We start from the raw sequence: 113,697 nt of genomic DNA, 5'->3' as shown, positions 1-113,697 counted from the left end.
GTCGCTGAAGCTCCTCGCAATGACGGTTGGCTGCGGGCTACATCCCCCGCACCCGCGGCTTGCCCTTCGGCGCCAGCATCAGATGCGTCAGCGCCCAGACCAGCGCATCGAGACGGTCGGGCGAGCGGCCGCTTTCAAGTCCGGACGGGCCGAAGGCGCACATCTCGTCCTCCAGCTCCGGGAAAGCGCCGGCATGGCGGACACGGCCCTGCGCATAGAGCGCGGCGACAGGCTCGGCCCTGAGATATTTTCCCCGCGTCGCCCTGACCGAGATGACGGGGACGCCGGCGTCGACCTCGCGGATGACGCTCTCAACCATCTCGCCGCCCTGGTTGATCTCGACGACCAGCGCATCGGCCTCGTGCCGCCGATAGAGCGCGACCGCCTTCTGCGCCCATTCATGCGGACGGGCGCCGGCCATCGTCGCGTCCTCCAGCACATGGCCCAGCCCGTCGCGGTCGACGCCGGCAACGACCAGCCCGCAGCGATCGGCCCTCTGCGAGGACGAGGCCGGCGGATCGATCGCCACCGCGATCCGTGCCAGCGTGGGCGCTTCACGCTCGCGAGCGAGCTCGATCATGGCTCGAGTCCAGAGCGCGTCGGCGCTCTCCTCGACGATTTCGCCGTCGAGTTCCTGCCGGCCGAGCCGGGTTCCGCCATAGGTCTGCGTGACTGTACGGACGAACTCCGCCGCCAGATTAAAGCGATTGTCGGCCGTCTTGGCCCTGCTGACGGCCACGTTCGGCTCGACCAGCAGGCGCTTGATCAGCGGCACCGGGCGCGGCGTGGTGGTGATGATCTGGCGAGGATGGTCGCCGAGGCGCAACCCGAATTGAAGCATGTCCCAGCACTCCTGAAGGTTCGGCCATTTCGCGAGTTCGTCCGACCAGGCCGCACCGAATTGCGGGCCGCGCAGGCCTTCCGGGTCCTCGGCGGAGAAGACCTGCGCGATCGCCCCGTTCGGCCATTGCAGGCGGCGCAGCGAAGGCGACCAGGTCGGTCGTTCCCAGCGCGTGTGGATCGACAGCAAACCGGAGACGCCCTCGATCATGACGTCGCGGACCTGCCCTTGCGTCTCGCCAATCAAGGCGATGCGGCCAGTCTTCACATCGGCGAAAGGCGGATGGCCCAGCGCCATGCCCTTGACCCATTCGGCGCCGGTACGGGTCTTGCCGGCCCCGCGACCGCCCAGAACCAGCCAGGTCGGCTTCGGCGGCTCGGCCGGCTTTTGATCTTGCCTGGACCAGAAGTGCCAGGCGTCCTGCAGCGCCTCCATTTGTTCGGTAGGGAGATCAGGCAGGATCTCCGGAACCAGCCTCGCCCATTTCGCGATCGGCAAGAGCCTGAAGACGTCGAGCAAGATCCTGACGGAGCTGTGCGACATGTCGCAGGCCGTCGGCGGCAGAGAGTTCATCCGTCTGCTTGTCCTTTCGGCCGGCCGCCGGTTCGTCGATCGCCACAAGCTCACGGACGGTGCGAGCCAGCGTCGCCAGCGCCTTGGCGTCGGCCTCGCTGGCGGCGGCGCCCTTCGGCATGTCGCTGAGATGTTCTTCATGCGCGTCGAGCTGGCGCTTGGCGGCGCGCCAGAGCTGGCTCACCACCCGCTTCTGGTTGACCGGCACCGCCTTCGGCTTGGGCGCCGCCGGCGCCTCGCCGGCCTCGCTATCGTCCTCGGTCATGGGCAATGTCCCTGATGATGAGCACGAAAAAGCCGCCGGCGGTGGGGCGCGGCGGCTTCGTTCGGGCACATTTCGTGAGCGTTCCTGATGTCTACCGGATCATCGTCACGATGTCAAGACAATATTCCTACAATCTAGGGATGCATTCTCGGGGATAAGTCAGACCTCTTCCTTCTCGACCCATTTATAGGTCGCGGCCGGCACGTACTCCGCCATGCGGTCAAGCAGTGTCGCCGGGTCGGTATTGGTCATCGCCATGGCGCGGTGGTTGGCCTTGAGGAAACCCGCTTCCACCGTGCGGTCGAGGAAGGTCGCCAGCGGATCATAGAAACTGGCGACGTTGAGCAGGCCAAGCGGCTTGCCGTGAATGCCGAGCTGCCCCCAGGTCCAGATCTCGAACAATTCCTCAAAGGTACCGATGCCGCCGGGCATGGCGATAAAACCGTCCGACAATTCGGCCATCCGAGCCTTGCGGGTGTGCATGGTGTCGACGATCTCGAGCCGGGTCAGGTCGTTATGGCCGACTTCCTTGTCACGCAGCGCCTTGGGGATGACGCCGTGGACCTCGCCGCCGGCCTCCAGCGCCGCGTTGGCGACGATGCCCATCAGCCCGACCGCCCCGCCGCCATAGACCAGCGTCAGCCCGCGTCGCGCGATCTCGGCGCCCATGGCGCGGGCGCCGGCCGCATAGACCGGATCGTTGCCGGGATTGGAGCCGCAGAAGACACAGACGGATTTCATGAACCGAGAGCCTGCAAAATGCGGGCCCAGGAACGCTGACCCTTATGAAATGAAGATAGGTCGTATTTCTCGTTCGGCGAGTGCACGCGGTCATCGTCGAGACCGAAACCGACGAACAGCGTATCAATACCCAGCGTGCGCTTGAAGTCGCCGCCGACCGGAATAGACCCGCCGCTGCCAAGCGAGACGACCCGTCCGCCCCACTCCTCGGCCAGCGCCTTGCGCGCCTTCTGGAGCACGGGCGAATCCTGCGGCACGGCGAGCGCCGGCGAGCCGGAATGGCTGATGAATTCGGCGGTGACATCCTCCGGCAGGCGATCGCGGACGAACTGGTGGAAGGCTTCGGCAATCTTCGCGGGATCCTGATCGCCGACGAGGCGGAACGAGACCTTGGCGGAGGCTTTGCCGGGAATAACGGTCTTGCTGCCCTCTCCGGTATAGCCACCCCAGATGCCGTTGACGTCGCAGGTCGGGCGCGACTGCACCTGCTCGACCAGCATCCGGCCCCTCTCGCCGATGGAGTGCTTCAGGCCGACCTGGCCGAGAAATTCCTTCTCAGTGAGGTTCAAATCCGCCCATTCGGCCTTCTGGGCGTTGGTCGGCTCTTGCACGCCATCGTAGAAGCCAGGCACCGTCACGCGACCGGTTTCGTCATGCAGCTCTCCGACGATCCGCGCGAGAATGTGGATCGGGTTTGCGGCCGCGCCGCCGAACAGGCCGGAATGGAGGTCGCGGTCGGCCGCTGTCAGCGTCACCTCCTGATAGACCATGCCGCGCAGGGTCGAGGTGATCAGCGGGGTTTCGCGGTCCCACATGCCGGTGTCGCAGACCATAGCGAAATCGGCCTTCAACTCGGCCGCGTTGGCCTTGATGTAGCCCGGCAGGTTGACCGAGCCCGATTCCTCCTCGCCCTCGACCAGGATCGTGAGACCGATCGGCAGGTCGCCGGTCTCGGCCAGCGTCGCGCGCACGGCCTCGATGAAGGTCATGACCTGGCCCTTGTCGTCACAGGCGCCCCGCGCCGAAATCGCCTTGCGGCCGGGCTCCAGCTCGCGAACGACGGGCTTGAACGGCTCAGTGTCCCACAAATTCAACGGGTCGACCGGCTGCACGTCGTAATGGCCGTAGAACAGCGCATGCGGCGCGCCGGGCTTGGGTCGATGCGCCAGCACGACCGGATGACCGCCGGTTTCCCGCAGCTCGGCCTTGAAGCCAAGGGCCTTCAGATCGGCCCGCAACCATTCCGCCGCCTCGCGTGTCTGCGTGTCGAAGGCCGGATCGGTGCCGATGGACGGGATTTCCAGCCAGGAGGAAAGCCGGTCCAGCGAAGCGTCCAGCTCAGAGTCGAGGCGGGCAAGGATGGCAGGCAGCTTGGACGATTCGGACATGGCAGCACCGGATGCGATTCAGATGACGCCATCATGGCAAGCGGCGGAAGCCACGTCAGCCTTCAATCGCGCATTTCCCATCTCTGTCCCGCAAAGCGGCTCGGCACCGCTTATTGAAAACCATTTGCAATAAGATTGACTCGAGGCGCATCGGACCTTATCGCTTATTGCAACCAATTCGCAGCAAGGCCTCGCCATGACCCCCAGCCCCCCTGAAACGACCTCGATCTGGCTGAGGTCGCGCGGCGAGCCCTCGCTCACGGATGTGTTCCGCAGCGTCGCGGTGACGCCGGGCATGTCGTCCTGGCGCAAATTCCTGACCTTTCTCGGGCCTGGCTATCTGGTGGCGGTCGGCTACATGGACCCGGGCAACTGGGCGACTTCGCTCGCGGGCGGGGCTCAATTCGGTTACACGCTGCTCGTCGTCGCGCTTGTCTCCAACATCATGGCGGTGATCCTGCAATCGCTCTGCGCGCGGCTCGCGGTCGCGACGGGGCGTGATCTCGCGCAGGCCTGCCGCGACGCCTATCCGGCCTATATGGCCTTTCCGCTCTGGCTGCTGGCGGAACTGGCGATCTGCGCGACCGACCTTGCCGAGGTCATCGGCACCGCCATCGGCCTCAACCTACTCTTCGGCATCCCGCTCGAAATCGGCGTGCTGATAACCGGCCTCGACGTCTTCATCATCCTCTGGCTCCAGACCAAGGGGTTCCGCTGGATCGAGGCCTTCATCATCACGCTGCTCGGCGTGATCGCGGTCTGCTTTGCCGTGCAGATCGCGATGGCGAACCCGGATTGGAGCGAGGTTATCAAGGGCTTCGCCCCGACGACGCAGATCGTGACCGATCCGAACATGCTCTACATCGCGCTCGGCATTATCGGCGCCACCGTGATGCCGCATAATCTCTACTTGCATTCCGGCATCGTGCAGACGCGGGCCTATGGCGAAAGCGTTCCCGAAAAGCGGCAAGCACTGACATACGCGACCATCGACTCGACCGTGGCGCTGACCTTCGCGCTGGCGATCAATGCCGCGATTCTGATCCTGGCGGCAGCGACGTTCCACAAGGCCGGCCATACCGAGGTCGCCGAACTCGGCAAGGCGCAGGAGCTGCTTCAGCCGCTGCTCGGCGCTTCGATCGCCCCCTCGCTCTTCGCCATCGCACTGCTCTGCTGCGGCCTGAACTCGACCGTGACGGCGACGATGGCCGGGCAGATCGTGATGGAGGGCTTCCTGCGCATCCGGCTCGCCGCCTGGCTGCGGCGGCTGGTGACCCGCCTCGTCGCGATCGTGCCGGCCATCGTGGTGACGCTGATCTATGGCGAGGGGCAGACGGGCAAGCTGCTCATCCTCAGCCAGGTGGTCCTCAGCCTGCAATTGCCCTTCGCGATCGTGCCGCTGGTGATGCTTACGGCGTCCAAGACGAAGATGGGCGAGCTGGTGGCGCCACGCTGGCTGACGGTGTTGGCCGCCCTCGTCGCGGCGATCATCATCGTGCTGAACGTCAAGCTGATCTACGATTTCGCGACGGGGGCTTGAGAATCAGGCGTCATGCTCGGGCTTGACCCGAGCATCTCCCGCCGAAGAAGGCTCCAGCGTTTCTTCCGGCATGAGATTCTCGGGTCGAAGCCTCGCTTCGCCCGAGAATGACGGAATTGTCACCGCCGCCCCGACATCGAGCCCAAAATCCCGCGCAGGATCGCCGTCCCGACCTGGCGGCCGATCGAGGTCGCGGCCGAGCGGGCGGCCGACGTGATGATCTTTTCTGTCATGCTCTGCGGCAGCGGGCCGCCGCGCGAGCCCTGCCCCGACTTAGGCCGCTGCTGCTGCGCCCCACCGCCGAGCCATCCGCCGATCGTATCAAGAATACCGCCGCCACCGGTTGCCGAGGCCTCGACGGCGGAGCCGTCAGGCTTCAGCCCCTTGCGCTGCATCAGCACCTCATAGGCCGATTCACGGTCGATCATGGTCTCGTACCGGCCCTTGAAGGGGGAGGCGTCTATCGCCTGCTGCCGCTGCTGCGGTGTGCAGGGGCCGACCTGCGCCATCGGCGGGGCGATCAGCGCGCACGAGACCATTTCCGGCGAGCCCTTGCCTTCCAGCATCGAGACCAACGCTTCGCCGACCGCGAGCTGGGTGATCGCGGCTGCCGTGTCGATCTTCGGGTTCTGGCGGAAGGTTTCGGCCGCCGCGCGCACCGCCTTCTGGTCGCGCGGGGTGAAGGCGCGCAAGGCATGCTGCACGCGGTTGCCGAGCTGGGCCAGCACCGTATCGGGCACATCCAGCGGATTTTGCGTGACGAAATAGACCCCGACGCCCTTGGAGCGGATCAGCCGCACCATTTGTTCGACAGCGGTCAGCAGCGCCTTGGGCGCATCGTTGAAGATCAGATGCGCCTCGTCGAAGAAGAAGACCAGCTTCGGCTTGTCGAGGTCGCCGACCTCGGGAAGCTGCTCGAACAGCTCGGAGAGCAGCCAGAGCAGGAAGGTCGCGTAAAGCCGCGGATTGCCCATCAGCTTGTCGGCGGCGAGGATGTTGACGACGCCGCGCCCCTCGCGATCCGTCTTCATCAAATCGGCGATATCCAGCGCCGGCTCGCCGAAGAACATCTCGCCCTTCTGGTTTTCGAGCACCAGCAAAGCACGCTGGATGGTCCCGACCGTCGCGGCGCTGACATTGCCGTATTTCGTGGTCAGGTCCGAGGCGTTCTCCGCCACGAATGTGAGGATCGCGCGCAGATCCTTGAGGTCGAGCAGCAGCAATTTCTGCTCGTCGGCGATACGGAAGGCGATGTTGAGCACGCCCTCTGCGGTGTCGTTGAGATCGAGCAGGCGGGCCAGCAGCAACGGCCCCATCTCGGAGATCGTGGCGCGAACCGGATGTCCCTGCTCACCGAACACGTCCCAGAACACCGTGGTGAACTGGTCGGGCTGGTAGTCGAGCCCGAGTTCCTTGGCGCGATTGACGAAAGCCGGCTTGCCGTCGCCCGGCGCGGCGATGCCCGAGAGATCGCCCTTGATGTCGGCGGCGAAGACCGGCACGCCGTTGCGGGCGAAGCCCTCCGCCATCACCTGCAGCGTCACCGTCTTGCCCGTGCCGGTCGCGCCGGTGACGAGACCGTGCCGATTGGCGAGCTTCAGGAGCAGGTTCTCCGGCTTTTCGCTTTTGCCGATCAGAATCGCGCCGTCATCCGCCATTGCCGCCGTCCCGCCTTGCCCAGATGTCATCCAGCGGGTGTAGCGAAACAGCGCGACACCGGGAAGCCTGGCGTTGGCTTCGAGATCGTAAACATGTAAACTATTTCAGACGCGCTCAGGACAGCGCCGCTGACAAGGGAAGCAGGACAGATGGATGAGCTGATTTCGCGGATCGTCGCCACGACCGGTCTGAATGAAGAGCTGGCGCGCAAGGCCGTCGGCATCATCCTCGCCTTTCTGCAGAAGGAAGGGCCCGCAACCGAGATCGGCCAGTTGATGACGGCGATGCCCGGCGCGCAGGATCTTGCCAGCGCCGAATCCGGCGCGAAGGGCGGCATGCTCGGCGCCATCGGCGGGATGATGGGCGGCGGTGGCGGTGTGATGGCGCTCGGCGGCCAGCTGATGGGCGCGGGTCTTTCGATGCCGCAAATCCAGAGCGTCTCCAAGCAGATGTTCGCTTTCGGCCGTGAAAAGGCCGGTGAGGACACGATGGGCGCGATTGTCGGAGCGATTCCCGGCCTGGGCCAGTTTGTCTGAACTTCGACGACAGACACATCATTGACGCCGCCTCAGGGCGGCGTTTTTCATTGTCGCGCGCAAATGCGCACCAAGGCTGCGACGAACTAAGAATGGCGGTGCGCCGGCGCGCATGGCAATGAGCGTGGAGTGACGGCAGAATGACGCGCGCAGGATCGGCGCGAGAGGAGCACCGGCGCTTATGAATCGGCTGAGTCCATCCGATCTCCCTTATCTCGACGCCTTCCCGACGCCGTCGCATGAGGCGTGGCGCGCGGCAGTCGGCAAGGTCTTGAAGGGCGCCGATTTCGAGAAGAAGCTGGTCGGGCGCAGTGCCGACGGTATTCGCATCAAGCCGCTTTACCCCGCCGGCTCTGGTCCACGCGCTTTGAAGCGGAACCCCGGCCGCTGGCATATCGCGGCAAGGCTCGACCATCCCGACCCCGACGCAGCCAATGCGGTCGCGCTGGCCGAGCTTGAAGGCGGGGCGGACATGCTGACGCTGGCCTTTGCCGGCGCGCCGGCCGCGCGCGGCTACGGCCTCGTCGCCGACGACATTGCGGCTTTAGACCGCGCTCTCGACGGGGTGGAGCTCGATCTGATCCATCTGCGGCTCGATCCGGCCCCGCAAGGCCGGGTCAACGCGCTGATGCTGGCGGGTTTGATCGAGAGGCGCGGCCATGCGGCGGACGCGCTTTCGGTCGATTTCGGCATGGACCCGATCGGCGTCCTGGCCAGCAGCGGCTCTTTCTCCGCGCCGTGGGCCGAGGTCGGCCAGCGTCTGGCCGCGACGATCAAGGTGCTCAAGCAGCGCGGCTTTACCGGCCCCTTCGTCACGGTCGATACGCGGCCCTATCACGAGGCCGGCGCGACCGAGTCGCAGGAACTCGGCATCATGCTGGCGACGGCGGTAGCTTATCTGCGCGCGCTCGAAGCCCAGGGCTTGTCGCTTGCGGAGGCCCGCGACGCCATCGCCTTCACGTTCGTCGCCGACACCGACGAGTTCCTGACCGTCGCAAAGCTGCGCGCCGCGCGCCTGTTGTGGCAGCGCGTCCAGCAGGCTTGCGGGCTGGCGCCGGAGCCCGCGCGTCTCCACGCCGAGACCGCATGGCGCGCGCTGACGAGGCGCGATCCGTGGGTGAACCTGTTGCGCGGCACGATCGCCGCCTTTTCCGCCAGCGTGGGCGGGGCGGATTCGCTGACCGTCCTGCCCTTCACCGCCGCACTCGGCCTGCCCGACGGCTTCGCCCGCCGCATCGCGCGCAATACGCAGCTGGTTTTGCTGGAAGAAGCCAATCTCTGGCGCGTGGCCGACCCTGCCGCCGGTGCCGGGGGGTTCGAAGCCCTGACGCAGGAGCTGGCCAAACGGGGCTGGGATTACTTCCAGCGGATCGAAGCCCTGACTGGGAGCCAGTCCGAAGGCATTCTCGCCGCGCTCGCCGATGGGCAGGTGCAGCACGACATCGCGCAGGCGCGAGCCGCTGCCGAGAAAGCGGTCGCAACGCGGCGTGCGCCGATCACCGGAACGAGCGAGTATCCCAACCTGCGCGAAGGCAGGGTCGAAGTGCTCGACGTGCCTCCGGTCGTCACAAGATCGCTCCCCCCTGCCGGTTCCACGGGGCGCGATCCCGCTGACATCCTCGATGCCTTCATCGGCGGGGCTGGTCGGGCTGCGAGAGTGCTGCCCTCCGGAGGCGGCCTGTATATCGCCGCCCTGCCCTCGCTGCGGCTGGCGGAGCCTTTCGAGGCGCTCCGCGAGCGCGCGCAATCCCTGCCCGCGACGCCCACGGTTTTCCTGGCAACGCTCGGCTCCGCCGCCGACTTTACGGCCCGCGCCGGCTTCGCGCGCAATCTGTTCGAAGCCGGGGGGCTTCAGGCGATCGGCGGCGACAGCTTCGCGGAAGATGGCGCCACCGATCTGGACAGGCTGGCAGCCGCATTTCGCTCATCGGGCGCGAAGCTCGCATGCCTTTGCGGTTCCGATACGGCCTATGCCGAGGAAGGCGCCGCCGCCGCTGAGGCGCTCGTGCAAGCGGGAGCGACCGTCTGGCTCGCCGGGCGCCCGACCGAGAGCGATGCCGCATTGAACCAGGCCGGCGTCGCCTCGTTCATCTCTGCGGGATGCGACGCGGTCGAGGTTCTGACGCGCGCGCTGTCCGCAGCGACCGTCTGAACGGAGAAACGCCGTGACCGCCATTGCGCTGACCATCGCAGGTTCCGATTCCAGCGGCGGGGCCGGCATCCAGGCCGACCTCAAGACTTTCGCCGCCCATCAGGTCTATGGCGCCAGCGTCATCGTGGCTTTGACGGCACAGAACACGACCGGCGTGAGGGCGATCCATGCCGTGCCGCGCGATTTCGTCTTGCAGCAGATCGATGCGGTCTTCGAGGATCTCGATGTCGCCGCAGTCAAGATCGGCATGCTCGCGAATGCCGAGCTGATCGAGGCGGTGGCGCAAGGCTTGAAGCGGCATCGGGCGAAAAACATCGTGTTGGACCCGGTGATGATCGCGGCCTCCGGCGCGCGCCTGCTGGAAGAGCAGGCGATCGACGCGATCCGCAAGCATCTCTTCCCGCTCGCTTTGCTGGTCACTCCCAACCTGCCGGAGGCGGCCGCGCTACTTGCAAGCGGCGTCGCGCAAACCGACGACACCGTCGAGCAGCAAGCCGGCGCGCTTGCCGCGCTGGGGGCAGCGAATGTCTTGATCAAGGGCGGGCATGGCGGCGGCGAGATCAGCAGTGACCTCCTTCGGCTGGCTGGCGGCCAATGCCTGCGCTTCAACGCGCCCCGACTCGAGACCCATAATACGCATGGCACCGGCTGCACCTTATCCTCGGCCATCGCCGCCAATCTCGCCAAGGGAGCGCTGCTCGCTGAGGCCGTGGGGCATGCCAAAACCTATATCTCGGCTGCTATTGCTGCCGCCGATCAGGTCGCGGTCGGTCACGGGCACGGGCCGGTGCATCACTTCCATCATTGGTGGGACCGGACAAGCGGGAGCACAGCATGACGGCCATCCCGGACTTCACGAGGCTCGCCTATCAGGATGAGAGCCCTGTCGACGAGCCGAAGATCATTGCCGAGGGGCTTGACGACCCGGCGGGAGAGGCATGGCTGACGCCGGAAGATATTCCGGTGAAGGCGGTTTATGGCGCGGAGGACCGCGAAGGCCTGCCCTTCGTCGAGACGCTGCCCGGCATCGCGCCCTATCTGCGCGGGCCCTATCCGACGATGTACGTCAACCAGCCCTGGACGATCCGGCAATATGCCGGTTTCTCCACGGCGGAGGATTCCAACGCTTTCTACCGGCGCAACCTCGCAGCCGGCCAAAAGGGGCTTTCGGTCGCCTTCGACCTCGCGACGCATCGCGGCTACGATTCCGATCACCCACGCGTCGGCGGCGATGTCGGCATGGCCGGCGTCGCGATCGATTCGATCTACGACATGCGCACGCTGTTCTCAGGGATTCCGCTCGACCAGATGAGCGTGTCGATGACCATGAACGGCGCCGTGCTGCCGGTTCTGGCGCTTTATATTGTCGCGGCGGAAGAACAGGGCGTGCCGCAGGCCAAGCTCTCGGGGACGATCCAGAACGACATCCTCAAGGAATTCATGGTCCGCAACACCTATATCTACCCGCCCGCACCCTCGATGCGGATCATCGGCGACATCTTCGCTTACACCTCGGCGAACATGCCGAAGTTCAATTCGATCTCGATCTCCGGCTACCACATGCAGGAGGCCGGGGCGACGCAGGACCTCGAGCTCGCCTACACGCTCGCGGACGGGGTCGAATATATTCGTGCCGGACAGCGGGCCGGCCTGGGTGTCGATGTCTTCGCGCCGCGCCTGTCGTTCTTCTGGGCGATCGGCATGAATTTCTTCATGGAGGTCGCCAAGCTTCGGGCCGCTCGGCTGATCTGGGCGAAGCTGGTCAAGGATTTCGGAGCGCAGAACGAGAAATCGCTACCCTTGCGCACGCATTGCCAGACGTCCGGCTGGTCGCTCACCGCGCAGGACGTGTTCAATAACGTGCCGCGTACGATGATTGAGGCGATGGCGGCGACGCAAGGTCACACCCAGTCCTTGCACACCAATGCGCTGGACGAGGCGCTGGCGCTGCCGACCGATTTCTCCGCGCGCATCGCCCGGAATACGCAAATCCTGCTGCAGCAGGAGAGCGGCACGAGCCGGATCATCGATCCTTGGGGCGGCTCCTATTATGTCGAGCGGCTGACGGCGGAGCTCGCCGCCAAGGCCTGGGGCCATATCACCGAGGTCGAGGCGCTGGGCGGCATGGCCAAGGCTATCGAGGCCGGCATTCCCAAGCTGCGAATCGAAGAGGCCGCCGCCAAGACGCAGGCGCGGATCGATGGCGGCCTCCAGAAGATCATCGGCGTGAACTGCTTCAAGCCGGAGAACGAAGCCTCGATCGACGTGCTGAAGGTCGACAACGCCTCTGTCCGGGTGCAGCAGCTCGACAAATTGAGGCGCCTGAAGGCGGAGCGCAGCGAGAACGAGGTTCAGGCGGCGCTGACGGCGTTGACCGAAGGCGCACGAGGCAACGCCAACCTGCTCGACCTCGCGGTGAAGGCGGCCCGCGTCAAGGCGACGGTCGGCGAGATCTCACTGGCGCTGGAGCAGGTTTTCGGGCGCCATCGCGCCGAGATCAAGTCGATCTCGGGCGTCTACAAGCGGGAGGTCGGCGAGATGAACCCGGCTGTGACCCGCGTCCAGATGATGACGCAGGCCTTCGAGGAGGCAGATGGGCGCCGCCCGCGCATTCTCGTCGCCAAAATGGGGCAGGACGGGCATGATCGGGGCCAAAAGGTCATCGCCTCGGCCTTCGCCGATCTCGGCTTCGAGGTCGATATCGGGCCGCTTTTCGCCACGCCCGACGAGGCGGCGCGCCAGGCGGTCGAGAACGACGTCCATATCGTTGGGGTTTCGTCGCTAGCCGCCGGTCATCTCACGCTGGTGCCGGAACTCAAAGGCGCGCTCGCGAAAGCCGGCCGGCCCGACATCATGATCGTGCTCGGCGGAGTCGTGCCCCCGCAGGATTTCGAGGCACTGATCACCGCCGGCGCCTCGGCGATCTTCCCCCCCGGCACGGTGATCGCGGATGCAGCCGAAAAGCTGCTCGAAGATCTCAACCGCCAGCTAGGCTACGCTCAGAAAGATGCGGCGGAGTAAAAGAAGGCGGACGCCGACCAGCGGCGCCCGCCCCATGATGCTGCCCGGTGTGGCGACACTTAACGCCGGGCATCACCATAGCTCGACATCGGCACCGCACGCGTGCCGAAATCCTGCGAATAACGCTGCCAGCGGCGCTGGCCCCAAAAGCCGTGAACGGCCGGCGGCGCCGGTCGCCAATCATAGCCATGCGGCGGCGGCTCGCGGCCTGCTTCGCCCCTGCCATGGAGGTCTTGCGCCCAGGCACAGGGCCCGGCCGCCATCACGAGACCGGCAGCGAGGACGCAGGCTTTCCAGCTGATTTGGGCACGGAGGCCGAGCATGATTCCGCGGTTCCTGGGGCAGCGGCGCTGCCTGATGTGGCGCAGAATGGCCGGCTCTCCCTGAACGCGCTTTGAGGGCGCCGTTCAGCCGCCGTTTAGTTTCGGGAGAGTTGCTCGCGCTTCAGCAGGAGCGAGGCTGCGATAACCACCACCGTCACGGCCGCGATCATGATCGTGCAGGCGGCATTGATCTCCGGCGAAACACCGAGCTTCACCGCCGAATAGAGCCGCATCGGCAGCGTGGTCGCGCCCGGCCCGGTGGTGAAGCTCGCCACCACGAGATCGTCGAGCGACAGGGTGAAGGCGAGCATCCATGCGGCCGCGACCGCCGGCCAGATCAACGGCAGTGTCACGGTCCAGAACGTGACGAAGGGCGTCGCGCCAAGATCCTGCGCCGCTTCCTCGAGCGAGCGGTCGAAGCCGGCCAGACGCGATTGCACCACGATGCAGGCGAAGCCCAGACCAAAGGTGGCGTGCGCCACTGTCACCGTCCAGAAGCCGCGTTCGACATCGGCGGCGACGAACAGCAGGAGCAGCGACAGCCCCGTCACCGCCTCCGGCATGACGAGCGGGGCCAGCACCATGCCGGAGAACAGCGTGCGGCCCAGAAAGGCCCCGTGCCGCGCCAAGGCAAGGGCCGCCATGGTGCCCAGCACGGTCGCGATGCTGGCCGAGGCGAGCGCCAATCTGACCGAAAGCCATGCGGCATCGAGCAGGGGCTGGTTGGCAAGAAGCGCGGCATACCAGCGGGTCGAGAACCCCGCCCAGACCGTGACAAGGCGCGAGGCATTGAACGAATAGACGATCAGCGTAACGATCGGCAGATAGAGGAAGGCGAAACCGAGGATCAGCGTCAGGATCAAGCCGGGGCCAAGGCGCTTCATGCCGCAACCTCCCGCCGCAGCCTCGCCCGCTGGAGGAGCGCGAGCGGCAGCACGAGGACGACAAGCAGGACGACGGCAACGGCCGAGGCGAGCGGCCAGTCGCGGTTGGAGAAGAACTCGTTCCAGAGCACCTTGCCGATCATGTTGGTATCCGGGCCGCCGAGCAGGTCGGGGATGACGAATTCGCCGACAGCCGGAATGAACACCAGGGCGGAGCCCGCCAGAATGCCTGGCAGCGAGAGCGGCAGGGTCACGGTGAGGAAAGCCCGCAAAGGCGTGGCGCCAAGATCGGCGGCGGCCTCCAGCAGGGTGCGATCGAGCTTTTCCAGCGTCGTGAACAGCGGCAGCACCATGAAAGGCAGGTAGGAATAGACCATGCCGAGCAGCACGGCCGTTTCCGTGTTCAGGAGGCGCAAAGGCCCGCTCTCGATACCGAGGAAGGCGAGCGCTGCATCGAGCAGCCCCTCCGGCCGCAATATTCCGATCCAGGCGTAGACCCGGATCAGGAACGAGGTCCAGAACGGCAGGATGACGAAGACCAGCAGCACGCCGCGCCAACGCGCCGGGGCGCTCGCCATCGCATAGGCCAGCGGATACCCGATCGCAAAAGCCAGCAGCGTCGTCTCGGCCGCGATGCGAAGCGAATAAAGGTAGCTTTGCCAATAGAGCGGATCGTCGCCGAGCAGGCTGAAATTGTCGATGCCGAGTTGCGAGAGGAAATCGCCGAGTTGCGCGAGCCCTTCCCAATGAGGGGCATAGGGCGGCAGGGCCGTCGCAGCTTGCGAGAAGGCCATGCGCAGCACGATGGCGAAGGGCGCGAGGAAGAACAGGACCAGCCACAGATAGGGCATCGCGACGACAAACCGGCGCGGAGATCGGCCCATCACCGTGCCAACTTCCCATCCGCACAGCCCTCATCCCGAGGAGCCGCGGCAACAGCGTCTCGAAGGATGCTCCAGGAAGATCGGGAACCCTCCGGAGCATCCTTCGAGACGCGCCTTCGGCGCTCCTCAGGATGAGGGCTCGATAGGAGCAAACGGGATGGCTTCGCGAGCCGTTTCATGACGGCAGCGCCACGCCGGCCTCGACATCCCAGGAGAGCCAGACCTCGTCATCCCAGGCGAAGGGCCGCGTCATCCGGCGCGTGCGGTTGGCAAGCGCGACCTTGACGAGCCGACCGACCTCCTCTCGATCGTTTTCCCGGCCTACCATCACTTGGATCATGGTGATGTCGCCGAGATAGCCGATATCCCAGATCGCACCGGCGACTTTGTTGGCCGCCTGCGCAGGCTCATCGTGGCTGATCTCGATCTTCTCCGGCCGAATGCCGAGAGTGATCGCATCGCCGACAGCCTCCCTGGGCGCGCCCTCGTCGAACTCGACGCGGCCGATCAGCGGCACATCGACCCGCGTCCGTTCACCGGCGACGCTTGTGACGTGCCCCTCGAAAATGTTGATATCGCCGACGAACTCCGCGACCTGGCGGTTCGCGGGCGTCTCATAGATAACGGCGGGCGGGCCGACCTGGATGAGCCTGCCTTTGTCCATCACGGCCATGCGGCCGGCCATGGTCATCGCCTCGTCCTGATCGTGCGTCACGACCATGAAGGTGAGGCCGAGTGCGCTCTGCAGTTCCATCAGCTCGAACTGGGTCCGCTCGCGCAGCCTTCTGTCGAGCGCCGCCATCGGCTCGTCCAATAGCAGCAGCTTGGGTCGCTTGACCAAGCAGCGGGCGAGCGCGACGCGCTGGCGCTGGCCGCCGGACAGTTGATGGGGCTTACGCCTGTCGAAGCCGGAAAGCTTTACCAGTTCCAGCATCTCCGCGACGCGACGGTCGATCTCCGGCGCCGCCAGGCCTTCCCGCTTCAGCCCATAGGCAACGTTGCCGGCGACCGTCATATGCGGGAACAGCGCATAGGACTGGAACATCATGTTGACCGGCCGCAGATGCGGCGGCACCGTTGTGATATCCTGCCCGTCAAGCCAGATCGTGCCTTTCTCGGGCGTCTCGAAGCCGGCCAGCATCCGCATCAGTGTGGTCTTGCCGCAACCGGACGGGCCGAGCAGCGCGAAAAACTCCTGCGGATAGAGCATCAGCGAAAGGTCGTTCACGGCCGCGACGTCGCCAAAGCGCTTGGTGACACCACGAAACTCGACGAGAGCCCGGGCGGCCGGGTCGTTCCAGGGCTGGACGGCCCGGTGGACGCTGCCGGGCGAGGTTTTCCTCATGAGCGCGATCGCGGCGGAAACTTCACTTGCCGGTCTTCACGCGCGTCCAGATCCGGTTCACCAGCCGCTGGGTTTTCTGGTCATAGGGCGTGATCGTGTAAAGCCGGGCCATCACCGCATCGGACGGATAAATGCCGGGGTTGTCGCGCACTGCGGCCGAGAGCAGCGGCTTCGAGGCGAGGTTGCCGTTGGCGTATTGAATGAAGTCGGAATTTTTGGCCGCCATTTCGGGCCTGTTGACGAAATCGATGAACTTCAGCGCGGCATCGACATTGCCGGCATCCTTCGGGATCACGAAGGTATCGAATGCGAGCAACGCGCCCTCCTTCGGGATGGCGTAAGCGATCTGAACGCCGTTCTTCGCCTCCTCCGCCCGCTTCTTCGCTTGCAGGATGTCGCCGGAATAGCCGACGGCGAGGCAGATATCGCCGTTGGCGAGCGCGTTGATGTATTCCGACGAGTGGAATTTCTGGATGTAGGGCCGGATCTTGCGCAAGAGTTCGCCAGCCTTGTTCAGGTCGGCCTCGCTTTTGGAATCCGGGTCGAGCCCGAGATAACGCAGTGCTGCGGGAAACATCTCCTCGACCGCGTCCAGAACGTGCACGCCGCAACTGGAGAGCTTTTTCAACTGCTCGGGCTCGAAGACGATTTTCCAGCTGTCGACCACGGCGTCGGCGCCGAGCCGCTCCCTGATCTTCGCCGTATTGTAACCGATCCCGGTCGTGCCCCACATATAGTCGACGGCATATTTGTTATCGGGGTCGTATTTGCCGAGCCGCGTCTGGATTTCCGGCCAGAGATTCTTGAGGTTCGGCACCTTGGGCTTGTCGATCGGCTGATAAAGTCCCAGCGGAATATGGCGGGGAAGGAAGGACGCCGTGACGACGATCAGGTCATAGCCGGTCTTGCCGGCCAGAAGCTTGGTCTCCACCGTCTCCATCTGGTCGAAGGTGTCGTAGACGACTGTGATGCCGGTTTCCTTCTTGAAGGCGTCGAGCACGGCGGGATCGACATAGTCGGACCAATTGTAGATGCGCAGTTGCCTGTCCTGCGCATCCGCCGGGCCGGCCAGCAGCGAAAGCCCGAGCGCCAACGCGCCGACAAGCCCTTTGAGCCTCTTCGCGACGACCAATCTTTCACTCCCCGAGCTGAATCAGCCGCCGCACGCTAACAGCTTGCGTGGGCGCCTCAACCACCTTTTCGTGATGATGGCCATGGCCTTAGCAAACGCCCTGCGCTTGCGATGCAACAAGCTGGCCACATATCCAGCACCATGCTCCTCGCCCGCCGCTTCATGCTGTTTTTCCTGATCGTCTTCCTGCTGCCCGTCGCAAGCCATGCCGCTTGGTGGTACTGGCAGCCCAATGCCGCCGATTGGCGTCGCGCCGACTGGACGAGCGCCAAGCTCCTGCCCGCCGCCGCCATCGAGCCCGAGGCCACCATTCATGTCTTCGCCGCGCGCGTCGGGCATTGGCGCGGCATCTTCGCGCATCATTCCTGGATCGTGGTGAAGGAACGCGGCGCCAGCGCCTATACGCGCTTCGACGTCGTCGGCTGGGGCACGCCGGTCAGGGTCAATCATCGGGAGGCGGATGGCCGCTGGTTCGGCAACGTGCCGGAGCCGGTTGCGGAGGTGCGCGGCGAGGCGGCCGAACGTCTGATCCCGCGCATCCGGGCCGCCGTGCAGTCCTATGCCTATGCGACGCCTGGTACGTATCTCGCCTGGCCGGGGCCGAATTCGAACAGCTTCGTCCAGCATGTGCTGACCGAGGTGCCGGAGCTGAACCAGGCGCTGCCGCCCACCGCGATCGGCAAGGATTGGCGCGAGAGCGGCCTTTTCGCGGGGTTCACGCCGAGTCGGACTGGTTTCCAGGCCTCGCTTTACGGGCTGGTAGGCATCACCTGCGGCTGGGTCGAAGGGGTCGAGATCAATATTCTAGGGCTGGTCGCCGGCTTCGATCTGCGCAGTCCGGCGCTCAAGCTGCCGGGTTGGGGGCGGATCGGGGTCTGATCATCCTGCGTTGCGCCATCACGCGCAAAGCGTTACATGTAACGCCGCGATGGAGAGCGGTGATGCAGTCCTCAACGGCAAAGCGTGTTCAGAAGCGGCGGGATGCCCTGCGCGCCGCCGGTCTGCGTCCTCTGCAAATCTGGGTGCCGGATACGCGCCGACCTGGCTTCCAAGACGAATGCCGCCGGCAAGCGATCATCGTCGCGACGGCCGATCAAGCCGACGGCGGCCTGGACGCCTTCCTGGATGAGGCCTTGGCCGGAATCGACGACGCGTCCGAATGAGGCGCGGCGACATCGTCACGGTTGCAGTCAATGGCGATTTCGGCAAGCCGCGCCCGGCGCTCGTCATCCAGAGCGATCTTTTCGACTCCGCCGGGACGGTCACCGTGCTTCTCATGACGAGCGACCTCGTCGAGGCACCATTGATCCGGCTGACGCTCGAGCCTTCTGCCGCGAACGGTTTGCGTCAGCCCTCGCAGATCATGATCGACAAGGCGATATCGGTGCGCCGCGAGCGGATCGGCACGGTCATTGGCCGCGCCGATACCGAGACGATGATGGCGGTCAGCCGCTCGCTGGCGCTCTTTCTTGGTTTAGCTTGACGATCCTCAGACCGCCTCGAAGGCCTGTGCCAGATCCGAGATCAGATCCTCGATATTCTCGATCCCGACGGAGATGCGGATCAGGGCGTCGGTGAGGCCGATTTCCTCGCGCAATTCCTTGGCCACACCGGAATGGGTCATCGCGGCGGGGTGCGAGACGAGAGTCTCGGTGCCACCGAGGCTGACGGCGAGCTTCATGATCTGGAGATTGTCGAGGAGTGCGAAGGCTTCCTTCTCGCCACCCTTCACGTCGAAGGCGAAGGTCGAGCCGGCGGCCGTGCACTGGCGATCGAACACCGCCTTGCGCGGATCGTCAGCTTGGAGATTACCGAGATAGTGAACCTTGGCGACCTTCGGGTGACTTTCGAGATATTCCGCCACGAGCTTGGCGTTCTCGTTGGCCCGGCTCATGCGGATGTCGAGCGTCTCCAGCGAGCGCATCAGCATCCAGCAGGAGTTCGGATCGGCCTGCGTGCCGAGCGAACCGCGCCAGCCCTTGACCTGCCGCACCAGCGCTTCCGAACCGCTGATCGAGCCGCCGACGAGGTCGGAGTGGCCGCCGACATATTTCGTCAGGGACAGCAGCGAGAGATCGGCACCTTGCTGGAGCGGCTTCTGGTATTTCGGGCCGAGCATCGTGTTGTCGACGACGACCGGCGGGCGATGGCCCTGCGACTGTTCCAGCTCGTCGGCGATCGTCTTGCAGGCCGCAAGATCGACCAGCCCGTTGGTCGGGTTGGCGGGGGTCTCGACCAGGATCATCCCGACGCGACCCTTGGCGGCGGCCGCTTTTGCGACCGTCCGCATCTGGTCGAGATCGAGCCCGTCCGTAAAGCCGAAAGCGCCGATGCCGAAAGCGCCCATCTGGTTCTTCAGCAGGGTTTCCGTGCCGCCATAGAGCGGGCGCGAATGCAGGATGGTGTCGCCCGGCCGCAGGAAGGCAAAGCACGTCGTCGCGATCGCGGCCATGCCGGAGGCGAAGACCGCGCATTTCTCGGCTTCGTCCCAGATCGCCAGGCGATCCTCGAGAATTTCCATGTTCGGGTGGTTGAAGCGGGAATAGACCAGTCCCGATTTCTCGCCCGGCTTCAGCTGCCGGCGCCCCGAGGTCAGGTCGAAGAAGTCCTTGCCCTGCTGGGCGTTCTCGAAAACGAAGGTCGAGGTCAGGAAGATCGGCGGCTTCAGCGATCCTTCCGACATGGCCGGCGAGTAGCCGAAGCCCATCATCAGCGTCTCCGGGTGAAGCCGGCGATTGGCGATGCGGTCCTTGTGATAGCTGTCGTTGCTCATGGCGGCCTCGCTCCTATTCAAGGCCCGCAGGATAACCCTATCCGAAGACCATTGCTTGGCGGATTGAGGCTGCGTTATCGGTGACGCTGCAGTTTCCTGCTCAATCTCGAGCCAACCGGAGCATAAGATGCTCGACCCGATCGACCGGCGCATTCTGGCCGTCCTGCGTGAGGACGGACGCATCACCAATCAGGAACTCTCAGCGAAGGTCGGCCTCTCGCCGACGCCGTGCCTGCGCCGCCTCAAGCGGCTGGAAGAGACCGGAGTCATTCAGGGCTATGCCGCGATCGTCGACCCGAAAGCCTATGGCTTGCCGTTCAGCGTCTTCGTCTCGGTCCGGCTGATCCAGCAAAGCCAGGAGCCCATCGCCGAGTTCGAGAAAGCCGTCGAGAGCTGGAGCGAGGTCGCCGAATGCTACCTGATGACCGGCACGCAGGATTATCTCCTGCGCGTCGTCACCGACGGCATCGAGGGCTATGAGCGCTTCCTGAAGCAGAAGGTCACGCGGCTGAAATGCATCCAGTCGGTCGAGTCGAACTTCGCGCTGGCGACATTGAAGAAGCGTTCCGGTCTGCCGCCGATCTGATCGCAAAAGCCGTTCAGCTTTCGCCCCGGTCCATGGCCCGGCGCACGACTTGCGTGACCTCGCTGTCGGAGAGGAAGAGATCGTGGCGCAGCATGCTCCAGCCGCGGCCTGAGGTATCGGCCACGCGCACGCCCAGCGCGTCGAGCCGGCCGCGATCGGCGGCGCCGGCCCGCGCGACACCACCGGCGATGCGGGCGGAAATCGCCAACGCCCGGTCGCCCGGATCGATGATCACGGTCATGCGCTTTGCCAGAGGGCCGAGCCGTTTCACGGTCTGCTCGAAGGCGTCGATGTCGACGTCGGGGGAAGCCAGCACGATCGAGCCGATGCGGGCATAGACCTCCGGCGCGTCGCGTAGCTCCCGCAGGCCTTCCAGCGTCAGGAAGGTGCCCATCGAATGCGCGACGATGTGGATCCGTCCAACAGTCGGATTGCTGACGAGCGCGCGCAAAGTGTCGACGAAACCATCGCGAGACCACAGCGCGCTCTCACGATCATAGGCATAGTCGAAGAGCTTGCCGCCCGAGGGCCAGGTGAACAGCACCGTGCGACCCCGAAACTCGAGCGAGTGGGAGAGCTGGCCGACGCTGCGCGTCACCGACTCGAAGGTCTCGTTGAAGCCGTGGACGTAGAGCAGCACGTCTCGCCCGTTCACCGCATCCGACAAGGCGCGTGCGGGATCGGCGGAATTCTCACGGTCGATGCCGAGGACCTGCCAGTCGCCGCTGACGGCGGATGAGACCCGGCCGCCGATACCCCGACCCGGCGCCGAGAGCCGCACTTCGGCAAAGGTCAGCTTGCCACGGTCCGTTCCGAAGAAGGGCGGCGTGTTGCCGGTCGCGTTCCGGGTGGTCATGACGAGCAAGTGCGGATCGCGCCCGAGCGCCGAGGAATCTGCCCTCTCCGGCTCGGAGAATGGCGAGATGCTGGCCTCGCTCTGGGCGCAGGCGGCCAGGCCCAGCGGCAATAGCGCGGCGAGCAACGCGCGGCTGGAAAAATCGCGCCTCGTGACAGGCATCGGTTCGGTATCCACGACAAAAGAAGGAAGGGCGATCTGCCCGGCCCGGCGTTAAGGCCAGCCCAACGCGGCCAGAATGGGGCGAAGCTCGGATTTGACGGCGAAAGCGCGCCGGCGTGCTCCGGACGTCACATCAGCGGCGGGCGCCGACGATCGCTGCCGGGGCGGTCACGACAAGGCCCACCGTCGAGCCCACCGTACCGGCCACGCCGCCGGCGACATCGCCGAGCTTGTCGCCAAGCGTCGGCCCGGCCGTGGCAATGCCATTATCCTGTCGCAGCCGCTCGCCGATCATCTGGACGACCTTGGGAGACGCGGCGAACTTCGCGTGGTTGAGCGGATCGCCCGATGTCATCTCGGAGAGGTCGATGACCCGGGCGCCAAGCCGTTCCAGTTCGGCCATCGTCTCCGCGTCCTTGGTCGAAACCGCGCCGAGGCGTTGCTTGTCCCCGGCGAAGCGGCGGGAAAAGTCGAGCGCCCTGTCATCGGCCGAGACGAAGACAGTGACCGGCCGGTTGATCTGGCGCATCTGCGTCTTGAAGACGTCTAGATCGACGTCGGGCGCGGCCAGCATCACGTCGCGCAGCTTCCCGCCGAAGCTGCCATCGCCGCGGATCGCGGCCTGGCGCAGCGTTTCCAAAGTGAGCAGAGTGCCCATCGAATGGGCCAGGATATCCATGCGCGGAGGGCCGAGATCGCGCGTGATGGCGCGCAGGTTGGCCTCGAGAAAATCCCGGGAGTAATAGGCGCTCTCGCGGTCGTAAGGATAGGCCAGCAATTCGCCGCGCGACGGCCAGGAGAACAGCACGGGGACACCCTTGAAGCCGGAATCGTAGACGATCTGGGCGAAGCGATAGACGGCATCGGCGAAATTGGTGTTGTAGCCGTGGACGAAGACGAGAACGTCGCGCTGGCCAGGCGGGCGGCGCTGCAGATCGCGGCGGACATCCGCGACGATCGGCGCGAGGTCGAGCCGCTGCAGATCGGTCGCTACGAAATGTTTGGAGGGGTCGCCCGGGCCGGAATCCGGCAGCTCCAGTTCGCCGGCCTGATGGCTGCGTGGCACGGTGATGTCGAGCCGCGCGAAGGAGAGCCGCGAGGCTCGCTCGCCGCTGAACCAGACCGGCTGGGCCGAAGGTTGACGCGTCGTGGCGACGTAGATCTGCACGGTGCCGGCAACATCCTGCGCAGCGCCGTGCGAGAGCTCCAGCACGCGCGGCGTGCCGCAACCTGCCAGCAGCAACGGCGCCAGCAAGGCCAGAAACAGGATGCGAAACCGCAGTGTCACGCCGATCATGATGTTCTCGTCTCACCGAAGCGGGGTTTCTGCAAGATGCGCGCATGACACAGGCACGACCTGGCGGGACCAGCCTAGCCCGCTCCGTTATCGGCGGGGATTGCTAACCGGCGCCATGGCCGGCACCCTCTGCTGAGCGGTCTGGCCCCCGTCCCGACAGTCCCGATCCGACACAGAATTCGTGGCATGCGGTTTGATGGCGGACGGTAACGGAGGAGCCGCCATGTCCCTGTCACGTCGCGGCTTCGTCACAGCCGGCCTTTTAAGCGCCGTTTCGATGCGCCTTCCGGCACAGGCTCAGGCACGCCAGCCGCCGACGGGCGCGCTCGGCCATCTCGGACTTGACGCGACCCAGTTCGGGCTGCGGCCGGGCGCGACGGAGGACCAATCCGACCGGCTGCGCCGCGCCCTCATGGAGGCATCGCGTCGCTCGGCGCCGTTGCTGCTGCCGCCGGGGCGCTATCGCGTCGGGGACATTGCCCTGCCGGACGGCGCAAGTCTGATCGGCGTCGCCGGCCAGACACGCCTCGTCACGGCGACCGGCCGCCCCGTCCTGACCGCGCGCCAGGTGGAGCGGGTCGCCCTGTCGGGCCTCGTCTTCGACGGGCTCGACATTCCATCGCCGCAGCGCAGCGGGCTCGTTGCGCTCGAGGGCGTCGCCGAAATCTCGCTCTCGGAGCTGTCCTTCGTGCAGGCCGGATCGGTCGGTCTGACCCTCACCCGCTGCGGTGGTCGCGTGACGGCGAATCGGTTCAGCCGAATGCGGGATGCGGCGCTGTTCTCGCTCGATTCCCTCGGGCTCTCGATCACGCAGAACAATGTCGAGGATTGCGGCAATAACGGCATTCAGATCTGGCGCAGTCAGGCCGGCGACGACCGCTCCATATTGCGCGGCAACACGATCAGCCGCATTCGCGCCGATGCCGGTGGCGATGGGCCCAACGGCAACGGCATCAGCACCTTCCGCGCCGGCGGCGTCATCATCGAAGGCAATCAACTGCGCGACTGCGCGATGACGTTCATCCGCAACAATTCCGGCTCCGGCGTGCAGATGCTGGGCAATCAGGGGCGTCGCTGCGGCGAGGTCGGGCTCTATTCAGAATTCGCCTTCGAAGGCGCGATCATGACGGGCAACCTGATCGAGGACTGCGCCGCCGGCGCGACCATGACCAATCTCGACCATGGCGGCAGGCTTTCCGTCTTCGCCAACAACATCATCCGCAACGCGAAGCGTGGGCTTGCACCCAACGGCAAGGAGCCGATCGGCGGCTTCGGCGTGCATGTCGAGGCGGAGGCCGCAGTGACCGGCAACGTCATCGAGGATGTCAGTGACGCCGCGATTTCACTGGGGTGGTCCTGGGGCATGCGCAATCTCGCCGCGACAGGCAACGTCATCCGCAAGGCCGGGATCGGCATCTCGGTCTCGCTCGTGCCGAAGGAGCGCAACGCCCTGATCGCCAACAACCTGATCGCCGAGGCCAGAGGAGGCGCCGTGGTCGGCACCGAATACGGCAAGCCGGTCACCGGCGATCTGACCAAGGCTTCCGATCAGCGCGCCAGCGGCGTCAGGGTCGAGGGCAACGCGGTGAGTTAGCGCTCAGGCGGCCGTTGGCGCCCTCACCCGCCCGACCTCGATGCCGTTCCAGTTCGTCAGCACGACTTCGCGCAGCGGAGCGAAGGCGGTCGCCGTGGCATCGTCCATCGGCAGGAAGCGGGCGACCAGCGCACCGAGCGCGACTTCCGCCGCGCGGCCGGCGCCATCGTCGCATTTCAGGGCGATGCCGTAGCCGAGTTCCGGAAGCGCGGCGCAATAGACACCCTCGGCGCCGGTTTTGCTGAAGACCCGTGCTCCGAGCAGGCTCATCAAGCGCGTGTCGAAGCGGTCGGTACCGGCCACCATGAAGGGGTGGGCCGCCGCGGCGGCCCGGACGCGCGCGGCCGCCTTGGCCCGCTCGGGCCCGAAGCTCTGGCCGGTGCCGAGCCGGGCGAAGCCCAGCGCCAGCGCCTTCAGCGGGATGGCGTAGGAGGGAATCGAGCAGCCATCGGTGCCCATATGGTCAGTGCTATGGACCGCGCCGGTCACTTCTTCCAACGCGCCGTGCACCGCCTTCTGCACGGCATGTCCGGGCTTCACATAGCCGGCGGGGTCCTCGTCCATCGAGCAGGACAGGCAGACGAAGCCGGCGTGCTTGCCGGAGCAGTTGTTGTTCAGCGCGGTCGGCTCTCCGCCCGCTTTCGCGAGCGCTCGGGCAACCTTGTCGTTCATCGGCCAATGCGCCCCGCATTCGAGGCAGCCCGTGTCGCGGCCGGCCTTGCGGAGCATCCCGAGCGCCGTCTCGGCATGAAGCGGCTCGCCGGAATGGGAAGAGACCGCCAGCGCGAGCTCGGCCTCGGTCAGCCCGTAGCGGTCGGCTGCGCCGCTCTCGATCAAGGGCAGGCCCTGGATCGCCTTGACGGCCGAGCGCGGGAAAACCGGTCGCGCGATATCGCCGGCCTGAAACACCACGCCGCCATCGGCATCGATCACGATGGCCGAGCCGCGATGGCGCGATTCGACGGTGTTGCCGCGGGTGACTTCGGCGAGAACGGGGTTTTCCATGGTGACCTCTGGAGCAGCGGACCGGGCGCCCCGCTTTTGGCGCCGGGTGCGCCGCCTGTCAAAAGCTGTGGCGCCGACGCGCGAGGACTGCCACGCTGACGGCCATGGACCCGCAAGCACCCTCGCCAGATTACGAGACCGAATACAACAACCGCGCCCGCGTGCCGGAGCATCCCGGCATCATCGCCGGCTGGCAGGCCGATGCGGCTGCCTATCGCGAGACGGCGTTCTGCGAACTCGGCGTGGCTTATGGCGAGGGCGAGCGCCAGCGCTACGACCTCTTCAAGCCGCAGGAGAGCCGTGGCGACGCGCTGGTGATGTTCATCCATGGCGGATACTGGCAGGCGCTGGACCGCGGTTCGTTCTCCCATATGGCGCGAGGCCTGAACCAGCGCGGACTGCCGGTCGCGGTCGTCGGCTACGACCTCTGCCCCCAGGTCGAGCTTGGCCATATCGTGTGGGAAATCCAGCAAGCGGCGGCGGCGCTTTGGCGACGCTACGGCCTGCCGGTCGTGGCAAGCGGCCATTCGGCCGGCGGGCATCTCGCGGCCTGCGCGCTGGCGACGAATTGGACCGATGTCGATGCCGGCCTGCCCGCCCGGCTGGTGCCGGCCGCCTATGGCATCTCGGGCCTCTACAACCTCAAGCCTTTGACCGAGACGAGCATCAACGACGCCCTGAAGCTCGACATGGAGGCGGCCGAACGCGAGAGCCCATTCTTCTGGCCCGCCCCCTCGCGGCTGACGATGGATGCCGTCGTCGGCGGTGACGAGAGCGCGGAGTATCACAAGCAGAGCCGCCGTCTCGTCGATGTCTGGGGGCTGGAAGGCGTGCAGACGCGCTATCAGGAAATTCCCGGCACCAACCATTTCACCGTGATCGCCGGGCTCGCCGACCCCCACGACGCGATGACGCGACGCATCGCCGAACTCGCGGGCGCTTGATCTTCGGGGGTCAAGGATTCTATTCCATCAGCGCTGTCCAGGAGCCCGCCATGCAGACCTTCTTCGTCGAGATCAAATGCAAGCTCGGCAAGACCTATGAGGTCGCCAGCGAGCTCGCCGACCGCGAGATCGCCTCGGAAATCTATTCGACCGCCGGCAATTACGACATTCTCGCCAAGTTCCACGTCGCGGCAGATGTCGATATCGGCCATTTCGTCGCGCAGAAGGTGCAGTCGATCCCCGAAATCGCCGACACGCATACGATCATCACGTTCAAGGCGTTCTGAATTTCAGGCGTCGGCTGCGTCGAACGCCTGTCAAGCCGAAAGGCTGACTTCTCACGATGGGAAAATGCCCCCTCGAAAACGCGCTGTCATCCCGGGCGACCGTAGGGAGACCCGGGATCCATTCCGGAAGCTCGCCGTGAAGCGCTCCGGAATGGATCCCGGATCTGCGCCGCTTCGCGGCTTGTCCGGGATGACCAGCGCCCTTTCTTGATATTCTGGGACCCTCGACGCAACGATGTTCGACGGAACCATCCCTCATCGAATTCTTGAATCTCACGAGTCGCTTGGCCTCATCGCCTGAGAACGCGATTCAAGCGCCTCACAAATCGATTCACTTTCAATCGTTTCAGATCGCCGGCCGCCTCCTCGCGGCGAGACGTCAGCGGATCCGAACCATTCCAAGGCTTGACGGGAACCCCGTTTCCGCGCGACCTCCCCTGCTCCGGATGCTGGGGTCGCCACCGATGAAAAGCACGCTCTCCAACGATCTGCGCTCGGGTGCGCTGGTCTATCACCGCCTGCCCCGGCCCGGTAAGATCGAGATTCAGGCGACCAAGCCGCTCGGCAACCAGCGCGACCTCGCGCTCGCCTATTCTCCCGGCGTCGCCGCCGCCTGCGAAGCCATCGTCGACGATCCGGCCGAAGCCGCCGAGCTGACGTCGCGCCAGAACCTCGTCGCCGTCGTCACCAACGGCACGGCCGTGCTGGGCCTCGGCGATATCGGCCCGCTCGCCTCCAAGCCGGTGATGGAGGGCAAGGCGGTCCTGTTCAAGAAGTTCGCCGGGATCGACTGCTTCGATATCGAGGTCGAGCAGAAGAACATCGAGAAATTCGTCGAGGTCGTCGCGGCGCTGGAACCGACCTTCGGCGGCATCAACCTCGAGGACATCAAGGGTCCGGAGTGCTTCGAGATCGAGGAGCAGCTCAAGGCGCGGATGAAGATCCCCGTCTTCCACGACGACCAGCACGGCACCGCGATCATCGTCTCGGCCGCCGTCCTGAACGGGCTCGACCTCGCGGGTAAGAAGATCGCCGACGTCAAGCTCGTGGTCTCCGGCGCGGGCGCGGCGGCGCTGGCCTGCACCAACCTGCTGGTCGAACTGGGCGTGCAGCGCAAGAACGTCTGGATCACCGATCTCGAAGGCGTGGTCTATGAAGGCCGCAACACGCTGATGGACCGCTGGAAGGAGGTCTATGCGCAGAAGACCGATGCCCGCACCCTGAACGACGTCATCGAAGGGGCTGACATCTTCCTCGGCCTGTCCGCCGCCGGCGTGCTGAAGCCGGAGATGGCCAAGCGCATGGGGCCGAAGCCTCTCATTTTGGCGCTCGCCAATCCCAACCCCGAGATCACGCCGGAGGACGCGCTCGCCGCGCGCCCTGACGCGATGATCTGCACCGGCCGCTCGGATTATCCGAACCAGGTCAACAACGTGCTGTGCTTCCCCTACATCTTCCGCGGCGCGCTCGACGTGCAGGCGACGACGATCAACGAGGCGATGAAGCTCGCCGCCGTGCGCGCCATCGCGGCGCTCGCCCGCGAGGCGACCTCCGATGTCGCGGCGCGCGCCTATGGCGGCGAGGCGGCGACCTTCGGCGCCAACTCGCTGATCCCCAATCCGTTCGACCCGCGCCTGATCATGCGCATCGCGCCTGCCGTGGCCGAAGCCGCGATGGCGACGGGCGTGGCGCGCAAGCCGCTGGTGGATATCGAGGCCTATCGCGACCAGCTCTCGCGCTTCGTCTTCCGCTCCGGCTTCATCATGAAGCCGCTATTCCAGGCGGCCAAGGCCGACCCCAAGCGCGTGATCTACGCCGAGGGCGAGGATGAGCGCGTGCTGCGCGCCGCCCAGGTGGCGCTGGAAGAAGGGCTCGCCATCCCGATCCTGATCGGCCGCCCGAGCGTCATCGAGACCCGCATCCAGCGCTTCGGCCTGTCGCTAAAGCCCGGCATCGACTTCGAGATCGTCAACCCGGAGGACGATCCGCGTTATCGCGACTACGTCCAGACCTATCTCGACATCGCCGGCCGGCGCGGCGTCACGCCCGAGGCCGCGCGCGCGCTGGTGCGCACCAACAACACGGTGATCGCGGCGCTGGCCGTGGCGCGCGGCGAAGCCGATGCGATGATCACCGGGCTGGAAGGCCGGTTCATGTCGCGGCTGCGGCACGTCAAGGACATCATCGGCCTGGCGCCGGGCGTCTGCGACATCGCGGCGATGACGCTGATCGTGACCAACAAGGGCGCGTTCTTCCTCGCCGACACGCATGTGAAGCCCGACCCGACCGCCGAGGAAATCGCCGACATGACGGTTCTGGCGGCGAGCCACGTGACGCGCTTCGGCATCGAGCCGAAGATCGCCCTGCTGTCGCATTCGGATTTCGGCGCTGCCGACACCCGCTCGGCGATCAAGATGCGCAGAGCGCTGGCACTGATCCGCGAGCGCGCACCGCACCTCGAATGCGACGGCGAGATGGAGGCCGACACGGCGCTGATGCCACTGATCCGCGAGCGCGTCCTGCCGTCTTCGACGCTGACGGACGTGGCCAACGTCCTGATCTTCCCCAATCTCGACGCCGCCAACATCTCCTACCAATTCGCCAAGATCATGGGCGATGCGCTGCCCGTGGGTCCGATCCTGATCGGCACGGCCAAGCCCGCGCATATCCTGACCGGCTCGGTGACCGCGCGCGGCGTCGTCAACATGACCGCGGTGGCCGTGGTGGAGGCGCAGGAGCGCGCGGCGGCGCTCGCTGCCGCGGGCTGAAGGCCTCGATCTGCGTGAGGCTGCCTTGCGCCTGACGCCGGTCCGGCGTCCCAGCACCGCGCTCGCAACGAGCAGAAAGCTTCGCTAGGAAGGATCGGTTTCCTCACCTAGCGAGCCCGCATCGATGAGCCGTACCGTCTACGTCAATGGCGCCTATCTTCCCGAGGAGGAGGCGACCATTTCGATCTTCGATCGCGGCTTCATCTTCGGCGACGGCATCTACGAGGTCTCGGCCGTGATCGGTGGGAAGCTCGTCGATTGCGAGGCACATCTGGCGCGGCTGGAACGCTCCTGCGGCGAGATCAGGCTGGAGTTGCCTTGGTCCAAGGCCGAACTCGTCGCGATCCATGACGAGCTGATCGCCCGCAACGCTCTCGACGAAGGCAGCGTCTACCTGCAGGTCTCGCGAGGCGCCTCCGATCGCGACTTCCCCTTCCCCAAGGATGTGAAGCCGACGCTGGTGATGTTCACCCAGGCGCGAAACTTCGTGAACGCGCCCGCCGTCAAAACCGGGATCAAGGTCGTTTCGACCCCGGATCTGCGCTGGGCCAGACGCGACATCAAGAGCGTCAACCTGCTCGCTCCGGTCCTCGCCAAGCAGATCGCGGCGGAAGCCGGCGCGCAGGAAGCCTGGATGATCGAGGATGGCGTGGTGACGGAGGGTGCCTCCTCCACCGCCTGGATCGTCAAGGGCAGGACGCTGATCTCGCGGCCGCTTTCCAACAAGGTGCTGCCGGGGATTACCCGCACCGCCGTGCTCGCCTTCCTGGCCGAGTCGGGGTTCGCGTTCGAGGAGCGGGAATTCACGCTGGAAGAGGCTTTGGATGCCGAGGAGGCCTTCATCACCTCGGCGACGAGCCTGGTCATGCCGGTGACCTCGATCGACGGGCACTCGATCCACAATGGCGGACCGGGGCCTGCGACGCTGCGCCTGCGCGAGATCTATATCGACCATGCCCGCAAGGGCGGCGTTCTGGGTTGAACGGCCGGCCGCTCACTCGACGTCATGCTCGCCCTTGTGGCGAGCATCCATGTCTTGAACACAACGCTCGACCAGCGAAGACGCGGATGGTCGGGACAAGCCCGACCATGACGGTAAGGGCTAAGCGGCCGCTTCCGAGGAAGCTGCCCGGTCGCCCATCACATAGGTCGCCACCACATTGCGATCATCGCCAAGCGTGACGAGGACGAAAAGCTCCTCCGCCAGATCGCGCGCCGTCTCCAGGCGGTGCGCCATCGCCCGGGTCGCAGCCGTGTCCAGAACAACGACATCGGCCTCCCGGCCGGGTTCGAAGCTGCCAATCAAATGGTCGAGGCCGAGCACCTGCGCATTGCCGAGCGTGATCGCATGCAACGCCGCGAAGGCCGACAACGACTGCCCCTGCAGTTGCAGCACCTTGTAGGCCTCAGCCATCGTCCGCAGCATGGAGTAGGAGGTGCCGCCGCCGATATCGGTGGCCACCGCGACCTTGACGCCGCGCTGCCTCGCATGAGCCCAATCGAACAGTCCTGAGCCGAGGAAGAGGTTCGAGGTCGGGCAGAACACCGCAACCGCGCCGGTCTCAGCGAAGGCCTGCCACTCGTTATGGGTCATATGGATGCAGTGGCCCATCAGGCTTTTGGGACTCAGCAATCCATAGCGCCGGTAGATATCCGCGTAGTCGGCAGCCTTAGGGTAAAGCTCCCGAGCGAAGGCGATCTCGGCCCGGTTCTCGTCGATATGGGTCTGGACGTGGCAATCGGGATGCTCGGCCGCGAGCCGGCCGGCCGCCGCCAGTTGCTCGGGCGAGGAGGTGATCGCGAAGCGCGGCGTCACCGCATAGAGCTGCCGGCCTTTGCCATGCCAGCGCGCAATCAACGCCTTCGAATCGCGGTAGCCGCTTTCGGCGGTGTCGGTCAGGGCCTCGGGCGCGTTGCGGTCCATCATCACCTTGCCGGCGATCATGCGGGTATTGCGCCGCTGCGATTCGGCGAAGAAGGCCTCCGCCGATTGCGGATGGACCGAACAATAGACCGCCGCCGTGGTCGTGCCGTTGGCCAGAAGCTCATCGAGAAAGAAGCGCGAGAGCTTTTCGGCGTGGCCCTGCTGCCTAAGCTTCTGCTCCTCGACGAATGTGTATCGATTCAGCCAGTCCATCAGCTGCGCGCCATAGGACGCGAGAACCTGGGTCTGCGGCATATGGATATGGGCGTCGATGAAGCCTGGCATGATCAGATGCGGGCGATGGTCGATGATCTCCGCGTCAGCCGGCAGTGCCCGCAGCAGGTCCTTTGCCTCGCCCGCCGCCTTGACCAGCCCGTTTTCGATGAGGAGCAGTCCATCCTCGACATAGCGATGGGCGGCGTCGCCCGCCGTCCAGGGGTCGCCCGCGAACCAGAGCAGGCGCCCGCGCAGGGCGCGAATGGCGGCAGATGCAGTCACGATCAAGCGGCTCCGGCACAAATCCACACCACATCTGCACCAAATCAAAGCTTCCGGCCAAGCGCAGATCGTGCCTAATCTCGGGGCATGACGCGCCAAGGCATTCTCGCGGACGCAGGACAAACCGGAGGCATCCGCACCACGCTGGGCTTCCTGCTCGGCGATGACCTGATCGAGATCGACCGCTGCGATCCGACGCTGACGGTTCTCGACTGGCTGCGCCTCGACAAGCGCATGACCGGCACCAAGGAGGGCTGCGCCGAGGGCGATTGCGGCGCCTGTACCGTTGTGGTCGGGCGGCTCGATCGCGGGCAGCTGCGCTATGAGGCCATCAACGCCTGCATCCGCTTCCTGCCGACGCTGGACGGCTGCCAGTTGCTCACCGTCGAGCATCTGAAGGCGGCGGACGGCACGCTTCACCCGGTGCAGCAGGCGATGGTGGAATGCCATGGCTCGCAATGCGGCTTCTGCACGCCGGGCATCGTGATGTCGCTGTTGGCACTGCGGCTGAACGAAGCCCAGTCGAGCGTCGCTCGCATCGAGGATGCGCTTGCGGGCAATCTCTGTCGCTGCACCGGCTATGAACCTATTATCGCCGCGGCCCATCGCATGGACGAGATCGCGCCGCGCGAGGCCGATCGATTTCTGAACCAGCGGGAAGTGGTCGCGGAACGTCTTGGCGCCCTGCGGGACGCCAGCACCCTTACCCTCGAGGGCCGCAGGCGCCGCTTCTCCGCCCCCGCGACGGTTGAGGCACTGGCCGATCTTGTCGCTGCGCATCCAGAGGCGACGCTGCTGGCGGGCGCCACCGATGTCGGGCTCTGGGTCACCAAGGGCATGAAGCGGCTCGACCCGGTGATTTCTCTCGGGCGAATCGAGGCTCTGCGCGAGATCACCGACGAGGGCGACCATCTGCGCTTCGGTGCGATGGCGGGCCATGCCGATGTCCGCGTCGCGCTCGCCGGCCTCTCGCCCCAGCTCGACGAACTGATGCGCCGTTTCGGTGGCGAGCAGGTTCGCAGTGCCGGCACGATCGGCGGCAACATCGCCAACGGCTCGCCGATCGGCGATCTGCCGCCGGCCCTGATCGCGCTCGGGGCGACGCTGGTGCTGGCAAAAGCCTCTGCCACCTCCAGCCCTCATCCTGAGGAGCCGCGCAGCGGCGTCTCGAAGGATGGTCCAGAGCGTGCTGGAACATCCTTCGAGACGCAAGGCTCGCGCCTTGCTCCTCAGGATGAGGGCTTAGGGGAACTCATCCGCCGCAATCTTCTCCTTGAAGATTTTTTCCTCGACTACCGCAAGCAGGACCGGCGTCCGGGCGAGTTCGTCGAGGCCGTGCTGGTGCCGAAGCCCGGCGTGGAGACCCTGTTCCACGTCTCGAAGGTGTCGAAGCGCTTCGACGAGGACATCTCGGCCGTCTGTGGCGCCTTTCTCATTCGGCTCAGCAAAGCTGGGGACGTCATCGAAGCCCGCCTCGCCTATGGCGGGATGGCGGGCATTCCGAAGCGCGCGCAAAAGGCCGAAGCGGCGCTGATCGGCCGAGGTTTCGATGAGGCGGCGGTCGAAGCCGCCACCGCCGCCCTGTCCTCGGACTTCACCCCGCTCGACGATATGCGCGCCTCCGCCGCCTACCGACTCAAGATCGCGGGCAATCTTCTGCGGCGTTTCCTGATCGAGACGCGCGAGCCCCAGACCCGCACCCGCGTTGCCGGGCTTCTCGCGGAGACTGTCCATGGCTGATGCGCGCCGCAGGCTCGATCTGGCAGAGCAAGGAAAGCCTGTGGCCGAACCCGCCATCCTCGGCAGCGCCCGCATCCACGATTCGGCCCAGAAACATGTCACGGGCGAAGCGGTCTATATCGACGACATCGCGGCGCCCGAAGGGCTGCTCCACGCCTATCTCGGCACCGCCGCCATCGCGCATGGCCGGCTGCTATCGCTCGACCTGTCGTCGGTCGAGAGTGCCGCCGGTGTCGTCGCGGTGCTGGCGGCGGCCGACATCCCCGGCGCAAATGACATCTCCTCGACGCATCGGAATGACGAGCCGGTGTTCGCGACCGACCGCATTCTGTTTCACGGCCAGCCGCTTTTCGCCGTTGTCGCCCAGACGCGCGAGCAGGCGCGGCATGCCGCGACGCTTGCAAAGGCCGAATACGCCGATGAGTCGGCCGTGATCGATATCGCGGCCGCGCGCGCCGATGGCGCTCGATTGGTGACCGATCCTCTGACGCTCCAGCGCGGCGATCTTGCAACCGCCATGGCGGGCAGCCCGCGACGGCTGAAGGGCTCGATGGCGATCGGCGGCCAGGAGCATTTCTATCTGGAAGGGCAGATCGCGCTCGCCATCCCCGGCGAGGACGAGGACATGCAGGTTCTCGTCTCGACGCAGCACCCCACGGAAGTGCAACACATGGTCGCCGCCTTACTCGGCGTCGGCTCGCATGCGGTCACGGTCGAGGTCAGGCGCATGGGCGGCGGTTTCGGCGGCAAGGAAACGCAGGCCAATCTCTTCGCCTGCGTCGCGGCGCTCTGCGCCCGCAAGCTCAAACGCCCGGTGAAGCTCCGACCCGACCGCGACGACGACATGGCGATCACCGGCAAGCGCCATGATTTCGTGGTCGATTACGAGATCGGCTTCGACGAGGAGGGCCGCATCCATGCGGTCGATGCCGTCTATGCGGCGCGTTGCGGCTGGAACGCCGACCTATCGGGTCCGGTGACAGACCGCGCGCTGTTCCACATGGACAATTGCTACTTCTACCCGGCGGTGCGCGCCCGCTCGGAGCCGCTCTTCACCCATACCTGCTCGAATACCGCCTTTCGCGGCTTTGGCGGCCCGCAAGGCATGGTCGGGGCCGAGCGCTTCATCGAGGAGGTCGCCTTCGCCACCGGGCTCGACCCGCTGGAGGTGCGCAGGCGCAATCTCTACGGCCAGAAAGCCTCCAGTGAAGGGCTTGGCCGCGACGTGACGCCCTATCACCAGACGGTGGAGGACAATATCGCGGCCGAGGTCATCGCCGATCTGGAGGGGCGCTGCGATTATCAGGCCCGCAAGGCGGCGATCCGCGAGGCCAATAGAACGAGCCCCATCGTCAAGCGCGGCATCGCGCTGACGCCGGTGAAGTTTGGCATCTCCTTCACCGCGACCTGGTTCAACCAGGCCGGCGCGCTGGTGCATGTCTACACCGATGGCACGGTTTCGCTGAACCATGGCGGTACCGAGATGGGGCAAGGGCTCTACATCAAGGTGGCGCAGGTGGTGGCGCAAGCCTTCGGCGTCGGCCTTGACCAAGTGAAGATCACCGCCACCACGACGGGCAAGGTGCCGAACACCTCCGCCACCGCCGCTTCATCCGGCACCGATCTCAATGGCATGGCCGCTCTCGACGCCTGCGAGACGATCAAGACGCGGCTGACGGAGTTCGCCGCGCGGCACTGGCAGGTACAAGCGGACGAGATCGCATTTCTGCCCGGCCAAGTGCGGATCGGCGCGCGCGAGATCGGGTTCAAGGAGCTTGTCTCCGCAGCCTATATGGCCCGCGTTCAGCTTTCGGCGACGGGCTTCTATGCGACGCCAAAGATCCATTGGGACCGTAAGGCCGGGCGCGGCCATCCCTTCTACTATTTCGCTTATGGCGCGGCGGCGACCGAGGTCGCGATCGACACGCTGACCGGCGAATACAAGGTCGAGCGCGTCGATATCCTGCATGATTGCGGGCAATCTCTGAACCCAGCGATCGACAAGGGCCAGATCGAGGGCGGCTTCGTGCAGGGCATGGGCTGGCTGACCACCGAGGAGCTGGTCTGGGACGAAAAGGGCCGGCTGCGGACGCACGCCCCTTCGACCTACAAGATCCCCGTCGCCTCCGACCGGCCACGCATCTTCAACGTGCATCTGCTGGAGAACGCGCCGAACCGTGAGCCGACGATCCATCGCTCCAAGGCGGTGGGCGAGCCGCCGCTGATGCTGGCGATCTCGGTGCTGCATGCTTTGTCGGACGCGGTGGCGAGCGTCGGGGACTACCGTATCTGTCCGCGACTCGATGCGCCAGCGACGCCGGAGCGGGTGCTGGACGCGGTCGAGCGGGTGCGGGCGGAGGCGGGGCGATGATCCTCGCTGCTTTCCTTGCCACGCACCATAACGGCCTCATCCTTATCCGCATCGAGACTGCGGAGGGCTCGACACCGCGTGAAACCGGCGCCTGGATGGCCGTGGCCACGAACGCCGCCATCGGCACGATCGGCGGCGGGCAGCTCGAATTTCATTGCATCGACCTCGCCCGCACGATGCTGAGCGAAGGCGCCGAGGCCCAGCGTCTCGACATTCCGCTCGGCCCGCAGATGGGGCAGTGCTGCGGCGGGCGCGTCAAGGTGTCGCTGAAGAGGCTCTCAGCGATCGATGCAGCGTTGCTCGCGGCTCGGGAGAAGACGGAGGCGGCCGAAAGACCGCCCGTGCTGGTCTTCGGCGCCGGACATACCGGCCGGGCTCTGGCGACGGCGCTGGCGCCCCTGCCCTTTTCGGTCTTCGTGATCGACGACCGCGACGATGCAACCAGCGGTCTGCCGCCCGTTGTGACCTGCATTCGCATGGCCGACCCGGCGGAGGCCGTCGCCAGCGCGGCGCCCGCTTCAGCCTTCGTCATACTCTCGCACAGCCACGCTTTGGATTATCGGCTGGCCGAGGCTGCGCTGGCGCGGGGTGACGCGGCTTATGTCGGCATGATCGGCTCGGCGACCAAGCGCGCCCGCTTCGAGTCCAGCTTCCTGCGCGCCGGCGGCAGGCACGATGCGCTGGCCAAACTGACCTGCCCAATCGGCGGTTGCGATGTGGACGACAAGCGCCCGGAGGTGATCGCGGCCTTGACGGCAGCCGAGCTGGTGCGCTGCTTGCTTGGTGAGCGTAAGGCGATCCCTGCGCGACAGATTGAAGAGTCCCGATGAGCACGGCGGCACCCCCACCCACAGCCCTCATCCTGAGGAGCCGCGCGAGCGGCGTCTCGAAGGATGCTCCCGCGGGCTCAGGAGACATCTGGAGCATCCTTCGAGACGGCCCTGCGGGCCTCCTCAGGATGAGGGCTGTGGAGTGGACCGGCGTCTCGCAAGCAAGGGCCGTCCGGTGACCTCACCGCGGCTGGCGCTCGCGCATATCTCGAAGAGTTTTCCTGGCGTCAAAGCCAACGAGGACATCAGCCTGAGCGTCGCGCCCGGCGAAATCCATGCGCTGCTCGGAGAAAACGGCGCCGGCAAATCAACGCTGGTCAAGATCATCTATGGCGTTCAGCGGCCCGACGAAGGCACGATCCACTGGAATGGCGCCCCCGTCTCGATCCCCTCGCCCAAGGCCGCGCGCCGGCTCGGCATCGGCATGGTGTTCCAGCATTTCTCGCTGTTCGACGCGATGACGGTGATCGAGAACATCGCGCTCGGCCTGGACGAGGCGGTGGATCGCGGGACGCTGAAGCGCCAGGTGGCGGAGGTGCTGCAATCCTATTCCCTGCCGCTCGACCCCGAGCGCGAGGTGCACACGCTCTCGGTCGGCGAACGCCAGCGCATCGAGATCGTGCGCTGCCTGTTGCAGAAGCCGAAGCTGCTGATCATGGACGAGCCGACCTCGGTGCTGACGCCGCAGGAGGTGGAGCGCCTGTTCGCGACGCTGCGGCAGATCGCAATGGGCGGCTGCTCGATCCTCTACATTTCGCACAAGCTGCACGAGATCAAGGCGCTCTGCGACGGCGCGACGATCCTGCGCGGCGGCCGCATGGTCGCCACCTGCGACCCCAAGGTCGAGACGACCCAACGCATGGCCGAGCTGATGATCGGCGCCGAGATGCGCAAGATCGAGCATGGCGCGGCGGCGCAGGCGGGAGCGTCGAGGCTGATCGTCAACGGATTGTCGCTAGCGGGCGATCCGCCCTTCGGCACGGATCTGCGCGGGATTTCGTTCGAGGCGCGGGCCGGCGAAATTCTCGGCATCGCCGGCGTCGCGGGCAACGGCCAGGCCGAGTTGCTGACGGCACTCTCGGGCGAGCGGCTGGCCGATCGGGCCGAGGCCGTGAGGCTCGACGGCAAGCCGGTCGGGCGGTGGGATGCCGGCGCGCGCCGCACACTCGGCCTCGCTTGCGTGCCCGAAGAACGCAATGGCCATGCCGCGGTCCCCGATTTCTCGTTGGCGGAGAACAGCATCCTGACCGCGCGGCACCGGTTGCCTCTGGCGCCGCACGGCCTCATCAGCCGCGGCACTGTGCGCCGCTTTGCCGATGGCGTGATCAAGCTCTTCGACGTCCGCACTACCGGTTGCGAAGCGCCGGCTCGCTCGCTGTCGGGCGGCAATCTCCAGAAATTCATCATGGGGCGGGAGATCGGGCAGCAGCCAGCCGTGCTCGTCGTCGCTCAGCCGACCTGGGGGGTCGATGCGGGCGCTGCCGCCGCGATCCGTCAGCAACTTGTCGATCTCGCCGCGAAGGGTTCGGCTGTCGTGGTGATCTCTCAGGACCTCGACGAGTTGCTCGAGCTGGCCGATCGGCTCTGCATTATCAATGAAGGGCGTTTGTCGGCGCCGCGTCCAGTCGCGAGCCTCGGCATCGACGAGATCGGGCTGATGATGGGCGGCGTGCATGGTGCGGAGGCAGCCCATGCTTGAGTGGCGCCGCCGTCGCGAGCCAAGCGCGTGGATGCGGGGTTTGAGTCCGCTGATCGCGATTGCGCTCACCATGCTCATCGGCATGATCGTCTTCACCGCGATGGGCTATGACGGCTTCCACGCGGTCGGGAGCATCTTCGTCACGCCCTTGGCCGAGCCGCAGCGCTGGCCCGATATCGGCGTGAAGGCCGCGCCTCTCGTCATGATCGCGATCGGTCTTGCGATCGGGTTTCGGGCGAATGTCTGGAATATCGGCGCCGAGGGGCAATACGTCATGGGCGCCATCGCCGGCACAGGCGTCGCGCTCGCGACCTATGACATGACCGGATGGTGGATCCTGCCCGCGATGGCGCTGGCAGGCATTGCCGGCGGCATGGCGTGGGCCGCGATCCCGGCGCTGCTGCGGGTGAAGCTGCTGGTCAGCGAGATCCTGACCAGCCTGATGCTGACCTATGTCGCGGTGCAGCTGCTGTACTTCCTGGTGCGCGGTCCGTGGAAGGATCCGGACGGCTTCAATTTCCCGCAGACGCGGATGTTCACCGCCGGCCAGACGCTGCCGACCGTGATCGAGGGTACGCTGGTCCATCTCGGCATCCCCTTGGCGCTCGTCCTCGCGGTTATTGCCTGGCTCATGATGGAGAAGACCACCGCCGGCTATGCGGTGAAGGTCGTCGGCCTCGCGCCGGCCGCCGCCCGTCATGGCGGTTTCAGCGCGGCACGTACGACTTGGGCGACGATGCTGCTCAGCGGGGCGCTTGCCGGCCTCGCCGGGCTGTTCGAGGCGGCCGGCCCGTTCGGCCAGCTCACGCCGCAATTCCCGGTCGGCTACGGCTTCACCGCGATCATCGTCGCATTTCTGGGCCGGCTTGACCCGCTCGGCATCGTCTTCGGCGGCATCGTGCTGGCGGCGACCTATGTCGGCGGCGAGATCGCCCAATCCACGATCCGCCTGCCGCAGGCCGCGACGGGCATGTTCCAAGCGCTGTTGCTGTTCATGCTGCTGGCGACGGATGTGCTGGTGAGATGGCGGGTGGTCTGGAAGCGGAGGGCGACGTGACGAGCTCGGCGCGCATCCACCCTTGTCATTCCGGGGCTTCGCAAAGCGAAGAACCCGGAACCCACGACCGGGCGAGCCTTCTCAATTACATGAACGCAAGCGCTGACCCCGTCGTGGGTTCCGGGTTCGTGCCTGCGGCGCGCCCCGGAATGACAGGGGGTGCGCCATGACCTCCGCTATCCTCGTCTCGATCGTCATGACGCTGGTCGCGGCCTCGACGCCGCTGCTGCTGGCGGCGCTGGGAGAGCTCGTCGCCGAGAAGGCCGGCGTGCTCAATCTCGGCGTCGAGGGCATGATGCTGTGCGGCGCGGTGGCCGGCTTCGCCGTCGCCTTCTCGACCGGGAGCACCGGGTTGGGGTTGCTGGCCGCCATGCTGGCCGGGGTAGCGGCCTCGATGATCTTCGCGGTGCTGGCGCTGTCGCTCGCCGCCAATCAGGTAGCGACGGGGCTGGCCCTCACTATTTTTGGCATCGGCGCGTCCTCGCTGATCGGCGCCGGTTTTGTTGGCCGCACCATCCCGAGGCTCGGGCCCATCTTCCCGGCCGCGCTCTCGGAACACCCCCTGTTGCGCGTGATCTTCGGCCACGACATCCTGGTTTATCTCTCGCTCGCGCTGGTCGCGGGCGTGGGTTTTTTCCTGCGGCGGACCCGGCCCGGACTGATTCTGCGCGCGGTCGGCGAGAACGACGCCTCCGCCCATGCGATCGGCTATCCCGTCATCGCGATCCGCTACATGGCGGTGGCGTTCGGCGGCGCGCTGGCCGGCCTGGGCGGGGCTTATTTCTCGCTGGCGCTGACGCCGATGTGGGCGGAGCGGCTGACTGCCGGGCGCGGCTGGATCGCTCTCGCACTCGTGGTCTTCTCGGCCTGGAAGCCGGGGCGGCTTCTGCTGGGCGCCTATCTTTTCGGGGCGGTGATGACGCTGGAGCTGCAGGCCAAGGCTGCAGGGATCGCCTGGCTCGCACCCGAGGTGCTGGCAATGGCGCCCTATCTTGCCACCATTGCCGTTCTGACCATGATGTCACTCGGACGACGGAGCGGGCGCCTCGATGCGCCGGCCTGCCTCGGCAAACCTTTTTCGGCCTCCTGAGGCCGACAACGACATGAACGGGAGAATTTCATGACCAGCATCATCACCCGACGCAAGCTGACCTTCGGGGCAGCCGCCGCCTCGACCCTGCCGCTGCTCGGGCGCGGCGCCTCGGCGCAGTCGCCGCTCGGCGTCGGCTTCGTCTATGTCGGGCCGATCGGCGACCATGGCTACACCTGGACCCACGATCAGGGCCGGCTCGCGATCGAGAAGGAGTACGGCTCCAAGATCAAGACCAGCTTCCTGGAGAACGTCGCCGAGGGGCCGGACGCCGCGCGCGCCATCCGCCAGCTCGCCCAGGCCGGCAACCAGCTGATCTTCACGACCTCCTTCGGCTTCATGAACCCGACGATCCAGGTCGCCAAGCAGTTCCCGAAGATCCATTTCGAACACGCCACCGGCTATCTCCGCGCCGAGAACGTCGCGACCTACAATGCCCGCTTCTATGAGGGCCGCGCGGTCATCGGCACCATCGCCGGGCATATGTCGAAGTCGGGTCAGGCCGGCTATGTCGCCTCGTTCCCGATTCCGGAGGTGGTGATGGGCATCAATGCCTTCCACCTCGCGGCAAAGAAGGTGAACCCGAACTTCAAAACCAAGGTCGTCTGGTGCTCGACCTGGTACGATCCCGCCAAGGAAGCCGACGCCGCCAAGGCGCTGATCGACCAAGGCGCGGACATGATCACCCAGCACACCGATTCCGCCGCGCCCTTGCAGGCAGCCGAGCAGCGCGGCGTCTACGCCTTCGGGCAGGCGTCCGACATGCGCTCCTTCGCGCCGAAGGCGCATCTCTCGGCCATCGTCGACGATTGGTCGGGCTACTACATCAAGCGCGTCAAGGAGACGATGGACGGCGCCTGGAAGACCGGCGACGTCTGGGGCGGCATCAAGGACGGTTTCGTCAAGCTCGCGCCCTATAACGACGCGGTGACGCCGGAGGCCCGCAAGGCCGCCGACGAGGTCACCAAGGGGATCGCGGCCGGCACGCTCCACCCCTTCACGGGCGAGCTGAAGGACCAGAAGGGTGCGGTGAGGGTCAAGGCCGGCGAGCACGCCTCCGACGAGATCCTCTCCAAGATGGACTGGTATGTCGACGGCGTGCAGGCCTGAGGACGACGATGCCGCGGGCCGCGGTGGCCTGCGGCAGATCCCGTCAGGCGCCGCCGCCTGACGGCCGGTCCCCGCCACAATTCAGCCTTCCTGGCGTCGGAGACGGCTTTTCGCGCGGGCCACGGCGGAACGAAGCCGTTTCCTGTGCGTATCTAGCGCCACGGGCATCGTCTTTAGCCTGCAACCGTGGCAACTGCGTCAGTTGCGCCGCGAACCCATCAGGATCGCGCCCGCTCGTGACGGCGATGGCATCAAAGACCGTCGCCGGGCTCGCGATTTCTGCAACCTTCTCAAGGAGGATCTCATGACCAAGAATGAACTGATCGCCGCGATCGCCGACGAGACCGGCAAGTCCAAGGCCGACGTTTCGGCCATCCTCGCCTCGCTCGGCACGACCGTCGCCAAGACGCTGAAGAGCGGCGACGAAATCACGCTGGGCGGCGTCGGCAAGTTCTCGGCAGCCAAGCGCGAGGCGCGTGAAGCCCGCAATCCTTCGACCGGCGCGACCATCAAGGTCCCTGCCAAGACCGTCGTGAAGTTCAAGGTCACCAAGGACCTCGCCGACCACGTCGCGTAAGTCCCGACCGGTTTCAGGCAGCGTTTGCGCGCGTTCGCCGAACGCTGCTTGAACCGGACCGGCCCTGCCCTCACAGTGGCGGGATGTTCCTGCGCCTCTTTACCGATCTGCGAGCCGCCAAGGTCCCGGTGACCCTGCGCGAATATCTGACGCTGCTCGAAGGCGTCGATGCCGACCTCGCCGAGTATAAGGTCGACGAGTTCTATTACCTCGCCCGCGCCACGCTGGTGAAGGACGAGCGCCATCTCGACAAGTTCGACCGCGTCTTTGCCCAGGTCTTCAAGGGCATGGAGACGTTGCAGCAGGCGATCGAAGCTGCCGGCATTCCCGAGGAATGGCTTCGCAAGCTCGCCGAGAAATTCCTGAGCGAGGACGAACGCAGCCAGATCGAGGCGCTCGGCTGGGACAAGCTCTGGGAAACGCTGAAACAGCGGCTCGAGGAGCAGAAGGGCCGCCATCAGGGCGGCAGCAAGTGGATCGGCACCGCCGGCACCTCGCCTTTCGGCGCCTATGGGTCCAACCCTGAAGGCATCCGCATCGGCCAAGACACGAACCGCAACTTCCGCGCGGTGAAGGTCTGGGACAAGCGCGAGTTCAAGGATTTCGACGACACCCGCGAGCTCGGCGTCCGCAATATGCGCGTCGCGCTGCGCAGGCTCCGGCGTTTCGCCCGCACGGGGGCGGCCGAAGAACTCGACCTCGACACCACCATCTCCGAAACCGCCCGCAACGGCTATCTTGACGTGAAGCTCCGGCCGGAGCGGCGCAACGCCGTGAAGGTTCTGCTCTTCCTGGATGTCGGCGGCTCGATGGATTGGCATGTCGAGCTGGCCGAAGAGCTGTTCTCGGCGGCACGGGCCGAGTTCAAGCATTTCGAGCATTTCTACTTCCACAACTGTCCTTATGAGCGAGTGTGGAAGGAAAACCGACGCCGCCACGACCAGATCATTCCGACTTCGGAGGTGCTGCGCACCTATCCCTCGGATTATCGCGCCGTCTTCGTCGGCGACGCCTCGATGAGCCCGTATGAGATCGCGATGCCGGGCGGCTCCGTCGAGCACTGGAACGAGGAGGCGGGCTCGGTCTGGATGGAGCGGCTGGTGGCTAAGTTCCCGAAATCCGTGTGGCTGAACCCCGTCCAGCCGCATCTGTGGAGTTATACCCAGTCGATCCGCCAGATCGGCGGGCTGATGGGTGGCCGGATGTTCCCCCTGACGCTGGACGGGCTGGACGGCGCCATGCGCGTTCTGGTGCGGTGAGGCCGGCGCCTTTCGCTCACGCACCGCATCACTTAAGGCTGGTTTCGCCAGCCCGACCCGTCATTGCGAGCGGAGCGAAGCAATCCAGAGGACCGGGCCGAACGTCACCGCCCTTCTGGATGGCTCCGTCGCTTCGCTTCTCGCAATGACGGCTCTTCGATCCAAACCCCTCTCGACCAGACATCATGACCGATCAAACCGAAGACCTTCCGCCGCCGAGCTGGCGCCAGCGACCGAAGCCTGTCGGCTTCGAGATCGCCTACAAGCTCGACGGCGGCGTGCTGGAAGTCGACCGGACACGGGCGGTCGACCGGATCAGGCTGAGTGCAGTCGAGGAAGTCCGGTATCTTTTCGCGCCGGGCAACATTTCGTCGAAAGGCTACAAGACGCGGCTGCGGCTGAGCGACGGCAGGACCGTCACTTTCGGTAATTTGTCGTGGCGCTCGCTCACCGATCTCGATCGCGACGATGCCCGCTATCACCGCTTCGTCGCGGCACTCGCCGCCGCGATATCGCGCGCCAATCCTAAAACGCGCTTCGTCGCCGGCCGGCCGCGGGCCTTGTGGATCGCAACGGCGGCGGTGGGCGGCCTCTCGCTTGCGATGCTCGCCTTCTTCACGTTCACCGCCTTTCAGCGCGGCATGAACGGCGCGGGCCTGCTTGGGTTTCTGCTCTTGGCCGCGTCCTATTGGCAGGTCTGGCCTCTGATGAGCCTCAACCGGCCTCGCGAACTCGCGACCGGCGCAGTGCCGGACGATCTGGTTCCCGGCCGGACACGCTGATCAGCGCCTGACGACGAGAACCGAGCATTTGGCGCGCCGCACGATCGCCGAGGCGTTCGAGCCGAGGACGTAGGCGAGCACGCCGGGCTCGTGCGAGGCGACGACGATGAGGTCCGTGCCGGTGGCTTCCGCCTCGGCCAGCACCTCGCCCTGCACCGAGCCCATCATAACCTTGGCGGAGACCTGCTCCGGAGGAAGTTCGACGGAGGCTGCGATCTGCGCGAGCTTTCTCTCGGCGTCCTGCTGCTGATCGGCGTCGAATTCGGCCGGTACGAACTCCATGTAGGTCATCGGCACCAGCGAGCGCACATAGATCAGACGGATGACGCCGTTCGAGGCCGTGGCGAAATTCACCGCCGCCTCGATCGCCGGCTGGGCCAGTTCCGGCTCGGCCAAGTCGACGGGAACCATGATGGATCGATACATGGCAGACTCCTCCATACTGGTTGCTGCAACCAGTCTGGAGATTGCCAGCCCACGACGCATTGATCCAACGCAAATCGTGGCAGCCGATGTCGCGGCTCAGCCGGCCTTGGGTCCAACGAGACCTCATCCTGAGGAGCCGCGGCACGCGGCGTCCCAGAGGATGCTTCCGGAAGCTCTGGAGGAAACTTGACCATCCTTCGAGACGCAAGCTGGCTTGCTCCTCAGGATGAGGCTGCGAGAGACTTACTGCCCTCTCAGCCCTGCCGCGAGGGCGTCCTGACCACCAGCCCATCAAGTTCGGGCTTGATGCGAATCTGGCAGGACAGACGCGATGTCGGCCGGACGTCGAAGGCGAAGTCCAGCATGTCCTCTTCCATCGGCTCGGGGGTGCCTGTCTTCGCCGTCCACGCGTCGTCGACATAGACGTGGCAGGTGGCACAGGCGCAGGCGCCGCCACATTCGGCTTCGATACCCGGGACCTCGTTTCGGATCGCGGTTTCCATCACGGTCGCGCCGACCTCGGCGTCGACGGTGCGGCTCTCGCCATGGGCATCGATATAGGTGATTTTCGGCATGATGAACTCCGGCAGTGCCGCTGCCGTCCCCTTGAAGCAAGCGCGGCTATAGCTCGCCCAGCCTAGAGCATTTCGAAGCAAGGCGGAACGGCTGCCGGCGCAGCGCCGACTATGCGGCGCAGTCGAAACGGGAAATCGCGGCACGTGCCTCCGCCGCCGCGAGCGCCAGCGCGTCCATCGCGGTTTCGATGCGACGCGCATCGGTCGCCGTGAGGCTGGACTCGATGATGTCCGCCGCCTCCGCGACCTGCCAGGCGCCGATGGCGCGCGCGGCACCCTTCAAGGTGTGAGCGGCGTCGATGCGGGTCTTGGTGTCGGCGCCGGCGTGAATGGTGCGCAGATGGGCGACGCATTGCTGGGCGAAGAGATGCAGCAGCTCCCGCTCCAGTTCGTGATCCCCGCCGGTCTGAAGAGCGAGATGGTCGGTATCGATAGGCTTGCGGGTCATGGCGGAGAACTCGGGAACGCGGGTTGAAAGCGCCGCAACGGCGGCCTTTCCCTATTCTAGAAGCGCCTTGATGGTGAATGAGGCGTTAACGACGTTTGTGAATCGGCCACTCAAATGGGTTTCCAAGGGTGGGGGGCTCCACTACCCTACCAATTGGTAAACGATGGGCGCAGTGTCGCCGTTCTTCCGGTCAGAGGCGGCCAGGCGGTTCGGTCAAGCGGTCATCGAAGTGGCGTGGCGAGGCGGCAATCATGAATCGACCCAAGAAGCTCCAGGATCCCACTGAAGCTGCGATGTCGGCCATCGAGGAGGCTCTCCGCCTCGAACAGCCGCAGGGCGCGACGGAAACCCCTGTCGAAACCGAGCTGCGCATGCCCGCCACCAGCGCCGACGATCTCCGGCTCGAAATGCCGAAGGTCGAGCCCGCCGCCGCTCCCCTTCCCGCCCCGGCGGCCGCGCAACCGCCGCGCGCCACCATCGCCCCCGACACCAGCCGCGTCGCCAATGACGACCGCCGCGATTCGAGCTCGCTGGTGCAGGCCTTCTCGGTGCGTCCCTCGCGCAAGCCCTACTGGTTCGCCGGCCTCGCCTCCGCCGCCTGGCTCGGCGGCGCCGCCTTCGTTCTGCTGCAGCGTTTCGGTTCCTTCAGCGACGGCCTGCCCGCCCCCGTCGCCGCCTTTGGAATCGGCGAATGGACGCTGCTTTCGCTTGCCATCGGCGCGCCCGTGGTGTTCTTCTTCGTGCTCGCTGCGTTGTATCGCCGGACGCAGGAAATGCGCGTGATCTCGCGCGCGATGACGGAAGTCGCGCTGCGACTGGCCGAGCCCGAGGTCGCCGGCGCCGATTCTGTGATTTCGCTCAGCCAGACCATCCGTCGCGAGGTCGCGGCGATGGGAGATGGCATCGAGCGCGCCGTGGCGCGTGCCGGAGAGCTCGAGACCATCGTGCGTGGCGAGATCTCGACGCTTGAGCGCGCCTATGCCGACAATGAAATCCGCCTGCGCTCGCTCATCGACGAGTTGGTGACGCAGCGCGAGGCCGTGGTCGGCAATGCCGAGCGAGTGAAGCTTGCCATCAGCGGTGCGCATGAGGGCCTCGCCAAGGACCTCGAAGGCGTCAGCCGCGCCATCGCGGATGCCGTCGCGCAGGCCGGGGACCGGGTCACCGGTTCGCTCGGTGCCAAGGGCGACCAGATCACCCAGGCGCTCGGGCGCGCCGGCGAGCGCATGATCGAGGAAATCAGCGGCCGCAGCCATGATCTCGTCGAGCGGCTCCAGGTCACGTCGGGCGAGGTTTCGGAGCGGCTTTCGGGCGCGAGCGACAATCTGTCCACCATGCTGGACGGCCGCGCGCAGGAGATCGCGGCCTCGCTGGAGCGAACCGGCGCGGTGCTGACCGGCGGCCTGACCGCCGAGGCTCAAAACGTCACCCGCGCGATCAGCGACACCGGCCTGCAGATGGCCGAGACGCTCGCGGCGCGCGTCGAGACCGTCAACGAGACCTTGAAAGCCACCGGCGAGACGCTGGCGAAGGATATTTCCGAGCGCGGGACGGAAGCTGCGGATCGCTTCGAGGCCAGCAGCCGCGGCATGGTCGCGTTGATCGAGAGCCAGAGCGAGACCCTGCAGAAGCGCCTGTCGGAAGCCGGCGAGACCCTGCGCAGCGTGCTGTCCGACGAAGGCGACAGCGTCACCACCCGCCTCGCCGAGGTCGGCCGGGGCGTCAACAGCCTGCTCACCCGCCAGAACGATGCGATCACGACCCGGCTCAACGAGGTCGGCGAGACGATCGGCAACAGCATCGGCCACCATGGCGAGACGCTCGTCGGCCGCCTGAACGAGACGGCACGGACCGTCGACGACGTGCTGCGCGAGCGCAGCGAGGCGATCATCCTGCGCGTCAACGATGCCGGCGAAACGTTGGGGGCGACCGTCGACCGGCATGGCGACGCGCTTACCGGACGCTTCAGCGAGGTCGTCGACCACGTCAACGTCCTGTTCAACGAGCATGGCGTCAAGCTCGTCAGCCGCCTGAACGAAACCGGCGAGACCGTGCACGGGGTGCTGGACAGGCAGGCCGACGCTCTGGTCGGCCGGGTGTCGAACGCCGGCAACGAACTCGCCCGCATCGTCGGCGAGCAGAGCGACAACGTGGTCACCCGCGTGTCCGGCGCCGGTGCCGACGTGGCGAAGCTCCTTGAAGAGCGCAGCGAGGCTATGGTCTCGAACGTCTCGGGAGCTGGTGCGGACGTCGCCAGGCTGCTCGAAGAGCGGAGCGAGGCTTTGGTTTCCAACGTCTCGGGTGCCGGGGCGGAAGTCGCCAAGCTGCTCGAAGAGCGGAGCGAGGCGCTCGTCTCCAGCGTCTCCGGAGCTGTCAACGCGGTCGAGACGCGTCTGCGCGACGAAAGCGACGTGCTGGTCGGCCGGCTCAGCCAGGCGGGCCAGGATGTCAGCCGCGTCGTCAGCCATGAAAGCGAGCGCATGATCGCCGGGCTGACCGAAACCGGCGAGCGTGTCAGCGCCTTGCTGGAGGAGCAATCCGGCGCGATGACCGTCAAGGTTTCTCAGGCGGGGCTCGAGATCAAGGACCTGCTCGGCAGCGAGAGCCAGGCCGTCGCCGCGCGCATCGCCGATGTCGGCCGCTCCGTGCACGGCATCTTGAGCGAGCGCAGCGGCGCGTTGATCAGCCGCCTCGCCGAAACCGGCGAGAGCATCGACCAGAAGCTCGACGAGCGTGGTCTGGCGCTGTCCACCCGCATCGCCGGCACGGTCGAGAACGCGCGCGCCGCCATGGAAGAGCAGCAGGCCGCCTTCCTGGTCAGCGTCGGCCAGACCGGCGACAAGGTCGCGACCCTGCTCGGCGAGCAGCGCGAGACGCTGGTGCACGGGCTGGCTGAGACCGGCCGCGAGGTGCATGCCCTGCTCGGCGGGCAGAGCGAGGAGCTGGCGCGCCGCATGAGCGATGCGACCCGCAGCCTCTCCGATACGATCAATGTCGACGGCCGTCAGGTCGCCGACCGCGTCACGGCCGCGACGCAGGAACTGCGCGACACCTTCACCGTCCATGCCGACGAGGCGCGCACCTTGCTCGCCGGTACGGGCCGCGAAATCGTGACGGCGCTGACCCAACAGGGCGGGCGCGTCAACGAAGCGCTCGCCGCCAACGCCGAGTCGATGCTGCGCTCGGTCGAAGGCCGCGCGCAGGCGCTGACCGAGGCGCTGGCGAGCCGCCACGACGCCCTCGTCAGGCTCTTCGACGAGCGCGGCGGCGCTATCGAAACGACGCTCGGTGCCCGGATCGCTGCGTTGACCGACCTCTTCGATACGCAAGGCCGCGTCGTCGAGAACGGGCTCGCGGATCGGCTTGCCGTCTTCGAAGACCTCATCGTCGAGAAGGGCGGCGCGCTCACCGCCAAGATTTCCGGCGATGCGCTCGCGCTCACCGAAGCGCTCAATACCGGCATCGCACAGGTCGAAAAGCTGATCTCGGAGGACGGCGTGACGCTGGCCGACAAGGTCGGCACCCGCGCGCTCGAAGCAGCCGAGCTGCTGGCCCATCGCACCCGCCAGGCGGCGGATTCGATGGAGGATCAGATCAAGCTGTTCGAGGAGCGCTCCGGCGCCAAGAGCACCGAGATCGCCGGCGCGCTCGACAGCCTGATCGCCCGCATGGACGGCAGCCTGGGAGCTCGCGCCACTGCGCTCAACGAGGCGCTCGTGGAACGCACGGTCGACATCGCCCGCGTGCTGGCGGAGGGCGGCCGCGAGGTCACCCGCGCGCTCGCCGCCAAGGCGGACGAGATCGGCGAGGTCGTCACCTCCAAGAGCGAATCGCTGACGCGCACGCTCAGCGACAAGGCCGACACCATCAACGCCACGCTCGGCGGCCGCGCGCTCCAGATCGCCGATACGCTCGACCAGAGCGTCGCGCGCTTCGAGGATCGTGTCGTCGGCCGGCTGGACATCGTCTCGCACACGCTCGACACCCGCGGCGACGAGATCGCGGCGGCCTTGCAGGGCCGCTCGGAGGCGATCGCCTCCACGCTCAGCGAGCGCGCTCAGGAGCTGCGCACGCTGTTCGACGTCAACGGCAACGGCATGGTCTCGGCGCTCGCCGAGCAAAGCGAGCAGATCGCCGCTGCGCTCGACCAGCGCGCCGAACATCTCCGCACCCTGTTCGATGATCGCGGGCTCGGCATCGTCGCCTCGCTCGGCCGTCGTGGCGATGCGATCTCGCTGGCGCTCGACCAGCGCACCGAGCAGTTGCGGACGCTGTTCGACGACAAGGGCGCGGGCATCGTCGAGGCGCTGATGCGGCAGGGCACGGCCGTCTCCGGCACGATCTCGGAGCAGATCGAGACGTTGCGGGCCCTGCTCGATGCCAAGAGCGCCGGGCTTGGCGACACACTGGGCGAGCATGGCCGGACCATCTCCTCGCTGATCGACGAGCGGGCCGCTGCCCTGCGCGGCGTCTTCGACACCACAGGCAGCAGCATGATCGAGGCGTTCAACGAGCGCGGCGAGGCGATTTCCGCCGAGCTGGCGAGCGTCGGCGACACCGTCGTTCGCGCTTTGGAGAGCCGCGGCAACGCGATCGTCTTCGGCGTGCGCGACCGCGGCGCGGCGATCGCCGAAGCGGTCGAGACCTCGTCCAACGCCCTGCGCGAGACGCTCGAAAACGGTTCGCGCCAGTCCGTCGAGGCACTGGTCGGCACCAACGAGCAGCTTCGCGACGAGCTCGGCGGCATGCTCGGTCGCCTCGGCGAAGCCAACAAGCTGATGCAGCAGATCGTCAACGGCGCGAATCGCAATCTCGCAGCCGTCGAAAGCAGCCTCTCGACCCGCGTCGGTGAGTTGCAGAATGTCATCGGCACCGTGATGGAAGAGGCCAACCGGACCTCGCAGCAGGTCACCGCACAGATCGCCGAACTGAAAAGCTTCTCGGAAGGCACGCTGCGCGATGCGGCTGGTCTCGTCGAGCGGCTCGACGACAAGACCGGCTCCCTCGACGATGTCTCCAAGGCAGGCGCAGCCGCACTCGGCGCGGTGCTCGGCCGGCTGGAGCAGGTCGAGACCCGCGTGGGCCATGCCCTCGCCGAACGGCGCGACTCGCTGGAGCAGTTGCACGGCCTGATCGGAAGCCGCACCGACGATGTCGAGGCGATCACCCGTTCCTTTGCCGCGATGATCGACGAATCGCTCGGCACGGCCGAGGCACGGGCACGCCAGATCGGCTCGGTACTGTCGGATTCGGCGGAAGCGACGACCAGCGCCATCGCCCAGCAGTTCGAGACCATCCGCTCCGCGACCGGCAAAGAGCGCGAGCGCACCGCCGACGCGCTGCGGGCCGCCTATGCGCAGGTCGCCACCGAGCTCGGCGGCGAGTTGTCCAAGGTCACGGAGCGCTTCCAGACGGCGGCGCAAGACATGCGCGGCGTCACCGCCGACATCCAGCGCGAGCTGGAGGTGACCCGGGCGGAGCTGAAGCGCGGCGTGCTCGAACTGCCGCAGGAGGCCCAGGAATCGACCTCGGCCATGCGCCGCGTCGTCGCCGAGCAGATCAAGGCGCTGAACGATCTCACCGAGATCGTGACCCGCGCCGGACGTCGCGGCGACGTCTCGCTGCCGATCGACCAGGCACCCCGTCGCCAGGTCGCGGCCGCTGTCTCGCAGTCTGTGGCGGTTCCGGTTCAGGCGGCGATCCAGGCGCCGCCCGCAGCGCAGCCGAAGCCCGCAGCCGAGGCCCCACTCCTGCGGCCTTCCCTCGACGCGACCCCGGAGCCTGTCCGCACCGAGGCTGCCCCGGAGCGCAACGAGCCGAAGCCGGCTCCACGTCCGGCGCCCGCCCCGGCTGCCGACATCGCCCGGCGCCAACCGGAGCCGCAACAGCCCGCCAAGGCCGGATGGCTCTCCGATCTCCTGACCCGCGCGTCGCGTGAGGACAAAGCGCCAGAGGCCTCAAAGCCGACGACGCACTCGATCGAGAAGCTCGATTCACTCTCGGTCGACATCGCCCGCATGATCGATCACGATGCGGCCGTCGAGCTGTGGGACCGCTACAAGCGCGGCGAACGCAACGTCTTCACCCGGCGCCTCTACACGCTGCAGGGCCAGCAGACCTTCGACGAGATTCGCCGCAAATACCGTCGCGACACCGAGTTCAAGGAGACGGTCGACCGCTATATCGACGAGTTCGAGCGGCTGCTCGGCGAAGCCGCCAAGGACGATCGCGACTCGATGGTGGCGAAGACCTATCTCACCTCGGAGACCGGCAAGGTCTACACGATGCTGGCGCATGCCAGCGGGCGCTTCGAATAAGCGCCCTGCCCCCACCCAAATAAAAAGGCCGCCCCCGGGGGCGGCCTTTTTTGTTCCTCGGAGATGATCTTGCTGCGCATCGTCACGACCAACGAACGACCAGAACTCGCGGAGGTGACCGGCGTCTGGCGCTGGAACGCCTTCTTCAGAAAGGATGGCTTCTCACTCGATGAGGTCATGGCTCGCGAGCGAGCCTGCGCCTCCGATTCCGGCCTGCTGCCGAGCGTGCTCGTGCTGCTGAAGGACGACACCCCGATCGGAATGGTCGCCCTGTGCGACGACGATCTCGAAGGCCGACCGGAGCTCAATCCCTGGCTTGCGGGAATGTTCGTCGTGCCAGAGCATCGCGAGCGAGGTTACGCTCGCAAGCTCATCGGTGCGCTCGAGGATTTCGCCCGCGAGAACGGCATCGAGCACCTGTCGCTTTACACCGAGACAGCCGTCGACCTCTATCTCAAATGCGGATGGCGCCCGCTGGACACCTTCCCGCGAGACGCGAAGACGTTCACCCTCATGCGGAAACGGCTCTAAACACGCTTTTTTGGCTGAGCGCTCAGCGCGCCCAGCGCACGATCTCGATCAGCACCTGCGAGAGCGCGCGATCCAGCGCCTGGGTGGCCCCGCCCGCGTCGACGGATCCGGCCGGAACCCGAGCCGAGAAGAGCTTCGCGCGCTGGATCCGGCCGGTGCTGTCGCCCACAAGCTTCGCGGTGATCTCGACCACGGCAGTGCCTGAACCGGCGTCGATATTGAAGCTCCGGATGTCGGTGAGCAGCTGGGCGCTCGGCGTCACGCGCTGATCGGGCGCGGCAACGGAGGCGATGCGGCCGGCGTTCTCGAAGGTCTGGATCAGCCGCGTCTGCACCAGCGCCGGCACCGTATCGGCCCATTGGGCACCGCCGACGAAGGACAGCGCGCCGCTGGAATCCTTGACGATGACGCGGTCGGAATCCAGCGCCTGCACGGTCATTGGCCGCGCCACGGCCAGCGTGGCCCGCGCGCCACCGACGCGGCCGAAGCCGTTCGGGGCCGTCAGGTCGAACGTCGTCGGCGTCGGGCCACCGCCGCAACCGGCCAGCAGGAGGGACGCACCCAGCGCCAGCCCGGACAGGCAGAGACGGGCGAGAGACGGGGTCTGCGGGGCCTTGTGGATCATCCTAGCGGGCTCCGTTGTATTGAGGCAGCGGCGGCTTGCCGCCGAAGATCAGCTGCTGCGGGTTGCGCTCGAGGCTGCGGAGCGTGCGGTTGATCTCCGTCAGCACGCGCTTGGCGTCCGAAACGGTCGAATCCACATTGCGCAGGCCGACACCGGTGAAGCGGTTGATGCCGAGCGAGATCTCCGCCGTGCGCCTGTCGAGATTATCGGCCAGTACGCGGATCGATTTCGCGGCATCCGCGACCTCGTTCAGCGCGCTGCGCCCATCGGGACCCGATGCCGTGTTCAGGAAGGACTGCGCACCCTTCAGCACACCCTCGACCTGATCCGCGGCGCGGTTGAGCTTCTCGGTGATCGAAGCGACGTTATTGACCGCCTTCTGCGTATCGGCGCTGGAATTGCCGAGCGCGGCGGTGAACTTGTCGACGTTGTCCACGATCTCGGTGATCTTCCGGCGATCGACCGACTTCACCACTTCGGTCAGCTCTTCGCTGAGCGCCTGAAGCTTCTGCGAGAGCGGCTGGATCGTCTCGGCGATGCTGCCGAAGCTCGCCATGAGCTTGTCCACGGCGCCGGAATTGTTTCCGAGAGCCTCGGAGAATTTCTCGATATTGCGGACGGTGTTGTTGATCGGGCCGGTGTTCTGCTTGATCAGCCCATCCAGCGAACCGAGCATGCCATCGGCCTTTTGCGCGACGTTGCGCACGGTCTCGAGAATGTCCTGCAATTCGGACCGTTCGGCGATGATCGTCGGCATCGGCTCGCCGGGCTTAGCCTCCAAAGGCGGCGCATCGGGGTCACCGCCGATGAGTTGCAGCGCGACGACGCCGGCCAAGCCTTGCGCCTCGATGCGGGCGCGGGTGTCGATGCGGATCGGCGTGGTGGCATTGACCTGGATGACCGCGAAGATGCGGCGCGGATCGTCCGGCTGCAGCTCGATCGTCGTCACTTCACCGACCCGCAGGCCGTTGAACAGAACGCTGGAGCCGCGGCCCAGCCCGGTGACGGAGCCGACGAAGATGACGCGGACATTCTCCCGCTTTCCGGAGCCGCCGCTGTTGAACCAGAAGACGAAGCCGAAAGCCGCCGCGAGGACAGCGAGGGTGAAAAGTCCGACGAGAGCGTAATTTGCGCGCGATTCCATGGGTTAGCCGTTCTGCTCCCGTTTCCCGGACGGTTTCCGGGCCGTCGCTCGCTCACCACCGAAATAGGCTTTCAGCCAGGGATGATCGGACTGCACCATCGTTTCAAGAGATCCGACCGCGATGACCTTCCTGTCGGCCAAGGCGGCAATGCGATCGCAGGCGTCGTAGAGGCTGTCGAGGTCATGGGTGACCATGAAGACCGTCAACCCCAGCGTCTGCTTCAACGTCATGATCAAGGCATCGAAATCGGCCGCGCCGATCGGATCGAGGCCCGAGGTCGGCTCGTCGAGGAAGACGATCTCGGGGTCGAGCGCCAGCGCACGGGCGAGCGCAGCCCGCTTGATCATTCCGCCCGACAATTCGGAGGGTGATTTGTCCGCCGCATCCGGCGGCAGCCCGACGAGATCGAGCTTCACCATCGCCAGTTCGTCGAGCAGGCCGGGCGACAGGTCGAGGTACTCCCGCATCGGCACCTGGATGTTCTGCTTGACGCTCAAAGCAGAAAACAGCGCACCCTGCTGGAACATCACGCCGAAACGACGCTCGAGCGCCCGCCTCTGCGCGCCCTTGAGCTCGTCGACATTCTCGCCGAAGACTTCGATGGTGCCGCGCTGCTTTTGCACGAGGCCGAGGATCGTGCGCGTCAGCACCGATTTACCCTGACCGGAGCCGCCGACGAAGCCGAGGATCTCGCCGCGCTTCACGTCTAGGTCCAGCCCGTCCATGATGACCTTGTCGCCGAACGCGACCTTGAGATCGCGCACGCGGATCACAACGTCGTCCTGATCCTCGTCGGTCTCATGGTCCTGGGACAGATGCTGCTCCTGCGTTGCCATGTTCAAAACGAAATCGAGGAAAAGAACATGGCGAACAGGGCGTCCACGACGATCACCATGAAAATCGCCTTCACCACCGAGGCCGTGACCTGACGCCCGAGCGACTCGGCCGAGCCCTTGACCGCGAGGCCCTCGATCGAAGCGATCAGGCCGATCACGAAGGCCATGAACGGCGCTTTGATGAGGCCGACGGCGAAATGCTTCCAGGTGATGACCGATTGCAGCCGCGCCAGGAACGTGTCCATCCCGATGCCGCCATAGAGCCAGGAGACAAGCGCGGACCCCGTCAATCCCGACATGGCGGAGATGAAGGTGAGGATCGGCAGCGAGATCACCAGCGCGAGGATGCGCGGCACGATCAGCACCTCGATCGGGTCCAGCCCCATCACGCGCAAGGCGTCGACCTCCTCGCGCATCTTCATCGAGCCGATCTCGGCGGTGATGGCGGAGCCGGAGCGCCCCGCGATCATGATCGAGGTCAACAGCACGGCAAGCTCGCGCAGGATCAGGATGCCGGTGAGATTGACAACGAAGGCCGTCGCGCCGAACTGCTGAAGCTGGAAGATGCCCTGCTGGGCGACGATGCAGCCGACCAGGAACGAGATCAGCATGATGATCGGCGCGCCATTGAAGGCGATCAGCTCGATCTGGTTGATCATCGAAGGGCCGCGGAACTTGCGTGGCCCGACGACCACCGCACCGGAGCCGACGACGACCTCGCCCAGGAACATCGAACCGCCGACCAAGTCGCGACCGAAGCTCACGACGGCCTCGCCGACATTGGCGAGCAGGCCGATGACGCTGATATGTTCGTGCCGGCTGTGCTCGTCCTCGTCATGAACCTTCACCTCCGACAGGAGCAGCTCGTGCTCGCGGCGGTTGCTGACGATCTCGACCTGGCCACCCTCGCGCTCCTGGCGCGATTTCAGGCGGTTGAGGACATAGGCGCCCAGCGTGTCCAGCCGGGAGACGTCGGACAGGTCCAGCCGCGCCTGCTTGCCGGAGGACATGCGGCCGACGATCTCGTCGATGAGCTTTTCCAGCCGTGGAGCGCGATCCGCGCTCCACGAGCCCGCCAGCGCCACAGCCAGCGTTCCGCCATCGTCCCGAAAGATCGCCTGCGGCTCGGCGGCGTCAGCGCTCGGCATATGCCCGTGGTATCCCTCGCCGAAGCCAAAGGCGGCTGAAAGCCAAGCCTTGACCTCGCATTTCCATCGAATCCCCGCCCCTTCGCCCTGTATCGGCGGGGGCGTGGCGCTTGGCAAGCCGCATGGCTGCCCGAAGGGCAGTTACCGCCCTACCGTTGCCCAACCGCCATATCGCCAGGGGCACGCCCGGCCGGGCATCACCGCGCCAAGGCAGCAATTCCTTAAACAATCGTCGCGCAGGCTCGCTTTACAGATGAATTTCCGGCCGCTGATTCGGCCGGCCTTGCGAAAGCAACCCGGTCATGAGCGATGCCCGCTCCCTGACGCCGCTCAGTCAGGCGGATTTCGAGGCGATCGAAGCCGCCGTGCTGGAAACCGCGCGCGGTCGCTGGTTCATGGCCGAATACGCCAAGCGCAACCGACAAGCCGACACCCAGCAATTGCTCACTGCAATCGGCCGGATCGAGCGCGTCGTCGGTCTCGGTGTGCAGGAGACCTCCCGCGAGTCGAACATCCTCGAAGCCGCGGCGCTGATCGGCGATTTGCGAGCCGACCTCGAACGCATGAGCGGGCGGGCCGATGATCGCTCATCGGGCCTCGCTGCCCGCATCGAGGTCGCAGCCGGCGTGATCGTGGCCGCCACCGAAGCCATGCAGGAGGTGGCCTGGACGCTGCGTGAAGCGGGCGCGGAAGAAGCGCTCTGCGATACGCTGGACCGCCGCTCGGCCGAGATTTCCGGCGCGGTCGGCGCGATCGACGGCGTCGTGCAGCGCATCGACAAGATCTCCGACACCATCGCCATGCTCGACTCGAGCCTGCGGGCGTTCGGCGAAGCCTCTTACGCGCCGACGACCAACTTTTTCGAGTTCGAGGATCTCCCGGCGCGAAAGCCGTCTCCGGCGTCGGCCTTGCACGACCTTCCATCGGCCGACTTCGCACAGCCGACGATCGATCGGGTGGAGGCGCAGGAGGCACCGACGCGCATCGACGATCTCGCTCCCGCCGAGCGGCGCATCACGACGGTTGCATTTCTGGACGACGATCTCGTCTTTGCCGAACCCGGCATGCCGGTCGCGGCCCAAGCCGGCGCCATGACCGGCCGATCGGAAGCGGGATTGCGCGATCTCGACGCCATGCCGGCCGATCGCAAGCTCGCCTATTTCGCCTGAAAGCCGGCGCCGCGCGCTTCGACACGCCACGCGAGCGTGCGGAAGGCTTCACAAATCCGAACTGGCCAGTCGTGCTTCTCAGGGCAAGAATGCGCTTCCATCGCATGGAGCCGCCATGAAGCTCGAACTCCTTCGCAATGCGACGCTAAAGCTGGATTACGCGGGCAGGGTCTTCCTGATCGATCCGGATTTCGGCGCGCCGTCCAGCCGCCGCTCCTTCACGGGGCGAGCGCAGAACCCGATGGTGCCACTGCCTCAGCCGGTCGAGACGATCCTTGCAGGCGTCGACACGGTCATCGTCTCGCACCTTCATGCCGACCATTTCGACGATGAAGCGAAGCAGGCGCTGCCGAAGGGTCTGCCGGTGATCTGCCAACCGGGCCAGGAGGATGCCATTGCGCAGGCGGGCTTTGCCGCGGTGACGCCGATCGAATGCTTCGTGAGGCTCGGCGCGAGCGTGCTGAAACGACATCCGGCCCAACACGGGACCGGCGCGGTGGTCGAGACGATGGGCCCCGTGATGGGCCTGAGCTTCGAGGCGCCGGGCGAGCCGACCTTGTACTGGTGCGGCGACAGCGTGCTCTATCCGCCGCTGCGTGATGCCATCGCGGCGATGCGGCCCGACATCATCGTCACGCATTCAGGCGGAGCGCTTTGGGACGGGACGCCGATCATCATGGACGCGGCCCAGACGATCGAACTGGCGCGCGCCTTTCCGGAAGCCACGGTGATCGCCACGCATATGGAAGCGCTCGACCATTGCACGGTGAGCCGCGCCGATCTTCGCAGCGCGGCGGATGTAAGCGGGATCGACGCAAGGCGCCTGCTGATCCCGGCCGATGGCGAGACGCTGGCGATCACCGCGCCCGCCGGGCGTTGAGGCTCAGCGCAGCAGGCCCCAGGCCTTCACGAAGAAATCCGGCGCGCCGAAATTGCCGGATTTAAGCGCCACGACCAACTCAGGCCCATCGACTACCCGCGTCCAGGGCACACCGGGATCGATTTCCGGGCCGATCTCCAGCGTGCGGATGCTCAAACCTAGCACGACAGCACCCGAGGTTTCGCCGCCGGCGATCAGCAGGCGCGAGACGCCCCCCTCCGCCAGCCGCCGAGCGATCTCGGCAAAGGCATCCTCGACGATGCTGCCGGCTTTATCGCGGCCAAGTTTGTCCTGTACCGCCGACACCTCGGCCGGATCGTCGCTCGAATAAAGCAGGAAAGGCGCGTCGGCCGGTTGATCCAGCGCCCATTGCGCCAAACCTGCCGCGTCCTGCGTGCCATCGGCCAGCGCCAGCGGATCGACCTTGAGGGCGGGATAACCGGCGGCGAGCGCCGTTTTGATCTGTCCGCGCGTGGCGGCGGAGCAGCTTCCGGAGATGATGCCGGCTCGACCGGGCGGCGCCGTCAACTGTTCGGGGCCGGCGCGTTCCGGCAGCAATCCCGCCCTGCGGAAATTCTGCGGCAGGCCCATGGCGATCCCGGAACCGCCGGTCAGTAGGACATGCTCGGAGACGGCGTGGCCGAGCGTCATCAGGTCTTCATTGGTCAGCGCGTCGGTGACGGCATACCGAATCCCTTCGGCCTGAAGCTTGGCGAAACGCGCCTTCACCGAAGCGGGGCCGCCGAGCACGATGGCGTAGTCTACGAGCCCGACCGGGCCCTTCATCTGCGCGCCCATCAGCCGCATCAGATTTGAATCCCGCATCGGCGTCAGCGGGTGGTCCTTCATCGTGCTCTCATGCAACGGCACCGCACCGGCAAAAAGGTAACCCTGGTAGATCGAGCGGCCATTGGCCGGAAAAGCCGGGCAGACGATGGCGAAGTCGGTGCCGAGCCGCTGCATCAGCGCGTCCGCGACTGGACCGATATTCCCTTCGGCCGTCGAATCGAAGGTGGAGCAGTATTTGAATAGGATCTGGCGGGCGCCCGAGGCCAGCAGCGCCTCGCAGGCGGCCAGAGAATCCGCGACCGCCTCCGCGACCGGAGTGGTGCGGGATTTCAGTGCGGCGACGATCGCGTCGGCCTCCGGCAGCGCCGCACCCGTGGCCGGGACGCCGATGACCTGCACGGTGCGCATCCCGGCCCGGTTCAGCATCAGCGCCACATCGGTCGCGCCCGTCATGTCGTCGGCGATTACGCCCAGCAGCATTCGTCTTGTCCTTGTGCCCGGCTCATCGCGCCGTCCTCTTGCAGCCTAGCCCGCTCGCGCAGCGCAACCAAATCGAGCGGCCTGCCCAAAAGGCGGGCGATCACGATGCGTGATTTGATGCGGGTAACGGTCGACTGAAACGCGAAGTTGAGTCAACTTGGTCCCGGGAGGAACGATTTCAGGAGCCGCAGGCACGCTTGCCCGCATTGAAAAGGGCCCGTTTCGTTCCATGGTTCGTCGGAGGACAAGGCATGAAGGTCGCTCGCATTCTGGGATCAGTCGCCGCGCTCGCGCTGGCGACGGCGCTGCATCTCGGCCCCGCCGCGGCGCAATCGCCCACGACCCTGCGGATCGGCCTGCAGGAGGACCCCGATGTGCTCGATCCTCACAAGGCGCGCACCTTCGTGGGGCGCATCGTCTTCATGGGGCTCTGCGACAAGCTGCTCGACATCACGCCCGAGCTGAAGCCGGTGCCACGCCTGGCGACCGAGTGGAGCTTCTCGCAGGACGGGCTGACGCTGACGATGAAGCTGCGCAGCGATGCCAAATTCCATGACGGCGAGCCCTTCAACGCGGAGGCTGCCAAGGCCAATCTCGAACGCGCCCGCACCCTGCCCGACTCGCTCCGGAAATCCGAACTCGCCTCCGTCGACACCGTCGAGGCGCCCGACGCCACCACGCTCATCCTCAAGCTGAAGCGCCCCGACGCGACGCTGATCTCGCAGCTGACCGACCGCGCCGGCATGATGCTTTCGCCCAAGACGCTCGGTGGCGATGTCGGCGCCAAGCCCGTCTGCTCCGGCCCCTACAAATTTGTCGAGCGCGTGCAGAACGACCGCATCGTGCTGGAGAAATTCAAGGAGCATTGGGAAGCCGACAAATACGGTTTCGACCGGGTGATCTACCGCTCGATTCCCGACACCACCGTGCGGCTGGCCAATCTGCGTTCGGGCGAACTCGACCTGCTGGAGCGGCTGGCGCCGGCCGACGTCAAATCGGCTCAGGCCGATAGCTCGCTGAAGGTGTTGAGCATGCCGAACCTCGGCTATCAGGGCATCACCATCAACACCAATAATGGCGACGCGGCGAAACAGCCGATGGGCCAGGACAAGCGCGTCCGGCAGGCCTTCTCGCTCTCGATCGACCGCAAGGTGCTGAGCCAGGTGGTGTTCGAGGGGCTCTATGCGCCGATGAACCAGCCCTTCAACCCCGGCAACGAATTCGTCGACAACGCCTTCCCGGTGCCAGAGCGTGATGTCGCCAAGGCCAAGGCGCTGCTGAAGGAAGCGGGCCAGTCCAAGGTCTCGGTCGAGCTCTTCGTCACCAACAATCCTGTCGATACGCAGGTCGGGCAGGTGGTGCAGTCGATGGCGCAGGAGGCCGGCATCGACGTCCAGCTGCGTTCGACGGAATTCGCAAGCCAGCTGCGCGACCAGCAGCAGGGCAAGTTCCAGATGAGCCGCATCGGCTGGTCGGGCCGCACCGACCCGGACGGCAACATCCATCCCTTCGCGACCAGCAAGGGCAACCAGAACGACGGCAAATATTCCAATCCGAAGGTGGACGCCCTGCTCGACGAGGCCCGCACGATCTACGATCCAGCCGAGCGCAAGAAGCGCTACGACGCCGCCCAAGTGATCCTCCAGGACGAGCTGCCGATCGTCTATCTCTACAACCAAACGGTCTTCTTCGCCCTGCGCTCCAACCTCGACGGCTTCGTGATCAATCCGGACGGGCTGATCCGGCTGGCCGGGCTGAAGCGGAAGTGAGGAGGTTGCAGCCTCGTCCGTCATTGCGAGCGCAGCGAAGCAATCCAGGGAGACGTGGAGCTCTGCCGCCTCTGGATTGCTTCGTCGCTGTCGCTCATCGCAATGACGACGCGACGCTTTCCGCCAAAGGGGCACCGGCCCCATGACGACGCTCATCCTGCGCCGCATCCTGATCGCGATCCCGACGCTGCTGCTGGTGTCGCTGATGGTGTTCGCGCTGCAGCGCGCGCTGCCGGGCGATCCGTTTCTGGTGATCGCCGGCGAGGAGCGCGATCCCGAGGTGATCGCAAGGCTGCGCGAGCTTTACCGGATGAACGACCCTGTCGTGGTGCAGTTCTTCGCCTGGCTCGGCCAGGTTCTGCAGGGCGATTTCGGCCGCTCACTGCGCACCGGCGAGCCGGTGCTGCACCTCATCCTACAAAAGCTGCCGGTGACGATGCAGCTTGCGACCGCGTCGATCCTCGTCGCGATCACCATCGGCATTCCCGTCGGCATTCTCGCGGCGCGCTACAAGGGGACGGCGGTCGACTATTCAGCCAGCGCTCTGGCATTGTCGGGGCTCTCGATCCCCAATTTCTGGTTCGGGATCATGCTGATCCTGCTGGTCTCGGTGCATCTCAAATGGCTGCCGGCCTCAGGCTATGAATCGATCTTCGTCCAACCCTGGGAGGCAATCAAAAGGCTGATCCTGCCGGCCTTCGTGCTCGGCAACGGGCTCGCGGCCTTCCTGATGCGCCACACCCGCTCGGCCATGCTGGAGGTGCTGCGCTCCGATTATGTCCGCACCGCCCGCGCCAAGGGGCTCGACGAGAATACGGTCGTCAACCGCCATGCGCTGCGCAACGCGCTGGTGCCGATCATCACGCTGACGACGCTGCTCTTCGGCGAATTGCTGGCGGGCGCGGTTCTGACCGAGCAGGTCTTCACCATCCCCGGCTTCGGCAAGCTGATCGTGGACGCGGTGTTCAACCGCGATTACGGCGTCGTGCAGGGCGTGGTGCTTTGCACCGCAATCGGCTTCATCGTGATGAACCTGATCGCCGACGTGCTCTACATCGTGGTCAATCCGCGGCTGAGAGCCGGCTGATGGCCTCGCTCGATTCCCTCTCCTCTGCCCCGGCGAGCGCCCTCACGGCGAGGCCCGGTGTGTTGACCCGCCTTCTCCGCAATAAATCCGCGCTAATCGGCGGCACCGTCGTGCTGGTCTTCGTGCTGATGGCGGTATTTGCGCCGCTGCTGCCGCTGGCGGACCCGTTCAAGTCGAATTTCCTGGCGATCCGCAAGCCGCCTTCCGAACTCTACTGGTTCGGCACGGACGAATTGGGCCGCGATCAGGTCTCGCGGTTATTCTTCGGGGCGCGCGCCTCGCTGCTCGCCGGCATCGTCTCGGTGCTGATCGCGCTGTCGATCGGCATCCCGTTCGGGCTGCTCGCCGGCTGGTATGGCGGTTGGATCGACATCGCGATTTCGCGCGTCACCGAGGCCATGCTGGCCTGCCCCTTCCTGATCCTCGCCATCGCCTTTGCCGCCGTGCTCGGGCCCTCGCTCACCAATGCGATGATCGCGATCGGATTGTCGGCCGTACCGATCTTCATCAGGCTCGTGCGCGGGCAGGTGATGAGCGTGAAGGCGGAGGATTTCGTCGAGGGCGCGCGGGCGGTCGGCGCGCGCGATCTGCGCCTGATGTTTCGCCATGTGCTGCCCAACACCCTGTCCCCCATCGTGGTGCAGTCGACATTGTTCATGGCGCAGGCGATCATCCTCGAAGCCGCCCTCTCCTTCCTCGGCCTCGGCCAGCAGCCGCCGGCGCCCTCCTGGGGCCAGATGCTGAACGTCGCCAAGAACTTCATGGAGCAGGCGCCGTGGATGTCGGTGGCGCCGGGCGTTTGCATCTTCCTCTGCGTGCTGGGCTTCAACCTGCTCGGCGACGGCCTGCGCGACGCGCTCGATCCAAAAGAAAACTAGGCCTCCAAGGATACGCTCATGTTCACCACCCGCCCCGAGATTCTCGGCACCTTCGGCGTCGTCACCTCGACGCATTGGCTCGCGACTGCGTCGGGCATGGCGATGCTGGAAAAGGGCGGCAACGCCTTCGATGCCTGCGCCGCCGCCGCCTTCGTGCTGCAGGTCGTCGAGCCGCATCTGGTCGGCCCAGCCGGCGACATGCCCGCCATTTTCTACTCGGCCGAGACGAAGAAGGTCGAGGTGCTCTGCGCGCAGGGGCCAGCGCCGCAGGCGGCGACCATCGCGGCCTACAAGGATCTGGGCCTCGACCTCATTCCGGGCTCCGGGCTGCTGGCGACGGTCGTGCCCGGCGCCTTCGGCGGCTGGATGACGCTGCTGCGCGACCATGGCCGCCTGACGCTTCGCGAGGTGTTGGAGCCGGCGATCGGCTATTTCGAGAACGGGCACCCGATGCTGCCACGCGTCTCGGATTCGATCCGCGAGCTGACCGACCTCTTCACCGGCGAATGGCCGACCTCGGGCGCGGTCTATCTGCCCGGCGGCAACGCTCCCGAAGCCCGCAAACTCTTCGCCAACAAGGCCGCAGCCGCCACCTATCGCCGCATCCTCGATGAGGCGGAAGCGGCCGGCTCGGACAGGCAGGAGCAAATCCAGGCCGCCAATGACGCCTGGTACAAGGGCTTCGTCGCCGAGGCGATGGACCGTTTCTGCCGCACGCAGGAGGTGATGGATTCGTCCGGCCGGCGCCATAAAGGCCTGCTCACCGCCGACGACATGGCCCGCTGGCAGCCGACCTATGAGGCACCGGCCTCGGTGCGTTATCACGACTGGGAGGTCCACAAGATCGGCCCCTGGGGCCAGGGCCCGGTCTTCCTGCAGACGCTCAAGATCCTCGAAGGCATCGACATCGCCGGGATGGGACCGGCGAGCCCCGAATTCGTGCACCACGTCACCGAGGCGATGAAGCTCGCCTTCGCCGACCGCGAGGCCTATTACGGCGACCCCGATTTCGTGAACGTGCCGCTGGCGACGTTGCTCTCGGACGATTACGCCGCCGGGCGCCGAAGCCTGATCGGCGAGCAGGCTTCGCTCGAACTGCGCCCCGGCGCCCTGCCCGGCTTCGAGGCCCAGGTGGCGCAGACGTTGAAGGCGCTGGGTGCGATCGCGCAGCCCGCGGCCGGCAGCGCGAGTGTCGGCGAGCCGACCATGGCGTCCATGGTCGCGGCCGGCCGCAAGGGCGACACGGTCCATATCGACGTCATCGACAAATGGGGCAACATGATCGCGGCGACGCCGTCCGGCGGCTGGCTGCAATCCTCGCCTGTCATTCCGGAACTCGGCTTCCCGCTGAATTCGCGGGCGCAGATGTTCTGGCTGGAAGAGGGCCTGCCGGCCTCGCTGGCGCCGGGCAAACGCCCGCGCACGACGCTGACACCGACCATCGCTTTCGAGAACGGCAAGCCGCGGCTCGCCTTCGGCACGCCGGGCGGCGATCAGCAGGAGCAATGGCAGCTCGGGCTGTTCCTGCGACGGGTCCATCACGGGCTCAACCTGCAGGAGGCGATCGATCTGCCGCTGTTCCACACGCAGCATTTCCCCTCCTCCTTCTATCCCCGGACGTCGCGGCCGGGCCATCTCATGGTCGAGGAAACGATCGGCGCGCCTGCGATCATGGAGCTGGAGCGGCGCGGCCACCGCATCGAAAAGGCTCCGGCCTGGACGGTGGGACGGCTGACGGCGGCGGAACGCGGCGACGACGGCCTCTTGCGCGCCGCCGCGACGCCGCGTCTGATGCAGGCCTATGCGGCGGGGCGGTAGGCTGCCGCTCATCCTTTAACCCTCATCCTGAGGAGCCGCGAAGCGGCGTCTCGAAGATGTTTCAGGAGGCTCCGGAACCATCTGGAGCATCCTTCGAGACGCGCCTGCGGCGCTCCTCAGGATGAGGGCTCGCATGTTATGGAGGACGGAAGATCATGACCTGGTCCATCGTCGCGCGTGATGCTGCGACCGGCGCTTTTGGCGTCGCGGTTTCCACCTGTGCCTTTGCCGTCGGTGCGCGCGTGCCATTCGGCGGCGGGCGCATCGGCGCGATCGCGACGCAGGCTTTCGTCAATCCGCTCTACGGCATCGACGGTCTCAGGCTTTTGCAGGAGGGCCGCTCGGCGCTGGAGATCGTCGCGACGCTGACGGCGGCAGATGAGGGCCGCGCCCATCGCCAACTTCATGTCATCGACCGCGAGGGCAAGATCGCGGCCCATACCGGCTCGGCCTGCATCGACTGGTGCGGCGCGGTGGACGGGCCGCAGGTTTCGGTCGCCGGCAACATGCTTGCCGGCCCCGAGGTGGTCCAGGAGACGCTGAAGGCCTATGTCGCGGCCTCCGGCCTCGATTTCGACGAGCGGCTGCTCGTGGCGCTGGAAGCCGGTGAAAAAGCCGGAGGCGACAAGCGCGGCAGGCAATCGGCCGCGATCAGAATCTGGAACGGCGAACCAGCGCCCAGCCTCGATATCCGCATCGACGACCACACCGACCCGTTGAGCGAGTTGCGCCGGCTCTGGCGCGTCGCGCATCAGCGCTCGGTGCCGTTCCAACAGGCCTCGCCCTCGCGCGCCCGGCCGGCCGGCGTCACCGACCGGGCCGAGCTCGACCGGCTCTGCGCGGAGTACGCGGCGGGCTGGAACGCGCGGCATCCGGAATGAGCGTGAAACCCCTCTCCTGTAAGGAGAGGGGTAGGGGTGAGGTGTCGGCCCCTGGACCAGTCCGGCGCCCCCCTCACCTCGTCAGCGGTCAGGTCTCAGCTAAAGCTTCCAACGGCCTACACCTCTCCCTGCCCTCTCCTTACAGGAGAGGGTTCTCAGCCCCCGCGCTTCTCAGGTCAGCTTGCCGCGCGCCGCAACCGGCAATTCGCCAATCAGCTTGTTGCCACGTACGGTGACCAGCCGGTCGACCATATTGACGACCACGCAGACATGGTTCGGCACCACGCGCACGATCTCGCCGACCACCGGCCGCTCGTTCGAGGCCGAGAGGTCGAGGAAGCCATGCTCCTCGGCGAACTGGGCGATTTTCGCGGACGGATATTCCAGGATCAGCCCATGGCCTTCGAGGCCGCCGCTATCGCTGGTCAGGGTCTTCGAGCCTGAATCGAGGATGCCTCGCTCAGCGCCGGCGCGACTGACCACCGTCGCGTAGACGGTCAGCGCGCAGTCTTCGAGCGTGGCAACGCCGGCCGCCATCTGCATGCGGTCGTTGAAGATCGAGGTGCCCGAGCGATGCTCGGTCGATCCCTTGAGCTTGCCGATGTTCGGCAGGTTGGGCGATCCGCCGGTGGAGACAATGCCCGCCTCCAGACCCGCGTCGCGCAAGCCGGCATTGGCCGTGTCGAGGAAGATCTGCGTGCGCTCCCAACCGTCTTCCGGCGGGTACATCAGGAAGCCCGCGAAGGTCAGTCCCGGCGAGGCTGCGATCATCTTCGCCAGTTCGACGGCCTCGTTCGGCGTCTCCACCCCGGCGCGCCTACGGCCGGTGTCACATTCGACGACGACTTCGAGGTTACGCCCGGCAATCTCTGCGGCGCGCGGCAGGCCGGAGATGGTGACGGGGTTGTCGGCGGCGACGATCATCCGCGCGCGACGCTGGAGCGCGCCCAGGCGACCGAGCTTCTCCTCGCCCAGGATATTGTAGCTGATCATGATGTCGTCGATGCCGCCATCGGCCATCACCTCGGCCTCGCCGAGCTTCTGGCAAGTGATGCCGCGTGCGCCGGCCTCGATCTGCATCCGTGCCAAAACCGGCGATTTATGCGTCTTGATATGCGGGCGGTTGGCGATGCCGGCGGCGTCGCAGGTCGCCTGCAGCCGGGCGATGTTGGCCTCCACGACATCGAGATCGATCACAACAGCGGGTGTGCCGTAGACCCGCGCGATCTCGGCGGCGAGCGGCGTCGCGGCCTTCTGGTCGAGCGCCGGCGAGGTGGTCGCGGTGACGCTCATAACAACACCCTCACGATCGCTTCGATTTCGACGGTCATGTTGTTGGGCAGCGAGCCCATGCCGACGGCCGAGCGGGCATGACGGCCGCGCTCGCCCAGCACCGCGACGAAGAGATCCGAGCAGCCATTGATGACCTTGGGCTGGTCGGCGAAATCAGGCGCGCCATTGACCATGCCGAGCAGCTTCACCACTTCGACCTTGTCGAGCGAGCCGGTTGCCTTCTTCATCGCCGCAAGCAGGCCAAGCCCGGTCTGTCTGGCGTGCTCATAGGCTTCCTCAATGGTGACATCCTTGCCGACCTTGCCGGTCGGATAGGTGCCGTCCGCACGCTTGGGGCCCTGTCCCGAGAGATAGAGCATGTCGCCGACCTGCTTGAAGCTGACATAGGTCGCGACCGGCGACGGCACCTCCGGCAGCGTCAGCCCCAGTTCCTTCAGCCTGTCCTCGGCGCTCATGATCGTTTCCTCCAGCTCGGGGCTCGTATCGGCCCCGCAAAATCGTTCAGACCAGGTCGCGGCGCATGTAGCAGGCCGCGTCGTCATAGGTCGCGAGCTTTTCGGCCAAGGCCGGTTCGGTGATCACGGCAAAGCCGTGCCGTCGCCAGAAACCCGCCGAGCCGTTCACCGCCACCAGGGTGAGGCTGCGACAGCCTTCGCGTATGGCCCGCTCCATCATTTCGGCGACGATCGCGCGGGCTGCGCCGGTTCCACGAGCGGCCGGAAGCAAGGCGAGATCATGCAGGTACCAGTTCGTTCCGTCTTTCGGCACCGCGCCGAGCAGGCTGTTCAACGCGGGGATTTGGCCTGCCGGCCAGGGGTGGCTGACAAGGTAACCGTGTAGCGAGCCGCCCTGCCCCACCAGCACATGACAACCCTCCGGAGCTAGCCGCAACCGCTCGGCGACCACCGCCTCATCCTCTGGGTAGGCCGGATGCACCTCAGCAGCGATGCGCATCACAGCCGGCAGGTCGGCTGCGGTCGTCGGGTGCCAGCTTGCCTCAAGCGCGTCATGCTCGGGCCTGACCCGGGCATCTCCAGCCGAAAGAGGCTCCGGTGCCATCGCGGCCTGAGATTCTCGGGTCGAAGCGTTGCTTCGCCCGAGAATGACGCGCTGGTCTGCGCCCAATCAGGCCGCCGCCTTCGGGAACTGGTTGTCCTCGCGCGAGTGCCACCACTTGCCCTTGAGCACGACGCCTTCTGAGGCGATCTTGCGGTCGCCCATCAGGTGCTCGCCGACGACGTCGACATAGTCGAACTTGCCCTCCTTGACGGTCAGGATCGTGGCGTCGCCGAGCGAGCCGACCCTGAGCGAGCCGTATTCCGGGCGCTTGAGCGCCATCGCCGCATTCACGGTCGAGGCAGCGATAACGTTGCCCAGGCTCATGCCCATGCAGAGGAATTTCGACATCGTCGTGACCTGGTCATAGGCCGGGCCGTCGATGCAGAGCTTGTGCACGTCGGACGAGATCACATCCGGCTCGAAGCCGTTGGCGAGCATGGCGCGCGTCGTCTTGAACGAGAACGAGCCCTTGCCGTGGCCGATGTCGAAGATAACGCCACGCTTGCGGGCGGCGATGACCTCCGGCTTCACCGTGCCCTGCGCGGTCGCCGGCGCATTCGGGAAGGGGCGGAAGGCGTGGGTCAGCACGTCGCCCGGCCGCAGCATGCCGAGGACTTCCTCATAGGATGGCGGCGGATGGTCGATATGGCACATCAGCGGCATGCCGATCTCTTCGGCCACCTGCAGCGCGATGTTCAGCGGCTTGGTGCCCTGATCGCCCGAGGCATGGAGGCCGACGCGCACCTTGATGCCGACGATCAGGTCGCGGTTCTTGTCGGCGACCTCGGCGCAATCGATCGGGTTCATCAGGCGCATATCGCCGCTCTCGCCGACCATGACGCGGTGGTCGAAGCCGTAGATGCCGGCATGCGAGACGTGGAGATAGGCCAGGATGCGGGCCTGGCTCTGCTCGATGACGTGCTTGCGGAAGCCCGGCCAATTGCCGGGGCCGGCCGAACCGGTATCGACCGAAGTCGTCACGCCCGACAGCCGGCAGAACTCGTCGGCATCGATGCCAAGCGAAGTGCCACCCCAATAGACGTGGGTGTGCAGGTCGATCAGGCCGGGCGTGACGATGTAGCCGCTGACGTCGCGGACCTCCTTTGCACCCTTCAAATCCTTGCCGAAGCCGGAAACCTTGCCGTCGGTGAAGGCGACATCAAGCACGCCGTCATGCTTCTGCGAGGGGTCGATGACGCGACCGCCCTTGAGGATGAGATCATGGGTCATGGCTTCAGGCCTTCGGTGCTCAGACGGGAGAGAGGGCGCCCTTGCGCTCGACGATGAGGCCATAGGCCTGCGGTTCGCGATGCTTGGCGAAATTGAAGGTCGAGTTCTTGTAGCTCTTGCCGAGGTCGAGGTCACAGCGGGCGATGACCAGCTCGTCGCCCTCGGTCACGGCCTGCGCCACCACCTCGCCGGTCGGTGCGATGATGCAGGAGCCGCCGATCTGGTCGACGCCGGCTTCCAGCCCCGCCTTGGCGACACCGACGACCCAGGTCGCGTTCTGATAGGCACCGGCCTGCATCACCAGCTGATTGTGGAAATTACCGAGGCGGTCATGCGCCGGCGCCGGCGGGTTATGCTTGGGCGTGTTGTAGCCGAGCACGATCAGCTCGACATCCTGCAGGCCCATGGAGCGATAGCTTTCCGGCCAGCGGCGATCGTTGCAGATCATCATGCCGATATTGGCGTCCATCGTGTGCCAGACCGGCCAGCCGAGATTGCCCGTTTCGAAATAGCGCTTCTCGAGGTTCTGGAACGGCGCGTCCGGCCGGTGCTCGGGATGGCCCGGCAGATGGATCTTGCGATATTTGCCGACGATGGCACCGGTCTTGTCCACCAGGATCGCGGTGTTGAAGCGACGCTTGCGGCCTTTTTCATGAGCGAGTTCGCAGTAACCGAGATGGAAGCCGATGCCGAGGCGCCGAGCCTCTTCGAACAGCGGAGCGGTCTCGTTCGACGGCATCGCGGCTTCGAAATACGCGTCGATCTCAGCCTCGTCCTCCATCCACCAATGCGGGAAGAAGGCGGTGAGCGCGGCCTCCGGATAGACGATGAGATCGACGCCATGCTCCTTGGCCTGCCGCATCAGCGCGATCATGCGCGCGATCGCGGAGGCCCGGCTTTCATCGCGCTGGATCGGGCCGAGCTGCGCTGCGGCGACGGTCAGGATACGGCTCAAATCACGGGCTCCAGAGGAAAGGCAGTGCCCCGGCAAGCTCGGAGCACGCGGCCATCGCGTCAAGCGGCGGCGATGGATGGCGAGGGTTGCTCTGCCGGCAGGGCTGCGCCTGCTCAGAGCCGCTTGGCGATCCGCGGATCGAGCGAGTCGCGCAGGCCGTCACCGAGCATGTTGACCGCGAGAACGGTGATCGAGAGGAACACCGCCGGGAACAGGATGATGTGCGGCCGGATCTGCCAGAGCGCCCGGCCCTCGGCCATGATGTTGCCCCATGAGGGCGTGGAGGGCGGCACGCCCGCGCCGATGAAGGACAGGATCGCCTCGACGATCATCGCGCTGGCGCAGATATAGGTCGCCTGCACGCTCATCGGCGCAAAGGTGTTGGGCAGGATGTGGCGGAAGATGATGCGCCCGACGCCCGCGCCGTTGGCGACGGCCGCCTCGACATAGGGCTGCTCGCGCAGCGAGAGCACGACGCCTCGGATCAACCGCGCCACGCGCGGGATTTCGGCGACCGTGATGGCGAGGATGACGTTGCCGATCGAGCCGCGCGTCAGCGCCATCAGGGCGATGGCGAGCAGGATCGGCGGGATCGACATCATGCCGTCGATGATGCGCATGATGATGCCGTCCGACCAGCGCACGAAGCCCGCGACGAGGCCGATCGCAAGCCCCACCACCGAGGCGAACACCGCGACGCTGAAGCCGACGACCAGCGAGACGCGCGCGCCGTAGATGACACGGGAATAGACGTCGCGGCCGAGCATGTCGGTGCCGAACCAGTACAGCTCGGAAGGGATGCGGGTGCGCCGCGAAGGGGCGATCGCGGTCGGATCGACCGTGCCGAGCAGCGGGGCTGCGATCGCGATCAGCGCCATCAGCACTAGGAGCCCGCCGCCGATGGCGACGGACGGATGACGGCGCAGATAGCGCAGGAAACGCGCGGTCTGGCCGCGCTGCACAGGCTCCGTTGCGGCGACGAGGGACGGGGCGGAGGCAATGGGAGCGGACATGGTCAATACCGGATCCTCGGATCGACGAGGGTGTAGCTGAGATCGATCAGCAGGTTCACGAGCACGTAGACCAGGCTGAACATCAGCACGACGCCCTGGATGACGGGATAATCGCGCCGCAGGATGGCATCGACGGTGAGCCGGCCGAGACCCGGGATGGCGAAGACGCTCTCGGTCACCACCGCGCCGCCGATCAGGAGCGCTATGCCGATGCCGATGATGGTGACGATCGGGACCGCCGCGTTCTTCAGCGAATGCAGGAAGAGCACGTCCTTCTGCGCCACGCCCTTGGCCTGGGCGGTGCGGACATAGTCCTGCTGCAGCACCTCCAGCATGGTCGCCCGGGTGATGCGGGCGATCAGCGCGATATAGACCAGCCCCAGCGTCACAGAGGGCAGGATCAGGTTCCGGAGCCAGGGCCACAGCCCGTTGGAAATCGGCGTATAACCCTGCACCGGCAGCCATTCGAGCTTCAGCGCGAAGATCCAGGCGAGCAGATAACCGACGACGAAGACCGGCACGGAAAAGCCGAAGACCGCGAAGGCCATGGCCCCCTTGTCGACCCAGCTCCCCGCCTTCCAGGCCGCGATCACGCCCATCGGCACGGCGATCACCACCGCGAAGATCAGCGTCAGGATCATCAGCGACAGCGTCGGTTCGATGCGCTGCTTGATCAGTTCGGTCACGGGAAGATTGGTGAAGATCGACGTGCCGAGATCGCCCTGGACGACGCGCCAGCTCCACTCCCCGAAGCGCACCAGATAGGGCCGGTCGAGGCCGAGGCTGGCGCGGATGCGCTCGACATCAGCGGGGGAAGCCTGGTCGCCCGCGATGATCGCGGCCGGATCGCCCGGCGCCACATACAGCAGCGAGAACACGAAGAGCGCGACGAACGCCATCACCGGAATGGTCGTGATGATGCGCCTGATGACGAAAGCAAGCATGGCAGGCCGATCTCTGTTTGATCCAGGCCGCGGCCCAATGCATCGAGGGCCGCGGTGTTGACTGAGCGACGGGGCACACGCCCCATCGTGGGGAGTGGGTGAGGCCCACCCCCTGCAAGGCCTGGTCAGGCCTTGGCGACGTCCCAGAAAAAGGGCAGCGGGCCGCTGACCACGCCGGACACATTCTTCCGCCAGGCCTGGTAGCTTAGATAGAAGCCCGTCGGCGCATAGACGACGTTTTCCACCGCCGCCTTGTTGAGACGGGCGATCGCGGCCTTCTCCTCGGCCAGATCCTTGGCCTTGAACCAGTTCGTCACCTCGGTCTCGACCGCCGGCACGTTGGGCCAGCCGAACCAGGCCTTGTCGCCATTGGCGCGGATCGCGGTGTAGGAGGCCGGGTTCACGCAGTCGGCGCCGGCATGCCAAGTGTGGAACATGCTCCATCCGCCTTGGTCCGGCGGCGTCTTCTGGGCGCGGCGCGCACCGACCGTACCCCAGTCGGTGGCGACGAAATCGACCTTCATGCCGATGCTCTTGAGCAGTTCGGCGGTGACGTCGCCCATCGACTTGGTCGGCGCCATGTCCTGCGCCACGACGCAGACCACCGGCTCGCCCTTATAGCCGGATTCGGCCAGCAGCTTCTTGGCGGCCGCGACGTTGCGCTGCTTCAGCATGTCGCCGCCCTCCTCGGTGTAGAGCGGGGTGCCGGGCGTGAAGAAACCGGGCAGCGCCTTCCAGAGCTTGTCGTCGTCGCCGACGACGGCGCGCATGTAGTCTTCCTGGTTCAGCGCGGTCAGCACGGCCTGACGCACCTTCAGATTGTTGAAGGGCGGGAACAGGTGGTTCATGCGGAAGGCGCCGATATTGCCGAGCGGATCGCCGATATCGACGTTAATGTCCTTGTGGGCACGCAGGGTCGGCACGAGGTCGGCAAGCGGGGTCTCCCACCAATCGACCTCGCCATTCTGGAGCGCGGCGGCAGCGGTCGCGGCATCGGGGATGATGACCCACTCGATGCGGTCGACGAGGATGTTCTTGCCGCCGGCGAGCCAATCGGCCTTTTCGGTGCGCGGCTTGTAATCGGCGAATTTCTCGAAGACCGCCTTGGCGCCGGGCACCCAGTCGCTCTTCAGGAACTTCATCGGCCCGGAGCCGACATATTCGGTGATCTGGGTGAAGGGATCGGTCTTGGCGATGCGCTCCGGCATAATGAAGGTGCAGGGCGCGTTGGTCTTGGCCATCGCCAGCAGCATCTTCGGATAAGGCTCCTTCAAAACCCATTTCCAGGTGAGATCGTCGACCGGCGACAGCTCGACTTGGATCGCGCGCAGCATCAGGCCCATCGGATCGCGGGCCGACCAGCGCACGAGGCTGGCGACCACGTCCTTCGAGGTCACCGGCGAACCGTCATGGAATTTCAGGCCGGAGCGCAGCTTGAAGGTCCAGGTCAGGCCGTCGGAGGAAACCTCTTCCGCCTCGACCATCTGGCGCTGCGGCTGGAACTTGGAATCGACGCCGTAGAGCGTGTCCCAGACCAGCGCGGCTGCGTTTCGGACGACATATTGCGTTCCCCATATGGGGTCGAAATTGGCGAGGTTGGCCTGCGGCACGAAGCGCAGGGTCTTGGCCGGCGACTGCGCCAGGGCCGGCATCGCCAGCCCGCCGGACGCTGCCGCCAGACCTGCACCCGTCGCGGATTTCAGAAACGTCCTGCGGTCCATGACTCACTCCCCTGAAGCGGCTACCTCTAGGCGGGCGGCCTTGGCGCGAGTTTGGGCAGAAATTCAGCTGCTGACAACACGCCAAAACGGCCCGCCTGGGCCTGCGGCTCGTGTGCACGGTTCATGCCAAGCAACGAAGCCGTGGTGAAAGGGCTAGCAACCCGACGACGTCGCGCAAATCTGCGCCTTAAAACGGCAAAAGCCGCAAAACAGAGTTTTAAACCGATTTGATCGGCTCGCTGACCCGCGCGAACGGCCGGGCCTGCTCGAAGGCCGCCGCCGCGCGCAAAACCAGCGCGTCCTTGCCGAAGGCGCCGACGATCTGAAGCCCTGCCGGCAGCCCTGCGGAGGTCAATCCGCACGGTACGGAGACAGCCGGCTGCTGCGTGATGTTGAAGGGGTATGTGAACGGCGTCCAGCGCGTCCAGTCGTCACCATAGGCGCCGTGTTCCGGCGTATTGCGACCGACCGCGAAGGCTGGCAGTGGCAGGGTCGGCGTCAGCAGCAGGTCGTATCTCGCGTGGAAGCGAGCCATGCGCAAAGCCAGCGCGTTGCGCTCGTTCAGCAAAGCCTCGACATAGGCCGAACCGGGGATGGCTTCGCCGATTTCCGCGACGGCGACGAGGCCGGGGTCCATCTTTTCGCGCGCCGCCGGATCGATGCCGCGCAGCGCCAAGGCGGCACCGGATGCCCACAAGGTCATCAGGGTCTCGATCGGATCGTCGAAGCCGGGCTCGGCTTCCTCCACGATGGCGCCGAGTTCGGTGAAGACATTCGCCGCGGCCCGCGTCAGCGCCGCGATCTCGGGGTCGACCGTCACGTCCTGACCGAGCCTCGGCGACCAGGCGATGCGCAGGCCGCGTAAGCCCCCTTTCAGCCCGTCGACATAATCCGGCGGGCGGCTGACCATCGCGGTCATGTCGCGCTCATCGGGCTGGCCGATCACCTTCATCGCCAGCGCGGTGTCGGTCACGGTGCGGGTCAGCGGGCCGAGATGGGCGAGGAACCCCATCACAGAGATGGGCCAGGCCGGCACGCGGCCATAGCTCGGTTTCAAGCCCACGACGCCGGTGAAAGCTGCGGGGATGCGGACCGAGCCCGCTCCGTCCGTACCGATATGGATGCAGCCGAGATTGAGCGCGGCGCAGGTGGCGGCGCCGGACGATGAGCCGCCCGGCCCGGTGCCGGTGTTCCAGGGGTTGCGCGTGATGCCGGAGAGCGGCGAGTCGCCGACACCCTTCCAGCCATATTCCGGCATCGCCGTCTTGCCGAGGAAGACGGCACCGGCCTCGCGCAGGCGGGCCGTCGCCGGCGCGTCCTCCGGCGATGGATCGGTTGAAGCCAGCGCCGAGCCGCGTCGCATCGACCAGCCGGCAACCGCGATGTTGTCCTTGATCGTGACGGGCACGCCGTCGAGCGGCCCGAGCGGATCGCCCTTGAGCCAGCGCGCCTGCGAGGCCTCGGCCATGGCGAGCGTCACCGCCGCGTCGCGAACGACGAAGGCGTTGATATCCGGCTCGAAGCGCTCGATGCGCGCCAGCGCATCCTTCGCGACCTCGACGGGCGAGAGTTCGCGACTGGCATAGAGCGGGCCGAGTTCGGCGGCCGAGAGCGAGGCGATCAGGGTCATCGGAACTCCGTCATACGGCTTTGGCAGATTATCGGAGCCCTCATCCGCGGCTCCTCAGGATGAGGGCTTTTCTCATTCCTCAGGCGTTGGCAACGCGCCAGGCGGTGCTCAGCAAGACGTTGGCCCCGGCGACGATGTCCTCGTCCGTGCTGAACTCGGCCGGGTTGTGCGAGAGCCCGCCGATCGAGGGGATGAAGATCATCGCGGTGGGGCAGAGCCGCGACATCATCTGCGCGTCATGCCCGGCCCCGGAAATCATGCGCCGGACGGGCAGACCGGCATCGGCCGCGCTGCGCTCGACCTCGGCGATCAGCTCTTCCGCAAACGGTGTCGCCGGGAAGCGCGCGAGGTCGCGGAACGCGATTGCGATGCCGTCGCGTTCGCTCAGCTCGGCGCAAAAAAGCCGGACCGCCTGCTCGGCCTGGGCCAGTGCGGCGTCATCGGGATTGCGCAGGTCGAGCGTCATCGTCACCGTTTCGGGCACGACGTTGACGTTGGCCGGCTGGACGCGGACCACCCCGACATTGGCGAGCTGATGGGGAATCGTCTTCGTCAGCTCATTGGCGAAGATATTGATGCGCGCTGCGGCCAGCCCAGGGTCCTTGCGATAGGCCATCGGCGTGGTGCCGGCATGGCTCGGCCGCCCCTTCAGGGTCAGTTCCAGCCAGCAGATCGCCTGGATGCCGGTGACGGCGCCGATACCGCCGTTTTCGTTCTCGAGCACGGGGCCCTGCTCGATATGCAGTTCCAGATAGGCGTGGGCAGGCAGGAAGCCGGGCTGCTCTGCCCCCTCGTAGCCGATGCGCTTCAGCTCCGCACCGAGGCCCGTCCCTTCCGCATCGACCTCACGATGCGCGGCCTCGACCGACATGCCGCCGGCCCAGACATAGGAGCCGAGCATGTCGGGGTGGAACCGCGCGCCCTCCTCGTTGGTGAAGGCGATCACGGCCATATCACGCCGGGGCGTCAGCCCTGCATCCCTCAACGCGGCCAGAACCTCGACGCCGGCGACCACGCCAAGCGCGCCGTCGAAGCGCCCGCCGGTGCCGACGGTGTCGATATGCGAGCCCATGATGACGGCAGGCCCCGCCTCCTGCCCTTTCAGGATGCCGACGATGTTCCCGATCGCGTCGATGCGGACATCGAGGTTCAAGGCTTCGAGCTGCCGGACCAGCCAGTCGCGTCCCTGCTTGTCCTGGTCGCTGAGGGCCAGGCGCCGGCAGCCGCCCTCGGGCGTCGCGCCGATGCTGGCGAGATCGGCCAGCCGTGAGGTCAGCCGTCCCTCGTCGATCCGCAGATTGGTGCTCATCGGCGATTTGTCTCCTCCACGTCGCGAGGCAAGATGCAGGCCGGCCCGCGCCTTGTCGACCCGCCCGGTGCGCATCGGGCCCTTTACGGGTTGCGACTGTCGCGGCCGCGGTTTCGCCGCTAGAAGCGGCAGCCCATGATGGTCGATGTTGCACCGACGCCGCCCCGTAGCCCCTGGCTTGCCGAAATGCGCGCCATGCTGGCGCTCGGCTGGCCGCTGGTGCTGACCAATGTCGCGCAGACGGCGATGACCGCGACGGATGTCGTCCTGATGGGACATCTCGGACCAGACGCGCTGGCCGCCGGGGCGCTCGGCAGCAATCTCTACATGGCCTTTCTGATCTTCGGCATTGGCGTGATGGCCGCCGTCTCGCCGATGACGGCGATCGAGCTCGGCCGCAACCGCCATGCCGTGCGCGACATCCGCCGCACGGTGCGGCAGGGTTTCTGGGCGGCGGCGACCATGGCGATCCCGATGTGGCTCGCGCTCTGGCACGCGGAAGCGATCCTGAGGGCGATGGGGCAGGACCCGGCGCTGTCGAAGGCGGCCGCCTCCTATCTGCAGACGCTGCAATGGGGACTCTTCCCCTTCTTTCTTTATCTCGGCCTGCGCGGGTTCGTCGCCTCGCTGCAACGGCCGGGCTGGGCGCTGGTCGTCGTGCTCTTCGCCGTGCCGTTCAACGGTTTCGCCAACTGGTGCCTGATGTTCGGCAATCTCGGCTTCCCGGCACTGGGCCTGTGGGGGTCGGGGCTGGCAACGGCGCTGTCCTCCGTCCTGATGTTCGCCGGCATGGTGCTGGTGGTGATGCTCGACCGGCGCTTTCGCCGCTATCATCTGTTCGGGCGCTTCTGGGTGCCGGACTGGCCGCGCTACCGGGCCTATTGGCGGATCGGTTTCCCGATCGGCGTCACCGTCGCGTTCGAGGTCGTCGTCTTCAACGGCGCGGCTTTTTTGATGGGCCTGCTCGGCGCGACCCCGCTGGCCGCCCACGCCATCGCGATCCAGATCGCCTCGCTGACCTTCATGGTGCCGCTCGGCCTGGGACAGGCCGGGACCGTTCGGGTCGGGCGGGCCTTCGGTGCCGGGGATGCTGATGGCGTGCGGCTTGCCGGCGCGGTCGCCCTGGTGCTGGCGATGGGTTTCATGGCGAGCACAGCGCTGCTGATGCTACTCGCGCCCGGGCTGCTCGTCTCGCCTTTTCTCAACACGTCGCATCCCGGAGCGGCCGAGGTGGCGCGACTCGCGATGACCTTCCTGCTCTACGCCGCGATCTTTCAGCTCGCGGACGGTGCGCAGGTCGTCGGGTCGTCCATCCTGCGCGGGTTGGGCGACACCCGTGTGCCGATGATCTTCGCAGGGCTCGGCTATTGGGTCATTGGCCTGCCCTTGTCGGCGGCGCTCGGTTTCCTGACGCCGCTCGCAGGACGGGGCATCTGGATCGGGCTGGCGATCGCGCTCGCCGTCGTCGCTGTTCTGATGCTCGGGCGCTGGTTCGCCCGCGAGCGCCTGGGTCTTATGGATCAACTTCGCGCAGCGAGGCTCTGAGTGTCGGGGCCGTAACCGTTGCTTCAAAGCAACAGTGTGGCCTCACCATATTTCCGCCACATCAAATCCACCCCGCGGCCATCCAGACCGTCTTGAAACGCATGACGCAGAGGCGCAGGGAACCGCAGCCCTGCATTCCCGTTAGTCACCGCCCGCAGTCGAACAGAGTCCCCTCCATGCCCCCCGCCAAGCCTGACGTCTCCCCCCTCGCCCGGCCGACCCGCCGGCTTTTCGCCGCGATGACGCCGCTGTTTCTGGCGGCTTGCGTGAGCCAACGTCAGCAGCCCTTCGTGGTGGAGCAACCGGTGGGCCGTTACCCGGTGAGCCCGGAATATCTCGAGATGTACGGCGAGAAGCCGAACGAGAAGTATCCGCTTCCCGCGACCGACATCTCCGAGGTCGATCCGCGCTTCCTGCGCCAGATCGTGGACTATCCCACGAGCGAGCATCCGGGCACGATCGTCGTCGATACCGACGCTCACTTCCTGTATCTGGTCCAGCCGGGCGGCAAGGCTATCCGCTACGGCATCGGCGTCGGCAAGCAGGGCATGTCCTGGCGCGGCCGCGCCACCGTGCAGCGCAAGGCCGAGTGGCCGCGTTGGACGCCGACCCCGGATATGATCCGCCGCGATCCCAAGAAGAACGGTCCCTGGTCCAGCGGCATGGCGGGCGGCCTCGACAACCCGCTCGGCGCCCGCGCGCTCTATCTCTATCAGGGCGGCCGCGACACGCTGTACCGCATCCACGGCACCTCGGAGCCGTGGTCGATCGGCAAGTCGATGTCGTCGGGCTGCATCCGCCTGTTCAACCAGGACATCATCGATCTTCACGGGCGTGTGCCCACCGGGACCAATGTGCTGGTGCTCAACCGTGGCAGCCTCCAGCGCATGGACAGCGACGAGGCACCGCCGCCGGACGACGATGAGATGCTGCCGACCTATTGAGCGGCACCTGCTAGCGACACCTGAAGTGGCCAAGGCGCGACGCTCCGTCGCGCCTTGATACCGTCACAGGGCACGCCCACTTCTCTTCTCGCGGTGCTCAAGCGCCGTTCAACCAGAGGAGAAGACGATGACGCCGCAAGAACGCGACGTGATCGCCGGGATTTTCGATCGGCTCAAGCAGGCCGCCAATCAGCCCCGCGACCCGGAAGCCGAAGCCTTCATCGCCGAGCGGTTGCGCGAGCAGCCTTATGCGCCCTACGCCATGGCTCAGTCCGTGTACGTACAGGAGCAGGCGGTGAGCAATCTGCACCAGCAGGTCGAGAGCCTGCAGGCGCAGCTGCGCGATCTCCAGAACAAGCCGCCCGAGCCGGCACCGGCTACGGGCGGATTCCTGTCGGGCATTTTTGGAGGCGCACCGGCGCAGCCGCGCGGGGCCTCGGTTCCCCAGTTCCCGCAGCGCAGCGATGCTCAACCGTCTTCCGCCTGGAACGCGCAGCCAAGCGCGCAGCCCGCTCCGCAGCCGCAGATGGCGCAACCTCAAGGCGGTGGTGGCCCTTGGGCCGCGCAGCCTCAACAGCAACAGCAGCCGGCGGGTGGTGGCGGCGGCTTCATGGCCAGCGCACTAACGACCGCGGCCGGCGTCGCGGGCGGCATGCTGCTCGGCAATGTGCTGAGCCATGCCTTCAGCGGCGGCGGGGCTGGTGGCGCCGCCAGCAGCTTGGCCAATTCCGTCGGCGGCTTCGGCTCAGGTACGAACGGACAGCAGGCTTCCCCGTCATCCTACGAGCAGGGCGCGAAAGATCAGGCCGCCTATGACAAGGGCGCCGACGACCAGGCCCGTGTCGACCAGGCGTCCGACAATGGCGGCAAGGACGATAACAGCCCGTCCTACGACCAGGCGAGCTACGACGACAGCGACTCCAGTCCCGACAGCGGTTCGGACGACGACAGCTGGGCCTGAGAACTCGCCGTTCTCGGCAGCACAGTCAGCCAGCCCGCCTCTTCGGAGGCGGGCTTTTTTCATTCAGGCCCTTCCCAAAACCTGCCTTCCCCAATAGATTAGAATTATTCCAATATTGAGCAACGCTGATGAAACGCCTCGACGAACTCGGTGAGCCTGAAATCCTCGCCCTGGCGATCTCGAGCGAGGAGGAGGATGCCCGCATCTACCTCAGCTTCGCCCAGCGGCTGCGCGGAAACTATCCGCATTCGGCGAAGATGTTCGAGGAGATGGCCTCCCAGGAGCATGATCATCGCCACCGCCTGCTGAGCCTCTACGAAAGTCGCTTCGGCAAGGAGCTGCCGCTGGTCACGCGGCAGGACGTGAAGGGCTTCCTGAAGCGCAATCCGGTCTGGCTGCACGAGGATCTTCAGCTCGAAGCGGCGCGCCGGCATGTCGCGCTGATGGAGGTGGAGGCGAGCCGGTTCTATGCCGGTGCCGCCGAGCGGGCTCACGATACCGGTACACGCAAGCTGCTGGCGGATCTGGCGGAGGAAGAGCGTGGCCATGAGCGCATGGCCGAGCGACTCGGCGAAGAACTGAAGACCTCGGGAGCGATCGACGAGGAGGAGGAGACCCGCAAGCGGCTCTTCGTGCTGCAGATCGTGCAGCCGGCGCTGGCTGGCCTCATCGACGGCTCGATCTCGACGCTGGCCCCGATCTTCGCCGCCGCGTTCGCGACCCACGATTCCTGGAATGCCTTCGTCGTCGGCCTTGCTGCCTCGCTGGGCGCCGGGATCAGCATGGGCTTGACCGAAGCGCTCTCCGACGACGGCGTGGTGACCGGTCGCGGCCATCCATGGGTGCGGGGCGCCGCTTGCGGCATCGCCACCGCGATCGGCGGGCTCGGCCACACCCTGCCCTATCTCATCCCCGATTTCTGGCTGGCCACGGCGGTGGCCGGCGTCATCGTGACGATCGAACTCTTCGTGATCGCCTTCGTGCGCTATCGTTACATGGAAACGCCGTTCGCCTCGGCGATGGTGCAGATCGTTCTCGGCGGACTCGCGGTGCTGGCAACGGGTATCCTAATCGGCAGCTCGTGAAGAGCCGCCGGGCGGCTCACATCACGATGACCTTGGCGCCGACGCCGACGCGCCCATAGAGGTCGGTGACGTCGTCATTGGTCATCCGGATACACCCGGACGAGACCTCATGGCCGATCGTGTTGGGCTCGTTGGTGCCGTGGATGCGGTAGAGCGTCGAGCCGAGATAGAGCGCGCGTGCGCCCAGCGGGTTTTCCGGGCCGCCCGCCATGAAGCGCGGCAGATCGGGCCGGCGCTTCAGCATTTCGGAAGGCGGCGTCCAGCTCGGCCACTCGGCCTTGCGCGTCACGGCCTTGGTGCCCGCCCAGGAAAAGCCCGGCCGGCCGACGCCGATGCCGTATCGCAGCGCGCGGCCGTTCGACTGGACCAGAAACAGGAAGCGCTGCGGCGTATCGATGACGATCGTGCCCGGCTTGTGCGGTCCGTCATAAGCAACCTCCTGCTTGCGGAAGCGCGGATCGACAATGCCCTGGATGCCCGCTTGCGGTTCGAGCGGCTGGCCAAGCGAGGCCTCCTGCCGCAGGCCGCGCGGCCGGCGCGGCTGCCCGAAAGGATCGGCGCCGTAATCGGCCGGTGCGCGCACCGCCTGGCCATACGCGTAACCGCCGGGACGGTTGTAGACGGCGCCACCACGGGCGGAGGGCGTCGGGTCGCGGCCGGTCATCATCATCTCGATGAACCCGCCGCCATAGCCCGCACGACCCTGCGCGGCGCGCAGCATCGGGTCCTGTTGCTCGCCGTAAGCATAGCCCTGGGCGAACACCGGGCTCGCCAGCGCGAGAAGACCGACACAGGCGAGGACAGGAAGAAACCGGGCGGGACGCATGACGCATTCTCTCGAGATCGACCAGACCGAGCCTGCGGAGCGCGCCGAAAGGAATGGTGAATCCGGGACGGTTTCCGCGTCGTGCCAACGCGAAACGCTCGAATTCGTTGCATTAACCTTAGCGGACCCCGAAGCGACAGGGTTAAGCGCTTCTTGCAGGCGCGGCGAGACCTAAGCTGCGCGGCGTTCCCTGAGGCGGCTCAGGACGAGTGTCCGCCAGCCCGCCACGTCGCAGGCGAGCACGATGCCGCCATAGATCAGCATTCCCAGGACGCCCTGAACCAGCAACTCGACGGGCGCCGGAAAACGGCCCCGCAGCGGCCAGAGCAACGCGGCCATCGACCCGGTCGCCGCCGCCACCACTGCTACATCCTTCAGCGAGGGCCATTGCGGCAAGGCGCGCAGTACGATGACAGCGGTCAAAAGCAGCACCGCCAGAAAAGCCGCGCTTTGCGCGAGCGGCGCCGCGAAGCGCCCGAGCGTGGACTGAAGCGCGAAAACAAGGATGAGATTCACGGCAAGACCGACCAGCGCGGCGAGGGAGGTCGTGCCCGTCCGCTTGTCCAGCAGGAAAACCGGGAACAGGGCCGCCAGAAAGATCGCCAGCGCGGCGAAGCCCGGAAGCAGGATCGCCAGATGCGCAGCGAAACGCCCGCGAAATTCCGGGGGGACGAGCAGCGCCTCGAACGCCGGCAGCACGACCCAAAGCCCGACCGCCGCGGGCAGCACCACGGCGAGCACGATGACGATATTGCGGGACACCTGGGCGAGTGCAACCTCGCGCCCCTCCGTCTCCCCAAGCCGCAGGACATGGCGCAATGCGACGATCTCGATCGTCGCGCCCAAGGTTCCGAAAAGCCGCAGCCCGATGTCGGAGGCGAGCGAGAAGTAGCCGGCCTCCGCCAGCCCCTGCGCATCGGCGAGCCAGGCGCGATTGATCAGCGGGATCAGCGAATAGATCGCGTTGCCGGCGACGAGCGGCAGGCCGTAACGCAGAAAATCCCGCGCCAGATCATGCCGAAAGAGAGCCGGCGCCAGCGGCCCGTCGGATAGCGGGCCGCGCACGCTCAGGACCGAGAGGATGGTGCCGGCGAGCCCTCCGAGCACCACGACCACGGGGTCGCGCGTTGCCCAGGCCCCGCCGACCATGAACAGCAGCACGACGACGCTGCGCACGAGAATCAGCCGCGCATAGGCCCGGTCGAGAAAGCGACAGCGCGCGATGGCGCCGTGATATTCGAACCATCCGGCGCCGACGCCGGCCAGGACGGCGGCCGCGAGCAGGGCGTGGGGAAGCCCGGCATCGAGCCCCACCGCATACGCCACGACGGGCAGCGTGCAGAGACAAAGCGCGACAACGGCGAAGATGAGATCGAGCGTCGCACGGATGCCGGGCTGGGTGTCGCGCGCCTGCGCCGAATAGAACCGCACCGCCGAGAGCTTGATCCAGTCCAGCCCCGCCGTATTGACCAGAATGACGGTCGCCGCGGCGATCGCATAAAGCCCGAAAGCGGATGGGCCGAGGAACAGGGCGATCAGCAACCCGAGCGCGAAATTGAAGCCGGCATTCACGACGAAAGGCAGGAGAACCGTCATCTCGCCTCCATAAGCGCCCGATTCGGGCTGCCGCAGCGCTGGCGAACACTGCCCTACCGGGTGGCGCGGCTCTTTCCAAGCGCTCGGACCGGACATCTGCGGCGCCGGAATGCAGGGATGCGGCGCGCCGCCTTTGCAACCGGCGCGTTTGCTCATAGAGCCGGTGCCATGACGAGCTTCCCCGCCATCCGCAGCGCCACCGATGCCGATTCCGTGTCGCTAGCGACACTGATCGCCGCGAGCTTCGCCGAATATCCAAACTGCCACTTCGTCTGGGACGAATTTCCGGAGTTGCTGAAGCCGGCGAGCGCGTTCGCGGTCAAGGGCGGCCGGCTCTGGGTCGCGGATGCGCCGGGCGGCGGCATCGCCGGCTCGCTCGGGGTCGCGCCCGTTCCGGGGCAAAACGCGGTGGAGATCACCAAGGTCTATGCCGACCCGGCCTTTCGCGGCAGCGGTCTGGCGCAGGCGCTTTTCGCAAAGGCCGCCGCCTTCGCGATGGAAGGCGGATTTGCCGAGATGATGCTGTGGTCAGATACGCGTTTCGCGCGCGGCCATCGCTTTTATGAGAAGCTCGGCTTTCGGCGCTGGCCCGGCGAGCGCTATCTCGCCGACGTCTCCGAGACCTGGGAATATCATTTCCGCAGGGCAACCGGCGCTCCCGCATGAGCAGCTCGACCGCGCTGCGCGCCGCGCTCGGCATCGCGCTCCTCACCGCGATGGACGCGGTGATCAAAGCCCAGATGCAGCATCATGCGTTTCTGCTGGCGCTGTTCATGCGCTTCGCGATGGGCGGTGTCGTCGCGCTTGCGGTCGTTGCCGTCGCCCGGCCCAAAATGCCGACGCGCGAGAGCGTGATCGGCAACCTCGCGCGTATTCCGCTGGTCGTGCTGACGGCCGGCAGCTTCTTCTACTCGGTTTCGGTGCTGCCGCTGGCGGAAGCGCTGACGCTGTCCTTCCTCTCGCCGGTCTTCGTCGCGCTGCTCGGCGGGCTGATCCTGAAGGAAAGGATCGACAGGCGGATCCTCCAGGCGCTGGGGTTCGGGCTCGCCGGGATGCTAGTGATGGTGTGGCCGCGCTTGCAGGGCCATGTCGGCGGTGCGGGGCTCGGCGTCGCAGCAGCGCTGTTCTCGGCGGTGAGTTACGCGTTCAACCTCATCCTGCTGAGGCGGATCGCGACGCGCGAACACCCGACGGTCATCGTCGCCTTCCAGGCGATCGGGCCGGCGCTTTGTCTCGCCCTTCCCGCGCTTCAGGAGTTCGAACCGATGGGCTGGCGCGATCTCGCCGCCTATGCGGGCGCGGGCGTGCTCGGCGTGTCCGGGCACCTGCTCCTGACCTCGGCCTATGCAAGGGCGCCGGCCTCGAAGCTCGCGGCGATCGATTATACCGCGCTGATCTGGGCCAGCCTGCTCGGCTTCGTCTTCTTCGCGGAAGTGCCGCTCTACACGACGCTGGCCGGCGCCGTGCTGATCGTCGCCGGCGCGGTCGCGGTCAGCCGGCGCTAGCGGCAGCCGGCTTCGGTCGAAACACCAGGCAGGTCTCGGTGCCGTGCGCCAGAAGCCGGCCGCTTTCGTCGTGGAGGCTGCCTTCGGTGGTGATGACGGAACCGCCGCGATGGATGATGCGGCCCTCGCAACGCACCGTCCCGCTGTCCGGCATCACCGGGCGAACATAGTTCAGCTTCATCTCCAGCGTGGTGTAGCCCTCGCCAGCCTTCAGCGTTGAATGCGCGGCGCAGGCCATGGCGGAATCGAGGATGGTCGCCGTCCAGCCGCCATGCACCGTGCCAAGCGGATTGAAGAAGCGCGCCGAGGGGCGGCCCGTGAAGACGACGCGGCCCTCCTCGGCCTCCACAAAATCGATGTCGGAGGCGTCAGCGAAAGGCGGCGCCGGGTGGGTTCCATCGAGCATGCCGCGCAGGAAGGCCAGGCCATCGCCGGCGATCAATGTCTTGCGCGAGACCAGTCCGAACACGCGTTCCATGACCCTCTCCCTCTACCGTGTAACTGCACGATAACGGCCAGGTGCAGCACGCGTCAATCGATGGCAGCGACCGGCTGAATCCTCAGCCGTCGCCGCGTGCGGCCCGGCGCAGCGCCTTCAGCCCATCGCGGGTCTCGCGCCAGCGGGCTTCGCCGATGCCGCCCTCGATCTTCTCCTGAGCGGCGCGCCAATGCGGGATCGCGGCCTCGATCGCCGCCCTGCCCTTCTCGGTCACCGCATAGACTGCCGCCCGCCCACGGCAATCCACCGGCTCGACCATGCCGTCAGCCGCCAGGAGCTGGAGGTTGCGGGTCAGCGATGTCCGCTCCAGCGCGAAGCGCTCGGCCAGCGCGGTGATCGACCTCCACTGGCCGGTGCTCAGCGCCGAAAGCAGCACGAACTGGGTGATCTTCAGCCCGCTCGGGCGCATCGCCTCGTCATAGGCCCGCGTCACGGCACGTGCCGTCATGCGCACATGCAGCGCGACGCAGCTGCGTGCGATGTCGTCGAGACGCGGATCGGGCACGGGTGTCGTCATGTCGCCATCTTAGCGTGGTCTGGGGGTGCTCGCAGCCCTGAAGCGAAAGCGAGAGCGTCGCAGGCGCATTCACTTTGTTGGCCGGCGCTTTCTTGACTCTCGGCAGCCTGTGTCCTATCTCCGCGACATCGTTAGCACTCCCCTAGGGTGACTGCTAACAGATCGGCGATGCCTTCGTGGCACCCGTACTAATTGATACTCGAGAGGAAGACTGAACCATGAACTTCCGTCCCCTGCACGACCGCGTCGTGGTCCGCCGCCTGGAAGGCGAAGAGAAGACCAAGGGTGGCATCATCATCCCGGATACCGCCAAGGAAAAGCCCCAAGAGGGCGAGATCGTCGCCGTCGGCCCCGGCGCCCGTGACGATGCCGGCAAGCTCAACGCGCTCGACGTCAAGGCTGGCGACCGCGTCCTGTTCGGCAAATGGTCGGGCACCGAGGTCAAGATCGATGGCCAGGATCTCCTGATCATGAAGGAATCCGACATCATGGGCATCGTCGGCTAATCGCCACGGCTCGGCACCATCCCGATTTCAATTGATAAGGAGTGGCTTTCATGGCTGCTAAAGACGTCAAATTCTCCACCGATGCGCGCGACAAGATGCTGCGCGGCGTCGACATTCTCGCCAATGCCGTCAAGGTTACGCTGGGTCCCAAGGGCCGCAATGTCGTGATCGACAAGTCGTTCGGCGCTCCCCGCATCACCAAGGACGGCGTCACCGTCGCCAAGGAGATCGAGCTCGCCGACAAGTTCGAGAACATGGGCGCCCAGATGGTTCGCGAAGTCGCGTCCCGTCAGAACGACCATGCCGGCGACGGCACCACCACCGCCACCGTGCTGGCCCAGGCGATCGTTCGTGAAGGCGCCAAGTCGGTTGCCGCCGGCATGAACCCGATGGATCTGAAGCGCGGCATCGACCTGGCCGTCGAGGCCATCGTCGCCGACCTCAAGAAGAACTCCAAGAAGGTGACTTCGAACGAGGAAGTCGCGCAGGTCGGCACCATCTCGGCTAACGGCGACAAGTCGGTCGGCGAGATGATCGCCACCGCCATGCAGAAGGTCGGCAACGAGGGTGTCATCACCGTCGAGGAAGCCAAGACCGCCGAGACCGAACTCGACGTCGTCGAAGGCATGCAGTTCGACCGTGGCTACCTCTCGCCCTACTTCATCACCAATTCGGAGAAGATGGTCGTCGAGCTGGAAGACCCCTACATCCTGATCTTCGAGAAGAAGCTGTCCTCGCTCCAGGCGATGCTGCCGATCCTCGAGGCCGTGGTGCAGACCGGCAAGCCGCTGCTCATCATCGCCGAGGACGTCGAAGGCGAGGCTCTGGCCACGCTCGTCGTCAACAAGCTCCGTGGCGGCCTCAAGGTCGCGGCCGTCAAGGCTCCGGGCTTCGGTGATCGCCGCAAGGCGATGCTCGAGGACATCTCGATCCTGACCAAGGGCCAGATGATCTCGGAAGACCTCGGCATCAAGCTCGAGACCGTGACGCTCGACATGCTCGGCCGCGCCAAGAAGGTGCGCATCGAGAAGGAGAACACCACGATCATCGACGGTGCCGGCGAGAAGTCCGACATCGAAGGCCGCGTCTCGCAGATCAAGGCGCAGATCGAGGAGACCACCTCGGACTACGACCGTGAGAAGCTCCAGGAGCGTCTGGCCAAGCTCGCCGGCGGCGTCGCGGTCATCCGCGTCGGCGGCGCGACCGAGGTCGAGGTCAAGGAAAAGAAGGACCGTGTCGACGATGCGCTGAACGCGACTCGCGCCGCTGTCGAGGAAGGCATCCTGCCGGGCGGCGGCGTCGCCCTGCTTCGCGCGCTCTCCTCGGTCGGCGCCATCGCCACCGCGAATGCCGACCAGAAGACGGGCGTCGAGATCGTCCGCAAGGCGATCATGGCACCGGCCCGCCAGATCGTCGACAATGCCGGCGATGACGGCGCGGTCGTGATCGGCAAGCTGCTGGAGTCGAAGGACTACACCTTCGGCTACAACGCCCAGACCGGCGAGTACGGCGATCTGGTCGCTGCCGGCATCATCGACCCGACCAAGGTCGTGCGTACGGCGATCCAGGACGCGGCTTCCATCGCCGGCCTGCTCATCACCACCGAGGCGATGATCGCGGAGCTTCCGAAGAAGGACTCCGGCATGCCCCAGATGGGCGGCGGCGGCGGCATGGGCGGCATGGATTTCTGAGGAAATCCAGCTTCTCAAAGCTAAAAAGAAGGCCCGGCGCAAGCCGGGCCTTTTTTCTTTGGGCGCATATCCTCGCCTCTGCCTGACCGGAGGATGACAATTTGCTCATCTGAGCCTACCGGCATTGAAAGCCCGCTGCCGCTGCGACATGGTCCGAATCGCGGCCCGATCGTTTCCGCCAGGATTTAAGCCCATGCGTCTGTTGAGCATTCTCGTCGCCGCGCTGGCGGCCGTCGCGCTGGCGGTCGGCCTGCGGGCCGGCGCTGCCGGAACGATCGGCATGGGCGCGGTCGGGCTGGTGCTGGCGGTGGCGACCTGGCGATCGGTCACGATCGCCTATTTCCTGCGGATTTTCTCGACGATCTTCGCGGTCGAATACATCGTCACCGGCGCTGCCGCGGCCCTTGCGCAAGCCGAGTTCTGGCCGTCGTCGCTGGCCGCGCTCGCTCTGCCCACGAGTTTGCCCACGACGATCGCGGTGTTCGGCGTGGTCGTCTACGCGATCTCGTTCGTCGCACCGATCCGGCGCATCGCGCGGCTGGCCTCGCCCTATTTCGAGGATACCGAGCAGACGACGGCGAAGCTGCTCCGCCCCTTCCGCATCGCCTCCGGCCGGCTTGGCGTGGCCATGCTGGTCTTCCTCGTCGTGATCAACCAGTTGCAGGTCGGCATTTCGCTCAGGCTGTCGTTCTTCAACCGCGATTTCTATAACGCGATCCAGGAGAAGGACGCCGACACGTTCTGGTACCAGCTCGTCTACGTCTTCAGCGTCTGGGCCGCGATCGCCGTCATCTCGAACCTGATCGAGATGGTCGCGAACTATGCGCTGCTGATCCGCTGGCGCCGGCATATGGCGGAGGCTTTCAGCCGCGCCTGGCTGCGCAACGCCAACCACTACCGCATCGCCCTCGCCGGCACCTCCGACAACCCCGACCAGCGTATCGCCGAAGACACGCGCGCCTTCGTCAACCAGACCTACAACTACGCGCTGCCACTGCTGACGCAGGTTTCGACGCTGGTGTCGTTCTCGATCATTCTGTGGTCGATCCCGGTCGCCAGCACGGTGCCCGGCACCGATATCGTGGTGCCCGGCTTCATCTTCTGGATGGCACTGATCTATTCGGTGGCCGCCACCTGGCTCGCGCACTTGATCGGCCGTTCAATGATCCCGCTCGAATTCGAGCAGGAGCGGCGCGAGGCCAATTTCCGCTTCTCGCTGGCGCGCCTGCGCGAATATTCCGAGCAGATCGCCTTGATGCGCGGCGAAGTCACCGAGCAGCGCCACCTCAGCGAGCGCTTCGGCGAGATTGTCAGCAACTTCTACCGGCTGATCTGGGCCCGTGTCCGGCTGACGACGTTCACCCTATCCTTCGGGCAGGCCAACGTCGTGGTGCCCTATCTTTTGCTGGCGCCGCATTATTTCGCCGGCAAGATAACGCTCGGCATCATGACGCAGGTCGCCACTGCCTTCGACCGGGTGCAGACGGCGATGTCGTTCTTCATCGACCGCTACCAGTCGATCGCGCAATATGTCGCCTCGATCAACCGTCTGACGACGTTCGAAGCCGCGATCGCGCAGGCTGACGCGCAGGGTCCCAACGGCGGCGCTTCGGCGATCATGCTCGCGCCGGACGGCGGCCCGGACATGCGGATCGAGCGGCTGGCTCTGACGCTTCCCAATGGCGCGCCCATCGTCAGCGCCGACCGCCTGACGCTGCCCGGCGGTCGCTCGACGCTCGTCATCGGCCCCTCCGGCTCGGGCAAGTCGACGTTGTTCCGCGCCTTGTCGGGCGCCTGGCCCTATGGCGAAGGCAAGATCGATACGCCGCAGGGGGCCAGCACGCTGCTGCTGCCGCAGCGCCCCTATCTGCCGCAAGGGTCGCTCCGCGCTGCGCTGGCCTATCCGGCGGAGCCCGACGCCTTCCAGGACAGCGCTCTTCGGGACGCGCTCGGCAAGGTCAATCTCGCCCATCTGGTCGACCGGCTGGACGAGGTCGATCTTTGGGGCCAGCGCCTGTCCGGCGGCGAACAGCAGCGGTTGGCGGTCGCGCGCGCGCTTTTGGCCAGGCCCGACTGGCTCTTCCTCGACGAGGCAACGGCCTCTCTCGACGAAAAGCTGGAAAACGAGATCTACGCGCTGATCCGGGCGGAGCTGCCGCAAACCACCGTGGTCTCGATCGGCCATCGCTCGACATTGCGCGAGATGCATGACGGCATCGTCGCGATGGAGCCGAACGGCGACGGCACGTTTACGCCGAGAGCGGTGGAAAAGCCCGCGGCGGCCTGAGGCCGCTCGGGCGTTCGCGGCCCTGCATGGGATTTAAATTTGCCGGGTTTAGATCGAGCGGTTGAGCTTGATCTCGCCGGCCGCGCCTTTGAGCACCAGGTTGCCATTGGCGATGTCCCAGTTGCGCACGCCGCGCATCGCCAGCAGGAACTGACGCTCGAAGTCCTGAGCGGCCTTGTCGCAACTGCGCTTGGTGACGGCGATCGGACCGACCGCGAAGCCCTGCTGGCGCAGCGGATAGGCGGCGGCCGAGAAGGTGTTGCATCCGGCGAAACCGGTGCCACGCAGATTCTGGTCGATCAGCACGGTCGCGCGGTAGTTGTAGACCGACTTGCCGTTGAGTTCCGTGACGCTCCAACTCGCGCCGAGCGGAAAGGTCTTCTCGACCGGCCCGGTGGGCAGCGGAGCCGGGGCCTCGGGGCCAGGCGCGCGCGGGCGCTTGCCCTGCGCAGCCGCATCGTCAGCCACCAGCAGCGGCACGCTCAAAGCCATCAGAACGGCCGCAAAACCAAGGCGTCGGATCATGATCGTCTTACCTGCATTCATCCGTGCGGCCGCGCCGCCTATCCGAGAAGGTTAACGCCTAGAGGCCAATTGCTCCGGGATCAAGGCGGCACGCGGCCTGTAATGCCAGCGTGCCACAGAATGCTGCTCAGAGGCGGCGCGTCAGCCGCTCCAGCAGCCGGTTCGAGCGGCGAAACACATAGGCCGGCGCGCTGACGGTGATGTCGTCGGCGCCCGCGCGCTCCAGCTCGGCGACAAGGGCGAAGACCGCCCTCTCCGGGCAGTGCAGCGTCGCGGGCGTGCCGGGGGCCGGCGCTCCGAACGGCAGCCGGGCGCCGATGCCGGAGACCAGCGCCGAAAGCTCAGCTGCATCGAGCGCAAGCTTCGCGCGCACCTCGCGGATCGTGCGCGCCTCTTCCTCCGCCGCGATGCGCGACAGGATGGTGCGCACGGCGCTCTTCGCCGTGTCGCTCCACGGCGCGCGAACGGAGGCGACGAGATTGGCTTCCGAGGCCAGCATCACGCCGTCGTCCAGCACTTTCAATGCGTTGGCTGACAGCGTCGCGCCGGTCGTCGTGATGTCGACGACGATCTCCGCCGTGCCGGCAGCGGGGGCGCCCTCGGTCGCGCCAAGGCTCTCGACGATGCGGTAGTCGGACAGGCCATGCTGCGCGAAGAAGCGCCGGGTCAGATTGACGTATTTGGTCGCGACACGCAGCTTGCGGCCATGCCGGGCCCGCATCGTCGAAGCGACATCCTCGAGATCGGCCATGGTCGCTACGTCGATCCAGGCTTGCGGCACCGCGACGACGACATTGGCGTTGCCGAAGCCAAGGGGAGTCAGCATCTCGACCGCCGCATCGGCATCCGAAAGCTGCTCCCTGACGAGATCCTCACCGGTGATGCCGAGATGGGCCGCGCCCGAGGCGAGCTGCGCGACGATTTCGGAGGCCGACAGGAACGCCACCTCGGCGCCGGGCACGCCCGCGATCGTGCCGCGATAGCCGCGCTCGCCACTGGCCTTGACGAATTTCAGCCCGGCGCGACCGAAGAAGGCCGTCGCATTTTCCTGAAGCCGGCCCTTCGAAGGCACGGCCAGAACGAGCGGGGCGTCGTTGCTGTCAGTCTGGCTCATGCCGAGGCTCCCGTCAGACGGTCGAGCCAGAGCGACGCACCGACCGCCGGGATCGCCCTGACAGCACCGAGGCGGCTTAGCACATTGTCGTAGCGCCCGCCGCCGGCGACCGGCTTGCCGTCGTCGCGGGACGGGTCATGCAGCTCGAAAATGAAGCCGGTATAGTAGTCGAGATTGCGAGCGAAGCCGGCCGAGAACTGGATGGCGCCGATATCGACGCCGCGCGCGGCCAGGAAACCAGTGCGTTCGTCGAAGGCATCGAGCTCGCGGGTAAGATCGAGCGAGGCCCGGTCCGCCATAGTGCGCAGCTTCGCAGAGGCGCTGTCCGGATCGACGGATATGCCAAGCACCTGTCCGAGAATCGCCTTGGCGTCCTCGCTGACCGGATTCTCGCGTTCGGCGGCACGCGCCAGGAAGCGCTCGGCGATGTCGGCGGCGCTGCGGCCACCGACCGTCGAAATACCAGCAATGGAGAGCACGTCCTCGACAAAGGCCCGAGCGGCCTTGGGGTCCTGCCCTTCCAGCGCCTTGAGCAGTCCGGCATGGGCGGTATCGCCCTCGGTCGCCGGCGGATCGAGCGCCTGCACGGCCTCCGCGCCCCTGCCCTGCACGATGGCGCGGACGAGGCGACGACGCGCGCCCTGCGGCACCGCAAGGCGATCCAGCAGCGCGCCGAGCAGCGCGACATCGCCCATCAGGATGCGCGGCGCTTGCAACCCAAGGGCGGCGACCGCCTCGATGGCGAGGCCCATGATCTCGGCGTCGGTCGCGGTGAAGTCGGTTCGGCCGAAGGATTCGAGCCCCGCCTGCCGGAACTCGCCGGGCTCGCCCGAACGCATGCGAAAGACCGGCCCGGCATAGGCGTAGGCCGCCGGCTCGGTTGACCCTGAGCCGATATGATCGAGCGCGACGGGGATGGTGTATTCGGGCCGCAGGCACCAATCGCGACCATCGGCATCCTGCGTCATGAAAATGCGGCGGCGGATGTCCTCGCCCGACAGGTCGAGGAAGGCTTCGGCCGGCTGAAGGATCGCGGGCTCGGCGCGCGCATAGCCCTCGCGAGCAAGAAGCGCGATCACGGTCTCGATGGCGGCGCTGGTGGCGGGCAAGGGCTCGATCCTGTTGCGAGCGTCGTCCTAGCAGCGGTGCGAAGGATTTTCGAGGAATTTGAGGGAAATGGGTGAATGGAATTTCGGCGGGGCGGATCGAGCGTCATGCTCGGGCTTGACCCGAGCATCTCATGCCGCAGGAGGCTCCTGCGCTTGACCTGGCACAAGATTCTGGGATCTCCGCTACGCTCCGTCCGAGAATGACTTCGGAAAGAGATCGTCGAACAAATCGCGCCAATCCGGATTAGCGCTCTCGATCAACGCGAGTTTCCAGTCTCGGTACCAGCGCTTCAGGCTCGTCTCGCGCTGGATAGCCAGTGCGATCTCGCCGAACTCCTCAAACCAGACCAACTTATCGAGATTGTACTGTGCGGTGAACGAGCGGCCAGCGATTTGCTTATGCTCGCTCACACGTCGGACGAGATCGACGGTAACGCCGAGGTACAATGTCCCCCTCGGCTTGTTCGTCATCAAGTAGACGAAGGACGGTTCAAGGTTCACGTCATTCTCGAGCGAAGCGAAGCGCAGACCAGAGCTTCTCTGTCCTGAGATGCTCGGGTCAAGCCCGAGCATGACGGCGCATTACGAAATGCCGCGCAAGCACCTTCTTCACGCCCTCGACCAGTTCGGCCATCGGCACGGCGAACTGAGCCTCCGCCTGCTTGGCCTTGTGCTCCGCCGAATCCTTCACGTCGCGCGAGGCGGCGGAAAGTTCGGCGCCGAGGATCAGGTCCTTGATGACGACCATGCCGGCATCCCGCTCGGACGAGCCCTGGATGATCGCGCAGATGGCGCCGCGCCGATCGGCATATTTCATCTGAGCGTTGAAGCCGGAGGCGCCGAGATAGAGGTCGGCGCGGCAGAGCGGCTTACCGTTCTCGCCCTTGGCTTTGCGCAGCTCCGAGACCATGGCCTGGTAGCCCGGCATGAACTCCGGCGACTTGTTGTCCATCGCGGTGACGACGACGAGGGGCAGCTCGTTCCTTGCGTCGACGATGGGTGATTTCACCGCCTTCAGCGCGGAATAGAGCCGGGAAACGCCGATCGAGAAGCCGGTCGCCGGCACAGGCTCTGGCCGGAAGCGGCCGACCAGCCCGTCATAGCGCCCGCCACCCGCGACCGAGCCGAAGCGTACGACCTGCCCGTCATCGTTGGTGACCGGGAAGGTGAGTTCAACTTCGTAGACCGGTCCGGTGTAGTATTCGAGGCCGCGGACGACGGAGGGGTCGATGCGGATGCGATCCGGACCGTAGCCGGAGGCGAACAACAGCTTCGACATTTCGTCGAGCGTATTCACACCATCGTAAAGAGCAGGCTTTTCAGCGGCGATCGAATCCCAAGCGGTTTTGCTGACCGCTCCATCATCTATATCTGTCAGCGTATCTAGAAAGGAGGTTCGACCCTCGTAAGTGCCAAAGTCAGCCTTCATCAGTCCGAGTACAACGCCGGCCTGAGCAACGCTCAGCCCCGCGCCCTTCGTAAAGTCCCCGCTCTCGTCCTTCCGGCCCTCGCCGAGCAGCAAGCGGACACCCTCCGGCCCGAACTTGTCGAGCTTATCGATCGCGCGCAGCACCGTCAGCCGTTGCGCGGCATTCTCCTCGCCACCCAGCCCGATGGCCTCCATCACGCCGTCGAGCACCTTGCGGTTGTTGACCTTCACGACGTAGTCGCCGCGCTTGATGCCGAGCGCTTCCATCGTGTCGGCGGCGAGCATGCAGATCTCGGCATCGGCCGCCACGCTTCCCGCCCCGACGATATCGGCGTCGAACTGCATGAACTGGCGGAAGCGACCCGGCCCCGGCTTCTCGTTGCGGAAAACGTAACCGGCGCGATAGCTGCGATAGGGCTTCGGCAGCGCCTCGAAATTCTCCGCGACATAGCGGGCGAGCGGCGCCGTCAGATCGTAGCGCAGCGAAAGCCACTGCTCGTCATCGTCCTGGAAGGAGAAGACGCCCTCGTTCGGGCGGTCCTGGTCGGGCAGGAACTTGCCGAGCGCGTCGGTATATTCGACGAAGGGTGTCTCTACGGGATCGAAGCCATAGACCGAGAAGCTCTCGCGGATGACGGCAAGCATGCGCTCGGTCGCGGCGACATCGGCCGGGCCGCGATCGACAAAGCCGCGCGGCTGGCGGGCCTTCAGCTTGGAAAGAGCGGGCTTTTCGGCGGACATGGGCGCAACTCTGACGATTAACGATTGTTGAATGGCGGGTTAGACCGTGCGAGCGCGAGGGGCAAGCGCGTTGCCTTCCCCGTTTGCGGGAGAAAGAAGCTCGACGAAGCCAAGACCGATGAAAGCCGCACGACGTCTCCGTCATTGCGAGCGTAGCGAAGCAATCCAGGGGCGGCAGAGCTCGACGTCCCCCTGGATTGCTTCGTCGCTTTGCTCCTCGCAATGACGGATAGGGCAGCAAGGCCGCCCATCCGCTGCCGGACCCTGCCCTCGGAGAGAAGAAGACTATTCCGCCGCCAGCGCCTGCACCCGCACCGGCCGATCCTCGATGCCCGCCCGCGCGAGCTTCTCCGGCAAGGGTCCGCCGGTCGCCCAGTCCAGCAGTTCGGCGGTGTGGACCACCGGAGTTGTCGCGCCCTTGTCCGCAAGGCCCTTCGCGAGCTGCGTCATGCAGCCGATATTGCCGGTCGCGACCAGCATCGGCTTCGTCCGCTCGATGTTGCCGATCTTGCGCTCGCGCAGTTTGCCGGCCAACTCCGGCTGGAGGATGTTGTAGACGCCGGCCGAGCCGCAGCAGATATGGCCCTCCGGCACCTCCTTGACGCGAAAGCCGGCGCCAGTGAGCAGGCGTTTCGGCCCGTCCTTGAGCTGCTGGCCGTGCTGCATCGAGCAGGCGGAGTGATAGGCGATCGGCATCGCGACATCCCGCACCGGTGCCAGTTCCAGCGTTTCCAGGAATTCGGTGACGTCCTTGGCCAGCACCGAGACCTTGGCCGCCTTTTCGGCGTAGGCCGGCTCGTTGCGGAACAGGAAGCCGTAATCCTTGATCGTCGTGCCGCAGCCGCTCGCGGTGATCAGGATAGCGTCCAGCCCCTCGCCCTCGATTTCGGCCATCCAGGCGTCGATGTTACGGCGCGCGAAGACGAGCGCATCATGCTCCTGCCCCATATGGTGGACGAGCGCGCCACAGCAGCCCTCCCCCTTCGGCAGCACGACCTCGACGCCGTGGCGGTTGAGCAGCCGGATCGTCGCTTCGTTGATCGCGGGGTCGAGCACAGGCTGGGCGCAGCCGGAGAGCAGCGCGACGCGCTTCCTGCGCTCAGCCGGCGGCGCGAAGCTCCGCGGCCCTTCCATGGCCGAACGGGTCGGTATGCGCGTCGGCGCCAGCGCCAGCATCGCCTTCAAGCGGGGGCCGATAACGGGCAGCACGCCCAGCACAGGCGCCAGCGGCTTGGCGATGAGGGCTGCCAGCATCGCCGCGCGGAAGCGGCCCGGATAGGGCAGAACCGCCGCCAGCACCTTGCGAAGCAAGCGATCATGCCAGGGGCGGTCGTAGGTCTCCTCGATATGCGCGCGAGCGTGATCGACGAGGTGCATGTAGTTCACGCCCGAGGGGCAGGTCGTCATACAGGAGAGGCAGGAGAGGCAGCGGTCGATATGCGTCACAACTTCCGGCGTCGCAGGCTTGCCGTTCTCCAGCATGTCCTTGATCAGGTAGATGCGGCCGCGTGGAGAATCGAGTTCGTCGCCGAGCAGCAGATAGGTCGGGCAAGTCGCGGTGCAGAAGCCGCAATGCACGCAGGTCCGCAGGATCTTCTCGGAGGCCGGCATGCGCGGATCGGCGGCAAGGCCTTCCGGGCTGAAATTGGTCTGCATCGCTTTAAGCTCCGCCTTGCCAGGTCTTGATCCAGTCCATCGGCCAGAGCAGCATGATGACGTTGAGGGTGAGGTTGTCGCGGATCAGCCAGCCGACGATGAGCTCCATCGCCAGCGCGCTCGACACCGTCAGCCAGACCGGCGCGAACCGGGCGATGATGAAACCCAGCACCATCGACAGGATGTCGCTGATCGAATTCAGGACGCTGTCGCCGTAATAATCCAGCGAGATCGTCGCCGAACGGTAATGCTCGATCACGGCCGGCGAATTCTCGGTGATTTCCCACGCGCTCTCGACCACGATCGACAGCAGCAGCGCGAGGCCGAAGGAGAGCGGCAGGCCGGTGAAGCGCCGGATGAGCCAGAACAGCCCGTAGAACAGGAAGCCGTGGATGATGTGCGAGAAGGTGTACCAGTCCGCGATGTGCTGCGAGTTCTCGGACGACTGCACGGTTCCGTGCCAGAACTTGACATAACCGCATTTGCAGATCGGCTCGCGGCCCATCCAGAGCAGGATGCTCGCGGCGATGGCGACGAGCAGTGCGGCGAGAGCGACCAAAGCCCAAGGTCTCAGGTCGTTTGGCGCCCACCCCTTCGGATCTGCAAGCGGTTCGGAAGAGCGCGTGTCGGCGAATGTCATCAAATCCCCGCATACATCCGGCCAGGCTCGAAAATGCCCGCAGGATCGAAACTTGTCTTGATGCCGGCCGTGATCCGCATCAGCGGCGCCGCCAGCGGCTGGAAGACATCGACGCCGGCCCGCAGCGCATCCGGCGCCCGCACCAGCGTAGCATGGCCGCCGAGCGGCTGAATCGCCGCACGGATGATGGCAGCGCAAGCATCGCCGACGCTAGGGATGCCGAGCCAGATCAGCCCACCGCCCCAGTCGTAGAAACAACGCGCGGCGGGTAGGGCGCGCGTAATCTCGGCAACAAGCTGCGGGGCGTCGCACGGTTTTAACGAGAGCCGCCAGACCGCTTCGCGCGAGCCAGCGAAGATCGCGGCATCGCGGATCGAGCACCAGAGCGCAGCGACGGCCTCGCCCTCCAGCCGATCGGGCACGCCATAGTCGCCGAGCAGCAGCGCGAGTTCGTTGGCGCGGTAGTCGACCGAGTCGGAGAAATTTTCCAGACGCAGCAGGGTCAATGCAGCCTCGTCGGCTATTCCGGCCGGCAGATGCGCCGCCGCCATCGGCTCGAAGGGCGAGCCTAGTGCCTTCGACAGCAGTGCAACTCCCACTTCGTCGGTCAGGCCGCGCCATTGCAGCGTCGCGATCCGATCCGGCTTCGGCAGCACGCGAAAGGTCACCTCGGTCAGGAAGCCGAGCGTGCCATGGCTGCCGGCGACGAGCTTCACCAAATCCAGCCCGGTGACGTTCTTCATCACGCGCCCACCGGATTTGATCATTTCGCCGCGGCCGTTGACCAGTCGGATACCGATCAGGGAGTCGCGCGCGGCGCCGGCATTGATGCGGCGCGGGCCGGAGATGTTGCAGGCGGCGACCGCTCCGATCGTCGGCTCGCCCTCGCTGCCATACAGCGCGCGATGGTCCATCGGCTCGAAAGGCAGCATCTGGCCACGCTCGGACAGGGTCTCCTGCACTTCGCGCAACGGCGTGCCGGCACGGGCGGCGATGACCATTTCGGAAGGCTCATAGAGTGTGATGCCGGTCAGGCCCGCGCTCGACAGTGTGCTTGCCGCTTGGGCAGGCCGGCCGAGCCCGGAGCGCGTGCCGCCGCCACGCAGGGTGAGCGGGAAGCGAGACTCGATCACGGATTTCACAACGGCGCAGGCCTGCGCCTCGGTGGTGGGGGTGTGAACGATCACGTGACGTTCCCTGTCATTCCGGGGCTTCGCGGAGCGAAGAACTCGGAACCCACGACCGGGTGAGCGCGCTCAAAACAGTCCGTCATAGAGATCTCTCCATTCCGGATTGTGCTCTTCGATCAGCGCGATTTTCCATGCCCTGCGCCACTTCTTCAGCACCTTTTCGCGGTCGATCGCTTCTTGAATATTTTCGTAGGACTCGGACCAGACCAGCCGGTCCACATCGTAGCGGCTGGTGAAGCCGATATTCTGCTTAGATTTGTGCTCATAAATTCGCCGGGCTAGGTCGTTCGTCACACCGAGGTACAGCGTCCCGCTCTTTTTGCTGGCCATGAGGTAGACGAAATAGCCCATGCAACTCACCCAGTCGTGGGTTCCGGGTTCTCGCTACGCGAGCCCCGGAATGACAAAGGGTCACGCCGCCACCCGCCCTTCGAGCGGGAACACCTTCGCGGGGTTCAGCAGCCAGCGAGGATCGAACACTGCTCTCACCCGCATCTGCTGGTGCAAATCGGCCTCGTTAAACTGGAACATCATCAGGTCGCGCTTCTCGATGCCGACGCCATGCTCGCCTGTCAGGCAGCCGCCGACTTCGACGCAGAGCTTGAGGATGTCCATGCCGGCATCCTCCGCTTTCTGCGCCTCGATCGCATCGTTGCAATTGTAGAGGATCAGCGGGTGGAGATTGCCGTCGCCGGCGTGGAAGACGTTGGCAACGCGCAGCCCATAGCCCTTCACGATCTCGCCCATGCGCTTGAGCACATAGGGCAATTGGCCCGTGGGGATGGTGCCGTCCATGCAGATGTAGTCGGCGATGCGCCCGGTGGCGCCGAAGGCGGATTTGCGGCCCTTCCAGATCGCGGCGGACTCCATCGCGGACTGGCTCTCCTTGACTGTCTTGACGCCATGCTCCCTGGCGATGGCGACGATGCGGGCGAGCTGGGCGTCCATTTCCGTGTCCGAGCCCTCGACCTCGATGATCAGCAGCGCCTCGACATCCATCGGATAGCCGGCATGCGCGAAAGCCTCGCAGATCTCGATGGCCGGTTTGTCCATGAACTCCATCGCGACTGGGATGATGCCGGCACCGATGATCGCGGCGACCGCCGCACCGGCCTGCTCGGAGGTCGGGAAGCCGAACAGCACCGGGCGCGCGCCCTCGGCCGACCGCAGGATTCGCACCGTCGCCTCGGTAACGATACCGAGCTGGCCTTCCGAGCCATTGATCAGGCCGAGCAGGTCGTAGCCCGGCGAATCGAGATGGCCGCCGCCGATCTCGACGATCTCGCCATCCAGCGTGACCAGCGTGACCCCAAGCACGTTGTTGGTGGTCACGCCGTATTTCAAGCAATGGGCGCCGCCGGAATTCATGCCGATATTGCCGCCGATCGAACAGGCGAGCTGCGAGGACGGATCGGGCGCGTAGAAGAAGCCCTCGTTTGAAACGGCGCCCGTCACCGCGAGATTGGTGACGCCGGCCTCGACCCGCGCGATGCGATTGGCATAATCGATCTCGATGATACGGTTCATCTTGGCCACGCCGATGACCACCGCGTCCTCCTGCGGGATCGCGCCGCCGGCGAGCGAGGTGCCGGCGCCGCGCGGCACCACCGGCACGCCCTCGTCCCGGCAATAGCGCAGCACGGCCGCGACCTGCTGCGTGGTCTGCGGCAGCACGACCGCGAGCGGCATGCGGCGATAGGCGGTCAGCGCGTCGGTCTCGTAGGGGCGGCGCTCGTCGGCGCTGGTGATCAGCGAGGCCGGCGGCACGAGCCGCGCGAGGCCGGCGACGATCACGTCGCGGCGGGCGAGGATGCCGGCGTCGGGAATGGGGAATGCGATCGCGGACATGGCTCTCTCGGACTGTGGCGCTGCCCTTTCCGTCATTGCGAGCAAAGCGCAGCAATCCAGGAGGCGACAGAACTCAAGGTGGCCCTGGATGGCTTCGCTTCGCTCGCAATGACGGCGTTGCGTCAGGACTCTAGACGAATTCCAACACGCTTGTAGCGTGCCCCTCGTCCATGATTATTTCCAAATCGGAAAAGATGGAGCGTTCATGGACCGGTTCGGCGATCTCGATGTCTTCGCGAATGTCGTCACCGCGAAGAGCATGTCGGCGGCGGGGCGCGAGCTGAACGTCTCCCCCGCCGTCATTTCCAAGCGCATCCGCCGGCTGGAGGAACGGCTTGGCGTCAGGTTGATCCAGCGTACCACCCGCCAGCTCGCGCTGACCGAGGCCGGACAAGGCTTCTACGAGCGTGTGGTCTCGATCCTGTCCTCAATCGAGGATGCTGAGGCCTGGGTTGCGAGCGGGGCCGGGCAGGTTCGAGGCAGGCTCAAGGTCTCGGCGCCGACCTCCTTTGGTCGCATGCACGTCGCGCCGCATCTCAAGCGCTTTCTCGATGCCAATCCGCTGGTGACGGTCGAGCTTGTCCTGTCCGATGCCTTCGTTGATGTCGTCGGTGAGGGCTTCGACCTGGCGATACGCATCGCGGACCTGCAGGATTCCAGCCTCGTGGCGAAGCGCCTGGCGCCGAATCACCGTGTGCTCTGCGCGACGCCGGCCTATCTCACTGCGCACGGTACCCCCGTCACGATAGCCGATCTGGCCCGCCATAAGCTGATCGCCCACAATGCCGATCACTGGCGCCTCGATGGGCCGGATGGGCCCGTGCAGATCCGGGTCAACGGCCCCTTGAGAACGAATTCGAGCGAAGTGGTGCGCGAGGCCCTGCTGGCGGGCGTCGGCATCGCGCTGCGATCGACCTGGGATGTCGGGCCGGAACTCAAAACGGGTGCTCTGATGCGGGTGCTGCCGGATTATGCGGTGGGCTCGCGCGTCGCGATCCACGCCGTTTATCCGAGCCGGCGCCATCTCGAGCAGAAGGTCCGTGCCTTTGTCGACTATCTGGGGGAGCTTTACGGCACGACGCCTTACTGGGATGCGGGATTGGTGTTGTAGGGGTCGAGTTCGTGTCACGCCGTCATACTCGGGCTTGACCCGAGCATCTCAAGCCGAGATGTCTCCTCTTTCTGGCTGAGATTCTCGGGTCTACGCTGCGCTTCGCCCGAGAATGACGATCCAGCAGTCGGGGAGGTTTGCTATGTTCGGCGTGCTCGAAGGAACCGGCGTCTCGGTTCTCGATCCCCGCTTCCACCGCGTCATCTCCGGCTCGGCTCGGGTCGAGCGGCTGTGGACGGGCGCGCGTTGGTGCGAGGGTCCGGCCTGGTTTCCCGCGCACAACACGCTCGTCTGGTCCGATATCCCGAATGACCGGATGCTGCGCTACGACGCGCTTTCGGGTCAGACGGCCGTGTTTCGCCAGCCCGCGCGCTATTCGAACGGCCATACGGTCGATGCGCAGGGCCGCCTCGTCAGCTGCGAGCACGGCGCAAGGCAGGTGACGCGCACCGAGCATGACGGCTCGATCACCGTTCTCGCCAGCCATTATGGCGGCAAAAGGCTGAACTCGCCCAATGATGTGGTGGTGAAGTCGGACGGGTCGATCTGGTTCACCGATCCCGACTACGGCATCCTCAGCGACTATGAGGGCCACAAGGCACCCGGCGAAATCGGCGCCTGCCATGTCTATCGCATCGACAACCTGACCGGCGAGATCGCGATCGTCTGCGACGATTTCTCGAAGCCGAACGGGCTGGCGTTCTCGCCGGACGAAAGCATCCTCTACATCGCCGATACCGGTGCGAGCCATGATCCGGAGAGCGGGCCGCGCCATATCCGGGCCTTCGAGGTCGGTGAGGACGGCGTGACGCTCAGCGGCTCGCGCATCTTCGCGACCTGCACGGCCGGGTTGTTCGACGGTTTCCGGCTGGATATCGAGGGGCGCATCTGGACCAGCGCGGCCGATGGCGTGCACATCTACCATCCGGACGGCACGATGATCGGCAAGCTGGCCATCCCCGAGATCGTCGCGAATGTCTGCTGGGGCGGACCCAAGCTCAACCGGCTGTTCATCTGCGGGACGACGTCGCTCTATTCCGTGATGACGCACACCAACGGCGCGGTGCGACCGACCCTCTAGCGCGGTGGCTCGCTTTTGATCCGCGCCAGCACCAGCGGCATGGCGAGCCCGATGATCACGAAGCGCACGAGGTGGTGCGCGCCGACATAGAGCGTGTCCAGCCCCATCGCGAAGGCCAGCATCGCCATGGCCTCCAACCCGCCTGGCGCAAAGGCGGCCATGCCGCTGGCATAGGACACGTCGGCGAGCCAGGCCGCCGGCCAGGCAAACAGGAAGGCGACACCGATCGAGACGGCAAAGCCGCCGATCGCCAAGGGAAACAGCCCCTTCAGCTCGCTGCGCGGGATATGGGCGATGCGCCCGCCCATGGTCGAGCCGAGCAGCACCTGCACCGCGATCTGGATCGGCTGCGGCAGGGACCCTTCGACGAGGCCGGTCCCGTGCAGGATCGAGCTTGCGAACGTCGCGCCGAACATCAGCGGCGCGGCAAGGCCGATGCGGTCAAAGACCAGGCCGAGCGCCAGCCCCGACATCGTCACGCCGAGCATGGTGCCGGGGCCGAGTTCGAGCAGGTTCGGCAAGGGCGCGCCGGTCGCCGTGCCGGAAAGCTGCATCGCGGTCGGCAGCAGCGCCACAAGCACAAGCAAACGAAAGAGCTGGACGACCGAGATGCGGCCGATATTGGCGCCCTTGGCCTGGGCAATGGCCAGCACGGTCGAGAGCGCGCCCGGCGCCGCCGCGAGCAACGCGTCGATCCAGGGCCAGCGTGCAACATGGCGCAGATAGGCGCCGGTCGCGAGCATGATGGCGGCGACCCCGACGAGGAGGATGGCGAGGGACGCCGGGTAGCGCGCCGCGGCGGCCAGCGCTTCGGGCGTCGCGGCCGAGCCCAGAATGGTTCCCGACAGCACCATGGTCGAGTCGAACCAGGGCCGCCGCAGGCTCGGCAGCGGACGGATCAGCGAAACGACCGCGCTGAGCAGCATCGAGCCGGAGAGCCAGGCGGCCGGCATGCCGAGCAGCGAGAACAGCCCGCCGCCAAGGGCGGCCAGCGCGATGATCAGCGCCTCCCGCCACAGGATGGTCAGACGGGTCTGGAGATAGCCGAAAGGTCTCATCGCGCTCCGCGGCACCGTGAGCAGGTGCGCGCGCGTTCATGGCGGCGCCGGCCGGCCGGGTCAATCGCTCGACGGCTGGTTCGGGCGCCAAGGCCGGGTTGCACCGGGAGCCCTATGTGAGCCCTCATCAAGCGTAGCTTGCGTCTCGAAGGATGCTCCAGCCGGTTCCGGAGCCCCCGTGACCATCCTTCGAGACGCCGCTTTGCGGCTCCTCAAGATGAGGCTCGTGCAAAATCAAAGTCCCGCGATCGCCTTTTGCAGCCGCGCGACGGCCTCGGTGAGATCGGCCGCGTTTCGGGCAAAGCACAGGCGCAGGCCCGTTTCACCGCCCGGGCCGAAGGCCGTGCCGGGCGCGAGGCCGACATTGGCCTTGTCGACAAGGTCCTTGGCGAGCTTGGCCGAATCGCTGCGACCGTCGACCGAGAAGAACTGGTAGAACGCTCCGACAGGCGCCGAGAGCGAGACGCGGTTTGTCGCCTTCAACCCCTCGAAGACGATACGCCGGCCCTCGCCTGCCCGTGCGATCTGCTCGACGATGAAGCCTTCGCCCTCATCCAACGCCGCGACAGCGCCGCGCTGGAGGAAAACCGGCGACCCGGACGTGGAGTACTGGATCAGGTTCTCGATGACTTGGCCGAAAGCCTCCGGCGCCTCGATCCAGCCGATGCGCCAGCCCGTCATCGCCCAGTTCTTGGAGAAGGTCTGCACGAAGATGACGCGATCTTCGGACTCGATGATGTCGTGGAAGGAAGATGCACGGGCCTGTCCGTCATAGACGAAGCGACCGTAGATCTCGTCGGCGACGATCCAGATGCCATGCTTGCGGGTCAGTGCCAGCAGCGCCTCCTGTTCGGCGCGAGTCGCGGTCCAGCCGGTCGGGTTGGAAGGCGAATTGATGAAGAGGCCCCGGGTCTTCGGCGTGATCGCGGCCTCAATCTTGGCGAGTTCAAGCGTGAAACGGCCTTCGGTGTAATCCATCGGCACGCAGACTGCTTTCGCCCCGACGACGCCGACCGCAGCGGCGAAGTTCGGCCAGGCCGGCGTCGGGATGATGAGTTCGTCGCCTTCGCCGGCGATCATCCGCACCGCGATCTGGAGCGATTGCATGCCAGAGCCGGTGACGAAGAAGCGCTCGGTCGAGAAGGGCTGGCCGTAAAGCCTCTCGTGATAGCGCGCCAGCGCCTCGCGCAGTTCCGGGATACCGCGCTGCCAGGTGTAGAAGGTCTCGCCGTCGGCAAGTGAGCGAGCCGCCGCATCGCGGATGAATTGCGGCGTCGGCAGATCGCCTTCCCCGACCCAGAGCGGAATCAGCCCCGGCCGCAGCCGGCCATAGTTCATGACTTCGACGATGCCGCTCTCCGGCGCGTTCAGCGCTTCCGGCCGAAGGTCGGATACCCGGGTGCTGCCGGGCAGGATGGCGGTGTTCATCGGTTTCGACCTCGCGATTTCCAGATCTCTCGTTTAGCGCATGGCAGCGCCGGGAGGCATGAAATCGCGAGATCGGGTCGATCGGTCGCCGTGATGAATGCTCAGACCGTCTTCTGCTTCAGCAGGTCGCGGATTTCCGCCAGGAGCACGACATCGTCGGGCTTGGCGGCCGGCGCCTTGGGCTCGTCGCGCTTCAGCCGGTTGATCGCCTTGACGACGAGGAAGAGCACGAAGGCGATGATGATGAAGTTGACCGCGATCGTGATGAAGCTGCCATAGGCGAGCACCGCGCCCTGCTTCTTGGCTTCGATCAGCGTCGTCGCCGTCACGGATCGGTTCAGCCCGACGAAGTAATTCGAGAAATCGACGTTACCCATCGCGCCGATGAACGGCATGATGATGTCGTTGACGAGAGAGTCGACGATCTTGCCGAAAGCCGCGCCGATGATGACGCCGATGGCGAGGTCGATGACATTGCCGCGCAAGGCGAATTTCTTGAATTCCTCGATCATTCCGCACCCCTTTTGTCGATAGGCTGGCCGACGAAATCCAACGCTAGACCAAGATCGCGTTGAGCGGGACCCCAGCCGCGTCTTCGCACCGGTATCAGCGCCGGTTTTCACCAGCTGAATCGGCGTCAGCGCTCCGGACGCTATGGTCGCGGCGGTGGGCCTTGGCTAAACTCGGCTCAACTCGGCCGGAATGACTATGAAGACTTCGCTTTCCTTCGCCATGGCCGCGCATTCGGGCGCGCTTCCGTGATCCCGGCCTGGTCGGTCGTCCTCGTCGCGCTGGCTTATCTCTGCGCGCTCTTCGCCGTCGCCCATATAGCGGATACCTCGGGCCGGCGGCTGATGACGGGGCGCTGGCGCGCGACGATCTATGCGCTGGCGCTTGGCGTCTACTGCACCTCCTGGACCTTTTATGGCTCCGTCGGTTTCGCCAACCGGGCGGGCTTCGACTTCCTCGGCATCTATGTCGGGCCCATTCTGGTGATCGGCTTCGGCCATCGTTTCGTCGAGCGGCTTGTCGGCATCGCCAAGTCGCAGAACATCACCTCGATCGCGGATTTCGTCGGCGCGCGCTACGGCAAGAGCGAGCGCGTGGCCGCGCTGGTTAGCCTCGTCGCGGTGATCGGCGCCCTGCCCTATATCGCCCTGCAATTGAAGGCGGTCGCGAACTCTCTTTCGGTCTTCCTGGAAGCCACAGGCGCCCATGCGCCCACCGTCGATCTGCCGTTGCTGGGCGACCTGCCGCTCCTCGTCGCGCTAGTTCTGGCCGGCTTCGCCTGCGCCTTCGGCACCCGTCATATCGACGCCACCGAGCATCAGGATGGGCTCGTTCTCGCGATCGCGCTGGAGTCGCTGGTCAAGCTCGTGGCGTTTCTGGTGCTGGGCGTCTTCGTCGTCTACGGCCTGTTCGGCGGCGCGGGCGAGCTGCTGGCGCGGGCGTCGCAGCCACTGGGCGATCTGCCGCCGATCTGGGAGCGGACCTCGAGCTGGCCGACATTCCTGACGCTGACCTTGCTGTCGAGCTGCGCTGCGCTGTTGCTGGCGCGCCAGTTCCATATGACGATCGTCGAGAATCGCGATGTCCGGGACGTGCGACGCGCCGCGTGGATGTTTCCGCTCTACCTCGTGCTGATCAACCTCTTCGTCCTGCCGCTCGCCGCCGCCGGCGAGATCATGATTCCAGGCGGCGGGATCGATCGCGACATGACGGTGCTGCTGCTGCCGCTCCAGCAAGAGGCGGGAATCGTCGCACTGATCGTCTTCGTGGGCGGGTTGTCGGCCGGCACCGCCATGGTCATCGTCGCCTCGGTCGCGCTCGCGATCATGATCTCGAACCATCTCGTCATGCCGCTGCTCTTGCGCGGGCGCCGCGCGCTGGGCGATCGCGGACGAAACGAACGCCCGGCGAGCGAAGACGGGCCCAACGGCGATGCGAGCGGCGATCTCGGCTCGCAGCTCGTCATCCTCAGGCGGGTCAGCATCGTTGTCGTGATCCTGCTCGGCTATGCCTATTATCGCGCGTCGGGCGAAGCCGCACTGGTTTCGATCGGCCTGCTCTCCTTCGCGGCAACAGCGCAGATCGCGCCGGCCTTTGTCGGCGGGCTGGTGTGGCGGCGCGGCACGGCGCTGGGGGCGGCGGCCGGGCTGATCACCGGGACGGCGGTGTGGGCCTACACGCTGCTGATGCCAAGTCTCGTCATCCCCGGCAGCTGGTGGAGCGAGATCGTCGCGGACGGACCTTTCGGAGCCGGCGTGCTGCGACCTGAAGCGCTGCTCGGCATTGGCCTGCCGCCCCTGGCGCATGGCGTATTCTGGAGCCTCGGCCTCAACATCCTCGCCTATGTCGGCTTTTCGCTGCTGCGGCCGGCCAACGCGATGGAGCGGCTCCAGGCCAACGCCTTCGTCGAATCGGACCGGGGCACGATGGCGCAGGCCTTCTCGCTGTGGCGCACCAGCGTGACCGAGGGCGAGCTGCAATCCACCATCGCGCGCTATCTCGGCCGCGAGCGGACGGAGCGCGCCTTCGAGAGCTTCAACCATGGCCGGGGCGAAGGCCCCGACACCGCGCGCGACGTCGACATCCATCTGCTGCGCTTCGGCGAGCACCTGCTCTCCTCGGCGATCGGCGCCGCCTCCTCACGCCTTGTGCTTTCGCTCTTGCTGAAGCGACGCAACCTCTCGACGGAAGCCGCCTTCAAGCTGCTCGACGACGCTTCGGCTGCGCTGCAATACAACCGCGACATCCTCCAGCACGGGCTCGACCATGCGGGCCAGGGCATCACCGTGCTCGACCGCGACCTGCGCCTGCTGGCCTGGAACCAGGCGTTCCTGCAGCTCTACGACCTGCCGCCCTCGCTGGTGCGGTTCGGCACGGGCCTCGACGAGATCGTGCGCTTCAATGCGGCTCGCGGCGCCTATGGCGACGGCGCGCGGGACGAATTGATGGCGGCCCGTCTGGAAAGCTTCGTGCGCGACCGCGAGCCGGTGCGACTGCGGCTCTATCCCTCGAAGACCGTCATCGAAGTCCGCACCAATTCCCTGCCGGATGGCGGCTTCGTCACGACCTATACCGACATCAGCGACACGGTGGCGGCCGAAGAGGAGCTCGAGCGCACCAATGAGAGCCTCGAGCGGCGCGTGGCCGAACGCACCGAGGAGCTGCTGCACGTCAACACGGAGCTGCAGCGCGCCAAGGCCGAGGCCGAGGCCGCCAACGCTTCGAAGACGCGTTTCCTGGCGGCCGCCAGCCACGACATCCTGCAACCGCTCAACGCCGCGCGGCTCTATGCGACCTCGCTGGTCGAGCGGGACCGGACCGCCGGTTACCCCGATCTGGCCGAAAATATCGATGCCTCGCTCGACGCCGTCGAAGAAATCCTGACCGCGCTGCTCGAAATCTCCCGCCTCGACGGTGGCGCACTCAAGCCAGAGCTTACCGCCTTCCGCCTCGATGAATTGATGCGGCAGTTGCAGCGTGAATTCGAGCCGAGCGCGCAGGAAAAGGGGCTGAAGCTGGTCTTCCTTCCCACCGGGCTGGCCGTGCGGTCGGACCGGCGCCTGCTGCGGCGCCTGCTGCAAAACCTCGTTTCGAACGCGATCAAATACACCCCGAACGGCAAGGTGCTGGTGGGTTGCCGGCGTCGCGGCAGCCAGATCGCGCTCGAAGTGCTCGATACCGGGCTGGGCATTCCGCAAAGCAAGCAGAAGACCGTCTTTCGCGAGTTTCAGCGGCTCGACCAGGGCGCGCGCGTGGCGCGAGGTCTTGGGCTGGGGCTCTCCATCGTGCAGCGCATCGCGGCGGCGCTCGACCATGGGCTGACGCTCGAATCGGCGCCGGGGCGCGGCACGCGCTTTTCGCTGCTCGTGCCCCGCGCCGCACCGCTGCCGGCGATGTCGACCAGCGCGGCGCAGCGCCAGATTCCGGCCGGCCAGCTCGGCGGGATGCGACTGCTCGTGATCGACAACGAACCGGCAATCCTCGACGGGATGAAGCGGCTGCTCGAGGGCTGGGGCTGCCAAGTGGCGACGGCGCCCGGGCTGGACGAGGCGCTGCCGCAGGTCGGCGGCAAGAACGAGGCCGACGTGCTGATCGCCGACTACCATCTCGACCATGGCAACGGGCTCACCGCGATTTCGTCGCTGAGGTCGCGCGCCCGCACGCCGATGCCGGCGATCCTGCTCACTGCTGACCGCTCGCCGCAGGTGCGCGAGGCCGCCGCCGCGCTCGACGTGCATTTACTTAACAAGCCGCTGAAGCCAGCGGCGTTGCGGGCGCTGCTGGCGCAATGGCGCGCGACGCGGCTCGCGGCCGAATAACCGCCACGCGCTCCTTACCCTTCCATAGGATAAACCCCTTGCCGACACTGCACGTCGTCCCGCTTTCGAAGCTGGCCAGCACGGTCGCCGCCGTCGGGGCGAGCCATCTGGTCACGCTGATCAATGTCGGCAGCGCGGTCGAGCGACCCGCGACGATCTTGCCGAAAAACCACCTGTTCCTTGGGTTGTCCGACATCAGCCAGCCGCTGGAGGGGCACGTGCTGGCGGCGCAGGAGCAGATAGAAGGCTTGATCGCCTTCGTCCGCGCCTGGGATCGGCAGGCGCCCCTGGTGATCCATTGCTGGGCCGGCATCAGCCGCTCCACGGCAGGCGCCTATATCGCCGCCTGCGCGCTGGCGCCGGATCGCGACGAAGGCGAACTCGCCGACATCCTGCGCGCCGCCGCCCCCTCGGCAACGCCCAATGCGCGGCTGGTGGCGCTGGCCGATGCGACGCTGCGCCGGGATGGCCGCATGGTCCGGGCGATCGAACGGATCGGCCGTGGCGTCGATGCCTTCGAGGGCACGCCGTTCATCATGCCCCTGACCTGACTTAGACGGCCCGCGAAGACGCATTTTCATGCGGCATTTCGCCGAGACGTCGTGACTATGAGCGCACCTGCCTTCGAACGATGCAGGAGATTGCTTGCATCCCGCCGATTTTGCGATGATTGATCGCGCGGGGGAGGCAACCGCAGCACCATGACGATCGAACTTGACTCACGCGACTGCTCGATCCTGCGCATCCTTCAGCAGGATGGGCGGATCACCAATTCGGACCTGGCCGAGAAGGTGCACCTCTCACCCTCGGCCTGCCTGCGCCGTGTGCGACAGCTCGAGGAGAGTGGGCTGATCCGCGGTTACGCGATGATGCTCGACGACAAGATCGCCGGATTTCCGGGCACGGCTTTCGTCTTCGTCACGCTCGACCAGCAGGGCCGCGCCTCGCTCGAGAGCTTCGAGCTTGCCGTCCAGAATCTGCCGGAAATTCTCGAATGCCATCTGCTCGCCGGTGCACACGACTATCTGATGCGGGTGATCTATCGCGACAGCGCCGATTTCGAGCGCATTCACACCGACATCATCACGCAGCTGCCCGGCGTCACCCGCGTCCAGTCGACGCTGACGCTGCGGACGATCAAGAAGACCTCCGCACTGCCGGTCTGACGGGTTGCGGCTGGCGGCGCGCCGTCCGATAAGCTTGCGGCAAACAGGAATCAGACCGTTGAGCGAAGCGAACATCAAGACCGACGCCGACGTCGCCGCCCTGCCCTTCGAGGCCGCGCTGAAGGAGCTCGAAGGCATCGTCACCCGGCTGGAACGCGGCGATGTCGCGCTCGAGGAATCGATTGCGATCTACACCCGCGGCGAAGCCCTGAAGGCACGCTGCGACGCCCTGCTGAAACAGGCCGAGGCGCGAATCGAGAAGATCACACTGGGCGCCGACGGCAAGCCGACCGGGACGACGCCGCTCGACGTCGACGGCTGAAGCCATTCGGCGGGGCCGTTCCGGACGTCATTGCTCGAATGCCCGCGCCGGATTGCAGTACGGATGGTTGCGGCAGGCGTTCGACAGGTCCAGCTTCCTCGAGCGAAAAGGAGGCTCACCATGTCGCAACTTCCGGCCGAAGACCCGATTCTGGGCGATGCCCATTCCTGCGAGGCGATCGAAAGGGTCATCGTGCCCCGCACGCATGATCTCGGCGGCTTTCAGGTTCGCCGCGCCTTGCCTGCGATCGGCAAGCGGATGGTCGGCCCCTTCATTTTCTTCGACCAGATGGGCCCGTCCGAATTCCATCTCGGCGAGGGGCTGGATGTGCGCCCGCACCCGCATATCGGGCTCTCGACCGTGACCTATCTGTTCGACGGCGAGATCATGCACCGCGATTCGCTGGGCACGGCGCTCGCCATCCGGCCGGGCGCGGTCAATCTGATGACCGCGGGGCGCGGCATCGTCCATTCCGAGCGCACGGGCCTGGAGGCGCGGGCGACCGGCCCCAAGCTCTATGGCATCCAGGCCTGGCTCGCCCTGCCCAAGTCGCATGAGGAGATCGCGCCGGACTTCGCTCACCACGGCGCCGGCGAGTTGCCGCGCATCGTCGAGGGCGGCAAGCGCATCAGCCTGATCATGGGCTCGGCCTATGGCCAGAGCTCGCCGGTGAAATTCCCCTGGGATGCGCTTTATGCGGAGGCTGTGCTGTCGCCCGGCGCGATCCTGCCGCTCGATCCCGACTACGACGAGCGGGCGGTCTATATCGTCACGGGCAAGATCGACATCGCAGGCGACGAGTTCGGCGCCGGACAGCTTCTGGTCTTCAAGCCGGGAGACCGCATCTCGATCCTTGCCATCGATCAAACCCGCTTGATGCTGGTCGGCGGCGAGCCGATGGACGGGCCGCGCAACATCTGGTGGAATTTTGTCTCGTCCTCGCAGGAGCGCATCGAGCAGGCCAAGCAGGAGTGGAAGGCCGGCCGCTTCGACACCGTGCCGGGCGATGAAAGTGAGTTCATTCCGCTGCCCGAAGGGCCTTGAACACACGGCGCCGTCATTCTCGGGCTTGACCCGAGAATCTCTGCGACGCGAGGCTCTGGAGCCTTCTTCGGCAGGAGATGCTCGGGTCTTCGCCCGAGCATGACGGCGCCGTTCTCCGCATTCGGTTTGCCACCACCTCTTGCAGCCCCTATTTGAGAGGGCTGTTCTCCACGGCAACGGAATGCTTCGTGCCACGCTTCGCGACGCCTCTGCTCGACACCATCCACGAACCAGCCGATCTGCGCCGGCTTGGCGACTCGGATCTGAAGCAGCTCGCCGAAGAGCTTCGCCTCGAGACGATCGATGCCGTCTCCGTCACCGGCGGCCATCTCGGCGCGGGCCTCGGTGTCGTCGAGCTGACGGTCGCGCTCCACCATGTCTTCGATACGCCGGGCGACAGGCTGATCTGGGATGTCGGGCATCAGGCCTATCCCCACAAGATCCTGACCGGACGTCGCGACCGCATCCGCACGCTGCGGCAGCCGGGCGGGCTTTC

General features: G+C 66.0%; 100 protein-coding genes (1 of these 100 cut by a window edge). 50 read left to right on the top strand and 50 right to left on the bottom strand.

Translation table 11 applies throughout. The features are described 5' to 3' along the window. Positions 1 to 37: 37 nt before the first annotated feature. The 4 genes from AC1DR6_RS09210 to AC1DR6_RS09195 form a co-directional block, all read right to left on the bottom strand. Entirely contained in the window at positions 38 to 1,276 is a 1,239-nt protein-coding gene (locus AC1DR6_RS09210) for a DNA-packaging protein (RefSeq protein WP_476828893.1), read from the bottom strand. A 16-nt stretch (positions 1,277 to 1,292) separates the two neighbouring features. Continuing rightward, positions 1,293 to 1,679 (bottom strand): hypothetical protein, encoded by a 387-nt coding sequence (locus AC1DR6_RS09205; protein WP_476828892.1) that lies wholly within the window; start codon positions 1,677 to 1,679, stop codon positions 1,293 to 1,295. Positions 1,680 to 1,838: 159 nt separating this feature from the next. Beyond that, on the bottom strand, positions 1,839 to 2,420 hold the full coding sequence (locus tag AC1DR6_RS09200; protein ID WP_476828891.1) for an LOG family protein: 582 nt from the start codon (positions 2,418 to 2,420) through the stop codon (positions 1,839 to 1,841). Next, positions 2,417 to 3,808, bottom strand: a complete 1,392-nt coding sequence (locus AC1DR6_RS09195; RefSeq protein WP_476828890.1) for a dipeptidase — start codon at positions 3,806 to 3,808, stop codon at positions 2,417 to 2,419. Before AC1DR6_RS09195 ends, AC1DR6_RS09200 begins: the two co-directional genes overlap by 4 nt. A gap of 196 nt (positions 3,809 to 4,004) precedes the next feature. Between AC1DR6_RS09195 and AC1DR6_RS09190 the strand changes: the two genes are divergently transcribed. Next, a complete protein-coding gene (locus tag AC1DR6_RS09190; RefSeq protein WP_476828889.1) occupies positions 4,005 to 5,348 on the top strand; it encodes an Nramp family divalent metal transporter in 1,344 nt (447 codons plus the stop codon). 119 nt (positions 5,349 to 5,467) lie between these two features. Here AC1DR6_RS09190 and AC1DR6_RS09185 read toward each other — a convergent pair whose 3' ends face one another. After that, entirely contained in the window at positions 5,468 to 7,006 is a 1,539-nt protein-coding gene (locus tag AC1DR6_RS09185; protein WP_476828888.1) for a helicase HerA-like domain-containing protein, read from the bottom strand. Positions 7,007 to 7,156: 150 nt separating this feature from the next. Between AC1DR6_RS09185 and AC1DR6_RS09180 the strand changes: the two genes are divergently transcribed. From AC1DR6_RS09180 to scpA, 4 genes are all read left to right on the top strand, one after another. Continuing rightward, positions 7,157 to 7,543 carry a DUF2267 domain-containing protein gene (locus tag AC1DR6_RS09180; protein WP_476828887.1) on the top strand — a complete coding sequence of 129 codons (387 nt, stop codon included), beginning with the start codon at positions 7,157 to 7,159 and terminating at the stop codon, positions 7,541 to 7,543. 181 nt (positions 7,544 to 7,724) lie between these two features. Then, a complete protein-coding gene (locus AC1DR6_RS09175) occupies positions 7,725 to 9,695 on the top strand; it encodes a methylmalonyl-CoA mutase family protein (protein WP_476828886.1) in 1,971 nt (656 codons plus the stop codon). Between the two features lie 13 nt (positions 9,696 to 9,708). Further along, positions 9,709 to 10,533, top strand: coding sequence for a bifunctional hydroxymethylpyrimidine kinase/phosphomethylpyrimidine kinase (gene thiD, locus AC1DR6_RS09170; protein ID WP_476828885.1), 825 nt, complete (start codon positions 9,709 to 9,711; stop codon positions 10,531 to 10,533). Continuing rightward, positions 10,530 to 12,716: a methylmalonyl-CoA mutase gene (scpA, locus tag AC1DR6_RS09165; protein WP_476828884.1), complete on the top strand. Its 2,187-nt coding sequence runs from the start codon at positions 10,530 to 10,532 to the stop codon at positions 12,714 to 12,716. The genes thiD and scpA overlap by 4 nt, the downstream gene beginning before the upstream one ends. 59 nt (positions 12,717 to 12,775) lie before the next feature. On the opposite strand, the gene AC1DR6_RS09160 is transcribed toward scpA, so the two are convergent. The 5 genes from AC1DR6_RS09160 to AC1DR6_RS09140 all read right to left on the bottom strand — a co-directional run bounded on the left by AC1DR6_RS09160 (position 12,776) and on the right by AC1DR6_RS09140 (position 17,284). Next, positions 12,776 to 13,039, bottom strand: coding sequence for a hypothetical protein (locus AC1DR6_RS09160; RefSeq protein WP_476828883.1), 264 nt, complete (start codon positions 13,037 to 13,039; stop codon positions 12,776 to 12,778). Between the two features lie 95 nt (positions 13,040 to 13,134). After that, positions 13,135 to 13,923: an ABC transporter permease gene (locus tag AC1DR6_RS09155; RefSeq protein ID WP_476828882.1), complete on the bottom strand. Its 789-nt coding sequence runs from the start codon at positions 13,921 to 13,923 to the stop codon at positions 13,135 to 13,137. Then, on the bottom strand, positions 13,920 to 14,807 hold the full coding sequence (locus tag AC1DR6_RS09150; protein ID WP_476828881.1) for an ABC transporter permease: 888 nt from the start codon (positions 14,805 to 14,807) through the stop codon (positions 13,920 to 13,922). Before AC1DR6_RS09150 ends, AC1DR6_RS09155 begins: the two co-directional genes overlap by 4 nt. A 175-nt stretch (positions 14,808 to 14,982) precedes the next feature. Further along, entirely contained in the window at positions 14,983 to 16,152 is a 1,170-nt protein-coding gene (locus tag AC1DR6_RS09145; RefSeq protein ID WP_476828880.1) for an ABC transporter ATP-binding protein, read from the bottom strand. 22 nt (positions 16,153 to 16,174) lie between these two features. Then, entirely contained in the window at positions 16,175 to 17,284 is a 1,110-nt protein-coding gene (locus AC1DR6_RS09140; RefSeq protein ID WP_476828879.1) for a polyamine ABC transporter substrate-binding protein, read from the bottom strand. A gap of 141 nt (positions 17,285 to 17,425) precedes the next feature. Here AC1DR6_RS09140 and AC1DR6_RS09135 point away from each other — a divergent pair, with 141 nt between their 5' ends. The 3 genes from AC1DR6_RS09135 to AC1DR6_RS09125 all read left to right on the top strand — a co-directional run bounded on the left by AC1DR6_RS09135 (position 17,426) and on the right by AC1DR6_RS09125 (position 18,767). Continuing rightward, positions 17,426 to 18,163, top strand: a complete 738-nt coding sequence (locus AC1DR6_RS09135; protein ID WP_476828878.1) for a DUF3750 domain-containing protein — start codon at positions 17,426 to 17,428, stop codon at positions 18,161 to 18,163. A gap of 62 nt (positions 18,164 to 18,225) precedes the next feature. Next, positions 18,226 to 18,447 carry an antitoxin MazE family protein gene (locus tag AC1DR6_RS09130; protein WP_476828877.1) on the top strand — a complete coding sequence of 74 codons (222 nt, stop codon included), beginning with the start codon at positions 18,226 to 18,228 and terminating at the stop codon, positions 18,445 to 18,447. Next, a complete protein-coding gene (locus AC1DR6_RS09125; RefSeq protein ID WP_476828876.1) occupies positions 18,444 to 18,767 on the top strand; it encodes a type II toxin-antitoxin system PemK/MazF family toxin in 324 nt (107 codons plus the stop codon). The genes AC1DR6_RS09130 and AC1DR6_RS09125 overlap by 4 nt, the downstream gene beginning before the upstream one ends. A gap of 6 nt (positions 18,768 to 18,773) precedes the next feature. Here the strand turns inward: AC1DR6_RS09125 and AC1DR6_RS09120 are convergent, their stop codons facing one another. After that, a complete protein-coding gene (locus AC1DR6_RS09120) occupies positions 18,774 to 20,057 on the bottom strand; it encodes a cystathionine gamma-synthase family protein (RefSeq protein ID WP_476828875.1) in 1,284 nt (427 codons plus the stop codon). Between the two features lie 127 nt (positions 20,058 to 20,184). Between AC1DR6_RS09120 and AC1DR6_RS09115 the strand changes: the two genes are divergently transcribed. Beyond that, positions 20,185 to 20,643, top strand: a complete 459-nt coding sequence (locus AC1DR6_RS09115; protein WP_476828874.1) for an Lrp/AsnC family transcriptional regulator — start codon at positions 20,185 to 20,187, stop codon at positions 20,641 to 20,643. Between the two features lie 13 nt (positions 20,644 to 20,656). Here the strand turns inward: AC1DR6_RS09115 and AC1DR6_RS09110 are convergent, their stop codons facing one another. Further along, the gene (locus tag AC1DR6_RS09110; protein WP_476828873.1) at positions 20,657 to 21,661 is read right to left on the bottom strand and encodes an alpha/beta hydrolase; all 1,005 of its coding nucleotides are present in this window, start codon (positions 21,659 to 21,661) and stop codon (positions 20,657 to 20,659) included. Positions 21,662 to 21,794: 133 nt separating this feature from the next. Continuing rightward, positions 21,795 to 22,958: an alpha/beta hydrolase gene (locus tag AC1DR6_RS09105; RefSeq protein ID WP_476828872.1), complete on the bottom strand. Its 1,164-nt coding sequence runs from the start codon at positions 22,956 to 22,958 to the stop codon at positions 21,795 to 21,797. A gap of 223 nt (positions 22,959 to 23,181) precedes the next feature. Here AC1DR6_RS09105 and AC1DR6_RS09100 point away from each other — a divergent pair, with 223 nt between their 5' ends. Then, a complete protein-coding gene (locus tag AC1DR6_RS09100) occupies positions 23,182 to 24,552 on the top strand; it encodes a TIGR03808 family TAT-translocated repetitive protein (RefSeq protein WP_476828871.1) in 1,371 nt (456 codons plus the stop codon). 3 nt (positions 24,553 to 24,555) lie between these two features. Here AC1DR6_RS09100 and AC1DR6_RS09095 read toward each other — a convergent pair whose 3' ends face one another. Next, a complete protein-coding gene (locus AC1DR6_RS09095) occupies positions 24,556 to 25,557 on the bottom strand; it encodes an asparaginase (RefSeq protein ID WP_476828870.1) in 1,002 nt (333 codons plus the stop codon). Positions 25,558 to 25,661: 104 nt separating this feature from the next. Between AC1DR6_RS09095 and AC1DR6_RS09090 the strand changes: the two genes are divergently transcribed. From AC1DR6_RS09090 to AC1DR6_RS09075, 4 genes are all read left to right on the top strand, one after another. Continuing rightward, positions 25,662 to 26,501, top strand: coding sequence for an alpha/beta hydrolase (locus AC1DR6_RS09090; RefSeq protein WP_476828869.1), 840 nt, complete (start codon positions 25,662 to 25,664; stop codon positions 26,499 to 26,501). Between the two features lie 50 nt (positions 26,502 to 26,551). Then, positions 26,552 to 26,788: an Lrp/AsnC ligand binding domain-containing protein gene (locus AC1DR6_RS09085; RefSeq protein WP_038361355.1), complete on the top strand. Its 237-nt coding sequence runs from the start codon at positions 26,552 to 26,554 to the stop codon at positions 26,786 to 26,788. Between the two features lie 464 nt (positions 26,789 to 27,252). Next, a complete protein-coding gene (locus tag AC1DR6_RS09080; protein ID WP_476828868.1) occupies positions 27,253 to 29,556 on the top strand; it encodes an NADP-dependent malic enzyme in 2,304 nt (767 codons plus the stop codon). 124 nt (positions 29,557 to 29,680) lie between these two features. Further along, positions 29,681 to 30,538, top strand: a complete 858-nt coding sequence (locus AC1DR6_RS09075; RefSeq protein ID WP_476828867.1) for a D-amino-acid transaminase — start codon at positions 29,681 to 29,683, stop codon at positions 30,536 to 30,538. A gap of 120 nt (positions 30,539 to 30,658) precedes the next feature. On the opposite strand, the gene guaD is transcribed toward AC1DR6_RS09075, so the two are convergent. Continuing rightward, positions 30,659 to 31,978 (bottom strand): guanine deaminase, encoded by a 1,320-nt coding sequence (gene guaD / locus AC1DR6_RS09070; RefSeq protein ID WP_476828866.1) that lies wholly within the window; start codon positions 31,976 to 31,978, stop codon positions 30,659 to 30,661. Positions 31,979 to 32,065: 87 nt separating this feature from the next. On the opposite strand from guaD, the gene AC1DR6_RS09065 reads away from it, so the two are divergent. The 10 genes from AC1DR6_RS09065 (at position 32,066) to AC1DR6_RS09020 (ending at position 44,493) form a co-directional block, all read left to right on the top strand. Continuing rightward, positions 32,066 to 33,718: a xanthine dehydrogenase small subunit gene (locus AC1DR6_RS09065; RefSeq protein WP_476828865.1), complete on the top strand. Its 1,653-nt coding sequence runs from the start codon at positions 32,066 to 32,068 to the stop codon at positions 33,716 to 33,718. Then, on the top strand, positions 33,711 to 36,089 hold the full coding sequence (gene xdhB / locus AC1DR6_RS09060; RefSeq protein WP_476828864.1) for a xanthine dehydrogenase molybdopterin binding subunit: 2,379 nt from the start codon (positions 33,711 to 33,713) through the stop codon (positions 36,087 to 36,089). The genes AC1DR6_RS09065 and xdhB overlap by 8 nt, the downstream gene beginning before the upstream one ends. Beyond that, positions 36,086 to 36,919, top strand: a complete 834-nt coding sequence (gene xdhC / locus AC1DR6_RS09055) for a xanthine dehydrogenase accessory protein XdhC (RefSeq protein WP_476828863.1) — start codon at positions 36,086 to 36,088, stop codon at positions 36,917 to 36,919. The genes xdhB and xdhC overlap by 4 nt, the downstream gene beginning before the upstream one ends. A 175-nt stretch (positions 36,920 to 37,094) precedes the next feature. Further along, on the top strand, positions 37,095 to 38,618 hold the full coding sequence (locus AC1DR6_RS09050) for an ABC transporter ATP-binding protein (RefSeq protein WP_476828862.1): 1,524 nt from the start codon (positions 37,095 to 37,097) through the stop codon (positions 38,616 to 38,618). Next, positions 38,611 to 39,675, top strand: coding sequence for an ABC transporter permease (locus AC1DR6_RS09045; protein ID WP_476828861.1), 1,065 nt, complete (start codon positions 38,611 to 38,613; stop codon positions 39,673 to 39,675). Before AC1DR6_RS09050 ends, AC1DR6_RS09045 begins: the two co-directional genes overlap by 8 nt. Positions 39,676 to 39,841: 166 nt before the next feature. Beyond that, positions 39,842 to 40,765 carry an ABC transporter permease gene (locus AC1DR6_RS09040; RefSeq protein ID WP_476828860.1) on the top strand — a complete coding sequence of 308 codons (924 nt, stop codon included), beginning with the start codon at positions 39,842 to 39,844 and terminating at the stop codon, positions 40,763 to 40,765. A gap of 30 nt (positions 40,766 to 40,795) precedes the next feature. Further along, on the top strand, positions 40,796 to 41,875 hold the full coding sequence (locus AC1DR6_RS09035; RefSeq protein WP_476828859.1) for a BMP family ABC transporter substrate-binding protein: 1,080 nt from the start codon (positions 40,796 to 40,798) through the stop codon (positions 41,873 to 41,875). A 202-nt stretch (positions 41,876 to 42,077) separates the two neighbouring features. Next, entirely contained in the window at positions 42,078 to 42,452 is a 375-nt protein-coding gene (locus AC1DR6_RS09030; RefSeq protein ID WP_476828858.1) for an HU family DNA-binding protein, read from the top strand. A gap of 83 nt (positions 42,453 to 42,535) precedes the next feature. Then, positions 42,536 to 43,711 (top strand): vWA domain-containing protein, encoded by a 1,176-nt coding sequence (locus tag AC1DR6_RS09025; RefSeq protein ID WP_476828857.1) that lies wholly within the window; start codon positions 42,536 to 42,538, stop codon positions 43,709 to 43,711. Positions 43,712 to 43,896: 185 nt separating this feature from the next. Continuing rightward, on the top strand, positions 43,897 to 44,493 hold the full coding sequence (locus AC1DR6_RS09020) for a hypothetical protein (RefSeq protein WP_476828856.1): 597 nt from the start codon (positions 43,897 to 43,899) through the stop codon (positions 44,491 to 44,493). On the opposite strand, the gene AC1DR6_RS09015 is transcribed toward AC1DR6_RS09020, so the two are convergent. The 3 genes from AC1DR6_RS09015 to AC1DR6_RS09005 all read right to left on the bottom strand — a co-directional run bounded on the left by AC1DR6_RS09015 (position 44,494) and on the right by AC1DR6_RS09005 (position 45,942). Next, positions 44,494 to 44,919 (bottom strand): universal stress protein, encoded by a 426-nt coding sequence (locus AC1DR6_RS09015; protein WP_476828855.1) that lies wholly within the window; start codon positions 44,917 to 44,919, stop codon positions 44,494 to 44,496. A 254-nt stretch (positions 44,920 to 45,173) separates the two neighbouring features. Next, positions 45,174 to 45,494, bottom strand: a complete 321-nt coding sequence (locus tag AC1DR6_RS09010) for a 2Fe-2S iron-sulfur cluster-binding protein (protein ID WP_476828854.1) — start codon at positions 45,492 to 45,494, stop codon at positions 45,174 to 45,176. A gap of 109 nt (positions 45,495 to 45,603) precedes the next feature. After that, positions 45,604 to 45,942: an Hpt domain-containing protein gene (locus tag AC1DR6_RS09005; RefSeq protein ID WP_476828853.1), complete on the bottom strand. Its 339-nt coding sequence runs from the start codon at positions 45,940 to 45,942 to the stop codon at positions 45,604 to 45,606. A gap of 251 nt (positions 45,943 to 46,193) precedes the next feature. On the opposite strand from AC1DR6_RS09005, the gene AC1DR6_RS09000 reads away from it, so the two are divergent. Both AC1DR6_RS09000 and AC1DR6_RS08995 read left to right on the top strand, forming a co-directional pair. Continuing rightward, the gene (locus AC1DR6_RS09000) at positions 46,194 to 52,259 is read left to right on the top strand and encodes an apolipoprotein A-IV repeat region-like domain-containing protein (protein WP_476828852.1); all 6,066 of its coding nucleotides are present in this window, start codon (positions 46,194 to 46,196) and stop codon (positions 52,257 to 52,259) included. Between the two features lie 69 nt (positions 52,260 to 52,328). Continuing rightward, positions 52,329 to 52,790: a GNAT family N-acetyltransferase gene (locus tag AC1DR6_RS08995; protein WP_476828851.1), complete on the top strand. Its 462-nt coding sequence runs from the start codon at positions 52,329 to 52,331 to the stop codon at positions 52,788 to 52,790. Positions 52,791 to 52,812: 22 nt separating this feature from the next. Here AC1DR6_RS08995 and AC1DR6_RS08990 read toward each other — a convergent pair whose 3' ends face one another. The 4 genes from AC1DR6_RS08990 to AC1DR6_RS08975 are packed head-to-tail and all read right to left on the bottom strand — an operon-like array spanning position 52,813 to position 56,544. Then, positions 52,813 to 53,415, bottom strand: a complete 603-nt coding sequence (locus tag AC1DR6_RS08990; protein WP_476828850.1) for an ABC-type transport auxiliary lipoprotein family protein — start codon at positions 53,413 to 53,415, stop codon at positions 52,813 to 52,815. 1 nt (position 53,416) lies between these two features. Next, on the bottom strand, positions 53,417 to 54,559 hold the full coding sequence (locus AC1DR6_RS08985) for an MlaD family protein (protein WP_476828849.1): 1,143 nt from the start codon (positions 54,557 to 54,559) through the stop codon (positions 53,417 to 53,419). A 3-nt stretch (positions 54,560 to 54,562) separates the two neighbouring features. Then, complete coding sequence (locus AC1DR6_RS08980; protein ID WP_476828848.1) at positions 54,563 to 55,396, bottom strand: ABC transporter ATP-binding protein; 834 nt, start codon at positions 55,394 to 55,396, stop codon at positions 54,563 to 54,565. 2 nt (positions 55,397 to 55,398) lie between these two features. After that, positions 55,399 to 56,544 (bottom strand): MlaE family lipid ABC transporter permease subunit, encoded by a 1,146-nt coding sequence (locus AC1DR6_RS08975; protein WP_476828847.1) that lies wholly within the window; start codon positions 56,542 to 56,544, stop codon positions 55,399 to 55,401. A 302-nt stretch (positions 56,545 to 56,846) separates the two neighbouring features. Between AC1DR6_RS08975 and AC1DR6_RS08970 the strand changes: the two genes are divergently transcribed. After that, a complete protein-coding gene (locus tag AC1DR6_RS08970) occupies positions 56,847 to 57,713 on the top strand; it encodes a hypothetical protein (RefSeq protein WP_476828846.1) in 867 nt (288 codons plus the stop codon). A gap of 115 nt (positions 57,714 to 57,828) precedes the next feature. After that, complete coding sequence (locus tag AC1DR6_RS08965) at positions 57,829 to 58,593, top strand: MBL fold metallo-hydrolase (RefSeq protein WP_476828845.1); 765 nt, start codon at positions 57,829 to 57,831, stop codon at positions 58,591 to 58,593. A 3-nt stretch (positions 58,594 to 58,596) separates the two neighbouring features. Here AC1DR6_RS08965 and otnK read toward each other — a convergent pair whose 3' ends face one another. Next, positions 58,597 to 59,862, bottom strand: a complete 1,266-nt coding sequence (otnK, locus tag AC1DR6_RS08960) for a 3-oxo-tetronate kinase (protein ID WP_476828844.1) — start codon at positions 59,860 to 59,862, stop codon at positions 58,597 to 58,599. Between the two features lie 251 nt (positions 59,863 to 60,113). On the opposite strand from otnK, the gene AC1DR6_RS08955 reads away from it, so the two are divergent. From AC1DR6_RS08955 to AC1DR6_RS08935, 5 genes are all read left to right on the top strand, one after another. After that, a complete protein-coding gene (locus tag AC1DR6_RS08955; protein WP_476828843.1) occupies positions 60,114 to 61,631 on the top strand; it encodes an ABC transporter substrate-binding protein in 1,518 nt (505 codons plus the stop codon). A 142-nt stretch (positions 61,632 to 61,773) separates the two neighbouring features. Then, entirely contained in the window at positions 61,774 to 62,718 is a 945-nt protein-coding gene (locus AC1DR6_RS08950; protein WP_476828842.1) for an ABC transporter permease, read from the top strand. Beyond that, positions 62,718 to 63,596 carry an ABC transporter permease gene (locus AC1DR6_RS08945; RefSeq protein ID WP_476828841.1) on the top strand — a complete coding sequence of 293 codons (879 nt, stop codon included), beginning with the start codon at positions 62,718 to 62,720 and terminating at the stop codon, positions 63,594 to 63,596. Before AC1DR6_RS08950 ends, AC1DR6_RS08945 begins: the two co-directional genes overlap by 1 nt. An 18-nt stretch (positions 63,597 to 63,614) precedes the next feature. Next, positions 63,615 to 65,414, top strand: coding sequence for a gamma-glutamyltransferase family protein (locus AC1DR6_RS08940; protein ID WP_476828840.1), 1,800 nt, complete (start codon positions 63,615 to 63,617; stop codon positions 65,412 to 65,414). Positions 65,415 to 65,569: 155 nt separating this feature from the next. Next, positions 65,570 to 66,295: a DUF1028 domain-containing protein gene (locus AC1DR6_RS08935; protein WP_476828839.1), complete on the top strand. Its 726-nt coding sequence runs from the start codon at positions 65,570 to 65,572 to the stop codon at positions 66,293 to 66,295. A gap of 171 nt (positions 66,296 to 66,466) precedes the next feature. Here the strand turns inward: AC1DR6_RS08935 and AC1DR6_RS08930 are convergent, their stop codons facing one another. The 10 genes from AC1DR6_RS08930 to AC1DR6_RS08885 form a co-directional block, all read right to left on the bottom strand. After that, positions 66,467 to 67,588, bottom strand: coding sequence for an alanine racemase (locus tag AC1DR6_RS08930; protein ID WP_476828838.1), 1,122 nt, complete (start codon positions 67,586 to 67,588; stop codon positions 66,467 to 66,469). Continuing rightward, a complete protein-coding gene (locus AC1DR6_RS08925; protein ID WP_476828837.1) occupies positions 67,585 to 68,043 on the bottom strand; it encodes a RidA family protein in 459 nt (152 codons plus the stop codon). Before AC1DR6_RS08925 ends, AC1DR6_RS08930 begins: the two co-directional genes overlap by 4 nt. A 46-nt stretch (positions 68,044 to 68,089) precedes the next feature. Further along, positions 68,090 to 68,647 carry a GNAT family N-acetyltransferase gene (locus tag AC1DR6_RS08920; RefSeq protein WP_476828836.1) on the bottom strand — a complete coding sequence of 186 codons (558 nt, stop codon included), beginning with the start codon at positions 68,645 to 68,647 and terminating at the stop codon, positions 68,090 to 68,092. A gap of 66 nt (positions 68,648 to 68,713) precedes the next feature. After that, the gene (locus AC1DR6_RS08915) at positions 68,714 to 69,877 is read right to left on the bottom strand and encodes an amidohydrolase/deacetylase family metallohydrolase (protein WP_476828835.1); all 1,164 of its coding nucleotides are present in this window, start codon (positions 69,875 to 69,877) and stop codon (positions 68,714 to 68,716) included. Between the two features lie 19 nt (positions 69,878 to 69,896). After that, positions 69,897 to 70,832 (bottom strand): N-carbamoyl-D-amino-acid hydrolase, encoded by a 936-nt coding sequence (locus AC1DR6_RS08910; protein ID WP_476828834.1) that lies wholly within the window; start codon positions 70,830 to 70,832, stop codon positions 69,897 to 69,899. Between the two features lie 113 nt (positions 70,833 to 70,945). Next, entirely contained in the window at positions 70,946 to 71,845 is a 900-nt protein-coding gene (locus AC1DR6_RS08905; RefSeq protein WP_476828833.1) for an ABC transporter permease, read from the bottom strand. Between the two features lie 2 nt (positions 71,846 to 71,847). After that, on the bottom strand, positions 71,848 to 72,789 hold the full coding sequence (locus AC1DR6_RS08900; RefSeq protein ID WP_476828832.1) for an ABC transporter permease: 942 nt from the start codon (positions 72,787 to 72,789) through the stop codon (positions 71,848 to 71,850). Positions 72,790 to 72,914: 125 nt separating this feature from the next. After that, a complete protein-coding gene (locus tag AC1DR6_RS08895) occupies positions 72,915 to 74,510 on the bottom strand; it encodes an ABC transporter substrate-binding protein (RefSeq protein ID WP_476828831.1) in 1,596 nt (531 codons plus the stop codon). Positions 74,511 to 74,727: 217 nt separating this feature from the next. After that, complete coding sequence (locus AC1DR6_RS08890) at positions 74,728 to 76,140, bottom strand: amidase (protein ID WP_476828830.1); 1,413 nt, start codon at positions 76,138 to 76,140, stop codon at positions 74,728 to 74,730. Positions 76,141 to 76,219: 79 nt separating this feature from the next. Next, positions 76,220 to 77,449 carry a M20 family metallo-hydrolase gene (locus tag AC1DR6_RS08885; protein WP_476828829.1) on the bottom strand — a complete coding sequence of 410 codons (1,230 nt, stop codon included), beginning with the start codon at positions 77,447 to 77,449 and terminating at the stop codon, positions 76,220 to 76,222. 138 nt (positions 77,450 to 77,587) lie between these two features. Between AC1DR6_RS08885 and AC1DR6_RS08880 the strand changes: the two genes are divergently transcribed. From AC1DR6_RS08880 to mbfA, 4 genes are all read left to right on the top strand, one after another. After that, positions 77,588 to 78,994, top strand: a complete 1,407-nt coding sequence (locus tag AC1DR6_RS08880; RefSeq protein ID WP_476829003.1) for an MATE family efflux transporter — start codon at positions 77,588 to 77,590, stop codon at positions 78,992 to 78,994. A gap of 239 nt (positions 78,995 to 79,233) precedes the next feature. Next, on the top strand, positions 79,234 to 79,938 hold the full coding sequence (locus AC1DR6_RS08875) for a L,D-transpeptidase (protein WP_476829002.1): 705 nt from the start codon (positions 79,234 to 79,236) through the stop codon (positions 79,936 to 79,938). A gap of 127 nt (positions 79,939 to 80,065) precedes the next feature. Beyond that, on the top strand, positions 80,066 to 80,899 hold the full coding sequence (locus tag AC1DR6_RS08870; protein WP_476828828.1) for a DUF2076 domain-containing protein: 834 nt from the start codon (positions 80,066 to 80,068) through the stop codon (positions 80,897 to 80,899). A gap of 128 nt (positions 80,900 to 81,027) precedes the next feature. Next, a complete protein-coding gene (mbfA, locus tag AC1DR6_RS08865) occupies positions 81,028 to 81,984 on the top strand; it encodes an iron exporter MbfA (RefSeq protein WP_476828827.1) in 957 nt (318 codons plus the stop codon). 16 nt (positions 81,985 to 82,000) lie between these two features. On the opposite strand, the gene AC1DR6_RS08860 is transcribed toward mbfA, so the two are convergent. Both AC1DR6_RS08860 and AC1DR6_RS08855 read right to left on the bottom strand, forming a co-directional pair. Continuing rightward, on the bottom strand, positions 82,001 to 82,810 hold the full coding sequence (locus AC1DR6_RS08860) for a L,D-transpeptidase (RefSeq protein WP_476828826.1): 810 nt from the start codon (positions 82,808 to 82,810) through the stop codon (positions 82,001 to 82,003). Positions 82,811 to 82,981: 171 nt separating this feature from the next. Beyond that, positions 82,982 to 84,406: a lipopolysaccharide biosynthesis protein gene (locus AC1DR6_RS08855; protein WP_476828825.1), complete on the bottom strand. Its 1,425-nt coding sequence runs from the start codon at positions 84,404 to 84,406 to the stop codon at positions 82,982 to 82,984. Positions 84,407 to 84,574: 168 nt separating this feature from the next. Here AC1DR6_RS08855 and AC1DR6_RS08850 point away from each other — a divergent pair, with 168 nt between their 5' ends. Then, positions 84,575 to 85,072, top strand: a complete 498-nt coding sequence (locus AC1DR6_RS08850; RefSeq protein ID WP_476828824.1) for a GNAT family N-acetyltransferase — start codon at positions 84,575 to 84,577, stop codon at positions 85,070 to 85,072. Beyond that, positions 85,069 to 85,911: a DMT family transporter gene (locus AC1DR6_RS08845; RefSeq protein ID WP_476828823.1), complete on the top strand. Its 843-nt coding sequence runs from the start codon at positions 85,069 to 85,071 to the stop codon at positions 85,909 to 85,911. Before AC1DR6_RS08850 ends, AC1DR6_RS08845 begins: the two co-directional genes overlap by 4 nt. Here AC1DR6_RS08845 and AC1DR6_RS08840 read toward each other — a convergent pair. Then, complete coding sequence (locus tag AC1DR6_RS08840; RefSeq protein WP_476828822.1) at positions 85,898 to 86,389, bottom strand: PaaI family thioesterase; 492 nt, start codon at positions 86,387 to 86,389, stop codon at positions 85,898 to 85,900. The genes AC1DR6_RS08845 and AC1DR6_RS08840 overlap by 14 nt on opposite strands. A gap of 82 nt (positions 86,390 to 86,471) precedes the next feature. After that, a complete protein-coding gene (locus tag AC1DR6_RS08835; RefSeq protein ID WP_476828821.1) occupies positions 86,472 to 86,927 on the bottom strand; it encodes a MarR family winged helix-turn-helix transcriptional regulator in 456 nt (151 codons plus the stop codon). Positions 86,928 to 87,145: 218 nt separating this feature from the next. Between AC1DR6_RS08835 and groES the strand changes: the two genes are divergently transcribed. The 3 genes from groES to AC1DR6_RS08820 all read left to right on the top strand — a co-directional run bounded on the left by groES (position 87,146) and on the right by AC1DR6_RS08820 (position 91,411). Next, positions 87,146 to 87,433 (top strand): co-chaperone GroES, encoded by a 288-nt coding sequence (groES, locus tag AC1DR6_RS08830; RefSeq protein WP_476828820.1) that lies wholly within the window; start codon positions 87,146 to 87,148, stop codon positions 87,431 to 87,433. A 50-nt stretch (positions 87,434 to 87,483) separates the two neighbouring features. Next, the gene (gene groL, locus AC1DR6_RS08825; protein ID WP_476828819.1) at positions 87,484 to 89,124 is read left to right on the top strand and encodes a chaperonin GroEL; all 1,641 of its coding nucleotides are present in this window, start codon (positions 87,484 to 87,486) and stop codon (positions 89,122 to 89,124) included. A gap of 193 nt (positions 89,125 to 89,317) precedes the next feature. Further along, complete coding sequence (locus AC1DR6_RS08820) at positions 89,318 to 91,411, top strand: ABC transporter ATP-binding protein/permease (protein ID WP_476828818.1); 2,094 nt, start codon at positions 89,318 to 89,320, stop codon at positions 91,409 to 91,411. 48 nt (positions 91,412 to 91,459) lie between these two features. Here the strand turns inward: AC1DR6_RS08820 and AC1DR6_RS08815 are convergent, their stop codons facing one another. The 10 genes from AC1DR6_RS08815 to AC1DR6_RS08770 form a co-directional block, all read right to left on the bottom strand. Next, a complete protein-coding gene (locus AC1DR6_RS08815) occupies positions 91,460 to 91,936 on the bottom strand; it encodes an META domain-containing protein (RefSeq protein WP_476828817.1) in 477 nt (158 codons plus the stop codon). A gap of 127 nt (positions 91,937 to 92,063) precedes the next feature. After that, on the bottom strand, positions 92,064 to 93,050 hold the full coding sequence (hisG, locus tag AC1DR6_RS08810; protein WP_476828816.1) for an ATP phosphoribosyltransferase: 987 nt from the start codon (positions 93,048 to 93,050) through the stop codon (positions 92,064 to 92,066). Beyond that, complete coding sequence (locus AC1DR6_RS08805) at positions 93,047 to 94,159, bottom strand: ATP phosphoribosyltransferase regulatory subunit (protein ID WP_476828815.1); 1,113 nt, start codon at positions 94,157 to 94,159, stop codon at positions 93,047 to 93,049. The genes hisG and AC1DR6_RS08805 overlap by 4 nt, the downstream gene beginning before the upstream one ends. A 183-nt stretch (positions 94,160 to 94,342) precedes the next feature. Further along, positions 94,343 to 94,630: a GIY-YIG nuclease family protein gene (locus AC1DR6_RS08800; protein WP_476829001.1), complete on the bottom strand. Its 288-nt coding sequence runs from the start codon at positions 94,628 to 94,630 to the stop codon at positions 94,343 to 94,345. A gap of 88 nt (positions 94,631 to 94,718) precedes the next feature. Further along, entirely contained in the window at positions 94,719 to 96,329 is a 1,611-nt protein-coding gene (gene hisS / locus AC1DR6_RS08795; protein ID WP_476828814.1) for a histidine--tRNA ligase, read from the bottom strand. 285 nt (positions 96,330 to 96,614) lie between these two features. Then, positions 96,615 to 97,985, bottom strand: coding sequence for a glycolate oxidase subunit GlcF (gene glcF / locus AC1DR6_RS08790; RefSeq protein ID WP_476828813.1), 1,371 nt, complete (start codon positions 97,983 to 97,985; stop codon positions 96,615 to 96,617). A 4-nt stretch (positions 97,986 to 97,989) separates the two neighbouring features. Beyond that, positions 97,990 to 98,625 carry a DUF2585 domain-containing protein gene (locus AC1DR6_RS08785; RefSeq protein ID WP_476828812.1) on the bottom strand — a complete coding sequence of 212 codons (636 nt, stop codon included), beginning with the start codon at positions 98,623 to 98,625 and terminating at the stop codon, positions 97,990 to 97,992. Continuing rightward, the gene (locus AC1DR6_RS08780) at positions 98,625 to 99,812 is read right to left on the bottom strand and encodes an FAD-binding protein (RefSeq protein WP_476828811.1); all 1,188 of its coding nucleotides are present in this window, start codon (positions 99,810 to 99,812) and stop codon (positions 98,625 to 98,627) included. Before AC1DR6_RS08780 ends, AC1DR6_RS08785 begins: the two co-directional genes overlap by 1 nt. Positions 99,813 to 99,881: 69 nt before the next feature. Next, the gene (locus AC1DR6_RS08775) at positions 99,882 to 100,166 is read right to left on the bottom strand and encodes a GIY-YIG nuclease family protein (protein ID WP_476828810.1); all 285 of its coding nucleotides are present in this window, start codon (positions 100,164 to 100,166) and stop codon (positions 99,882 to 99,884) included. A gap of 60 nt (positions 100,167 to 100,226) precedes the next feature. Continuing rightward, positions 100,227 to 101,663: an FAD-linked oxidase C-terminal domain-containing protein gene (locus AC1DR6_RS08770; protein ID WP_476828809.1), complete on the bottom strand. Its 1,437-nt coding sequence runs from the start codon at positions 101,661 to 101,663 to the stop codon at positions 100,227 to 100,229. Positions 101,664 to 101,868: 205 nt separating this feature from the next. On the opposite strand from AC1DR6_RS08770, the gene AC1DR6_RS08765 reads away from it, so the two are divergent. Together AC1DR6_RS08765 and AC1DR6_RS08760 are read left to right on the top strand one after the other, a co-directional pair. After that, positions 101,869 to 102,774, top strand: a complete 906-nt coding sequence (locus AC1DR6_RS08765) for a LysR family transcriptional regulator (RefSeq protein ID WP_476828808.1) — start codon at positions 101,869 to 101,871, stop codon at positions 102,772 to 102,774. 142 nt (positions 102,775 to 102,916) lie between these two features. After that, positions 102,917 to 103,855 (top strand): SMP-30/gluconolactonase/LRE family protein, encoded by a 939-nt coding sequence (locus AC1DR6_RS08760; RefSeq protein ID WP_476828807.1) that lies wholly within the window; start codon positions 102,917 to 102,919, stop codon positions 103,853 to 103,855. Here AC1DR6_RS08760 and AC1DR6_RS08755 read toward each other — a convergent pair. The 3 genes from AC1DR6_RS08755 to mscL form a co-directional block, all read right to left on the bottom strand. Continuing rightward, positions 103,852 to 104,913 carry an AbrB family transcriptional regulator gene (locus AC1DR6_RS08755; protein ID WP_476828806.1) on the bottom strand — a complete coding sequence of 354 codons (1,062 nt, stop codon included), beginning with the start codon at positions 104,911 to 104,913 and terminating at the stop codon, positions 103,852 to 103,854. The two genes, AC1DR6_RS08760 and AC1DR6_RS08755, sit on opposite strands and share 4 nt — an antisense overlap. A gap of 234 nt (positions 104,914 to 105,147) precedes the next feature. After that, positions 105,148 to 106,341 (bottom strand): pyridoxal phosphate-dependent aminotransferase, encoded by a 1,194-nt coding sequence (locus AC1DR6_RS08750; protein ID WP_476828805.1) that lies wholly within the window; start codon positions 106,339 to 106,341, stop codon positions 105,148 to 105,150. Between the two features lie 101 nt (positions 106,342 to 106,442). After that, positions 106,443 to 106,853: a large conductance mechanosensitive channel protein MscL gene (gene mscL, locus AC1DR6_RS08745; protein ID WP_476828804.1), complete on the bottom strand. Its 411-nt coding sequence runs from the start codon at positions 106,851 to 106,853 to the stop codon at positions 106,443 to 106,445. Positions 106,854 to 107,099: 246 nt separating this feature from the next. Here mscL and AC1DR6_RS08740 point away from each other — a divergent pair, with 246 nt between their 5' ends. The 6 genes from AC1DR6_RS08740 to dxs form a co-directional block, all read left to right on the top strand. Further along, the gene (locus tag AC1DR6_RS08740) at positions 107,100 to 110,669 is read left to right on the top strand and encodes a NahK/ErcS family hybrid sensor histidine kinase/response regulator (RefSeq protein ID WP_476828803.1); all 3,570 of its coding nucleotides are present in this window, start codon (positions 107,100 to 107,102) and stop codon (positions 110,667 to 110,669) included. Positions 110,670 to 110,707: 38 nt separating this feature from the next. Next, positions 110,708 to 111,220, top strand: coding sequence for a tyrosine phosphatase family protein (locus AC1DR6_RS08735; RefSeq protein ID WP_476828802.1), 513 nt, complete (start codon positions 110,708 to 110,710; stop codon positions 111,218 to 111,220). 150 nt (positions 111,221 to 111,370) lie between these two features. Continuing rightward, a complete protein-coding gene (locus AC1DR6_RS08730) occupies positions 111,371 to 111,835 on the top strand; it encodes an Lrp/AsnC family transcriptional regulator (RefSeq protein ID WP_476828801.1) in 465 nt (154 codons plus the stop codon). A 58-nt stretch (positions 111,836 to 111,893) separates the two neighbouring features. Beyond that, positions 111,894 to 112,157: an exodeoxyribonuclease VII small subunit gene (locus AC1DR6_RS08725; protein ID WP_476828800.1), complete on the top strand. Its 264-nt coding sequence runs from the start codon at positions 111,894 to 111,896 to the stop codon at positions 112,155 to 112,157. A 120-nt stretch (positions 112,158 to 112,277) separates the two neighbouring features. Further along, positions 112,278 to 113,201, top strand: a complete 924-nt coding sequence (locus tag AC1DR6_RS08720; RefSeq protein WP_476828799.1) for a pirin family protein — start codon at positions 112,278 to 112,280, stop codon at positions 113,199 to 113,201. 188 nt (positions 113,202 to 113,389) lie between these two features. Continuing rightward, positions 113,390 to 113,697 carry the 5' end (the start) of a 1-deoxy-D-xylulose-5-phosphate synthase gene (gene dxs, locus AC1DR6_RS08715; RefSeq protein ID WP_476828798.1) on the top strand. The gene runs 1,603 nt beyond the window's last position, so the window shows 308 of its 1,911 coding nt (coding positions 1-308); its start codon is at positions 113,390 to 113,392; the stop codon falls past the right edge of the window.

The sequence above is a fragment of the Allobosea sp. P5_A5 genome (assembly GCF_056400625.1).
This window is presented reverse-complemented; position numbering and strand designations above follow the sequence as displayed.

Excerpts from the sequence above, each read along its gene's own strand:
- AC1DR6_RS09210 (WP_476828893.1), bottom strand. The coding sequence starts at position 1,276 with ATGGAGGCGCTGCAGGACGCCTGGCACTTCTGGTCCAGGCAAGATCAA.
- AC1DR6_RS09205 (WP_476828892.1), bottom strand. The coding sequence starts at position 1,679 with ATGACCGAGGACGATAGCGAGGCCGGCGAGGCGCCGGCGGCGCCCAAG.
- AC1DR6_RS09200 (WP_476828891.1), bottom strand. The coding sequence starts at position 2,420 with ATGAAATCCGTCTGTGTCTTCTGCGGCTCCAATCCCGGCAACGATCCG.
- AC1DR6_RS09195 (WP_476828890.1), bottom strand. The coding sequence starts at position 3,808 with ATGTCCGAATCGTCCAAGCTGCCTGCCATCCTTGCCCGCCTCGACTCT.
- AC1DR6_RS09190 (WP_476828889.1), top strand. The coding sequence starts at position 4,005 with ATGACCCCCAGCCCCCCTGAAACGACCTCGATCTGGCTGAGGTCGCGC.
- AC1DR6_RS09185 (WP_476828888.1), bottom strand. The coding sequence starts at position 7,006 with ATGGCGGATGACGGCGCGATTCTGATCGGCAAAAGCGAAAAGCCGGAG.
- AC1DR6_RS09180 (WP_476828887.1), top strand. The coding sequence starts at position 7,157 with ATGGATGAGCTGATTTCGCGGATCGTCGCCACGACCGGTCTGAATGAA.
- AC1DR6_RS09175 (WP_476828886.1), top strand. The coding sequence starts at position 7,725 with ATGAATCGGCTGAGTCCATCCGATCTCCCTTATCTCGACGCCTTCCCG.
- scpA (WP_476828884.1), top strand. The coding sequence starts at position 10,530 with ATGACGGCCATCCCGGACTTCACGAGGCTCGCCTATCAGGATGAGAGC.
- AC1DR6_RS09160 (WP_476828883.1), bottom strand. The coding sequence starts at position 13,039 with ATGCTCGGCCTCCGTGCCCAAATCAGCTGGAAAGCCTGCGTCCTCGCT.
- AC1DR6_RS09155 (WP_476828882.1), bottom strand. The coding sequence starts at position 13,923 with ATGAAGCGCCTTGGCCCCGGCTTGATCCTGACGCTGATCCTCGGTTTC.
- AC1DR6_RS09150 (WP_476828881.1), bottom strand. The coding sequence starts at position 14,807 with ATGGGCCGATCTCCGCGCCGGTTTGTCGTCGCGATGCCCTATCTGTGG.
- AC1DR6_RS09145 (WP_476828880.1), bottom strand. The coding sequence starts at position 16,152 with ATGAGGAAAACCTCGCCCGGCAGCGTCCACCGGGCCGTCCAGCCCTGG.
- AC1DR6_RS09135 (WP_476828878.1), top strand. The coding sequence starts at position 17,426 with ATGCTCCTCGCCCGCCGCTTCATGCTGTTTTTCCTGATCGTCTTCCTG.
- AC1DR6_RS09130 (WP_476828877.1), top strand. The coding sequence starts at position 18,226 with ATGCAGTCCTCAACGGCAAAGCGTGTTCAGAAGCGGCGGGATGCCCTG.
- AC1DR6_RS09125 (WP_476828876.1), top strand. The coding sequence starts at position 18,444 with ATGAGGCGCGGCGACATCGTCACGGTTGCAGTCAATGGCGATTTCGGC.
- AC1DR6_RS09120 (WP_476828875.1), bottom strand. The coding sequence starts at position 20,057 with ATGAGCAACGACAGCTATCACAAGGACCGCATCGCCAATCGCCGGCTT.
- AC1DR6_RS09115 (WP_476828874.1), top strand. The coding sequence starts at position 20,185 with ATGCTCGACCCGATCGACCGGCGCATTCTGGCCGTCCTGCGTGAGGAC.
- AC1DR6_RS09110 (WP_476828873.1), bottom strand. The coding sequence starts at position 21,661 with ATGCCTGTCACGAGGCGCGATTTTTCCAGCCGCGCGTTGCTCGCCGCG.
- AC1DR6_RS09105 (WP_476828872.1), bottom strand. The coding sequence starts at position 22,958 with ATGATCGGCGTGACACTGCGGTTTCGCATCCTGTTTCTGGCCTTGCTG.
- AC1DR6_RS09100 (WP_476828871.1), top strand. The coding sequence starts at position 23,182 with ATGTCCCTGTCACGTCGCGGCTTCGTCACAGCCGGCCTTTTAAGCGCC.
- AC1DR6_RS09095 (WP_476828870.1), bottom strand. The coding sequence starts at position 25,557 with ATGGAAAACCCCGTTCTCGCCGAAGTCACCCGCGGCAACACCGTCGAA.
- AC1DR6_RS09090 (WP_476828869.1), top strand. The coding sequence starts at position 25,662 with ATGGACCCGCAAGCACCCTCGCCAGATTACGAGACCGAATACAACAAC.
- AC1DR6_RS09085 (WP_038361355.1), top strand. The coding sequence starts at position 26,552 with ATGCAGACCTTCTTCGTCGAGATCAAATGCAAGCTCGGCAAGACCTAT.
- AC1DR6_RS09080 (WP_476828868.1), top strand. The coding sequence starts at position 27,253 with ATGAAAAGCACGCTCTCCAACGATCTGCGCTCGGGTGCGCTGGTCTAT.
- AC1DR6_RS09075 (WP_476828867.1), top strand. The coding sequence starts at position 29,681 with ATGAGCCGTACCGTCTACGTCAATGGCGCCTATCTTCCCGAGGAGGAG.
- AC1DR6_RS09065 (WP_476828865.1), top strand. The coding sequence starts at position 32,066 with ATGACGCGCCAAGGCATTCTCGCGGACGCAGGACAAACCGGAGGCATC.
- xdhB (WP_476828864.1), top strand. The coding sequence starts at position 33,711 with ATGGCTGATGCGCGCCGCAGGCTCGATCTGGCAGAGCAAGGAAAGCCT.
- xdhC (WP_476828863.1), top strand. The coding sequence starts at position 36,086 with ATGATCCTCGCTGCTTTCCTTGCCACGCACCATAACGGCCTCATCCTT.
- AC1DR6_RS09045 (WP_476828861.1), top strand. The coding sequence starts at position 38,611 with ATGCTTGAGTGGCGCCGCCGTCGCGAGCCAAGCGCGTGGATGCGGGGT.
- AC1DR6_RS09040 (WP_476828860.1), top strand. The coding sequence starts at position 39,842 with ATGACCTCCGCTATCCTCGTCTCGATCGTCATGACGCTGGTCGCGGCC.
- AC1DR6_RS09035 (WP_476828859.1), top strand. The coding sequence starts at position 40,796 with ATGACCAGCATCATCACCCGACGCAAGCTGACCTTCGGGGCAGCCGCC.
- AC1DR6_RS09025 (WP_476828857.1), top strand. The coding sequence starts at position 42,536 with ATGTTCCTGCGCCTCTTTACCGATCTGCGAGCCGCCAAGGTCCCGGTG.
- AC1DR6_RS09020 (WP_476828856.1), top strand. The coding sequence starts at position 43,897 with ATGACCGATCAAACCGAAGACCTTCCGCCGCCGAGCTGGCGCCAGCGA.
- AC1DR6_RS09015 (WP_476828855.1), bottom strand. The coding sequence starts at position 44,919 with ATGTATCGATCCATCATGGTTCCCGTCGACTTGGCCGAGCCGGAACTG.
- AC1DR6_RS09010 (WP_476828854.1), bottom strand. The coding sequence starts at position 45,494 with ATGCCGAAAATCACCTATATCGATGCCCATGGCGAGAGCCGCACCGTC.
- AC1DR6_RS09005 (WP_476828853.1), bottom strand. The coding sequence starts at position 45,942 with ATGACCCGCAAGCCTATCGATACCGACCATCTCGCTCTTCAGACCGGC.
- AC1DR6_RS09000 (WP_476828852.1), top strand. The coding sequence starts at position 46,194 with ATGAATCGACCCAAGAAGCTCCAGGATCCCACTGAAGCTGCGATGTCG.
- AC1DR6_RS08990 (WP_476828850.1), bottom strand. The coding sequence starts at position 53,415 with ATGATCCACAAGGCCCCGCAGACCCCGTCTCTCGCCCGTCTCTGCCTG.
- AC1DR6_RS08985 (WP_476828849.1), bottom strand. The coding sequence starts at position 54,559 with ATGGAATCGCGCGCAAATTACGCTCTCGTCGGACTTTTCACCCTCGCT.
- AC1DR6_RS08980 (WP_476828848.1), bottom strand. The coding sequence starts at position 55,396 with ATGGCAACGCAGGAGCAGCATCTGTCCCAGGACCATGAGACCGACGAG.
- AC1DR6_RS08975 (WP_476828847.1), bottom strand. The coding sequence starts at position 56,544 with ATGCCGAGCGCTGACGCCGCCGAGCCGCAGGCGATCTTTCGGGACGAT.
- AC1DR6_RS08970 (WP_476828846.1), top strand. The coding sequence starts at position 56,847 with ATGAGCGATGCCCGCTCCCTGACGCCGCTCAGTCAGGCGGATTTCGAG.
- AC1DR6_RS08965 (WP_476828845.1), top strand. The coding sequence starts at position 57,829 with ATGAAGCTCGAACTCCTTCGCAATGCGACGCTAAAGCTGGATTACGCG.
- otnK (WP_476828844.1), bottom strand. The coding sequence starts at position 59,862 with ATGCTGCTGGGCGTAATCGCCGACGACATGACGGGCGCGACCGATGTG.
- AC1DR6_RS08955 (WP_476828843.1), top strand. The coding sequence starts at position 60,114 with ATGAAGGTCGCTCGCATTCTGGGATCAGTCGCCGCGCTCGCGCTGGCG.
- AC1DR6_RS08950 (WP_476828842.1), top strand. The coding sequence starts at position 61,774 with ATGACGACGCTCATCCTGCGCCGCATCCTGATCGCGATCCCGACGCTG.
- AC1DR6_RS08945 (WP_476828841.1), top strand. The coding sequence starts at position 62,718 with ATGGCCTCGCTCGATTCCCTCTCCTCTGCCCCGGCGAGCGCCCTCACG.
- AC1DR6_RS08940 (WP_476828840.1), top strand. The coding sequence starts at position 63,615 with ATGTTCACCACCCGCCCCGAGATTCTCGGCACCTTCGGCGTCGTCACC.
- AC1DR6_RS08935 (WP_476828839.1), top strand. The coding sequence starts at position 65,570 with ATGACCTGGTCCATCGTCGCGCGTGATGCTGCGACCGGCGCTTTTGGC.
- AC1DR6_RS08930 (WP_476828838.1), bottom strand. The coding sequence starts at position 67,588 with ATGAGCGTCACCGCGACCACCTCGCCGGCGCTCGACCAGAAGGCCGCG.
- AC1DR6_RS08925 (WP_476828837.1), bottom strand. The coding sequence starts at position 68,043 with ATGAGCGCCGAGGACAGGCTGAAGGAACTGGGGCTGACGCTGCCGGAG.
- AC1DR6_RS08920 (WP_476828836.1), bottom strand. The coding sequence starts at position 68,647 with ATGGCACCGGAGCCTCTTTCGGCTGGAGATGCCCGGGTCAGGCCCGAG.
- AC1DR6_RS08915 (WP_476828835.1), bottom strand. The coding sequence starts at position 69,877 with ATGACCCATGATCTCATCCTCAAGGGCGGTCGCGTCATCGACCCCTCG.
- AC1DR6_RS08905 (WP_476828833.1), bottom strand. The coding sequence starts at position 71,845 with ATGTCCGCTCCCATTGCCTCCGCCCCGTCCCTCGTCGCCGCAACGGAG.
- AC1DR6_RS08900 (WP_476828832.1), bottom strand. The coding sequence starts at position 72,789 with ATGCTTGCTTTCGTCATCAGGCGCATCATCACGACCATTCCGGTGATG.
- AC1DR6_RS08895 (WP_476828831.1), bottom strand. The coding sequence starts at position 74,510 with ATGGACCGCAGGACGTTTCTGAAATCCGCGACGGGTGCAGGTCTGGCG.
- AC1DR6_RS08890 (WP_476828830.1), bottom strand. The coding sequence starts at position 76,140 with ATGACCCTGATCGCCTCGCTCTCGGCCGCCGAACTCGGCCCGCTCTAT.
- AC1DR6_RS08885 (WP_476828829.1), bottom strand. The coding sequence starts at position 77,449 with ATGAGCACCAATCTGCGGATCGACGAGGGACGGCTGACCTCACGGCTG.
- AC1DR6_RS08880 (WP_476829003.1), top strand. The coding sequence starts at position 77,588 with ATGGTCGATGTTGCACCGACGCCGCCCCGTAGCCCCTGGCTTGCCGAA.
- AC1DR6_RS08875 (WP_476829002.1), top strand. The coding sequence starts at position 79,234 with ATGACGCCGCTGTTTCTGGCGGCTTGCGTGAGCCAACGTCAGCAGCCC.
- AC1DR6_RS08870 (WP_476828828.1), top strand. The coding sequence starts at position 80,066 with ATGACGCCGCAAGAACGCGACGTGATCGCCGGGATTTTCGATCGGCTC.
- mbfA (WP_476828827.1), top strand. The coding sequence starts at position 81,028 with ATGAAACGCCTCGACGAACTCGGTGAGCCTGAAATCCTCGCCCTGGCG.
- AC1DR6_RS08860 (WP_476828826.1), bottom strand. The coding sequence starts at position 82,810 with ATGCGTCCCGCCCGGTTTCTTCCTGTCCTCGCCTGTGTCGGTCTTCTC.
- AC1DR6_RS08855 (WP_476828825.1), bottom strand. The coding sequence starts at position 84,406 with ATGACGGTTCTCCTGCCTTTCGTCGTGAATGCCGGCTTCAATTTCGCG.
- AC1DR6_RS08850 (WP_476828824.1), top strand. The coding sequence starts at position 84,575 with ATGACGAGCTTCCCCGCCATCCGCAGCGCCACCGATGCCGATTCCGTG.
- AC1DR6_RS08845 (WP_476828823.1), top strand. The coding sequence starts at position 85,069 with ATGAGCAGCTCGACCGCGCTGCGCGCCGCGCTCGGCATCGCGCTCCTC.
- AC1DR6_RS08840 (WP_476828822.1), bottom strand. The coding sequence starts at position 86,389 with ATGGAACGCGTGTTCGGACTGGTCTCGCGCAAGACATTGATCGCCGGC.
- AC1DR6_RS08835 (WP_476828821.1), bottom strand. The coding sequence starts at position 86,927 with ATGACGACACCCGTGCCCGATCCGCGTCTCGACGACATCGCACGCAGC.
- groES (WP_476828820.1), top strand. The coding sequence starts at position 87,146 with ATGAACTTCCGTCCCCTGCACGACCGCGTCGTGGTCCGCCGCCTGGAA.
- groL (WP_476828819.1), top strand. The coding sequence starts at position 87,484 with ATGGCTGCTAAAGACGTCAAATTCTCCACCGATGCGCGCGACAAGATG.
- AC1DR6_RS08820 (WP_476828818.1), top strand. The coding sequence starts at position 89,318 with ATGCGTCTGTTGAGCATTCTCGTCGCCGCGCTGGCGGCCGTCGCGCTG.
- AC1DR6_RS08815 (WP_476828817.1), bottom strand. The coding sequence starts at position 91,936 with ATGATCCGACGCCTTGGTTTTGCGGCCGTTCTGATGGCTTTGAGCGTG.
- hisG (WP_476828816.1), bottom strand. The coding sequence starts at position 93,050 with ATGAGCCAGACTGACAGCAACGACGCCCCGCTCGTTCTGGCCGTGCCT.
- AC1DR6_RS08800 (WP_476829001.1), bottom strand. The coding sequence starts at position 94,630 with ATGACGAACAAGCCGAGGGGGACATTGTACCTCGGCGTTACCGTCGAT.
- hisS (WP_476828814.1), bottom strand. The coding sequence starts at position 96,329 with ATGTCCGCCGAAAAGCCCGCTCTTTCCAAGCTGAAGGCCCGCCAGCCG.
- glcF (WP_476828813.1), bottom strand. The coding sequence starts at position 97,985 with ATGCAGACCAATTTCAGCCCGGAAGGCCTTGCCGCCGATCCGCGCATG.
- AC1DR6_RS08785 (WP_476828812.1), bottom strand. The coding sequence starts at position 98,625 with ATGACATTCGCCGACACGCGCTCTTCCGAACCGCTTGCAGATCCGAAG.
- AC1DR6_RS08775 (WP_476828810.1), bottom strand. The coding sequence starts at position 100,166 with ATGGGCTATTTCGTCTACCTCATGGCCAGCAAAAAGAGCGGGACGCTG.
- AC1DR6_RS08770 (WP_476828809.1), bottom strand. The coding sequence starts at position 101,663 with ATGTCCGCGATCGCATTCCCCATTCCCGACGCCGGCATCCTCGCCCGC.
- AC1DR6_RS08765 (WP_476828808.1), top strand. The coding sequence starts at position 101,869 with ATGGACCGGTTCGGCGATCTCGATGTCTTCGCGAATGTCGTCACCGCG.
- AC1DR6_RS08760 (WP_476828807.1), top strand. The coding sequence starts at position 102,917 with ATGTTCGGCGTGCTCGAAGGAACCGGCGTCTCGGTTCTCGATCCCCGC.
- AC1DR6_RS08755 (WP_476828806.1), bottom strand. The coding sequence starts at position 104,913 with ATGAGACCTTTCGGCTATCTCCAGACCCGTCTGACCATCCTGTGGCGG.
- AC1DR6_RS08750 (WP_476828805.1), bottom strand. The coding sequence starts at position 106,341 with ATGAACACCGCCATCCTGCCCGGCAGCACCCGGGTATCCGACCTTCGG.
- mscL (WP_476828804.1), bottom strand. The coding sequence starts at position 106,853 with ATGATCGAGGAATTCAAGAAATTCGCCTTGCGCGGCAATGTCATCGAC.
- AC1DR6_RS08730 (WP_476828801.1), top strand. The coding sequence starts at position 111,371 with ATGACGATCGAACTTGACTCACGCGACTGCTCGATCCTGCGCATCCTT.
- AC1DR6_RS08720 (WP_476828799.1), top strand. The coding sequence starts at position 112,278 with ATGTCGCAACTTCCGGCCGAAGACCCGATTCTGGGCGATGCCCATTCC.